Below are 115,343 nucleotides of genomic sequence, written 5' to 3' on the forward strand. Positions count from 1 at the left end.
TTTGTCGTTTATCAGGGGAAAACAATTTCTAAACGTCCAATCCCAGCAGATGTACTTGAACGACTTGCAATAGAAGCAGAAAAAGATGGTTATCCTGTTGTTTATTTAGACGAGCAACGTATGACATCGACAACAGAATATGATGACCACGTAAAAGCAAGTATGGATTCATTATTCTACCCAATGCCTGAGTACGATTTGAATCACTGGAAAGAAGCGGATATTTATCAAGCGCTTTTGTATGTTCCAGAAGAAGAAAAACCGCGTTATTTAAAGGCTTTTCCAGAGTTAGCATTTATTCGTTGGCATAAGTATTCAGATGATGTGATCAATCATGATGTGTCTAAAGCATATGGCATTGAACAATTTATTCAACATACTGATTTTACGTTAGCAGATACAATGGTCTTTGGCGATGGGTTAAATGATATTGAAATGCTTGAACTTGTTGCAAAAAATGGTACGAGTGTTGCAATGGGGAATAGCCCTGAGCGTGTAAAAGAAGCAGCGAGCATTGTAACAGAACATGTAGATGAAGATGGCTTATCAAAGGCTATGCGCCGTTTAGGTCTTTGCGAATAATGAAGAAAAGAGGAATCGCACGATTGAAACGAGCGATTCCTCTTCTTTGTAATTATGCTTCCTCTAAAGGATGTGAGTTAGGTGCCTCGTAAAAAGGATTTTCCTTATTGATTCGATCATAGAACATAACACCATTTAAGTGGTCTAGCTCATGTTGGAAAGCAATTGCAGGAAGATTTTTCAAACGTACTTTTTTCTCTACGCCATCTAAGTCTTTATATTTTACGGTAATGCGTTGTGGGCGTGGAACGTATCCAGGTACATCACGATCAACTGATAGACAACCTTCGCCGCCTGGAAGATATGTTTCTTCTACAGAATGACTGACAATTTTCGGGTTGACAATGATTTCACTTAACATCTCACCGTTGTCTTTTGGTACATGTAGGGCAAACATGCGAATTGAACGATTTACTTGTGGCGCTGCAATGCCGATTCCTGAACGCAGCTCATACTTTTCAGCTATTTCAGGGTCTTGGCTATTGATTAAGAATTCAAGTAATTCTTCACCGAATTTGCGTAATTCGTCTGTTAGAGGAAATGGTACTTCCTCTGCTTTCATGCGAAGTGTTTCATGCCCTTCGCGAATAATATCTTTCATTAAAATCATGGTAATCTCCCTTTCCAAACAATATCTATTCATAAGTATATAACAATAAGTCAATTCAGCAATAAAAAAAGACCGACAATCCAATATTCTCCATTGTTTCACTCGTATGTGGGGTGGGAATAATCAAACGTATAGGCTTGTGTCTGTGCTACATTAAAACAAGAAAAAACCATCTGTATTATAATACAGGTATATTAAAATATATAATACAGCACCTAAAAGAAAATAATATGACAAAACAGTGAATTAAGTGATTGACGTATGAAAACGAATTCAGTATACTGAAGATAGATATAGTTGTACTAATGATTTTGGAATTTTAAATAATACAGTTACAAAGGAGATGTAAGAGGATGACTTCAAACAATAACCTTTTTGATCCAGTAAAAAACTTACAAGAAATTGAAGAGAAGTTTGAAATGGTTCAAATTTTAAATGAAAACGGCGAAATCGTAAATGACGCTTTAGATCCTAAATTATCAGATGAAGAGTTAGTTGAATTAATGTCACGTATGGTATTTACACGTATTTTAGATCAACGTTCAATCTCTTTAAATAGACAAGGACGCTTAGGTTTCTATGCACCTACAGCTGGACAAGAGGCATCACAAATTGCATCACACTTTGCACTTGAAAAAGAAGATTATATTCTCCCAGGTTACCGTGATGTACCACAAATCATATTACATGGTTTACCTTTATGGAAAGCGTTCCTATGGTCACGTGGTCATTTCGTAGGTGGTCAAATTCCTGAGGACGTAAACGTATTACCACCACAAATTATTATCGGTGCACAATACATTCAAACTGCTGGTGTAGCACTTGGTATGCAAAAACGCGGTAAAAAATCAGTTGCTGTCACATACACTGGTGATGGTGGTTCATCACAAGGTGATTTCTACGAAGGTATTAACTTTGCTGGTGCATTCAAATCACCTGCAATTTTCATCGTACAAAATAACCAATTCGCGATTTCAACACCACGTGCTTTACAAACATCTGCAACAACAATTGCACAAAAAGGTGTAGCAGCTGGTATTCCAAGTATTCAAGTAGATGGTATGGACCCATTAGCAGTATATGTAGCAACACGTGATGCGCGTGAACGTGCAGTAGCTGGAGAAGGCCCATCATTCATCGAAACTGTATGTTACCGTTACGGCCCACATACAATGGCTGGTGATGATCCAACACGTTACCGTTCATCAGAAACAGATAGCGAGTGGGAGAAAAAAGATCCTGTTGTTCGTTTCCGTAAATACCTTGAAGCAAAAGGCATTTGGAGCGAAGAAAAAGAAACTGAAGTAATCGAAAAAGCAAAAGAAGAAATCAAAGCAGCGATTAAACAAGCAGATGGCGTACAAAAACAAAAAGTAACAGATTTAATTTCAATCATGCATAAAGATGAACTTCCATATAACTTAAAAGAGCAATATGAAATCTACAAAGAGAAGGAGTCGAAATAACCGATGGCACAAATGACAATGGTTCAAGCAATTACAGACGCTTTAAGATGTGAGTTAAAAGACAATGAAAACGTGCTCGTTTTTGGTGAGGACGTTGGTGTAAACGGTGGGGTATTCCGTGCCACTGAAGGTCTTCAAAAAGAATTCGGTGTCGATCGCGTATTCGATACACCACTTGCAGAATCAGGAATCGGTGGTTTAGCAATCGGTTTAGCACTTCAAGGTTTCCGACCAGTGCCAGAGATTCAATTCTTCGGCTTTGTATATGAAGTAATGGATTCAATTTCAGGTCAATTAGCACGTATGAGCTACCGTTCAGGCGGCGCATTAAATGCACCTGTAACAATTCGTTCACCATTCGGCGGTGGTGTACACACACCTGAAATGCACTCAGATAGTTTAGAAGGTTTAATGGCTTCACAACCAGGTTTAAAAGTAGTTATTCCTTCAACACCATACGATGCAAAAGGATTATTAATCTCATCTATTCGTGATAATGACCCTGTTATTTTCTTAGAGCATTTAAAATTATACCGCTCATTCCGTGAAGAAGTTCCAGAAGAGTCATACACAATTCCACTTGGAAAAGCGGATGTAAAACGTGAAGGTACAGATTTATCAATCTTTGCATATGGTGCAATGGTTCAAGAATCATTAAAAGCAGCTGAAGCATTAGAAAAAGATGGTTACTCAGTAGAAGTAGTAGACTTACGTACAGTTCAACCACTTGATATTGAAACAATTATTGCATCTGTTGAGAAAACAAATCGTGCAATCGTTGTACAAGAAGCACAAAAACAAGCAGGTATTGCAGCAAACGTTGTAACTGAAATTACAGAACGTGCAATTCTAAGTTTAGAAGCACCTGTATTACGTGTAACAGCACCAGATACAATTTATTCTTATCCGCAAGCAGAAGCAGCTTGGTTACCAAATTATAAAGATGTTATGGCAACAGCGAAAAAAGTTTTAACATTCTAATCATAAAAAAGGAAGGGTGAAGCAACATGGCATTTGAATTCCGATTACCAGATATTGGAGAGGGAATCCACGAAGGTGAAATCGTTCAGTGGTTTGTCAAACCAGGTCAAGAAGTAAAAGAAGACGATATTTTAGCAGAGGTTCAAAACGATAAAGCGGTTGTTGAAATTCCATCTCCTGTGGACGGTACGATTTTAGAAGTTTTAGTAGAAGAAGGTACATTAACAACTGTAGGTACAGTTCTACTGAAAATTGATGCACCTGGATATGAAGATCTTCAATTAAAAGGTCATCATGATGAAGAAGAGGAAGAAGAAGAAACACCAGCAAAAGAAGAGGCTCCAGTAAAAGAAGAAACTGTAGAAACTTCAAAAGCACCAGAGATTGTTGAACCTTCAAATACTTCAAAACGTGTCATTGCTTTACCATCTGTTCGTAAGTTTGCACGTGAACAAGGTGTAGATATCTCTGTAGTAGAGGGAACAGGTAAGAACGGACGCGTAACAAAAGAAGATATTCTAAATCATGGTAAACAACCAGCAGAAACAACTGTCGCTTCTGAAAATACAGAAGAAACTACTCAAGCACCTGAAGTAGCTTCAACTCCTGTAAACTTAGAAGGTGAATTCCCAGAAACACGTGAAAAAATGTCTGGAATTCGTCGTGCGATTGCAAAAGCAATGGTAAATTCAAAACATACTGCACCACATGTAACATTGATGGATGAAGTAGATGTTACGAATCTTGTTGCACATCGTAAAAAGTTCAAAAATATTGCAGCTGAAGAGGGTATTAAGCTAACATATTTACCATACGTGGTAAAAGCTCTAGTAAGTACCCTACGCAAATTCAAAGAATTCAATCGTTCGTTGGATGACGCAACAAACGAAATCATTCAAAAACATTATTACAACATTGGAATTGCAGCAGATACAGAACGCGGATTGCTAGTTCCTGTAATTAAACATGCTGATCGTAAATCAGTGTTTGCGATTTCGGATGAAATAAATACACTTGCAGAAAAAGCAAGAGATGGTAAACTAGCACCTAATGAGATGCAAGGTGCTTCATGTTCAATCTCAAATATTGGTTCAGCTGGTGGTCAATGGTTTACACCTGTTATCAATCATCCAGAGGTTGCAATTTTAGGTATTGGACGTATTGCAGAAAAACCTGTAATAAAAAATGGTGAAATTGTAGCCGCACCTGTGTTAGCATTATCATTGAGCTTTGATCATCGTATGATCGATGGTGCCACTGCGCAAAACGCTATGAATCATTTAAAACGTTTGTTAAGTGAGCCAGAATTATTATTAATGGAGGCGTAATATCATGGTAGTAGGAGATTTCCCAATCGAGACAGATACAATAGTAATTGGAGCAGGCCCTGGTGGATACGTTGCAGCAATTCGTGCAGCACAATTAGGACAAAAAGTAACAGTAATCGAAAAAGAATACGTAGGTGGCGTTTGTCTAAACGTTGGTTGTATTCCATCAAAAGCTATGATCTCTGTAGGTCATCGTTTTGTTCAAGCAAAAGAATCTGATGACATGGGTGTAATCGCTTCAGAAGTTAAATTAGACTTCGCTAAAGCGCAAGCATTCAAAGAAAGCGTTGTTAAAAAATTAACTGGCGGTGTTTCTGGTTTATTAAAAGGTAACGGCATTGAAGTGGTTATGGGTGAAGCATACCTAAACGACACAAATTCTTTAACTGTTGCAACTGAATCAGGTTCTCAACACTACAACTTCAAAAACTTAATTATCGCTACTGGTTCACGTCCAGTTGAAATTCCAAGCTTCAAATTTACAAAGCGTGTAATCAACTCAACAGGTGCTCTAAACCTAACTGAATTACCTAAGAAATTAGTTGTAATCGGCGGTGGATACATCGGTACTGAATTAGGTTCTGCTTACGCAAATTTAGGTTCTGAAGTAACAATTCTTGAAGGCGGTAAAGATATTCTTGCTGGTTTCGAAAAACAAATGACACAAATTGTTAAAAAAGGTCTTAAGAAAAAAGGCGTTACTGTAGAAGTTGAAGCTTTAGCACAAGGTGTTGAAGAATCAGAAGAGGGCGTTAAAGTTACTTATGAAGTAAAAGGCGAAACAAAAACAGTTGAAGCTGATTACGTATTAGTAACAGTAGGCCGTCGTCCAAATACAGACGAATTGGGTCTTGAATCTGTAGGTATCGAATTTGCAGAACGTGGTCTAATCAAAGTTGATAAACAATGCCGTACAAGCGTATCGAACATCTATGCAATTGGTGACGTTGTACCAGGTTTACAATTAGCACACAAAGCTTCTTACGAAGGTAAAGTAGCGGCTGAAGCAATCGCAGGTGAAGCGTCAATCGTTGATTACCTTGCAATTCCAGCAGTATGCTTCACAGATCCAGAAATGGCTTCTGTAGGTCTTAACGAAGAACAAGCAAAAGCTGAAGGTTATGAAGTATCAGTAGGTAAATTTGCATTTGGTGCAAATGGTCGTGCATTAGCTCTTAACGAAACAGACGGTTTTGTTAAAATTGTTGCTCGTAAAGAAGACGGTTTAATCCTTGGGGGTCAAATCGTAGGTGTTGGTGCTTCTGATACAATCGCTGAACTTGCATTAGCAATCGAAGGCGGTATGACATTAGAAGACGTAGCAATGACAATTCATGCTCACCCAACATTAGGCGAAATTATCATGGAAGCTGCAGAAGTTGCTTTAGGAACTCCTATTCACATGGTAGCTAAAAAATAAATAGAACATCTTATTTCTAAAAAAATATGTATGTTAAAACACTCACTTTTATTTAGGTAAAGGTGAGTGTTTTTTTCGTTATTTTAATAAACTGTTGTCTATTTAAAGTAATTATGTAAAATAATGAGTAAAGAGTTTGTTGCGTTTTAGAATTGGGAGGTTCATACATATGAATTTAGGATTACTTGGAAAGACCGCAATTGTAACTGGAGGGTCGAGAGGAATCGGTTTTGCAACAGCTAAGCAACTTGTAATCGAAGGTGCAAATGTTGTCATTTGTGGTCGTCAAGAAGATACATTAATGGAAGCTGCAAATAAGATTGAAAAAGAAACGGGTCAGCGAGTCCTCGCGATTGTGGCTGATGTTACAAGAAAGTCTGACTGTGAAAAATTAATAATGAGTGCTGTAACTAAATTTAAGCGCATTGATTTATTAGTAAATAACGCAGGCATTTCATCTACGAATGCCTTTATGGATATTTCTGCAGAACAGTGGGAGCAAGACTTAAATTTAAAACTATTTGGTGCCATCAATTGTTCTCAAGCAGCAGTTCCACATATGAAAGAAAGAGGTGTAGGAGCAATTGTCAATGTGACAGCGATTTCTGGAAAAGCAGGTTGGAAACATTCGATGCCTACATCTGTTAGTCGAGCTGCAGGACTGGCTTTAACAAATACAATGAGTAAAGATTTAGGTGAATATGGTATTCGTGTAAATACGGTATGCATTGGATTAATACGTAGTGCGCAAGTAGAAAGAAAATGGAAGAAAGAAGCACCGAATTTAACGTGGGAAGAATATAGTAATGAGATAGGGCGTGACATTCCTCTTGGTCGAATTGGAGAAGCAGAAGAAGCTGCAAAAGCGATTCTATTTTTATTATCTGATGCGGCATCGTATATAACGGGAACATCTTTGAATATTGATGGAGGTAGCTCACCCGTTTTATAACATTACGATTATATACCTGTTAAAATAATTCTTTTATAGTAATTATATCCATACAAATAAAACAAATTTCCTGTTTTTAGGTTATGATGTTTATTCTTATGTGAGTAGGATAAATATTGGGTACAGGGAGGAATTAATATGATGAAATTATTATGGATACCTATTGCTCTATATGTAATCGCAGTTGGGCTGTTTGCTATGGGACTGATTAACCGCCACTCGGATGAGGGTGTTATAGCAAGAGTCTTAGCAGGGCAAGGGGTAGCGATTCCAATCTTCTTCTTCGCTCTTCTATTTACTTGGTTCTTTAGTAAAAAAAAGAAGCGTAACGAAGATATGTAAATATATTTGAAATAGTTTAAATATCAAACGAGAAATCAAATGATTTCTCGTTTTTTGGTTCTATTTTTGAAAATCAAGTAGTGGGTTTTGGGTACAACCTTCTTACTAAAGTAGCTAGCCAACGCAACTCTTTTTCAGACATAAGATTTGTAGCAAGTGCATTTAAAATAACAAGCTGTGGATTATCTTTAATCATTTCTTTTTCGATTGCAAGAATAGTCTGTCCATAAAAATGATCCGCACTATATAATTTTTTACAACGCTTAATCTCATCTGAAATAATTTGTTGAACTGCTTGAGGTTCTGGTGCACATGAAAACTGTGAGGCGAAAACAGACGCGTCTAATGTTGGTTCGAACTGTTGTTCAACAAGTGCATCCATATACTGCATAATCATATGCGAAATTTTTTTGAATTCTAAGTCGTTTTTATGATGAATAATAAAGTCAATATAACTTTGCACAATGCCTTTAAAACACAATTGTAAGTCATATTTATTTTTTTCAATTTTTGCACCATACGTATTTTCGAGTAAGAAAAGGGTAATATCATTAAGACTACGATTAAAAATTTGAATACGTTCAAGCAATTCTGTTTTTAAGCTTTTACTACTCTCTGTGATAAGCATCTCAAGTAAAGGAAAACGTTCATTAAAAACGCGTAAAGTAGAATCACAAAACTTTTCTAATTTTTGTCTCGGTGGACGTGGGTCATTCATTAAGAGTTCAAAAGAAACTGTTAGTTCTTTAATAAATTGATCGATAATTTCAATCAACAAGTCATCTTTAGAACGAAAAGATAAATAAAACGCACCTTTTGAAATGCCACAAGCATCTGTAATGTCTTGAATGGAAGTATTGGCGATTGAATTTTTGGAGAAGAGTTCGATAGCTTTTTCAATAATTATTTCTTTTTTAGTCAATGTAAATCGCCTCCTTTTATTTGACATGTGACCAAATAGTCACTTAATATTAACATTAATGACTGTTTAGTCAAAACTTGCTAAAAGAATGTCCATCAGTCAGTATTATAAGTAAAGTTGAAAGAAAAAGTCAAAAGGCGGTGCAAGTGTGAAAAAGTTTATTCAATTTGTTCTGAAAAACAAATTAGCAGTTTGGCTCATGACCTTAATATTAGCTGCTGCTGGTGTATATTCAGGATTAAAAATGAAGATGGAGACAATCCCAGATATTTCTGTACCAATTATTACAATGAATACAGCATATCCAGGAGCGAGTCCACAACAAGTCGAAGAAAAAGTATCCACCCCGTTTGAAAAAGCAGTTCAAAATTTAAAAAATGTTGAAAATGTTTATTCAAATTCATATGAAAATGCCTCAAGTATTCAAATCGAGTTTAAATATGGCACAGATATGAAAGAAGCACGTGCAGATATCAAAGAAGCAATTGAAAAGGTAAAATTACCTGACGCTGCGACAACACCTGTTATCGATCGCGTAAGTATCAATACTTTCCCTGTTTTAGCACTTAGTGTAAGTGACAAAGACCAAACAATTGATCAATTAACAAAAACAGTCGAAGATTACTTTGTTCCAAAGGTTGAAGGTGTAGATGGTGTTTCTTCTGTATCTGTATCAGGTCAACAAGTTAAGAAAGTACTCGTTACATACAACAACGATAAGCTAAAAGAATATGGCTTAACAGAAGATTCTATTAAACAATTCGTTCAAGATATGGATGTCGAATCGCCACTAGGTATTTTCCAATTTAAAAATTCAGAACAAGTTGTATTAGTAGATGGTAAATTAACATCATTAAAACAATTAGAAAATTTAGAGATTCCTGTTCAAAATCAGGCATCAGCACAGCAACAAGCTGCATTAGCAGCAAATCCAGCTGCAGCAGCAGCGGCACAACAGCAACAAACAAAGTCAGTTGTTAAATTGAAAGAGTTAGCAAAAATTCAATTAAAAGGTGAAGTGGAATCCATTTCACGTACAAATGGTAAAGATGCAATCGCTGTTCAAGTTGTGAAATCACAAGAAGCAAATACAGTGGATGTGGTTAATGACGTAAAGAAAACAGCAGATCAGTTTGAAAAAGATAATAAAGGTATGGCAATTGATGTCACACTTGATCAAGGAAAACCGATTGAAGATTCAGTAAGCACGATGTTAGATAAAGCATTATTCGGTGCTATTTTTGCTGTTATTATCATCATGTTATTCTTACGTGATATTCGTTCTACAATCATTTCAATCATTTCGATTCCAATGTCATTATTAATTGCAGTCATTGTCTTACGATACTTAGATATCTCACTGAATGTTATGACACTTGGTGCGATGACAGTTGCGATTGGACGTGTAATTGATGACTCCATTGTCGTCGTCGAAAATATTTATCGCCGAATTCATTTAGAAAATGAAAAGTTACGCGGACGTGCTTTAATTAGTTCAGCAACACTTGAAATGTTCCGACCAATTCTATCTTCTACAGTCGTAACAATTGCCGTATTCTTACCTGTAGGATTAGTTGGAGGACTTGTAGGTGAGCTATTCTTACCATTTGGTATTACAATGGCTGTCGCATTAATTGCGTCACTTGTCATTGCGATTACAATTGTTCCAGCACTTGCCCATACACTCTTTAAAAAGAAGATTTATGGAGATAAGATTGTTAAAAAAGAACATCATGGTAAAGTAGCAACAGGCTATAAAAAGCTATTAAATTGGGTGTTAAACCATAAGCTTGTAACATTTGGTGGCTCAATTGTTGTGCTTGTAGCTAGTCTATTCTTAGCACCGGTCGTAGGGTTCAGTTTCTTGCCAGATGACGAACAAAAACTAGTGTATTTAACGTACACACCAAAAGCTGGTCAAACACGTGATCAAGTAGTTAAAAACGTAGATGAAATCGAGCAAATCGTTTCAAAAAATAAAGAAGTTGAAACCATCCAGACATCAATTGGTGGGCAAAATCCTTTAAACCCTGGTTCATCAAATAGTGCTTTAATGTTTATTATTTATGACCCAGATACAAAAGACTTCGCAACGAAGAGCGAAAAGCTTGTAAAAGACGTGCGCGCAATTAAACAACCAGGTGAATGGAAACAACAAAACTTCGCTGGTGGTGCTTCAAATAATGAATTATCATATTCAGTCTATGGTAATACAATCGAAGATATCCGCCCTGTTGTAGCAAAAGTCGAAAAAATCTTACAAGATAACAAAAATGTAAAAGATGCAAAATCTTCATTACAAGAAGCATTCGATGAGAAAAACTTAGTTGTAAAAGAAGATGAGTTGAATAAATATGGTTTAACAACGAACCAAGTAGCTTTAATGATTAATCCAAACATCCCAGCAACAGTTTTAACAACGGTTATGGATGAAGGAAAAGAAATCAACGTAGAAGTGTATTCTTCTGTAAAAGAACCAGATACATTTGATCGTGTATTAGAGCAAAAAATTAAAACACCTACAGGACAAGAAGTGAAACTGAAAAATCTTGTTACTGTAAAAGAAGATCGTGCACAGACACAAATTAGCCGTAGTGAAGGTAAGTACTATGCAACAGTTACAGCAACTGTAACAAGTAAAGACGTCACAAAAGCTTCATCTGTAGCACAAGAAAAAATTGATAAATTAGATCTTCCAAATAACGTAGAAATTAAAACAGGCGGTGTAACAGAAGATATTCGTGATTCATTCACGAAATTAGCGCTTGCTATTGTAGCAGCAATTGCGATTGTATACTTCACACTTGTTGTTACATTTGGAGAAGGTCTTGCACCATTCTCAATTTTATTCTCACTACCATTCACAGTTATTGGTGCACTTGTTGCACTATGGATTGGTGGCGAAACAATTTCTGTATCTTCTCTCATTGGGGTACTGATGCTCGTCGGTATTGTTGTCACGAATGCGATTGTATTGGTTGACCGAATCATTCATATGGAACATGATGGGTTACCAATGCGTGAAGCAATTTTAGAAGCAGGTGCAACACGTTTACGCCCAATTCTAATGACAGCTATCGCAACAATTGGTGCACTAATTCCACTTGCCATTGGCGCTGAAGGTGGCGGTCTAATTTCGAAAGGTTTAGGAATTACCGTAATTGGTGGTTTAATTAGTTCAACTGCTTTAACGCTCGTTGTCGTACCACTTGTTTATGAATTCTTATCAAAAGTATTGAAAAAAGATCGTGCACATGAAGATCGCGAATCTTAATTAATAGGAAGGACATGCTCGTACTATATGAGTATGTCCTTTTCATATGGAAAAAATTGTTTTCTTTAAATAGACAGAATTATCTAAAAAGCGTTACAATGTAAAAAACAACAAGGGGGAAACGGGGATGCGAAAACTAGTGAAGCTATTAAACATAACACTTCAAATTGCTTTTCTTTATGTATTGTCCTTACTTGGTGGCATCATTGTCGAATTTTTACATGTACCACTTCCGGGCAGTATCATAGGTTTAATTATTTTATTACTATTACTTCATATGAAGATTGTAAAGAAAGAATATGTAGCAGACGGAACTGGCTTTTTACTGCCGATTTTAACGCTACTCTTTATTCCAGCTACTGTAGGTGTCGTGAATTATCCGGAATTATTATCATGGTTAGGCGTCTCACTTTTAATTATTACAATCATTAGTACAATTTTTTCTTTAGGGGTGACTGCAAAATTCGCACAAAAGCTAGAGCAAACAGAACGACAGAAAGAGGAGGTAGAAGTCTATGCTCCAAACGATTAGTTATATGCTTTTAACAATTGTCATTTTCTTCTTTATGACGTGGCTATACAAGAGAACAGGAATCTCTTTTTTATTTCCAATCCTAACATCAACAATCGTTCTCTTACTTATTTTAATCTTTGCTAAAATTCCATATGATACATATATGCAAGGTGGACGTGTGATTAATTTCTTCTTAGGACCAGCTGTTGTAGGTATGGCTTATCCTTTATATATGCAGTGGGATGTCATTATGCGTTTTAAAAAGACCATTCTATCCAGTGTCGTCGTCGCGATGTTTGCGGGTATGGTTAGTGTCGTCGTTTTAGGGTTACTCTTTCAGTTAGATGAGCAAATGTTACGTTCATTTTTACCAAAGTCGATTACATCACCGGTTGCCATCCAAATTAGTGACGCGATTGGCGGAATTCCTCAGATGACCGTACTATTCGTTATTATCGCAGGTATTACAGGTGCAATTGGAGGGCCAGGAATTTATCGATTATTAAAAATTGATACACCTGTTAGCAAGGGTGTAGCGATGGGAAGTGCCGCACATGGTATTGGTGTGAGTAAGTTAACTGAATACGGTGAGCTAACTCTGTCTATCGGTTCAGTAGCGATGACATTGAGTGCGATTTTAGGGTCATTCCTTTGCCCAGTTGTCATTTATTTATTTTTCTAGAATGTTTGCAACGATATCAATCATTCATTAGAATAAGAGCAGCAACTAATAAAGGCAGGTTATAAAAATGGATTATTCATACCCGTTCTCACCCGATTGGTCAACAACTGAAATTGTCGATGTCATTGCATTTTTTCAAATGATTGAAAAAGCTTATGAAACAGGCGTGAAGCGAGAAGATGTACTGACAACGTATCGTCGCTTTAATGAGATTGTTCCAGCGAAATCAGAAGAAAAGACATACTTTAAAGAGTTTGAAGAAGTAAGTGGTTATGCAAGCTTCCCTGTTATTCGTGGTGCGAAGAAAGCAGCGAATGGTGAGGTCATTAAAGCAAGTAAAAATGAACGAAGAAAAAAATAAACAGAAGCTGGGACATAAGTGCAAAAAACACATCCCACATGAGCATAAGAAAAACTGGAATCGCGCTGTGGCACGGTTCCAGTTTTTCGTTTAGAGCCCTAAAAAAGGGAGATAATATGTTTTATTCCAGTCTTGTTTATTTTGGTACACTAACCATTGCACGATAAATAGGAAGTAATGTTTCAAATGTTTGTTCAATTAATGCTAACAATTCTTTTTCAGACAATTGAATCGCATCATCACGCAATACTTTGACGCCGATTAATACTTCACCTTTTTTCACATCACGAAAGCGCGTTAAAATTTTTTCAGCTGATTCAACTGAAATTTCATCTGTTTTCGGTGACATATGATCACCAGAAATATAGAAAGAAGAAGGTAATGCAGTAATTAAATCTTCATGCTTTAACAAATGATTAGCAATCGCAATCTTATTCGGTGCTTCATAAATAACTGCTAAGTTAATAAATAAATGTGATTCGAATAAGCCAATTTGAAAATGTGGCATCGCTTTATAGCCGCGTTTATAAGGAGCAAAAGCAACCCAACTATCATTTGGCGGGTTTGTTTTTCGACGTGCATGTTTAGCAACATGTGGGAAAAATTCTTCACCTAATTGTGTTGTGAAATAATTCGAGAAAATCGCACCAAGTTCTTCAAATTTAGGACGGATTCGCTCTTTTAAAGCATCCATACGTGGTTCTAATCCATCAATTGTAAAAACATCAAAATCTTGATTGGCCCATGTTAAGTTAGTCATAATTTACATCCTCCAAATAATGATTATTAGGTTTATTCATTTCGATATAAGGGAAAAAATCTTTTAACATAGATGAAATGATAAGCTAATCATAACATAGCAAAGTTCATTCATCTAAATACCTTTTAGAGGAGTTGATTGGAATGAAACAGGTTGTCCATATCCTTCAAAAAGTTGAATTTGAGAAGCAATACATTAAAGGATTGCAGCTAGAATTAGACTACGAATTAGCGACATTATATGATGCTTTAAATACAAATGACGAGCAACAAATTGAAGCTAGTAAACGCAGACTAAAAGAAATCCATATGGAACTGGAGGCATTCCATGTATTCTCATAAGGATTTAAAAAAACTTTGAAGAAACACTTGCTAATCCATACGAGTAGCAAGTGTTTTTTTGTGATATTTGTTATACTAGTACAAATAAGTAGATAATGGGGAATGGGGGAATAAAATGTGGATGTAATTTCAATACATGAATACACGATGGAGATGATACAAGAAGCAGCTACGCGTATTCGTCAATCTTTTACAGAGAAAATGGAAATTGAAACGAAAGCGAACGCTAATGATCTTGTAACGAATATAGATAAAGAAACAGAACAATTTATTGTAGAAAAAATCCAAGCATACGACGCGTCACATCGAATTTTTGGTGAAGAAGGTATGAGTGAAGAACAGTTTGCTGATTTAAAAGGTGTCGTATGGATTGTAGATCCAATAGATGGGACGATGAATTTTATTCGCCAACAACGCAACTTTACAATTTCAATTGCGATTTATGAAGATGGTATAGGGAAGTTAGGCTACATTTATGATGTAGTGCGTGATGAACTATATTATGCAATTGCGGGACAAGGTGCTTATGTAAATGAAAAACGTATTCAGCCACTTGAACCAATTGAATTAAATAAAGCAATTATCGGTATTAATGCTTCTTGGGTAGCGAAAAATAATCGTTTAAATACCGAGAAAATCGCAAAATTAATTCATACTGTTCGTGGTACACGCTCATATGGTTCTGCGACGATTGAAATGATGTATGTTGCAACAGGTCGCTTGGAGTCGTATATGTCGATGCGCCTATCTCCATGGGACATTGCAGCTGGAGCTGTTATTGCACACGAGGTTGGAGCGAAATGTACAACGCTAAAAGGAGAACCGATGAATTTATTAGCACAAGATACATTTATTATTGCCAATCCTTCGATTCATGAACAATTAATTAGCGAATATATTGAATTAATCTAAGATTAGGAGAGGAATTTACACAATTGTGAATTCTTCTTTTTTCTTTTTGAGACAAATTCTTCGATTATTTGCAAATAAAAATATTGTGTTTCAAAGACAATCAGTGATACTATGAATTTTGTGCAAGAGATGATGAATAAAGTGAAAAAAGTGTTTTTAGTGGATTTTACGATAAAAAAATTACCCATTCCGAAGAATGAGCAATCTTTTTATCGAAGGATTAGAGAAGTCCTCGCTCGCGGAATTTACGCTTCATTGTGAACGCGTATCCAAAAACGGCGATGACTAATACAATTCCACCTAAAATCCCTAAAACATTACCAACTGCAATTGCATAGCCAATTGAGCACATTGCTAAAATGCCAGCTAAAGCCATGATTGCCATAACAACTTTTGCTATATTCATAATCAATCGAAACCTCCATTAGTGGTTTTACATCCTCTATTGTCATGCGAAACGCATTTTTTCGCAAGGGTTTTTACTTGCCAATTTTTGAAAAAGAACATCGAGTACGAAAAAAATATCTTTTTGAAGAAAATTGTGCTATAATAACACAGTTATGGACTCGAAATAAGAAAAGTGGAGTGGAACAATGACGAACTTACGTGAAGATTTAAGAAACATTGCAATTATTGCCCACGTTGACCATGGTAAAACAACATTGGTTGACCAATTATTAAAACAATCAGGTACATTCCGTTCAAACGAACAAGTTGAAGAACGCGCAATGGACTCTAACGATATTGAACGCGAACGTGGTATCACGATTTTAGCGAAAAATACAGCAGTAAATTACGAAGGTACACGCATCAACATTTTAGATACACCTGGACACGCCGATTTTGGTGGAGAAGTAGAACGTATTTTAAAAATGGTCGACGGTGTATTATTAGTTGTCGATGCATACGAAGGTTGTATGCCACAAACTCGTTTCGTACTGAAAAAAGCTTTAGAACAAGGTTTAACACCAATCGTAGTCGTGAACAAAGTCGACAAAGATTCAGCACGTCCTGAAGAAGTTGTAGATGAAGTATTAGACTTATTAATCGAACTTGGTGCAGATGAAGAACAACTTGATTTCCCTGTTGTATATGCTTCAGGTGTAAACGGTACAGCTTCATTAGACCCAGACCCATCAAAACAAGAAGAAAACATGAAATGTTTATTCGAAAAAATTATCGAACATATTCCAGCACCAGCAGATACACGCGATGAGCCATTACAATTCCAAGTAGCATTACTTGACTATAATGACTTCTTAGGTCGTATCGGTATTGGACGTGTATTCCGCGGTAAAATCCACGTAGGCCAATCAGTAGCACTTTCTAAATTAGATGGTACTGTGAAAAACTTCCGTGTAACAAAAATCTTCGGTTTCTTCGGTTTAAAACGTGAAGAAATTCAAGAAGCATACTCAGGCGACTTAATCGCTGTTTCTGGTATGGAAGAAATCAATGTTGGTGAGACAGTTTGTCCACAAGATAACATCGATCCACTACCACCAATGCGTATCGATGAACCAACATTACAAATGACATTCTTAGTAAACAACTCACCTTTCGCAGGTCGCGAAGGTAAATGGGTAACTTCTCGTAAAATTGAAGAACGCTTACTTGCACAATTACAAACTGACGTATCATTACGTGTAGATCCAACAGATTCTCCAGATGCATGGACTGTATCTGGTCGTGGTGAGCTGCACTTATCAATCTTAGTTGAAAACATGCGTCGTGAAGGCTATGAGTTACAAGTATCAAAACCAAAAGTAATCATCCGCGAAATCGATGGTGTTAAATGTGAGCCAGTAGAACGTGTTCAAATCGACGTTCCTGAAGAATCTTTAGGTTCAATCATCGAATCATTAAATGAACGTAAAGGTGAAATGGTTGATATGATCAATGATGGTACTGGTCAAATCCGTTTAATTTTCATGGTTCCAGCACGTGGCTTAATCGGTTACACTACTGAATTCATGTCATTAACAAAAGGTTTCGGTATTATTAACCACACATTCGATTCTTACAAACCAGCAGTATCAGGTCGTGTAGGTGGTCGTCGTAACGGTGCTTTAGTTTCTATGGAAACAGGTAAAGCAACTACTTACGGTATGATGCAAATTGAAGACCGTGGTGTTCTATTCTTAGAACCAGGTGTTGAAATTTACGAAGGTATGGTTGTTGGTCAAAACAACCGTGATGCAGACATTACTGTAAACATCACAAAAATGAAAGCTAAAACAAACGTACGTTCAGCAAACAAAGACCAAACAAACGTAATCAAAGCACCTAAAATTTTAACGCTTGAAGAAGCATTAGAATTCTTAGATGAAGATGAGTACTTAGAAGTAACACCTGAGTCAATTCGTTTACGTAAACAAATCTTAAACAAAAACGAACGTGAAAAAGCAGCAAAAAAATCACGTAGTGCTGAACAATAATAGATAATGTAAAAAAAGAAGTCACATGTAAATGTGGCCTCTTTTTGTATACAAAAAGGAGAATGGAAAAACCCATTCTCCTTTTACAATAAATAAAAGCGTCGTATTAAAATTCTTCATCTTCTGTTGTATGACCTTTGAAAAAACGAAACTCACCTGTTGCTAAGCGCGCATATGTTTTCGTTGCGATTCGCTCATCACATGAATCACACATATATGTATGAATCGGACGGTTTCGAAGACGTTTAGCTAATGGTGAAAAGTCTGGAATATCATTGACTGTTTCACAAATTACGCATTTTACTTTCATGAGGAGGTCCTCCTAGCTAATTTTAATACCTACAATATTTTTAATTGGATTTTTGTAATTTGAACCATCTGCATGTAATAAATACACAGGACCACCATCAGTTAACATTTTACCTTCAACACTGAATTGGAATAAAAGTGTTTTTGCTTCTTCCATTGAGTACGTATATTCGTTATTCTCACGATCGATAAATGTTACTTGTGTTGCTTCTGGTGCTGGAGATGCGTTGTTGATGAAAGGTTCTAAAACCATACCAAATGTACCAGTCTGCATCTTTTGGCGATCAAATTTCTTTTCTGTTTCTAAAGTTGGTGGGTAAGCAGCACCTTCCATGATTTCACGAGACCAGAATTTTCCTGCATCTTCTAGATACACTTCATCTTGATCGACTGCCACTTTGTCTGACGTAAAGTATGTATCTAAGTCTACTTTACGGTCATCAAAGATCCAGATTGTTGGATCGAGTGTGATGTTAAAGTTAACAGCACCTTTAATTTGAATAATAGAATCCATCATTCATTCCTCCTAGATATAGATGTTTCACTCCTATAGTATAACGTCTTTTAAGACATTTGAGAAAACAAAATGACTTAAGTTAGAAGAATGACGTATAGATACTTGCATTTTTCTATATGAAAAGCTAAAATTTAGAATGATAGAACTCAAGAAATATCAGGTAATGGGGGCGTCCTCATGGATACTACATCTCAAAATTCGTATCAGGAAAAGGCATTGGAACTCCTATTTGCTGATGCTGACAAAATTGCTCAATTAATTAGAGTGCAAATGGAAAACTTAACAATGCCACAATGTCCATTGTATGAAGAAGTTTTAGATACACAAATGTTTGGTCTTTCACGTGAAATCGATTTTGCTGTTAAGCTAGGCCTATTAAATCGCGATAAAGGTCGTGAAATTTTAGATTCCCTTGAGAAAGAATTATCAGCATTGCACGATGCATTCACGAAAAAATGATAAAAAAACTCAAACACCTACCGATGTTTGAGTTTTTTTGTAGTTAGGAGTAATAAATTGAAGAAATTTTTAAAAGAGTTCGACTACTTGCTATTTGTTACATATTTTTTACTCTGCGTATTCGGGGTTGTGATGGTATATAGCGCAAGTGCTATGGTATCAGTTAATCGTTATAACGCACCAGCAGACAATTTTTATAAGAAACAACTACTTGCTGTTATCGTTGGTTTTGGCGCTTTCGTTCTTGGAATGTTGATTCCATACAAACGTTATCGTGAAAAGTGGATGTTGAAATTAATAGCAGTTGTAAATATCGCTTTATTAACATTGGTGTTAGTAGCAGGTTATAGCCCACCAGGGTCAGGTGCACAGTCTTGGTTACGTATTGGAGGATTTAATTTTCAACCGTCTGAATTGTTGAAAATTTCATTGATAATTTATGTCTCAGCGGTACTTGCCAAGAAGTATTCTAATGGTACAATAGATTCGATAAAGGAATCTTTAATACCTATAAGTATAATTATAATTATACCCTTAATCTTTTTGTATAAAGAACCAGATAATGGCGCAATTGCTTTAATTACAGCGATTATGTCAACAATTATCTTAGCTAGTGGCATGTCTTTTAAACGTATATTCAAAAAAACAAATAAGGTATTCTGGATTGGAATTGTACTTTTATTATCAATTGTGTATATATATAGAGATAAGCTACTTAGTAAAATATTAACTGAAAAGATGGCGAATCGTATTCAAGCGACATGGGATCCTTATGCTTTTGTGAAAGAAGAAGGACTGCAAATAATCAATGGTTATTATGCGATTGCGCTTGGAGGAGTTTCAGGTTCAGGGTTGGGTGAGTCTGTTCAAAAATTAGGGTATATACCCGAACCACACACAGATTTCATTCTAGCAATTATTATTGAAGAGTTGGGGACTCTTGGTTTACTTATAGTAGTTGGGGGATTGGGCTTTATCGTTATGCGAGCTTTTGTCACAGCTTTAAGAGCGAAAGATCCAATGATCCGTATGATGGCGGTAGGGATTGGTTCTTGGATTGGCTTCCAAACATTTTTGAATATAGGTGGTTTATCGGGCATTATCCCGTTAACAGGTGTCACACTTCCATTCATTAGTTATGGAGGTACCTCTCTCGTGATCCTTTCTTTCGCACTCGGTATTTTAATGAACATTACGATGTACGTTAAAAGAGACCAAAACAAAAGATAGAAGACTTTATAGGGGGTAGTGTTTTAATGGCAATTCAAAAAATTCTTGTAGCGAATCGTGGCGAAATCGCGATTCGTGTGTTCCGCGCATGTACAGAAATGAAAATTCGTACAGTCGCAATTTATTCTCGAGAGGATAGCGGTTCATATCATCGTTATAAAGCAGATGAAGCTTATCTTGTTGGGGACGGCAAAAAGCCAATTGATGCTTATTTAGATATCGAAGGAATTTTAGACATTGCAAAAGAGTCTGGTGTAGATGCGATTCACCCAGGCTACGGTTTTTTATCTGAAAACTTAGAATTTGCAAAACGTTGTGAAGAAGAAGGTATCATTTTCATTGGCCCAACTTCAAAACATCTTGATATGTTTGGGGACAAAGTAAAAGCACGTGAACAAGCTGTTTTAGCTGATATTCCAGTTATTCCAGGTTCAGGTGGTCCTGTGGATTCAATTAATGATGTTCTTGCTTTTGGTGAAAAGCATGAATATCCGATTATGATTAAAGCGGCACTTGGTGGTGGCGGTCGTGGTATGCGTGTTGTACATAGTGCAGATGAAGCGCAAGAAGCCTATGACCGTGCTAAGTCAGAAGCAAAAGCAGCATTCGGTTCTGATGAAGTATATGTTGAGAAGTACGTTGACCGTCCAAAACACATTGAAGTTCAAATTCTAGGTGATAAAAACGGAAATATCGTACATTTATATGAGCGTGATTGTTCAATTCAACGTCGTCATCAAAAAGTAGTTGAAATTGCGCCTTCAAACTCATTATCAGATGAATTACGTCAGGATATTTGTAACGCAGCTGTGAAGTTAATGAAAAATGTCGATTACTTAAATGCAGGAACAGTAGAATTTTTAGTATCGGGCGACAAGTTTTACTTCATCGAAGTAAATCCACGTGTGCAAGTAGAGCATACGATTACGGAGATGGTAACAGGAATTGATATTGTACATGCGCAAATTTTAATTGCAGATGGTCATGATTTACATGACGATGTATTACAAATTCCAGCGCAAAAAGATATTCCTTTATTTGGTTATGCAATTCAATCACGTATTACAACGGAAGATCCACAAAATAACTTTATGCCAGATACAGGAAAATTAACTGTATATCGTTCAAGTGGCGGTTTTGGTGTTCGTTTAGATGCAGGTAATGGTTTCCAAGGTGCAGTCATCTCACCACATTATGATTCATTACTTGTAAAATTATCAACGTGGGGTAACACATTTAAAGAAGCAGCAGAGAAAATGGATCGTAACTTACAAGAGTTCCGTATTCGTGGTGTAAAAACGAATATTCCATTCCTTGAAAATGTAGTACGTCATGAAAACTTTATCAATGGAGATTTCAATACGAGCTTTATTGATACAACACCAGAATTATTAAACTATAAGTCAGCGCGTGACCGTGGTAATAAGTTATTGAGTTACATTGGCAATGTTACAGTAAACGGTTTCCCGGGGATTGCAGATAGTCAAAAACCAATCCTACCACAACCGCATAAGCCAAAAATTCAACTATTAAATGAGATTCCAACAGGTACAAAACAAATTCTAGACGAAAAAGGTCCAGAAGGCTTAGTTCAGTGGATTAAAGAACAAAATGATGTGTTATTAACAGATACGACGATGCGTGATGCACACCAATCATTACTTGCAACACGTGTACGTTCAAAAGACTTATACGAAATTGCAGATTACACTGCACAAATTATGCATAACTTCTTCTCATTAGAAATGTGGGGCGGCGCGACATTTGATGTAGCTTATCGTTTCCTAAAAGAAAATCCATGGGAAAGATTACGTGTATTAAGAGAAAAAATGCCAAACGTATTATTCCAAATGTTACTTCGTGGTGCGAATGCAGTTGGATATAAAAACTATCCAGACAACGTCATTCGTGAATTCATTAAAGAATCAGCTAAAGAAGGAATCGATGTATTCCGCGTATTCGATAGCTTAAACTGGTTACCAGGTATGCAAACAGCAATTGATGCGGTACGTGATAGCGGTAAAGTAGCAGAAGCAACAATGTGTTATACAGGTGATATCTTAGATGATACACGTACAAAATACACAGTAAATTACTACAAACAATTAGCAAAAGATTTAGAATCAGCAGGTGCACATATCATCGCAATTAAAGATATGGCAGGTTTATTAAAACCAGAAGCAGCATACCAATTGATTACAGAGCTAAAAGAATCAACAGATTTACCAATTCACTTACACACGCATGATACAAGTGGTAACGGTATTTACTTATATGCGAAAGCGATTGAAGCAGGTGTAGATATTATCGATACAGCAATCGGTTCGATGGCAGGCTTAACATCTCAACCAAGTGCGAACTCGTTATACTATGCAATGAAGGGTAGCAAACGTCAAGTACGTGCTGATATTGAAGGAATCGAAAAATTATCGTACTACTGGGAAGATATCCGTAAATACTACAAGGATTTCGAAAGTGGCATGAACAGCCCGCATTCAGAAGTTTATGTGCACGAAATGCCAGGTGGACAATATTCAAACTTACAACAACAAGCAAAAGGTGTAGGCCTTGGTGATCGTTGGGATGAAGTGAAGAAGATGTACTCAGATGTGAACTTACTATTCGGTGATGTTGTAAAAGTAACACCGTCTTCAAAAGTAGTAGGCGACATGGCATTATTCATGGTACAAAATGATTTAACAGATGAAAATGTAATTGAAAAAGGACAAACAATTGACTTCCCAGATTCAGTTATTGAATTCTTCCAAGGATACTTAGGTCAACCAGTAGGTGGATTCCCTGAAGAATTACAAAAGGTGATTTTAAAAGAGCGTGAAGCAATTACAGTACGTCCAGGCGAATTATTAGAAGCAGTCGATTTTGATGCAATTAAAAAAGAATTAGATGAAAAATATAATCGTGATATGACACATCAAGATGTACTTGCATATGTGCTATATCCAAAAGTATTTGAACAATATATGACAACATATGATCAATTTGGCAATGTGTCTGTATTAGATACACCTACATTCTTACATGGTTTACGTCTAGGCGAAGAAATTGAAGTAACAATCGAAAAAGGTAAAACACTAATTATTAAATTAGTATCGATTGGTGAACCACAACATGATGGAACACGCGTTATTTACTTCGAATTAAACGGACAACCACGTGAAATCGTTGTTCAAGATTTAAATGTTGAAGTTTCTGGTGAGAAAAAACCAAAAGCAAATCCATCAAATCCAAATCAAATTGGTGCAACAATGCCAGGTACAACATTAAAAGTAGTTGTATCACCAGGTAGTCGCGTACGTCGTGGTGAGCATTTATTAATCACAGAAGCGATGAAGATGGAAACAACTGTACAAGCACCGCGTGACGGTATTGTAAAAGAAATCTTCGTTAAAGAAGGCGAAGCAATTTCGACAGGTGACTTATTAATCGAATTGGAAGACTAATTGCACCTTAAAACGCTGTTATTGAACAGTAATTTATGTTAAATTACAGTTCACACTTTAGACACAAAATAAAAAGGCGCTTATGACATAAGATGTTATAAGTGCCTTTTTGTGTATAATAACATGTAGAAAGAATAGGAGGTGTAAGATGTTTTTATCGCTATTTGGTTTTCGCGAATTATGGAGTCCAGGAATGATGATTGTTTGTCTTTTTATCCTCAGTATTTATCTACTGATGACAATTAAGTGGCGAAAAGATTTTAAAAACAGTACGCCTTTAAGTATTTCAGAAGCTTTCTCTTTCATTCTGGCACTACTATTTTTATATGCTGTAAAAGGTGCGCCTATTCAAATAATGACCTATCTTATTTATACAGCCTATACTATTCAGACAGTGATTTTATTTGTTCTCGTTCCTTTTTTAGTGGTGAGAGGAATACCGAACTATTTACTCGCCTATATTCGTTCTACACCCTTTGTATCAACTTTATTATGTTCGCCCATTTATTTGAGTGTGGTGTGGAGTATTCTATTTGTGTGTAGACAAATTCCGATTGTGTTTGATTACTTACGTCTACATGAAACAGCAGAGAGCATCTATACGATTTTATTGTTTATGTGTTCTTTTATTTTCATGTGGTCAATGAAAGGAAAACGATTCAACTTGGTTTGGAAGCCGCTCCTACTCATGTATATTATGATGACATTAGTTGCGTCCATCGTCTTTTTTAGTCCGGTAGATTTGTATAAGACATATACAGATGGTGCAATGTGGATGCAAGCAATGGCCTTATGCGTTCCAGCTGATACGCTGAATCAATTAAGCGCTTTTTCAGGACCATCATTGTTCACAAATATGACACCAAAACAAGATCAACAATTAGGCAGTAAGCTAATCCAAGTTATACAAACCATTATTTTTGGTATAATACTAATTGCAATGCGATGGAATCAAAAAAGTCGCACATTCAGCACATCACAACATTGTGATGATTAAAATTTGATATAAGGAGCAAAAACGTATGTTACCTATTTTACCAACGATTAGTACATTTTTTATTGTATTAAGTGCAGTGCTTATCGCAATCGGCTGGATTCAAGTAAAGAATAGAAAAATTGAAGCGCATAAAAAGACAATGACAGCAGCAGCAATTTCTGCATTAACATTCTTTATCATTTATGCTTCTCGTACGATATTTATTGGAAACACAGCATTTGGCGGACCTGAAGATTTAAAAGTATATTACACAACATTCCTTGTATTCCATATTATTTTAGCAACAACAGGAGCGGTATTTGGAATCGTGACATTAATTGCAGGTTACACGAACAATCTTGTACGTCACCGTAAAATTGCACCAATCACATCCGTTATATGGTTTTTTGTAGCAATTACAGGTGTAGCAGTATACTTATTACTTTATGTATTTTATAAAGGTGGAGAAACAACGTCTGTAATCAAAGCGATTATTAATCCTTAAGTATGTTGGTTTACATATTGAAATAATTGAACAACATATAAAATGAATGTAAGTGAGAAAAAATCGTGCGGTAGCGCGGTTTTTTCTTTGTGTTTTAAAATAAGAGGTTAAACCGTATTCGAGTAGATGGATTATAAAAGATCTTTTACTATTTTATAAGATGTATGAAAGAGTGTTATAATAATAAATAAGAATTTTAAAAAGAAGGAGACAGAATGTTGAAGGCACTATTACGATTTTTAGTACTATTTGTCATTTTATTAATCGGATTTTTCTACTTCGATCAACCTGTAAAAGAAAACGAGCCTCTTAAAGGTCCCACAAAAACAGTGCCGAATACAACTGCGCCTCAGCTATCAGGAGATGTACAGCAACGCCCTAAAACAGGCTGGTCTACATATGTTGGAAAAGATATTTCTACATTTGAAAAGAAAATGGGGCAACCAATTCGCAAAGGCCCTTCAGCTTATGGGTTTACATGGTGGGTATATGGCGACGAAAATCAATATATGCTTGTAGGGGTAGAAAAGGATAAAATTAACCAGGTCTATGTTACAGGTACGAGAGTCGACTTTGCGCCATTTAAAATGGGACAAACACTCGATGAATTATATCGTACAACGATTACAGATATGGAAGTTAATATTAAAATTCAGCAAAATATCTATACGATGGTATTGAGCGAAGAAGATTTACAATCACGTTTATTGATTATGTATAATGGTGTTTTAGCTCAATTGTATTTTGATTCTGCAACGAAAAAACTAATGGCAGTTCGATATATTGATGGCGAGACGCTTGTTAAACAGAAGCCATATGACATGACCTATGTGGGCGAAGTCATCGAAACGAAAAAGCCTTCTTCTTTTGAACAAGAAAAAATCAATCAAGAAAATGCGCAACAGTTATTTGAATTATCTAATGTATATCGTGAAATAAATGATTTACCTGCTCTTGAAAAAGATGGGAAATTAAGTGAAGTGACAAGTACACAACTAAAAGGACTTGTAATGGAACGATTAGCGAAATCAGACGCACCTGATACGGATTTGCAATCTTTATTAAAAGAAAATGATGTAGACTTTGAAGAAACTGCTGAAAATATTGCGGAAGATTATGCTGATGCAGCAGATGCAATTAGTGGTATTTTAAATTCTGAAAAACATCGCCAAGATTTACTCAATGCAACATATAACCATTTGGGAACGGCTTCTTTTGAAAATAATTTTGCGCAAATTTTTATTGAACAAAAACCAGAAAGTGACTCAAAATAACATACAACTGGCCCTGTTTTTGATATGATAGTAAAGAAACGGGGGCTTTTTATGAAAATGACATCAGAATGGGTCATGATTTTGGATGAAGTCGATCAATTAAATGATTTAATCCTTAATTCAGACGTACATCGTCAACTAGTTGACGCGACAGAAGCTGTGTACTCAAACCCGTCACTAGTTCAAAAAATTACGGAATTTAACAAAACAAAAGATTTATATGAAGATGTACAGCGTTTTGGTAAATATCATCCAGATTATACACAAATTATGAAATTAATTCGTACACAAAAGCGCGAATTAGATATGGACGAAACAATTTCAGCTTTAAAGGTTGCCGAAAATGAGTTTCAAGATTTACTTGATGAAATAGGTATCATTATAGGAAAGACCATTTCAGAAGCTGTAAAAGTGCCAGTAAGCAATCCATTTTTCCAAACGGATACGGGATGCGGTGGAAGTTGTGGAACAGGTGGCGGCTGTTCATGCTCAGCATAAAATAAACATGTTGTACGTGTAAAAGCGTACAGCATTTTTTTATAGAAGGAGAAGGGGATTAATGGAATCAATTATAGCATTGCATGGTTTGGGCGGAACAAAAGAAGTGTATTTAGAAGTGCAAAATGAGTTAGCGTCTTTTAACATAACAGCCATTGACTTACCTGGTCATGGAAAACAGCCAACTCTAGAATATTTTACAAAGGAAAGCTTAATTGAATGGCTTACGAAATATGTGAAAGAGCCGACTAGTTTTATTGGCTATTCTATTAGTTGTCACATTCTAATTGATTTTGCCTATACATATCCACATCTTGTTGAAAAATTAATATTCATTGATGGTGGTTATTTTTCACCAAAGGATTTTGGACAATCTATTGAAGAAGTCATTGAACAAACAAAAATGTTCGTCGACCAATCTCGAGTAAGTTCTGTTGAACAAGTTGTTTTAGATGAACAAAAAGAACTCGGACGCTTTACTGAGGAAATTGCTGAATCGATTCGCGCGCGGTATAAAATCGAGAAAGATGGGAGCGGGTCATTACGAATCCAGCCAGAAGTAGCAGCTGCTTATAGTGAAATTTTTTATGAGGATGATGAAAAAATCCTCTGTGTGCCTATTTTTTTAATCACTGTAACGCAACCAAAAGAATTAACAAATATTCGAATTGCAGCAATCGAAAAGTTAAAACAAAAAACCCCTCAACTGCAACAGATTGAAGTCGAGGGATCCCATGAAATAATTGCTGAAAAACCAAAAGAAATTGCGCGAATCATTCAAACTATCTTGTGTTCATAATAATTATTGGTAAGACACCGATTAATAATAAAACAAGTAAATTACCGATAATACTAATTGTTTTTAATCGACCTTTTGATAATAAGGCAAGAATTAATCCGATAATTGATACGATAATCATCGTATTAATCATTAACGTGCTAGGTATCATTTCTTTAGTAATGAATGTAAAAACAAAATAAAAAATAGCGGCTGCGAAGAAGATGACTGCGGAAACAATATCGAGTTTTTTCATCTATTTCAACTCCTTTAGGTGAAAAATTTGTATAAAAACTCTATACTTCTTTACCTTATTTGATAAAAAAAGAAACAAAGCCATAAAAATACAAAAAGAGCTTTAGCATTTTGAAAATGCCAAAGCTCTTTTTTATTTTTACTCTACAATATCAAGTAAAGCTTGCATAGCAAGGTCTGGACGGTCTGTCACAATACCTTTTGCGCCACTTTCAATTAGACGTTTCATCTCATTTACATCGTTAATTGTCCAATAATGAACAGGTACATTCAAGTTATTTAAAAATTGAATGAATCCAGGTGTATCTAATGGTAATACGCCATATTTTGTAGGGATTTGGAATACATCTACTTTTGGACTATAAAGATGACCGAATTGACTTGTAAATGCAGTATAAGCTTTACGAACTTCACCAACACCAGCACCTAAAGCTACTCGGTTTTGAGCGTATAAATTAAAGCGATCAATTTGTTCGTCATGGAAACTTGTAATGACAACTTGATCTTCAGCACCTAATTCTTCGATTAAACGCCATAGTTTAGAAGGCATTAAGCCTCCCTCGTATGTGTTTGGTGCATCCTTCATATCAATATTAATTAACTTATTTGGATAGCGTTCTAATAGTTCACGTAATGTAATAATACGTGCAGGGTCTTCGCGGTATTTTAAATAACCGTCTAAATCTGCAAAATGATAACCAAAATTTAATTCTTTTAATTCTGCTAATGTCATATCTGCAATACGTCCGCTACCTTCACTCACACGATCGACGTATTCATCATGGAATACGACAATTTCTTCATCTTTTGTTAGTCGGATATCAATTTCAAAGCCATGTACACCTAGGCCCGAAGCTATTCCGAATGCTTCCATTGTACATTCTGGAGCTAGCAACGAACCACCACGGTGAGCAAGTATAATTGGATGCTCATATGTGAGTGCTGTTTTGTTTTCACGTTTTTGTGGATTAGAAAGTGCTTTTGAACCAGCCCATGCTGCTGCACTAGCCGCAGCGATTACAATGGCTACTTTTGTTTTCTTTCCCATATTCGTCCTCCTCTAATTGCAGACTTCTCTTTCACATTATAACGGAAAGGATACTCATCTGTCATTTAAACGCTGGTTGATTCTAAATTCTTCGCTATGGTATTCTTGAAACATAGAAATGGGGGTAGCCTACTAATGAAAGAGCGCCAAGGATTAATTGTCTATGTACACCACTTGAAGCAAGCGAAATCTTTACGTCGTTATGGTCATGTACACTATATATCACGCAAGATGAAGTATGTTGTCATCTACTGTGACTATGATGAGATGGAGGTCACAATGAATAAGGTATCTCGTTTACCCTATGTCAAATCAGTTGTGCCATCCTATCGTCGATTTGTAAATACAGAATTTGAAAATGCAAAACCAGATAAAGCAAAAGAGTATGATTATAAAACTGGACTCTAAAACTTTTACTTCTACGGACGATACAAATAGAAAATAGTCATATTTGGCTATGTTTACGTAAGGTCGTGTAGCCTAATGAAGATAAGGAATATAGTGATAAAGTCGAAGAACACCAATTAGGTATTGATAATAAAGCGTTGGATCTACATAAATAGATGAATGCTTTACTTCTAACGTAATCAGTAATTGATCGCGCTCTTTTACAGCGTTTTCGAAAATCTCAAAACGTTTAGATTGTTTTTCAGGATTATATGGAATCCCTTCGCGACAAATATAAATTGGCATGAATTTGCTTTCGCCGACAGGCTTTAGTGCAACTGCAACTGAAGCAACTTTATTACCGTCTTTTTCTGAGACGAAGACGAAGGTATGATGAATGCGATTGTGATTTGTTTTCATTAGCTCACAAAGCTCGAATAAATCACCATAGCCTTGTCCTAGCTCGATAAATCTTTGAATCATTTTTATAACACTTCCTTTCCTAAAACATAGTATCATGATGCAGGAGGATTCGCACATGAAATTTGCAGCCATCTTATTTTCAATCTTGTTATTTATCAATGGTATTCTTCTATCATTTCAGTACCATGTCTTTTCGACAAATCCAGCTGATACAGAAAAAGCCTTTTCTTATACACAAGATATTGAAATCAAGCATAAAGGAAATGCTTTTTACGTAAAGCATACATTTAAAAATTTACCTGAACAAGAAATGACAATTCTATGGCCGGAAGCTGCAAAGCAAAAGGTTTGTCCAAAAGATGCAGAAGGTAAAGAAGATAAAAAGAACTGTTCACGTTTTAAAAGTAATGTGAATGGTTTTAAAGAAGGAACCGAGACCATACAGTCTATCTCATATCGTATACCACTCCCTAACGGTGGTCTTGAATCAGGGAAGTTATATGACGAGATGTTCCTTACGTTGAAACAGGGTATTGTTTTGAACACGAAATTGCAAATTATTGATGAAAACCGTAAAGGTGGTCAATGGTTTACGGGACTTCCGAAAATCGGAGAACAATCACTTAATTTAGTAGACTATGCTTACTTCACAGGTAACGGCGGGGTGTATGAGCTTTATTGGTCGAAAAATAAAGTGAAGAAAGCGTTCGAGAGTGACGAATTAAGCGTTTATTCAACGCGAACCCAGCCTGCTAACTTAACAAAAGCTTTATCAAAATTAGAGTTATTGAATAGTAACCATATGGATATTATTGAAACACCTTCTAATCAAAAAAGCGGTAGCCGTATTTTATTTACGAATACGCTTGAAAAATCAGCACTGCAAGAACGTGTAGCAGTAACGCAAGTAAAGAGGAAATACCAAATTAATCAACAAAATCAAGTGTTATCGAGTGTATTAGCATCATTTGAAACGAATACACTGATTGGGAATTCAAAAGCCCAAACAATGGTTAAAACCTTAAATGATTATTTTAGTTCGAATCAACGAACACAATGGAAAGATGGTTTACAAGAATTAGAAGGTAAGAAAGTGACATCTTCTGTATTAGACAACCTACTGAGCAATATTTTACAGTTAAAAACGTCTTATTTCCAAATGAATGAAGCGAATGCGAAAGCAGTTGTGCCACTAATGTTTGAAGAAAAACGTCCGATTTATGTGAATGGACAAAAAGTGGATAATGTCAAAATTATATTAAAAGATGATATGATACTCTATACAGCAAACCCATTATTAAAACAATTAGGATATGATGCACGAATTGGAGAGAATGGATATTATGTGAAGAATGCTTCACGTTCGTTCCGATTCCCAGGAGAGCCGTATGATTTTTATGTTTATAATAATTTGCGACAGGACGTTCCAGGTGTTCAGCCGCTTATTAAAATAGCAGGAACCTATTATGTGGAAGAAGGTTGGTTAATCAAGCTATTCCGTACAATACCTGAGAAAAAAGAAGATCGTATTGAACTAAACGAACAAAAATAATGTACAATAATAGTCAGTGGGGCCGTCCTCACTGATTATTATTTTATAAAGGCTTGGTGACAAAATGAGAGTAATTTCTGGCGAACGAAAAGGAATGCCACTGAAAGCAGTAAATGGTGTAACGACAAGACCTACGACAGATAAAGTGAAAGAATCACTATTTAATATATTAGGTCCTTTTTTTCATGGAGGAACTGTGTTAGATTTATTTGCAGGTAGTGGAGGACTTGGTATTGAAGCGCTAAGTAGAGGGATGGAAAAAGGCGTATTCATTGAAAAAGATAGTCGTGCATTTCAAAATTTAAAAGAAAATATCCAGAAATGTCGCTATGAAGATCGTGCAGAAATTTATCGTAATGATGCAACAAGAGCGTTGAAGCACCTCATTAAAAGAGAATTTCAAGCGGATTTAATCTTTTTAGATCCACCATATAAAAAGCATGTTTATTATGATTTAGTAAAAGAATTAATTACACATAATATCATTCATCCAGATGGCGTGATTGTTTGTGAACATGATTTTGAATTACAGCTACCTGAGCAAGTCGAAAACTTTACAAAATATCGTGAAGAAAAGTATGGTAGTACGATTATATCGTTCTATCGACTGATGGAGGAAGAGGGGGATGAACATGGATAAGATTGCAGTCGTTCCAGGTAGCTTTGACCCGATTACAAATGGTCATTTAGACATCATTCAACGTGCAGCAGACATTTTTGATGTGGTCTATGTAGCCGTTATGAACAATTCAGCAAAAAAACCATTGTTTAATGTAGAAGAAAGAATCGATTTAATCCAACAAGTAACAAAAGATATGCCGAACGTAAAAGTAGAGTCGTCTTCAGGTTTATTAATTCATTATGTGAAAGAAAAAAATGCGCATGTCATTGTTCGTGGATTACGTGCTGTTTCGGATTTTGAATACGAAATGCAAATTACATCAATGAACCGTTATTTAGATCATCATATTGAGACGTTTTTCATTATGACGAAGAATCAACATTCATTTTTAAGCTCAAGTATTGTAAAAGAAGTATCACAGTACGGAGGCGATATCGAGAGCCTTGTGCCTGCGATTGTGAATAAAGCTTTAAAAGAGAAGTTTAAAGCGTAAGATAAGGGTAAAAGAACAGTCATAACAACTTACCTAAGTTGGTGGCTGTTTTTTTTTTTTTTTGAAAAAGAATGAGAACAAACGTTTCTTTTTTTGGTAGAAAACTATCTACAAGACAGAAAAAAATGATAGAATAAAAAAGAAGTGGAATCAAAATATTCATCAAAACGTCCATTTATATCGAAAGAGGAGGTGCATGAGGGTGTCGAAAAAGAAGTTTGCCTTATTTTTAGTCATTTTAGCTATGGTTGTGACGTTTTTTGTCTATCCTTTAAACTATTATATTATGTCTCCAGGAGCGGCATATGATTTAACGAAGTATGTGAAGGTAGAGGATGCGAAAACGCCGACAGATGGATCGCTCAGTATGATGACTGTAGCTGTAAGTGGGGCAACGCCTTTTACATATGTATTGGCGAAGTTCTCAGATGAAAAAGATATTTTAAAAGAAGAAGAAGTACGTGCACCAGAAGAGTCCGATACAGAGTATAATTTACGACAATTGAAGCTCATGACCGACTCGCAGTTTAATGCAAAATATATGGCCTTTAAAACGCTAGGAAGACCATATAAAGTAGACTACAAAGGTGTTTATGTGATTTATGTGTTAGAAAATGCGGCTGCCTCAAATGTTTTAAAAGCAGGAGATGAAGTAACAGCAATTGATGGTGAGAAAATTAAAACACATCAACAATTAGTTGATTACTTAGCAGACAAAAAAGATGGCGAGCGTGTAAGCTTAACATTTAAACGTGATGACAAAGTTTATACAAAAGATGTCACGTTAAAACCAATACCAGGTGCAAAAGGTAAGATTGGTCTAGGTATTACATTCTCAGATAGTAAATCGATTTCAACAACACCAGAAGTGAAGATTGATTCAGATGAAATTGGTGGACCTTCGGCTGGTTTGATGTTCACGCTTGAAATTATCGATCAATTAACAACAGGCAATTTAGCAAAAGGTTATAAAATTGCTGGAACAGGTGAGATGTTGGAGAATGGTAAAGTCGGAAGAATTGGTGGTATTGATAAAAAAGTCATTGCCGCAAACAACCAAGGCATCGAAATTTTCTTTGCGCCAGATGATGAAATTACACCTGAAATGAAAAAAGCAGTTCCAGATATTCAATCAAACTATGAACTTGCAAAAGAAACAGCAAAAAAAATTGATAGTAAAATGGAAATCGTTCCTGTGAAAACATTAGATGATGCGATGACTTATTTAAATGAATTAAAACAAAAATAAAAAATAACCTCCAATGCTACACTTCAGCGTTGGAGGTTATTTTTATAAGCGAATTGGTGGTGTTTGGAAGTCGAGGCGTGTGGTATTGGCACCTGTTCCAATCATGTATAAGTCAGTTGCACGCAAATCTAGCGCCAACATGTCATCATGTTTTTTAGGAATGCGACTGATTAAAGGTAATGTTAGTCTTTTCTTTTCTTGTGATAAATATTGTTGGCCTTTTTCTGTCATGCCGAGTACACGAATATACGACGGTGTTTGAAATATTGCTCGATGTTCTTTTGTATAGCCGACAAGTATATGCGTCATCATACGTTGCAGACGCGTCCATGTATATCGTTTTGATTTTACATGTTTCATAAAGCCTTCAAATGTTGCATGCTCTTTTGCAGCTTCTAAAAATAAGAATTCAATTCCTTCTGACACATCGACATACTGACGCAAAGTCTCAGGCTTCATGCGTAATACTGTGAAACGAAAGAATGGATAAAAATGTGCCCAACTTGTGTAGTTTTGCGCTCCTTTTAATATGTCATATGCTGTAGACGGCATAAATTTTTCGAGTGTCTCTAATTGCTTGGTTTCAAAAAGAGCCTTTCGAATTCCTGTGGCACTTGCAATCGTTTTACGGTCATCTACATCGTCATGATAGCCTGCACCTTTTCTCTTTACAGTGGTTGATTGTAGCCGATATTGATGTTTTTGTATTTGTTCATAATAATGATATCCGAGTATATTATTAGGCTGTGCTAAATCAAGTAATTTATGTTCAGTTTGTGACTGAATCTGTTTATGTGCAGTTTGAAGCGCTTGAGGATAGCTTAAACCTTTTTTAACTGCTTCTTGAATGATTTGTTGAGTTTGCTCGTGATGTTGCTCAAAAGCGTCATATGTGCTTTTAAATAGCTCAATTTGCCCACTCTCGCTACCAAAAGAGATTGACTGACAATTTAATGCTTCTAATAACGTAACACCACCATATGCAAAGTCCGTTGCATGACCAGTTGCAAAAGCATAGGGAAGCTCAATGACGAGGTCTACACCATTTTGAAGCCCCATTTTCGCTCGTTGCCATTTGTTTAATAAAGCAGGTTCACCGCGCTGTAAAAAATGCCCACTCATCACAGCAACTAAGACATCAGCTTGCGTCTCTTTTCGTGCTGTTTTCACTTGATAATGATGCCCGTTGTGAAAGGGATTATATTCCACAATAACTCCTGTTGCAATCATTGGCGTTCCTCCTTTATAATAGTAATTATGATTATAAACAGAGTTATATAGTAGTGACAAGAAAATATCTTGACATCTATTATTTCACATTATATAATCAATTCTGTTGTCTTGAGGTGATAAAATATGAAATGGGCAATCCCACAATTATCTAAATATCGCCAAAACGGGATGCCGGTTGATCAAATTGTTCAACTGGATGGTGTAATGTCTCGTAATAAAGATATTCGCCATATTACACCTGTTCATGTAAAAGGCTTTTGTACCTTTGGTGCAGAGCAAATGAACTGTCATTTTCATGTAACTGGTGAATTAACGCTTCCTTGTTCTCGTACATGGGAAGATGTCGTGTTCCCGCTTGATTTCGAATCAGATGAAATTTTCAGATGGGGCGAAATTGCTGGTGAAGACGAACAAGATAATGTTCATCCTGTAGAGGGAGATGTTATCGATGTCACACCTGTATTAGAAGAACTAATTCTATTAGAGATTCCAATGCAAGTGTACAAGGAAGACGCGCAAATCATTCAACCGAAAAATGACGCTTGGTCATATACTACGGACGAAGAACTTGCTCAACAGTCTGAAAAAGACGAAAAAAAAGTGGATCCAAGACTGGCTGATTTAGCTAAGTATTTTGATCAAACAGATGAATAAATATCTGTAAGGAGGTGCCATCATCAATGGCTGTACCATTTAGAAGAACTTCTAAAACTGCGAAACGTCAACGTCGTACGCATTTCAAACTTGCTGTACCAGGTATGGTAGCTTGCTCTAACTGTGGCGAACTAAAACTAGCTCACCACGTATGTAAAGCATGTGGACAATACAAAGGTAAAGAAGTAGTAAGCAAATAATTACAGTATTTGCACTTACAAAGACCGTTAAAGAGACCATGGCTCTTTAACGGTCTTTTTCTATACTTTATGTGATAATATGTTTATTTATGGTAAAATATACTTATTAAATATGAGTAGGTGAAGAAGATGGCTAAAATTATAAAAGTAGATGCAGGAGAAGTAACGATTGTTCAAAATGATGGATCAATCATTTCAGTGATGGATTACACACTTGATTTTACACCGCATGCAAATGAAGAAGTAGAAGTGTATCAAAAAGATGATGAATGGATTATTGTAAAAGCTTCTCCAAAAGTCGTACATTCAGGGAAAAAACCAGTAAATAAAATTGCTTATGGTTTATTAGGTATTTTATTAGGTGGATTAGGTGTTCATAAATTTTATGCTGGTAAAATTGGTTTAGGCATTGTTTATATTTTATTTAGTTGGACAGGTATTCCGTCAATCATTGGTTTGATTGAAGGGATTATTGGTTTAACGAAAGAAGAAGTAGAACCAGGTATGATTTTAGTTTAAATAGAGGCATATAAGGTGAATGATCACTTTATATGTTTTTTTTATGTAAAAATTAAAAATATTGCGCTCATTTCAAAAAAACGCTACGCTATTACTAGGTAATAATGAACCATTATTCATAAAAAAGGGGTGTTTGTATGAGTTATACAATCGAAGAAAAAGAAGGCGTACTATTATTTACATTAAATCGACCAAAACGCCGCAATGCGATTAATGATGAGTTGATGGAAGGATTTAAAGAAGTGATTCATTACGTACATACACATGATACGGTGCGTTTTTTAGTGATTACAGGGAGTGGTGAAAAAGCTTTTTGTTCAGGGGGAGATTTAGCAGAGTTCCATTCGCTTGTGACAGAAGAACAGGCTTTTTCAATGCTCAGTAAGATGGCAGAAATCTTATATGAATGGGCAACGCTACCTATTCCGACAATTGCCTTAATTAATGGTGCAGCAGTTGGTGGTGGTTGTGAAATTGCCACTGCTTGCGACTTCCGTATCATTGCACGTGAAGCGAAGTGTGGTTTTATCCAAGGTACATTAGCAATCACTTCTGGTTGGGGCGGTGCAACATATTTATTTGAACGTGGACTCCGTCATGACCGCGCATTAAAAATGTTAGTCGATGCACAAGTTTATGATAGTGCACAATTAGAAGAAGTGGGCTTTGCGACAAAGATTTATGATGGGGATAAATTTGTAGCATTAGATCAATTTATTGAGTATATGCGTAAAATTAATCCTGGCGTACATCGTGCTTATAAAGAGATTGAAATACGTAAGTGGATGGAGAAAAATTTAAAACAACGTGTAATGGAAGAAGTGGCGCAATGTGCGAAATTATGGGAAGCAGATGCGCATTTAGAAGCAGTAGAACGATTTTTAGCAAAATCGAAATAAGGATAACATTGAAATCTAGAAATGCACTTATTATACTGATGTAAGAATAAACAGAACGGATGTGTAATCAAGTGAGTGTATTATTTAGCGTCCTTCATCTCATCGTACTCTATCCTTTTTTAGTGTTCTTTTTTCTTTTTTTCTTATTGAAAAGATTCAAACGTACAAAAGGAAATGCGATGCATCGAGCGATGGATGTCACAACATGTATATTACTATTTTCAATTCAAGCGCTTTGTCAAACAGTATATGGCTATGATTTAGGTGTTCTCATTCAGATTCTTGTTACGCTTACTTTTATGGCGATTGTACTTCGCAAATGGTACAAGAATCCAGAAGTACAAGTAGCGAAAATCTTTAAAAAATTTTGGCGGATTCTTTTTTTAGTATTATCAAGTATCTATTTAACTATGTTACTCGTCTATGCTATTTTAAAATCTATTGAATTATTTTAAAGACAGTGAGCAGTTTTTTTCTACAACGACCTAGATAGTGCTATACTTTTCATATTCACTGTTTGAAGAGGAGAACGTAATAATGAAATTGGAACAAGTACAAGTGGAAAATACAAACCAATTACTTCAAGATTATCAAAATCAGCAAGAAGCAATTTGTCGTTTTTTTCATTTCAAAAATGAACAATCCGCTTTTGAAGCGCGTTTACAAGAATTAAAGCAACACCCGATTCGTCGAAAAGAATTAGTCAGTGTGATGCGTCAATATATGCAAAAATTTGCAACATCTGAAAAAATCGAGCAACATTTAAAAGAATTAGAACAAGATGCAGTAGCAGTTGTTGGTGGCCAACAAGCAGGTCTTTTAACAGGGCCACTTTATTCGGTTAATAAAGCAATCTCTGTATTGTTGTTAGCGAAAGAACAACGCGAACAATTGGGTGTACCTGTTGTGCCGATTTTTTGGGTGGCAGGAGAAGATCATGATTTAGATGAGATTAACCATACATTCTATGCAGCAGGTAATCGTTTATTAAAACACACATATGTAGAAGAAGGTCGTGTTAAAACGATGGCTTCTGCAACGAAGCTTCGTTTAGATGAGGTAGAGAAATGGATTAAGCAACTATTTAAGCAATTCGGTGAAACAGCCTATACAAAAGAATTATTAGCATATGTTTTAGAAGTTGCTCAAACAAGTCATACATATACTGATTTCTTTGTGAAATTAATGAATGACTTATTTAAAGAGCAAGGGTTACTATATTTAGATGCTGCAGATCCAGCACTGCGTCAATACGAAGCGCCTTATTTTAAACGTTTAATTGAGCATGCGGCAGAGATTGCTACAGTTGTGACGAAGCGTGAGAGAGATTTAGAAGAAGCAGGATACGGTTCGCCGATTGGTGCGACAGAAAATGCAGCGAATCTATTCTATGTACGTGATGGAGAGCGTTATTTATTAACACGACATGATGGGTATTTTATGAATCAATCTGCTAATGTTCGCTTTACGAAAGAACAATTAATGCAGTTAGTAGATGAAGAAGTCTGTTTAAGTAATAATGTTGTGACGCGTCCAATGATGCAAGAAATGGTATTACCTGTTTTATCATTCGTAGGCGGCGCAGGTGAGCTTGCATACTGGGCTACTTTGAAAGATGGTTTTGAAGTACTAGGCTTACGTGTGCCAATCTTCACACCACGTATGAACTTTACTTATGTAACGAGAGAGACAGCTTCTAATTTAGAATTAATCGGTCTCACTGCGAAAGAAGCAATTGAAGGTGGTATTTCTTCGAAAAAAGAAGCATTTGATGCTAAAGTGTATGATCGTGAAGCGAAAGAAGCGATTGAACATGCGAAGCAATTGCTAGCTGAACAATACGAAGTAATTCAACGTCATATTGAAGAACATGATTTACATGTAGAGCGTGTTGTGAAAAAGAATCTTGCTTTTCATAAAGAACAGTTTGACTTCTTAATGAAACAAATTGAAAAAGATGTCCGTTTAAAACATGATGTTGCTTATCGTCGTTTTGAACAAGTGGAACAGGAATTACTTCCGATGGGTGGATTCCAAGAACGTGTTTACACGCCGTTCCCTTACTTAAATCAATATGGAAAACTATTTATTCGTGATTTATTCACATTATCTCTAAAAACATCTAAGTTGCATCAAATTATTTATTTATAAGCGTAAAGTAGGTTTTGGCACAAAAAATGCTAAAACCTATTTTTTATGTTTTTTATGTAAAAAAATGGGTAAATAATAAGTGTGCAATTTTCAGATGGAATAATGTTGAGTCTAAAGAACTGAAAAACTTTTAAGCATATAGTTGTACTTTCAGGTAAAAGAGTATAGTATATTACTGGAAAATAATAGAAAAATATAAAAACAACTGAATAACACTGAATTTACCCATGCTAAATTTATATGTTGATGTGAAATTTAGTTAAACTACCGTATATGGTGGTGGAAAAGCAAGGAATGTGGTACATTAATTTCATACATAGGACTTTATTTACTTGTGTATGATAAAATTATTTGAATAAAAACCGATATAGTTGAAGGGTTTTACGAATAAATAAAAGATTTAAGAAATATGGAGGATTTGAACATGTTCAATCACACAACAGTATTATTAAAGGAAACAGTCGATGAATTGAACGTTCGTCCGGATGGGATTTATGTAGATTGTACACTTGGTGGAGCAGGTCATAGTGAATACCTTGTACAACAACTTTCTGAACAAGGACGCTTGATTTGTTTTGATCAAGATACAACAGCAATTGAAAATGCAAAAATAAAATTAGCGCCATACATAGACCGTGTAACATTTGTTCATTCTAATTTTCGTTATTTACAACAAGAGCTTGCGAATTTAGGGATTTCAAAAGTAGATGGTGTTTTGTATGATTTGGGTGTATCTTCCCCGCAATTAGATAATGCAGAGCGTGGATTTAGTTATCATCAAGATGCAGCACTTGATATGCGGATGGATCAAACAGCTCCGCTAACAGCTTTTGAAGTAGTGAACGAATGGTCATATGCGGAACTTGTTCGTATCTTTTATCGTTATGGAGAAGAGAAGTTCTCAAAACAAGTAGCACGTAAAATCGAAGAAGCACGTGAAAAATCACCGATTGAAACAACAGGACAACTTGTTGAATTAATTAAAGCAGGTATTCCAGCAGCAGCACGACGTAAAGGTGGGCACCCTGCGAAACGAATTTTCCAAGCAATTCGAATTGCTGTAAATGATGAATTAGGTGCAGCGGAAGAATCCCTTCAACAAGCACTGGATGTCATTGATGTAGGTGGACGTGTAAGTGTTATCACATTCCATTCTTTAGAAGATCGTTTAACAAAAACAATTTTTAAAGAAGTATCATCTGTTCCAGAATTACCACCAGGTCTGCCGATTATTCCAGACCACTTGCAACCTAAATATAAGCTAGTAAACCGTAAACCAATTCTTCCAACTGAAGAAGAACTTGCTGTAAATAATCGTTCGAGATCAGCAAAATTACGTGTAATTGAAAAAATCAAATCATAAAAGATGAGGAGTGAGACGATGGCAGCACCACAGTTTAGACCACAAAGAGATTATACACAGACAGCACCTGTTCAACCGAGAGTTCAACCACAACAACCGCAAAAACAGATACCGAAGCCGAGCCATCGACCACGACGACGAAAATGGACGAAGGGTGAAAAAATATTAACAGTGATGATGATTATCGTTGTTGTTGCGACATCATTAGTTAGTTTGAATTTGCAATCTTCAATTAGCCAAACAACGATTAAAAATGTTGAAGTTGACCGAGAAATTAAAACATTGCAAAAAGAAAATGAAGTACTTGAAAATAAAATCGCTAAAAAGTCTACATATGAACATTTCTTACAAAAAGCGAAGGAATTAGGTTTAACACCAAACTCTGACAATGTTAAGGCAGTGACAAAAGAATGAATAATAATAGACGATTTGGACGAAAAGGAGCCTTTTTAATGCTAGTCATTTTTGGCTTCTTATTTTTGCTTATGTTTTTGAGAGTATTTTATATTCAGGTGGTTGGAAAAGTTGATGGACATGATTTAGTTTCAGAAGCTAAAAATCGTCATGATATTGAAACGGTACAAAAAGCAAAACGAGGCGAGATTTTAGACCGTAATGGTTCGGTAATTGCGACGAATGTAGTAAGTTATAATGTTACGGCTGTACTTACTCCTAAAGCATCTAAAGGTATGCCGGAAGGACAATATCGTCATGTACATGATAAAGAAAAAACAGCAAAAGTTTTAGCGCGTTATTTAGACTTGAAAGAAACTGAAATATTGAATATTTTAATGCGTAAAACAGCAAAAGGCGAAACACCTTACCAAGTTGAATTTAAATCTGCAGGACGTGACTTACCTTACGATATTAAACAGCAGATTGAAAAAGAAAAATTACCTGGCATTGAGTTTGAAGAAACAATGAAACGCTATTATCCAAAAGGAGTTTTCGCATCTAATATTATTGGCTTTACACAAAAAGTATGGGATGAGAGAAAACTTAAGTACATAGAAGTGGGACAAGCAGGTCTTGAAAAAACGTACAATCAGGAGTTAGCCGGAAAAGATGGTACTGCTAACTTTGAAATTGATCGATGGGGGTATTTACTTCCTGGAACTGATAAATTAGTGACACCAGCAAAAGATGGGGATGAAATTTATTTAACGATTGATCAAACGATTCAAAGTATTTTAGACAATGAAGTATCACGTGTAGATGCAGAGTACAAACCTGAATCAATTGTAGCAGTGGTTGCAAACCCTAAAACAGGTGAGGTTTTAGCGTCTACTCAACGTCCAACATATAATCCGCAAACAGGTGAAGGAATTAACTCAAGTTGGTTAAATCAATTAACGCAAATTACAATTGAACCTGGTTCTACAATGAAAATATTTACGTTAGCAACTGCAATTGAAAAGGGCGTATGGAACGAGAATGCAACTTTCATGTCAGGACAGTATCGTGTAGGAGATCGCGTTATTCGTGATGCAAATCAAGTTGGTTGGGGGCGTATTAGTTATCTAGAGGGGATTCAACGATCTTCGAATGTAGGGATGGCTAATTTATTGAATTTAATTGGTGAAGACTATTTCCTTAAATCAATTCATAAATTTGGTTTTGGCGAAAAAACAGGAATTGATTTACCGAAAGAGGCAACTGGTCAAATTTTAGATCAATATAAAATTAATAAAGTAACGACCACGTATGGTCAAGGCTCGACTGTTACACCAATTCAACTAATCCAAGCAGTATCTGCGATTGCAAATGACGGTAAAATGATGCAACCATATGTTATTCAAAAAATTGTAGATCCAACCACAAAAAAAGTTGTGAAAGAAAACAAGCCTAAAGTAAAAAGCTCACCTGTATCAGCAGATACAGCGAGAGAAGTGAGACGTATCTTAGCGACGACTATAACTTCAGAAAAAGGAACAGCGCAGAAGTTTGCAAGTACTGATTATGAAGTTTCAGGGAAGACAGGGACAGCACAAGTAGCTAACTCCTCTGGAGGCTATTCATGGGGGAAAAATCAATTTTTATATTCTTTCTTAGGTATGGCACCTACGAAAGACCCGAAATTGGTCATGTATGTAGCAGTGAAGAAGCCAAAATTGAAGGTAACAGAAGTGGGATCAGAACCAACTTCTAAAATTTTCAATGCAGTTATGGAAAGTAGCTTAAAATATTTAAATGTAGGTACAACGAAACAGAAAAAAAATGATTCTATAAAAATAGCAGATTATGCACAACAAGAAACAAATGTAGCAACATCAGCTATTACAAAAGAAGGGTTTGTCCCGGTTGTTATTGGAGATGGTTTAGCTGTAGCAGAACAATATCCACAAAAAAACACGACACTTTTAAAAGGTAACAAAATATTCTTGAAAACATATGGAGATATAACGCTACCAGACTTTAAAGGATGGTCACTTCGAGATCTCCTTACTTTCAAAGAACTAAGTGGTCTTAACATCGAAATTAGTGGAAGTGGTTATGTACAGAAACAAAGCGTGCCCGCAGGAACGGTAGTAAAACCAAAACAAAAAATTAAAGTTCAGTTAAAGACCCCTCAAGAGCAATATAAGAAAACAAAATAATGTAGAAGCTAAAAGGAATCACTTTTTGTCAAATGAATTCTGCAAAACACATGAAAAAAACAAGGTTTTAAGCCATTTGACCTTTAAATTTCAATGTGAAACTACTATGATAGAACATGTACTTAAACGTAATTAAAGGAGAATTAGAATGACAATTTCAATCATGCTAATTACTTTATTTGCAGGTTTTTTATTCTCTGCAATTATTGGACCATTAGCAATCCCGTTTTTAAGACGTATGAAGTTCGGACAAAGTATTCGTGAAGAAGGTCCGCAATCTCATATGAAGAAGCAAGGAACACCAACTATGGGAGGCGTTATCTTCCTATTTTCAATTGTAATCTCAACATTTGGTGTAAGTATTTATTATGGCGAATTTACCGTACAATCTGTTGTACTACTAATCGTATTACTTGGTTTTGGTATTGTTGGATTTTTAGACGATGGATTGAAAATTATTTTTAAAAGAAATTTAGGTTTAACATCACTTCAAAAGTTAATTGCTCAAATCGTTATTTCAGTATTAGCCTATTTCTTATTAAAAGGAACTGGCTTTGCAAATGAATTATCAGTACCTTATACAGAAATCGTATTAAACTTTGGTACGTTTTATATTTTATTTATGGTATTTTGGTTAGTTGGATTCTCAAATGCTGTGAATTTAACAGACGGATTAGATGGTTTGGTAGCAGGTACAGGTGCAATAGCCTTTGCAGCTTTTGGTGTAATTGCTTATGTACAAGACCAAACAGACTTATCGATTTTCTCTTTTGCAGTGGCGGGAGCGTTGTTAGGATTTCTAATATTTAATAAAAACCCTGCCAAAGTATTTATGGGGGATACAGGTTCACTGGCACTTGGTGGTGCGCTTGGAATTGTATCGATTTTAACTCATCAAGAGTTATTACTTTTATTAATTGGTTTAGTGTTTGTAGTTGAAACAGCCTCTGTTATGTTACAAGTTGGAAGTTTTAAAATTCGTAAAAAACGTATTTTCAAAATGGCTCCAATTCATCATCACTTTGAATTATCAGGTTGGTCAGAACAGCGTGTTGTTGTGACATTCTGGGTTGTCGGAATCATTTGTGCGTTAATTGCAGTGCTACCGGAGGTTTTATAGCATGAAAATGGTTGAATCGATGAAAGATAAAAAAGTACTTGTACTTGGCCTTGCTAAAAGTGGGGTAGCCGCTGCGAAACTTCTTCACAAGTTAGGTGCTTTTGTAACAGTAAATGACGCAAAGCCTTTTGAAGAAAATCAAGATGCGCAATTATTATTGCAACATGGTATTACAGTTATTTGTGGACATCACCCAAAGGACATACTTGATGATGGTTTTGAATTAGTCGTTAAAAATCCAGGTATCCCATATACAAACCCAATCATAGAAGATGCATTAATGCGTAAATTACCTGTTTGGACAGAGGTTGAGCTCGCTTATCGTATAAGCGAGGCGCCTATGATTGGTATTACTGGCTCAAATGGCAAAACAACAACCACTTCTTTATTATTTGAAGTATTAAAAGAAGGGAATTTACATCCATTAATTGCTGGGAATATTGGTACAGTTGCTTGTGGTGTTACAGCAGAAGCGACAAAAGATGAAGTGGTTGTAACAGAATTATCTTCTTTTCAATTAATGGGTACAGAGCAATTCAAGCCGAAAATCGCTATTTGGACAAATTTATTTGAAGCACATATTGATTACCACGGTACGATGGAAGACTATGCAAAAGCAAAATTTAATGTAACGCGTAATCAAGACGAAAGTGACTACCTGATTTATAATGCGGATCAAGAGATTGTTGTAAATGAAGTAATGGCTTCTAAAGCTACAAAAATTCCATTTTCATCTACCCGTATTTTAAAAGATGGTATTAGTGCAGATGATGAAATGATTTATTGGATGGGTGAACCTTATTTAGAACGCTCTGTAATTGCATTACCAGGTAAACATAATTTAGAGAACGTACTTTGTGTAGTAGCAACAGCTATTTTAATGGCGTGTCCAAAAGAAGCATTAACACACGTGCTGCAAACTTTTGCAGGTGTAGAGCATCGCACACAATTTGTTGGTATGTATAATGGACGGAAATTTTATAATGATTCCAAAGCAACGAATACATTAGCAACAAAAAGTGCCCTTTCAGCTTTCCATACACCAATCATTCTTCTAGCAGGCGGACTAGATCGAGGACATTCATTCGAAGCCCTACGACCATATATGAATAATGTAAAGGCTGTAGTTGTATCTGGTGAAACAAAAGAGCGATTTGCTGAATTTGCAAACTCTTGTGGTGTATCGGTAATTGAAACAGCTGAAATTATGGAAGATGCTGTGCCAAAAGCATACGCGTTATCTGAAGAAGGAGATACCATTTTATTATCTCCCTCATGTGCGAGTTGGGATCAGTATCCAAGTTTTGAAAATCGCGGCGAACGTTTTGTTGAAGCGGTAAAAAAATTAAAAGTAAATTAAGGAAGTGAGACAATGCAAAAAATAATTGAATTAAAAGAGCATCAAAGTGCGATTATTGAGCGAAGAAAAAAACAGAAAAAACGTAATATAATCACACTATTCATTATTCTCGGCATTGTCTTACTTATTTTAGTGTATGTGCAATCACCATTAAGTCATATTTCAAAAGTAACTATAAAAGGGAATCATTTTGAAACAAATCAATATTACATAGAAAAAAGTGGATTAACTGTTGGAGATTCATTGTGGGGATTTAAAAAAGATCAAGTAGTACAAAATTTAGAAAAGCTAGATTTTGTAAAACAAGTAACAGTCGAAAGAAAATGGTTAAATAGCGTAGCGATTAAAATAAAAGAGAATCGACGAGTAGCTATTCTAAGAACGAGTAATGCACAATATTATGTACTTGAAAACGGTGAACTGTTACCTGGTAGAATTAAACCGAAAAGTTATGAGTTGCCTATTTTCTTAAATTTACATGACGAAAAGCAACGCAAAGAACTAGTGAAACAATTAATGCAATTGTCGCCAGATTTATTGCAAATGATTTCTCAAATCGAACCAGCACCTACAAAATCAAATCCAGAATTATTAAAGATGTATATGAATGATGGATTTGAAGTGCGAATTGATATTCCAAAGATTGCATCAAAAATGAAGTACTATCCTTCAATTATTGCGCAATTAAATCAAAATAAAAAAGGTGTTATTCATTTGGAGATTGGTGGCTATTATAATTCTTTTAAATTAGAATATAAATAGACTACCTATCCAGAATATCTTTTTTTAAAAATCTATGGAATAATATGAGTAACCTAAAAATTATTTTTCTATAAGTGTGTATAAAAGAGTTTTTTAGGGTATAGAGTAGTGGTGCTTTGTCTTAATGTATGTGTTAGATATAAAGTACAATCTTCAGCATAAGTTAGTGCTAGGGTTTAAGTCGTATTTGTTTTTATTTGTTTAATCGACAAAAACCCTAATAATGTGGTAAAAAATCCTAAAGTTACTTAGACAAATATAACAATATACAATAAAATATAAAATAAAGAGAAATAAGAGGAGGTGCTATTCATTGAGTCAGTCAGAATTGTTTGTTTCATTAGACATTGGTTCAAGTTCTGTAAAATGTATCATTGGTGAAGTTGTAGATCAAACAACCATCCATATGATTGGTGTAGGTAAAGAGAAATCTTCTGGAATTAAAAAAGGAAGTATCGTCGATATTGATGCAGCAGGTCAATCGATTCGAAAAGCCATTAACCAAGCCGAACGCATGCTAGGTATTAGCGTTAAAAAAGTTGTAGTAGGTATTCCAGCAAATCAAGTAGCACTCCAAAAAGTAAAAGGTGTCGTTGCAATTAGTAACGATAATCGTGAAATTACAGATGAAGATTTAGATCGTGTAATGGAATCTGCAGAGTCAATGGTAGGGGCACACGGTCATACAAGAGTGGAGCTTATTCCAGAGCAGTTTATTGTTGATAATTTGCCAGAGATTAGCGACCCACGTGGTATGTTAGGAATTCGTTTAGAGATGGATGCTACAGTTGCAACATCTCCAGATACGTATTTACATAATATAGTACGATGTGTAGAAAGAACTGGAGTTGAAATCCAACAAATTTATTTACAGCCACATGTATCAGGCTATTATGCATTGACAGAAGATGAAAAGTCACGTGGCACATTATTTATTGATATGGGTGCAGATACAACAACAATCGGTGTTTATAAAGACAGTCGCTTTACGAATGTTGCGATGATTCCAATTGGTGGCGAAAATATTACAAAAGATTTGTCAATTATTTTAAAAACATCAATGGAACAAGCAGAGAAAATTAAAAAAGATTATGGTCATGCGTTTTATGATACAGCTTCTGACCATGAAATGTTTACAGTGCCAATCATTGGAACAGATTCTAAAGAGCAGTATAGCCAACGATTTATTTCAGAGATTATTGGAGCTCGTGTAGAAGAAATTTTTGACTTAATTTTAGACGAACTATATGCACAGCAAGTAGAAGATTTACCAGGTGGTGTCGTTATTACTGGTGGTGTGGCAAAGCTAGAAGGCTTACAAGAGTTAGCAACAGAGAAATTACAATCAAGCGTTCGATTATATACACCAACTCAAATTGGTGCGCGCGATCCTGAGCTATCGGGAGCAGTTAGTTTGATTCGCTATGCTTATAAAGATAGTGAATTTTATAATGATTACTCTGGAGAAATGTCAATCGAGGTTCCAGAACCAGAAGAACCACGGAAAGAACGCAAAGCTAAAGAGTATGACGACGAAGAAGCACCACCTAAAGAAGGTATTGTTGGTAAATTGAAGCGACTTGTAAATAATCTAATCGAGTAAAGATAGAGAAACGAACTGAATATTTCTACAATGATAAGCAAAAGAGGAGGAAATGGCATGTTAGAATTTGATACAAATGATGATGCACTAGCCGTAATTAAAGTAATTGGTGTTGGCGGCGGTGGTAATAATGCTGTAAATCGTATGATTGAGCATGGTGTTCAAGGTGTAGAATTTATTGCTGTTAATACAGATGCACAAGCATTAAAGCTATCAAGTGCTGAAATAAAATTACAAATTGGTGCTAAATCAACACGTGGATTAGGTGCAGGTGCTAACCCAGAAGTTGGTAAAAAAGCAGCGGAAGAAAGTAAAGAACAATTAGAAGAAGCATTAGCTGGAGCAGATATGGTATTTGTTACTGCTGGAATGGGTGGTGGTACGGGTACTGGTGCGGCACCTGTTATTGCACAAATTGCTCGCGATTTAGGCGCTTTAACAGTAGGTGTTGTTACACGTCCATTTACATTCGAAGGTCGTAAACGCCAATCACAAGCATTAGCTGGTACACAAGCAATGAAAGAAGCGGTAGATACATTAATCGTTATTCCAAATGATCGCTTATTAGAAATTGTTGATAAGAGTACACCAATGCTTGAAGCATTCCGTGAAGCTGATAATGTACTTCGTCAAGGGGTTCAAGGTATTTCGGATTTAATCGCTGTACCAGGTTTAATTAACTTAGACTTTGCAGACGTAAAAACGATTATGTCTAATAAGGGCTCAGCATTAATGGGTATCGGTGTAGCCTCGGGTGAAACACGCGCTGTAGAAGCGGCGAAAAAAGCTATCTCAAGTCCATTACTTGAAACATCCATTACAGGTGCAAAAGGCGTTCTAATGAATATTACGGGTGGAGCAAGTTTAAGTTTGTTTGAAGTACAGGAAGCGGCAGCAATCGTTGCATCTGCATCAGACGAAGATGTTAATATTATCTTCGGTTCTGTTATTAATGATGACTTAAAAGATGAGATTGTTGTGACAGTTATTGCAACAGATTTTAATGAAGCAGCTGTTGTGCCAGATCCACGTCAAATGATGCGTCCGGGTCTGAATCAGACTGCGCGCCCACAACAAGTACAACAGTCACCTCAACCAGTACAACAACCGGTTCAAGAAGAGACAGCAACAACTTCAAATAATACGATGTCTGAAGATACGTATGAAATCCCAGCATTTTTAAGAAATCGTAAAAATCGCCGATAAAGTAATATAGGTGAGTATCATTTTGAGCCAACAAGTGTTGCACACTAACATTTGTTGGCTTTTATTACAAGCACATAACAGTGTAGACATATAGGGTGCTATTCATTGAAATCTCTTTATATGCTTGATACAATGAGACTATAAGTAACTTTGAAAAGTTGGGAAGAATATGAAAACAATTACAGAGAATCTAAAAAATATTCAACAACATATAATAGAGGCAGCTGAAAAGGCGCAGCGTAATACCGAGGATGTTCAAATTATTGCAGTTACAAAACAAGTATCAATTGAACGCGCGCAAGAAGCAATTAGCAATGGTTTGCGACATTTAGGTGAAAACCGCCCTGAAGGATTGATTGCTAAAGAAGAAGTAATTGGTAAACAAGCGATCTGGCATTATATTGGTTCTTTACAAACTAGAAAAGTGCGTAAAGTAATTAATCAAATTGATTATTTACATTCATTAGATCGTCTTAGCTTAGCAGAAGAAATTGAAAAAAGAGCAAATCAAGTAGTAAAGTGTTTCGTACAGGTCAATGTTTCAGAAGAAGAAGCTAAGCATGGTTTAAGTGTAGAAGAAACGATTCCATTTATTAAAGATTTAGCAGCATATTCTAAAATTCAAATTGTAGGCTTAATGACGATGGCACCAAATACAGAGGATGAAGAAATTATTCGCTACACATTTAAGGGTTTAAAAAAATTACAACAACAAGTCGTAGATTTACAAATCCCGTATGCGCCATGTTCAGAACTTTCGATGGGTATGTCGAATGATTATGCAATTGCAATTGAAGAAGGCGCAACCTTTGTGAGAATTGGTACGGCTTTAGTTGGAAGTGAAGGAAGTGTTTCGGAGTGAAAATGAAAAATGTCGTTAAAAACTTTTTTAGACTAGATGATGAAGAGTTCTATGAAGAAGAGGAAACAACATCGACACAAGTAAAATCAAAACAACAACCAGAAGCACAACCACCTGTTCAAGAAGTATCAAAGAATGCAATGGCGATTCCAAATCGACCACGTCCGAATAAGTCAAAAAAGCCGACAGCAGTACCAACTGTTATTGAAAATGAGCAGGTAGGCTCGATTCATAACGTGGTGAGTTTTACACAAAAAACATCAAAAGTGATTTTATTTGAACCATTTTCTTATACAGAAGTAGAAAATATCGGAGATTGTTTAAAAAATAAACGAGCAGCAGTTGTAAATTTACAGCGTATTGATAAAGTACAAGGAAGTCGTATGATTGATTTTCTAAGTGGTGTCATTTTCGCTTTAAATGGTGATATTAAACAAGTCGGTTCAAATATATTTTTATGCACACCTGATAATGTTGAAGTAGATGGGACTATTTCAAATTATCATTTTGATGATTAGAGGAGATATTACATGTTAATAAACGTAATTAATATCGCGTTTGAAATTTATTTTTATGTCATTATTGCTTATGTATTGATGTCATGGTTACCGGCATTACAAGAGTCTACTTTTGGTCAAGTGATTGGCAAGATTGTTGAACCTTATTTGGAAATTTTCAGAAAGATTATTCCACCGATTGGTATGATTGATATTTCACCAATTGTTGCAATCATCGCACTGAATTTTATTCAACTTGGTGTAATCAAAGTATTGTTTTATCTAATGTATTAAATAGAATGTTGAAGGGTGACCTTTTCACAGTATCGTTCGTAAGTCACTATACTGAGAGAAGGTCACTTTTTTGAGGTGAAAACATGGAAGAAATTTTACAACACTTTCGAGAAGATGAGCAGCCTTTTGTTATTCAAGCGAAAGAATGGATTGCAGATGTGGCATTAAGATATACACCAAAACTAACCGCTTTTTTAGATCCACGCCAAATTGCTATTATTACATCTTTAGTAGGTCAAAATGGTGATGTAAAGATTCAAACATCTGGTGGTTTTGTAGAAGCAGAAAGACAGCGTGTGCTGCTATACCCAGATTACTTTGAGCCAGAAAAGAATGATTTTGAGTTAGTGGTATATGAATTACGTTACCCCGCAAAATTCTTACAATTAAAACACGGTGATGTTTTAGGTGCGTTAATGGCATCAGGTTTAGATCGTGGTAAGTTTGGGGATATTAGAATAGATGGAGAAAAAATCCAATTTGTTATACAAAAAGCATTTGCATCCTTTATTATGGTTAATTTAGAGTCCATTCATAAAGCGAAGGTTCATTTAATGGAAGTGACAGAAGAAGCTCATTATCTTTTGCCACAAGATCAATGGACGGAACAATATGATACGGTATCTTCGTTACGTTTAGATACAGTAATTGCATCTGTTTATAAAATATCACGTCAAAAGGCATCCCAATTGATTCAAGCTGGAAAAGTAAAAGTGAATCATCAGCAACAAGAGCAAGGAACAATGGAGTTAGAAGAACAAGATTTAATCTCAATTCGGGGGTTTGGTCGCTCTATGATTCGTTCAATCGAAGGACGTACAAAAAAAGATAAAATTCGTATTGTATTTGGGAAATTAGAAAGAAAAAGATAAAAATTATAAAAAATAATAATAGTAGATGAAGTTATACCTAATGAGGGGTATAATAAACCTATCTATATTGACAGGAAAAAGGGGAGAAAAATATGCCAATATCACCAATCGATATACATAATAAGGAATTCAACCGCGCGTTTCGTGGATATAATGAAGATGAGGTTAATGAATTTTTAGAACAAGTCATGGAAGATTTGAAAGTCATTTTAGACGAAAAAAAGGAATTGGAAAACCGTCTGGTATCGATGAATGAGCAAATTGGTCATTATAACTCTTTAGAAGATACACTTCAAAAGTCGATTATTGTGGCACAAGAAGCGGCTGAAGAAGTGCGTCGTAATTCACAAAAAGAAGCGAAGTTAATTGTGAAAGAAGCAGAGAAAAATGCCGATCGCATTGTGAACGAAGCACTTTCAAAAGCGCGTCGCATTGCGATGGAAATTGAAGAACTGAAAAAACAATCAAAAGTATTCCGCAATCGCTTTAAAATGATTGTAGAAGCACAATTGGACTTAATCGAGAATGATGATTGGGATCATTTGATGGAATATGAAGCAGATACATCAGAGCTAGAACATTTAAATTTACCACAAGAATAGTTGAGTACTACTTGACGAATGCGAAACGTTTTTTTATAATCGCATTATATGTATAAAAGTATTGATAGAGACAGTATTTTATGAGAGCAGTAAAGCGATTCGAGGATAGTGTAAGCTCGGACAACGTAATCATAAGAGAAAATCACTCTTGAACTAGATTGCTGAACAGATTTAGTAAGCAATCTCGGGCGCACACCGTTACTGTGTTCTAAGAGGCAAATTAAGTAGAATTAGTTTGCAACTAGGGTGGTACCGCGAGAATACTCCTCCTCGTCCCTTTGGGATGGGGAGTTTTTTTATTTCCTGGGAAATTTCCTAGGGAAAATATGAGATGAATTAGAGGAGGAACTTCAATATGGATTATAAAAATACACTATTGATGCCAAAAACTGATTTCCCGATGCGTGGAAATTTACCAAACAACGAACCAAAAATCCAAGATAAATGGAACGAGATGGATATTAATAAACTTGTTCTTGAACGTACAAAAGATCGTACACCATTTATCTTACATGATGGACCTCCGTATGCGAACGGCGATTTACACATGGGTCATGCTTTAAACAAAGTATTAAAAGATATGATTAACCGTCACCGCTCAATGACAGGTTATTTTGTACCGTACGTTCCTGGTTGGGATACGCATGGTTTACCAATTGAACAAGCATTAACTAAAAAAGGACATGACCGCAAAAAAATGTCGGTAGCAGAATTCCGTGAGTTATGTATGCAATATGCATATGAACAAGTAAATAACCAACGTGAACAATTCCGTCGTATTGGTGTTCGTGGTGATTGGGAAAACCCATATATCACATTAAACCCTGAGTTTGAAGCTCGTCAAATTGGTGTATTTGGTCGTATGGCTGAAAAGGGTTATATCTATAAAGGTTTAAAACCTGTTTACTGGTCACCTTCAAGTGAGTCAGCATTAGCAGAAGCTGAAATCGAATATGCTAATGTAACATCACCATCAATTTATGTAGCATTCGCTGTAGAAGATGGAAAAGGCGTTGTGAACCAAGATGAAAAGTTCATCATCTGGACAACAACACCATGGACAATCCCAGCGAACTTAGGTATTTCAGTAAATCCTGAATTCACCTATATTGTAGTGAAAGCAAACGATCAAAAATATATCGTAGCAAAAGATTTATTAGAGGACGTTGCACAAAAACTAGGTTTTGAAAATGTGGAGATTGATCGTGAAATCTCAGGTGCAGATTTAGAAAACGTAACAGCGAAACATCCTTTATTTGACCGCACATCATTAGTGATGTTAGGTGACCACGTAACAGCAGAAGCTGGTACAGGGTGTGTTCATACAGCAACAGGCCATGGTGAAGATGACTATCAAGTTGGTAAACGTTATGGTCTTGAAACATTATCAATCGTTGATAACAAAGGTATGATGACAGAAGATGCAGGTGAATTTGCTGGTTTATTCTATGAAAAAGCAAATGGACCAATCTGTGATAAGTTAGAAGAAGTAGGTGCTTTATTAAGCAAAACATTCTTCGAGCACTCGTACCCACATGACTGGCGTACAAAAAAACCAGTTATTTTCCGTGCAACACCACAATGGTTTGCATCAATTGAAAGTTTCCGCGGCGAATTATTACAAGCGATTCGTGAGACAAACTTCACACCTGTATGGGGCGAAACACGTCTGTATAATATGATTCGTGATCGTGGTGACTGGTGTATTTCTCGTCAACGTACATGGGGTGTTCCAATTCCTGTATTCTATGCTGAGAACGGTGAAGAAATTATTACAAAAGAAACAATTGAACACGTACAAAACTTATTCCGTGAACACGGTTCAAATATTTGGTTCCAAAAAACAGCAAAAGAGTTATTACCAGAAGGCTTCACACATCCTGGTTCACCAAATGGTGAGTTTACAAAAGAAAATGACATCATGGATGTATGGTTTGATTCAGGTTCAACACATCAAGGTGTATTAGATGAGCGTCCAGAATTACGCTACCCAGCTGATTTATACTTAGAGGGTTCTGACCAATATCGTGGTTGGTTCAACTCGTCATTAATCACATCGGTTGCAATTAATGGTCACGCACCTTATAAAGGTTTACTATCACATGGTTTCGTACTAGATGGTGATGGTCGTAAGATGTCTAAATCACTTGGTAACATCATCGCGCCATCTAAAGTAATGAATCAATACGGTGCAGATATCCTACGTCTATGGGTTGCTTCTGTTGACTATACAGCAGACGTTCGTATCTCAATGGATATGTTAAAGCAAGTTTCGGAAGTATATCGTAAAGTACGTAATACGCTTAAATTCTTACATGGTAACTTACACGACTTCAATCGTGAAACAGACTATGTAGCATATGAAGATTTACGTGAAGTAGATCAATACATGTATATGAAGTTACAACAGTTCATCAAAACAGTTCGTGAAGCATATGATGCATATGAATTTGCAACAGTGTATAAAGCGATGAACAACTTCATCTCATCTGATTTAAGTTCATTCTACTTAGATCTTGCGAAAGATGTTGTCTATATTGAAGGTTATGATCAACCAGCTCGTCGTGCGATGCAATCTGTTATTGCGGATACATTAGATGCATTACTAAAACTATTATCACCAATCATTCCACATACAGCGGATGAAATGTGGTCGTATTTAGAAGAAACAGATGTACCTTCTGTTCAATTAACAGACATGCCAGATGCGGTTGAAAAAGCCAATTTCGAAGCATTAGATGAAAAATGGTCACGTATTATGGAAATTCGTAGTGTTGTGTTGAAAGCACTTGAACAAGCGCGTAACCATAAAGTTATCGGTAAATCACTTGAAGCGAAAGTAACAGTTTACTGTGATGAGCAAACAACAGCATTGCTACAAGACCCTACAGTTAACTATGCGCAATTAAGCATCGTTTCTCAATTTGTAGTAGGTGGCTTAACAAGCGAAGCACCTGATAGCGCTATAGAGCAAGATGGTATTGCGGTAACAGTAGAAAAAGCTGAAGGTGAAAAATGTGAGCGTTGCTGGACAATTTCAGAAACAGTTGGCTCTAATGAACAACACCCTACACTTTGCGCACATTGTGCAGAAGTAGTAGAAGCTTATTACGTAGAAGCTGAATAATAAGAATTTAAACATCTTCCTATAATCGTTCATTCGGTTTGGGAAGATGTTTTTCTTTGTGTGCAATTCGTGAAAGAAGTAGAACATGAATAAAAAAATCTTTCGGTTATTTCTCAAAAAGTGAATGGGTATGGTAAAATGAGTAACATATTGTATAGACGGAGGAAACAAGGTGTTTAAATATTATCTTATTGCATTATTTGTTATTGTGTTAGACCAAGTAACGAAGTGGTTTGTAGTAGACAATATGGAACTTGGACAAGAAGTGTCGGTATTTGACCCATATTTATCTATTTATTCGCATCGAAATCGCGGCGCTGCGTGGGGAATTCTACAAGATCAATTCTGGTTATTCGCCATCATTACAGTAGTCGTGGTCGTAGGGATTATCTATTTTTACCATAAAGAAGCAAAAAGAAAACCGTTATTACAGGCGAGTTTAATGATGCTTTTAGGTGGTGCAATTGGTAACTTTATCGACCGAGTATTTCGTGGAGAAGTTGTCGATTTTGTCAGTGTATTAATCCCAGGAATCAATTATCAATTCCCGATTTTTAATATTGCAGATGCAGCGTTAACGCTCGGCGTTATTATGTTAATTATATATATTCTTTTCGAAGATCGAAAAGTAAAGAAAAAGGTGAAGTAATGTCAGAAACATTTTTAATTACAGCAGAACAAAAAGGTCAACGTCTTGATAAAGTCTTAGGAGCTTTACAAGAAGAATGGTCGCGTGGTCAAATTCAAACATTTATTGATGAAGGTCATTTATTAGTAAATGGAGAAAAAGTAAAAAAAACATATAAACTAAAAGAGAACGATGAAATTGTCGTGAATCCACCAGAACCAGAGCCGCTTGAAATTTTAGCAGAAGATTTAAACTTAGAAATCGTTTATGAAGATGCAGATGTATTAGTTGTGAATAAGCCAAAAGGTATGGTTGTTCATCCAGCGCCTGGTCATACAACCGGTACATTAGTGAATGGTTTAATGCATCAAGTAACAGATTTATCAGGTATTAATGGTGTGATGCGTCCAGGAATTGTTCACCGTATTGATAAAGATACATCAGGTTTATTAATGGTTGCTAAAAATGATTTAGCACATGAGTCGCTTGTACAACAACTAGTCGATAAGTCTGTAACACGTCGTTATATTGCATTAGTTCATGGTCATATTCCACATGATAAAGGTACAATTGATGCACCAATCGGACGTGACAAAAAAGACCGTCAAAAAATGGGCGTTGTAGATGAAGGAAAGCACGCTGTAACACATTTCCAAGTGATTGGTCGCTTTGGTGTAGACTATACATTAGTACAATGCCGTCTTGAAACAGGTCGTACACACCAAATTCGTGTGCATATGAACTACATCGGCTATCCATTAGTAGGCGATCCGAAATATGGACCGAAAAAGACAATGGATATCGGTGGTCAGGCATTACACGCAGGTGTACTTGGTTTTGTTCATCCACGTACGAATGAATATTTAGAGTTTGAAGCGCCAATGCCACAAGAGTTTGACGCATTATTGAACGAACTAAAATCTTCATACGATAAAAAATAAAAAAGCAATTGACACTTTAAGTCATAGAGCATATACTGATAACAGTGAAAAACTAATATTCACCTTTAAAGACAGTCCAGAGAGGCTGAAAAGGATGCGAAGAATGTGGGATTACTGTATGCGTACAGTGTATTTGACATATCTATAAGTATACCTATAACCTCTCGGGCATAACGCTCGGGAGTTTTTTTTATGCCACGAAATAGGGAGGTAATAACCGTGACAAAAAAAGCAGAAATTCTTGATCAAGCAGGTATGAATCGTGCTTTAACACGAATTGCACACGAAATCATCGAACGCAATGAGGGTATTGATGAAGTGATTTTAGTTGGAATCAAAACACGCGGTGCATACTTAGCGAAACGTTTAGCACAAAAAATCAATACGATTGAGAAAAAAGAAATTCGTTCAGGAGAATTAGACATCTCACTTTATCGTGATGACTTATCGACAAAGACGAATAACGGAGAAGCACTCGTACAACAAGTAGATATTACAGATGATGTAACGAATCAAAAAGTTGTACTCGTAGATGATGTATTGTACACAGGACGTACGGTACGTGCAGCAATGGACGCTGTAATGGATGTCGGTAGACCTTCACAAATTCAACTAGCCGTTCTAGTTGACAGAGGACATCGTGAACTACCAATTCGTGCAGACTTCGTAGGGAAAAACATTCCAACAGCAAGTCATGAACGCATTGTTGTAAGCATGGTGGAAGTAGACGATACAGACCAAGTAGCCATTTACGAATAAGCAAGATAGAATGTGAGGACATTATAGATATGACAAATGCAGTATTAGATATTAACGACAAGCCGAAAACGAGCCAACTTTTAACACTTAGTTTACAACATATGTTTGCGATGTTTGGTTCGACAATCCTTGTTCCAACATTAACAGGTTTATCACCAGCAATTGCCCTTTTAACAAGTGGCGTTGCAACATTATTCTTCTTATTAATTACACGCTTTCAAGTTCCAGCGTACTTAGGATCATCATTTGCATTTATCGCACCAATGATGGTTGCAACACAGTCATTTGGCGGACCAGGTGGAGCCATGCTAGGCGCCATGCTAGTTGGTGTGACATACGGTATAGTCGCACTAGTGATTTGGAAAACAGGTTATAAATGGTTAATGCGTTTATTACCGCCAATCGTTGTAGCACCTGTTATTATGGTTATCGGTTTAGGTTTAGCAGCAACCGCTGTAGATATGTCAATGAATGAAACATTACAAAACGGTACAAAAGTGTATCATGCATCGTATTTCATCATTGCGCTGATTACATTAGCAGCAGCCATCTTAGTGAACAACTTCATTAAAGGTGTAGTAAGTACAATGCCAATCTTACTTGGCTTAATTGCAGGTTATGTAGCAGCATTAATTTCAGACAAAATTGCAGGTACAAACTTTATCGACTTTTCAAAAGTAGTTGATGCGGCATGGATTGAAGTACCAAATTTCTTAATACCAGGTGTCGATTACACAATTAACTTTACACCGGCGATTGCGCTTGCGATGGTACCGATTGTTATCGTAACGATTTCAGAACATATTGGTCACCAATTAGTATTAGGGAAAATTGTAAAACGTAACTATATTAAAAACCCTGGTCTAAATCGTTCATTACTAGGTGATGGGTTAGGTACATTCCTTTCAGCATTAGTAGGTGGACCACCTAAAACAACTTACGGTGAAAACATTGGTGTATTAGTGTTAACACGTGTATTCAGCGTATGGGTCATCGGCGGTGCGGCAGTATTCGCTATGCTACTTGCATTCTCAGGTAAGTTAATGGCACTTGTAAGCACAATCCCTGCACCAGTACTTGGTGGTGTATCGATTCTACTATTCGGTATTATCGCTTCATCTGGTCTACGTATGTTAGTTGAAAACAAAATCGACTTCGATCATAAACGTAACTTAGTTATCGCTTCGGTAATCTTAATCTTAGGAATCGGTGGCGGTAAGATTTTATGGCAAAATGCATTCGGTATTGAAGGCAATGATTTTGCAATCGAAGGTATGGCTTTAGCAGCAATCGTCGGTGTGATTTTAAATGTCATCTTACCAGGTAAAGCACAGCCGGATATTGAGTTACAAGCAGAAGAAGAACGTGAAAAACAACTTGAAAAATAAATAATAAATAACCTTTTAAAGATTGCCCAGAGAGGCAAAGAAGGGTGCTGTGATTTGTACGGAAGTAGTCTATACACTACCTCTCTACCTTGTCATACCCATCTTAAGCCTCCCTAACCAAATTTAGGGAGGCTTTTCTTATGAAAAATGAGGAGGATCTGCAGAAATGAAAAATTTACTGTCAATGGATGAAGTATCAACAGAAGAAATTATGACGATTTTAAACAGAGCGGCTGAATTCGAGGCGGGCGCACAACCACAACTAGAGAAAGAATACTTTGTTGCAAACCTCTTTTTTGAGCCAAGTACACGTACGAAAACATCATTTGAAGTGGCAGAGCGTCGTGTAGGAGCGACAGTCATTCCATTTGATACAGGCTTTTCAAGTGTATTAAAGGGAGAAACTTTATACGACACAGTAAAAACAATTCAGCAGAGCGGAATTGACGCAGTTGTTATTCGACATAAACAAGATGCGTATTATGAAGAGTTACTAGAAGGGGTAGACGTAGCGATTGTCAATGCAGGAGACGGAGCAGGACAACATCCATCACAATCACTACTTGATTTATATACGATTTATAAAGAGTTCGGACGATTTGAAGGCGTACAAGTAACGATTGCAGGTGATATTTCACATAGTCGTGTAGCGAAGTCAGATGCGATTGCACTTGAAAAGTTGGGCGCAGATGTTCACTTTGTATGTCCTCCAGAATGGCAAGGTGAGTTTGACGCACAACATGAGTGGGATCAACAAATCGAAACGAGCGACGTGATTATGTTACTGCGCGTACAACATGAACGTGATGCAGCATATGAAGGGTTCACAACAGAGAGTTATCATGCACAATACGGTTTAACGGTTGAGCGTGAAAAGCAAATGAAGGACGGTGCAATCATCATGCACCCTGCACCAATTAATCGCGGTGTAGAAATCGATTCATCATTAGTAGAGTGTGAGCGCTCAAGAATCTTCGCACAAATGAAAAATGGTTTATACATTCGTATGGCGATCATGGAGCAAATTTTAAAGGGGAGAGATTAACATGACAAAACTATTAAAAAATGTACAAATGTTAAACGAGCAAGGCGAATTACAGCAAGTGGATATCTTAATGGAAGATGGAAAAGTAGCAGACATCCAATCGACGATTACGGTAGAAGGTGCAGAAGTAATTGATGGTAAAGGGCTTGTCGTATCTCCAGGTTTTGTCGATGTACATACACATCTACGCGAACCAGGTTATGAGCATAAAGAAACAATCGCAACAGGTTCGGCATCGGCAGCAAAGGGTGGTTTCACAACAATTTGCGCGATGCCAAATACAAACCCAGTACCTGATTCAGTAGAGCATTTAGACATGATTAATCAATTAATCGAAGAACGCGCAGTGATTCGCGTGCTACCATATGGTTCATTAACAGTGGCACAGTCAGGTGATGAGCGTACCGATCTAGCAGCATTAAAAGCACATGGTGCAGTCGCATTTTCAGATGACGGCGTTGGTGTACAAGAAGCAGCAACAATGTATGAACAAATGAAAGACGCAGCTGCAATCGGTATGACAGTTGTCGCACATTGTGAAGATAACTCATTAATCTATGACGGTGTTATGCATGAAGGAACGCGTAATAAAGAATTAGGTTTACCAGGTATTCCTTCAATCTGTGAATCTGTACAAATTGCACGCGACGTACTTCTTGCGGAAGCAGCAGGCGCTCACTATCACGTATGTCACGTATCAACAAAAGAATCCGTACGTGCTGTACGCGATGCAAAAGCAGCAGGCATTCATGTAACAGCAGAAGTTTGTCCGCATCACTTACTATTAGAAGAGATGGATATTCCATCAGATGATGCAAACTGGAAGATGAACCCTCCTTTACGTGCAATTGAAGATAAGGATTCATTACATGCAGCATTACTTGACGGTACAATCGATTGTATCGCAACAGATCACGCGCCACATACAGTAGAAGAAAAATGCTGTGGTATGGTTGGTGCACCATTCGGTATCGTTGGTTTTGAAACAGCCTTCCCATTACTGTACACACACTTTGTAAAAACAGGTAAGTGGACACTACAACAATTAATTGAGTGGATGGCAACAAAACCAGCAGAAATCTTCAAATTGCCATACGGTAAAATTGAAGTTGGCGCTTCAGCAGATTTAGTCTTAATTGACTTAGAAAAAGAGCAACAAATTGATGCAGAAGGCTTTGTATCAATGGGTCGCAACACACCGTTCAATGGCTGGACAGCACAAGGTTGGCCAGTGATGACAATTTATAACGGACAAATCGTTTGGGAGGATGCACAATGAAAACGAGAAAATTAATTTTAGAAAATGGTGAAGTATTTGAAGGAACAGCATTTGGTAGCGAGAATGGATCAGATGGTGAAGTAGTATTCACAACAGGAATGACAGGTTACCAAGAAACAATGACAGACCCATCATTCTGCGGTCAAATTGTAACCATGACATACCCATTAATCGGGAACTACGGCATGAACCGTGATGACTTTGAAACAATTGCTCCAGCAATTAAAGGTTTCGTTGTACAAGAACTAGCAAAAACACCATCAAACTTCCGTTCAGAGCGTACAGTTGATGAATTTTGTAAACAAAAAAATATCCCTGGAATTGAAGGGATTGATACGCGTAAATTAACACGTATGATTCGTACAGAAGGTTCTGTAAAGGGCTATATTACAGCTGTTGGCGAAGAAGTAAATGTAGAAGAAGTAGTAACACGCCTACAAAATACAACATTCCCAACAAACCAAGTTGAGCAAGTATCGACAAAATCAGCTTATCCATCACCAGGTCGCGGTAAAAAAGTAGTCTTAATGGACTTCGGTATGAAACATGGTATCTTACGCGAATTAAATAAACGTGATTGTGACGTAGTCGTTGTACCTTACAATACAACAGCAGAAGAAATTCTATCATATAATCCAGACGGTATGATGTTATCGAATGGACCTGGGGATCCAAAAGATGTACCAGAAGCAGTAGAAACAATCAAAGCACTAATCGGACAATTGCCAATCTTCGGTATTTGCTTAGGTCACCAACTATTCGCTCTAGCAAGTGGCGCAGACTCATTCAAACTAAAATTCGGTCACCGCGGTGCAAACCATCCAGTTAAAGACTTAAAAACAGGTCGTACAGAATTAACGTCTCAAAACCATGGTTACGCAGTTGACCCAGATTCATTAGAAGGAACAGATTTAGAAATTACACATGTTGCACTAAATGACGGTACAGTTGAAGGAATACGCCATAAAGTACATCCTGTATTCACAGTGCAATATCACCCAGAAGCATCACCGGGACCAGAAGATTCAAATCACTTATTTGACGAATTTATCGAATTAATGAATACATACGCTGGGAAGGAGCAATCACAACATGCCTAAACGCCAAGACATTCAATCCATTTTAGTAATCGGTTCAGGTCCAATTGTTATTGGACAAGCCGCAGAATTTGACTACGCAGGTACACAAGCTTGTTTATCTCTTAAAGAAGAAGGTTACCGCGTTATTCTAATCAACTCAAATCCAGCAACAATTATGACAGATACAGAAATTGCTGATAAAGTTTACATCGAACCAATCAGTTTAGAGTTCGTATCACGTATTCTTCGTAAAGAACGTCCAGATGCAATCCTACCAACATTAGGTGGTCAAACAGGTCTGAATATGGCAATTGAGCTACATAATTCAGGAATTCTTGATGAACTGAACATTGAAATCTTAGGAACAAAATTAGATGCGATTCACCAAGCAGAAGACCGTGATTTATTCCGTAACTTAATGTATGAACTAGATGTACCAACACCAGAATCAGAAATCATTCACACAGTGGAAGAAGCACAAGCTTTCGTAGACCAAGTTGGTTACCCTGTAATCGTTCGTCCAGCATTTACACTTGGTGGAACAGGCGGCGGTATTTGTGAAAACGAACAAGAGCTTCACGAAATCGTTGCTTCTGGTTTAAAATACTCACCTGTAACACAATGTCTACTTGAAAAGTCAATTGCAGGTTATAAAGAGATTGAGTATGAAGTAATGCGTGATTCAAAAGATAATGCAATCGTTGTATGTAACATGGAGAACGTTGACCCTGTAGGGATTCACACTGGTGACTCAATCGTAGTAGCACCGTCACAAACATTATCAGACCGCGAATACCAAATGTTACGTAATGTATCATTAAAAATCATTCGTGCATTAGGTATTGAAGGTGGATGTAACGTACAGTTAGCACTTGATCCACATAGCTTCAACTACTACATTATCGAAGTAAACCCACGTGTATCACGTTCATCAGCACTTGCTTCAAAAGCAACGGGCTACCCAATTGCAAAATTAGCAGCGAAAATTGCGGTAGGTTTAACATTAGACGAGATGATTAACCCAGTAACAGGTAAAACATATGCTTGTTTCGAACCAGCACTTGACTACATCGTAGCGAAAATTCCACGCTGGCCATTCGATAAGTTCGAAGGTGCAAAACGTAACCTTGGAACACAGATGAAAGCAACAGGTGAGGTTATGGCGATTGGTCGTAACTTTGAAGAAGCGATGTTAAAAGCAGTTCGTTCACTTGAAACAGGACACAAGCATCTTGAAATGAAACATGCAGAAGAATTAACAGACGAGTGGATTCAAAAACGTATTACAAAAGCAGGCGATGAGCGCTTATTCTTCCTAGGAGAAGCATTACGCCGCGGTGTTACAATCGAGCAAATTCATGAATGGTCACAAATTGATTTATTCTTCTTAAATAAATTTAAAAACATTGTAGATTATGAAGAAGTACTTCGTAACAATGTAAAAGACGTCGAAACATTACGTCATGCGAAGAAAATTGGTTTTGCAGACGAAACAATCGCAAAATTATGGGGCATGAAAGAAGAAGAAGTATATGACTTCCGTAAAGAACATGGTATCATTCCAGTTTATAAAATGGTTGATACATGTGCAGCTGAATTCGAATCAGAAACACCATACTTCTACGGAACATATGGCGACGAAAACGAATCAATCAAAACAGATCGTGAATCTGTAATCGTACTTGGTTCAGGTCCAATTCGTATCGGACAAGGTGTAGAATTTGACTATGCGACAGTACACTCTGTATGGGCGATTCAAGAAGCAGGATATGAGGCAATCATCATCAACTCAAACCCTGAAACTGTATCTACAGACTTCTCAATCTCAGATAAACTATACTTTGAACCATTAACAATTGAAGATGTTATGCACATCGTTGATTTAGAACAACCAAAAGGCGTTGTTGTTCAATTCGGTGGTCAAACAGCAATCAACTTAGCAGATAAACTAGAAGCACGCGGCGTTAAAATCTTAGGTACATCATTAGATGATATCGACCGTGCAGAATCACGTGACCGTTTTGAAGCAGCATTACACGAAATCGGTATTCCACAACCACTTGGTAAAACAGCTACAAACACACTAGACGCTGTAGCAATTGCTGAGGAAATCGGTTATCCTGTACTTGTTCGTCCTTCATATGTACTGGGCGGACGTGCGATGGAGATTGTTTATAACACGCCAGAACTTGAGCACTACATGGCGACAGCAGTAGAAGCTTCACCAGAACACCCAGTATTAATCGACCGTTACTTAACAGGTAAAGAGATTGAAGTCGATGCAATCTGTGACGGCGAAAATGTATGTATTCCTGGCATCATGGAACATATTGAACGCGCAGGTGTTCACTCAGGTGACTCAATCGCTGTATATCCAACACAAGATTTATCACAAAAACATATCGACACATTAGTAGACTACACAACACGTTTAGCAAAAGGTTTAAACATTAAAGGATTAATGAACATCCAATATGTTATCTCAGATGACATTGTTTACGTAATCGAAGTCAACCCACGTGCTTCACGTACAGTGCCATTCTTAAGTAAGATCACAAACATTCCAATGGCAAATGTTGCGACAAAAGCAATCTTAGGTCAATCAATTGTAGAACAGGGATATCCAGTAGGTTTAGCGCCTATTAAAGACGGCGTATTTGTAAAAGTTCCAGTATTCAGCTTTGCAAAACTTCGTCGTGTTGATACAACATTAGGACCTGAAATGAAATCAACAGGTGAAGTTATGGGTAAAGACTCAACACTTGAAAAAGCATTATACAAAGGTTTCGTTGCAGCAGGTATGAAGATTGAAGATCATGGTTCAGTATTAATGACTGTATCAGATAAAGACAAAGAAGAAGCAACAGAACTAGCAAAACGTTTTGTTAATATCGGTTATAGCATTTTAGCAACACCAGGTACTGCGGCAGCACTTGAAGAAGCAGGTGTACAAGTACAAGTAGTTGATAAAATCGGCTCAAACGGCCCAACATTATTAGATGTGATTCAAAAAGGTAACGCACAGCTTGTTATCAACACATTAACAAAAGGGAAGCAACCAGCACGTGACGGATTCCGAATTCGTCGTGAATCAGTAGAAAACGGTGTAGCTTGCTTAACTTCACTTGATACAGCAGAAGCAATCTTACGAGTAATTGAATCAATGACATTCACAGCAGAACAAATGTAAAAAAAGCGGAGGTGCACGAAACCATGATCCAACAAGAACGTATGAAAGTAGTTCGTCAAAAGCAGATAGCAGATGATATTTTTGAGCTGACTTTAATTGGTCAACTCACACTTGAAATGAAAGAGCCTGGACAATTTGTTCATATCCGTGTAGAAGACCACTACGAGCCTTCTTTAAGAAGACCTATCAGTATCGCGGAAATTGATCACGATGCAATGCAATTTAAAATGATTTACCGTGCAGGCGGAAAAGGAACGAAAATATTGTCTACGAAAAAAGCCGGAGATGAAGTGGATGTTCTTGGACCGTTAGGAAATGGTTTTCCAATCGAAGAAGCTGCACCTGGTGAAACAGCTCTATTAGTAGGTGGGGGTATTGGTGTACCTCCTCTCTATGAGCTATCAAAGAGATTAAATGAACGTGGCGTTAAAACCATCCATGTACTTGGTTTCCAATCAGCAGCGAATGTATTCTATGAACAACAGTTCAAAGCGCTAGGCGATACATATATCGTGACAGCTGACGGTACACAAGGCACAAAAGGTTTTGTAACGGATTTATTAGCAGAGGTAAAACCAGAGTTCGATGTATTTTATAGCTGTGGACCATTACCAATGTTAAGTGCTTTAGAAACATTCTATCCAGAGAAAAAAGGTTTCCTATCATTTGAAGAACGTATGGGCTGCGGTATCGGTGCTTGCTACGCTTGTATTTGCGACACAACAGACGGTGATTACAAAAAAGTATGTTCAGATGGACCTGTATTCCCGAAAGGAGTTGTCGCACTGTGAGCAATCGTTTAAATATCGAATTACCAGGGTTGTCGCTTAAAAACCCAATTATGCCAGCTTCAGGTTGCTTCGGCTTCGGTCAAGAGTATGCGCAGTTATACGATCTATCAAAGCTAGGTGCCATTATGATTAAGGCAACAACACTTGAAACACGTCGTGGTAATCCAACACCACGTGTAGCCGAAACTTCAGCAGGTATGTTGAATGCCATCGGTCTACAAAACCCAGGTTTAGAACATGTGTTAGAACATGAGTTACCATGGTTAGAAAAATATGATGTGCCAATTATTGCAAATGTAGCTGGTACAGAAACAGAAGATTATGTAGAAGTAGCAAAACGTATCTCACAAGCGCCAAACGTACATGCACTTGAATTGAACATCTCTTGTCCAAACGTTAAATGTGGCGGGATTCAATTCGGTACAGATCCTCAAACAGCAAAAGAATTAACAGCGGCAGTCAAAGCAGTGTCAAGTGTACCTGTCTATGTGAAATTATCACCAAATGTAACGAGTGTTGTAGATATTGCGAAAGCAGTAGAAGCAGGCGGTGCAGATGGTATTACGATGATTAATACATTAGTAGGTATGCGTCTACACGAAAAAACAGGAAAACCTGTTATTGCAAATGGTACAGGTGGTTTATCAGGACCAGCAGTCAAACCAGTAGCGATTCGTATGGTATATGAAGTAAGCCAAGCAGTAAATATTCCGATTATCGGTATGGGCGGCGTTGCCGATGCACAAGATGTCATTGACTTCTTATCAGCAGGTGCAAGCGCAGTCGCAGTAGGGACAGCAAACTTTGTTGATCATTTTGTTTGTCCAAACATCATTGAGCAATTACCAGCTAAGCTAGACGAGCTAGGTTATGCACACATTTCAGAAGTAATCGGAAGGAGTCACCGTTAATGAATACAAATCCAATTATCGCACTTGATTTATCAAGTAAAGTGGAAGTAATCGAATTTCTAGAACAATTTAATGAAAAACTTTTTGTCAAAGTAGGCATGGAGTTATATTATCAAGAAGGTCCAGCTATCATCGAAACAATTAAAGAGATGGGTCATGATATCTTCCTTGATTTAAAACTACATGATATTCCAAACACAGTGAAGTCCGCAATGAAAGGTTTAGCAAAGCTAGGTGTAGATCTTGTAAACGTTCATGCAGCAGGTGGTTCACACATGATGCAAGCAGCAATGGAAGGTCTGATTGAAGGCACGCCAGCTGGTCAAGAACGTCCAGCACTTATTGCGGTAACACAGTTAACTTCTACAACAGAAGAACAAATGCAAAAAGAACAAAATATTTTAACAAGCTTAGATGCGTCGGTGATTAACTATGCCGTATTAGCAAAAGAAGCAGGGTTAGATGGCGTTGTATGTTCTGTATTAGAAGCAAAAGGAATCGAAGAAGCTTGTGGCAAAACATTCTTTAAAGTAACGCCAGGAATTCGTTTAGCGGGCGGCGAATCACACGATCAAAAACGTGTAGCAACACCAGATTTCGCAAAATCAGAAGGTTCTACACAAATCGTTGTAGGTCGTGCAATTACAAAGGCTGAAAATCCAGTCGAAGCATATCATACAGTACAGCAACTATGGGGAGGCAACGCATAATGGCAATTCAACACGAAGTAGCAAAAGGCATGTTAGAGGCAGGAGCAGTAGAATTACGTCCACATGATTTATTCACATGGGCATCAGGTATTAAATCACCAATCTACTGTGATACACGTCTAACAATTTCATATCCAACAGTGCGTAAAACAATCGCGCAAGGATTAGCAGCATTAATTCAAGAAAAATTCCCAACATGTGAAGTAGTGGCAGGTACAGCAACAGCAGGTATTCCACACGCTGCATGGGTGGCGGATATTTTGGAACAACCAATGGTATATGTTCGTTCAAAACCAAAAGGTCATGGTCGCGGAAAGCAAACAGAAGGTAAGTTCCAAGAAGGTGCAAAAGTTGTTGTAATCGAAGACATCGTATCAACAGGCGGTTCTTCAATTAATGCAGTTGAAGCATTAAATCGTGAAGGTGCAGAAGTACTAGGTGTTGTATCAGTGTACTCTTATTTATTACCAGCAGCGATTGAGAACTTCGAAAAAGCAGGCGTACCATACTATAGCTTATCTGATTTTGAAGCACTTGTAGAAGCAGCAGAAGAAACAGGTGCAATTCAAAAAGAAGATATCCCGGGCTTACTTACTTGGTATAAAGATTTAAAAGCAGGTAACTTAAAATAATCGAATAGTAGAGGGGGAGTGCTTATAAAGTACTTCACCCTTTTTTCGTAAAAGAACGTGACAAAATTCGTAATTCTTGTGAACGACGAGGAGAATCCATATCTTTTTTTATAAAAAAGGATTAAGATGAAAGGGACTATGTATGTTCAAGGGAGGTTACATAATGACAGATACAGCTCCAGCTTTAAAAAGTAAAAAAGTTGCTTGGGTTTTATGGTTATTTTTAGGTTTATTTTTCGGTGCACATCGCATTTATTTAAATCGTATGGGTAGTGGTTTAGCAATTATGTCACTTGGCTTCTTTACATTTATTTTGTCATTCTTAGCAGTTGGTTTATACGTATTCATAATTCTAGGAATTGTTTGGATTATCGAAGGTATTCGTTTAAATAAATTAGTTGATCTTGAGAATGCATTTATTTTAAATGGTGGCTATGATCAAGAGGATTAGTCAAAAATCATTTTTCTTTTGCGTATAAGACGTAATGGAAAAATGATTTTTTATTTGACAAAAGAAAGAGATTCGATAGAAGATAAAGTCAACGAATAAAGTCGGCTTAAAGGGTGAGGTAGTATGGAAACATTCAAACTAGATGAACAGACAATCATTGAACGTGTTGTATTAAAAGTAAAAGACTTAACGCGTCAAATTGCATTTTATGAACGAGTAGTAGGATTAAAATGTATTAAGCGCACACAAGAAGAAGCGTTTTTAGGAATTGACAATCATATTTTAATCGAGATGCGAAAAGTAGCTGAAAAAGAACAACCATCAAAAGGAACAGGGCTCTTTCACTTTGCTTTACTCTTACCAAGTAGAGAAGCTTTCGCCACTAAATTGTTTCATATACTACAAAATAAAGAAGCGATTGATAGTCCCGAGGAACAAGTGAAATTTTTGCCGTATTTTGACAAAATAATACCAATCTCACGTTTAGATAGTGCCAGTGATCATGGTTATAATGAATCTTTTTATATCCATGATTTAGAAGGGAATGGAATTGAAATTTATGCAGATCGTCCGCAAATACAGTGGGGCAATCATGAAAGAGGCGTGAATCACCCTTTAAATTTTAAAGAGCTTGCACCATTAGCAGATTTTACAACAGATGGTGAATTACCTTTAGGCACAGTAATTGGGCATGTCCACTTGCGATTAGATCGTATGGAAGAATGTGTTGATTTTTACACAGATATTTTAGGTTTTGAGTTGAAGGAATTAGAGGAACATGTCTTTTTCGTATCATCAAGTGATTACCATCATCAATTAGCAGGGAATATTTGGTCGGGTTCAGATATTACACACCCAGTAGCTATGCATACAGGACTTCATCATATTGTGTTGGCATTACCAACAGAAGAGGCACTTCAAAAGGCAAAAGACCATATAAAACAATTTATTTTAATGCAAGAAGCAACAAATGGATTTTTTGTAAAAGATCCAAGTGGGAACGTTATTTTGTTAAAAGTGAAAGAAATTATGTAGTAGATTTACTTTTTATATTCATAACTAAAGGACTAGAATTTCCATAATCATAGAATAAAGGTGATTTCAATACTTTTTATGAGATGAAAGGATAAAAAGTTATTAATTAGGATTTATGGGGTAACGTATGTAGGAAGGTAAAATGAGAGGGAGGTGAAATAGCCACTAGGCGAGAAAAATAATCGCTTGTACCGTTTAAATTTTTTACAGTGATAAATCATTTGAAAATGGCAGTGCATATTTTTCATAGTTGATCTATTTAGGTTGATAGATCGCCATCGCTATAAAGTGGAATAGGTTAATAATGGTTTAATGATGTGACCATATTTATAAAATGATTTTTTGTATTGGATACATGAATTTCTTTCCATTATAGATAGTCGAAAAAGAAATGTATGTAAACAATCGACATGTAATTCTACATCTAATTATACTCATTCATGGGCGAACATGAATGAGTATTTTTTTAAGGGGCGTGAAGGATTCGTCGCAACAGGTCGACAGAATCTCTATTCAGATTTAGATGTTAAGCTGTTTACACCACATCTACCTAACTATCTGGAACAATTCTCGTGGTTCGATTTTTTGGATCACGTATTATTATGCAAATGCCTGAACCAATTCAGTTAGAAAATGATTTTGTATTATATCCTTTTTTAGTGTTATTTGAAGATGGCATCCGTATATGCGTTTGAAGCGTACTTGAATTGGGAGTCTACTGTTCAAATTGTCATGGACTTAGATCATTTAGAGCGTGTCAATTTAGGCAATGCTTATAAATATTTACATGAATATATGGATGAACAGGATTTTGAAGAATTACGAACGACGTATGCAATAGGCAGTAGTACAGCACAAAAAGATGCTCTCCAAACGATGATTACCTTATTTGAACGCTATGCAAAACCATTAGCAGAATCTTATAATTATAACTACTCAGAAGAATGTGAAGCCACGAAGCAATACATCTTAAATATTCTTGAACAAAGAGGTATTGGTATGAAATCAAAATAATGAAGCAAAAAGCCTGAGACGATTTTGTCTCATGCTTTTTTCAGATTTAAGTATTTGCTTGTAATTGCATCACAAGTGCTTCGTCAGGTGTGACAAATACTGTTTTTTGTTCAAAGTAAATAACAAAACCAGGTTTTGCACCACTTGGCTTTTTCACTTGTTTTACCTCTGTATAGTCAACGGGTACAGACGAAGATTCACGCGCCTTACTGAAATATGCAGCGAGTGTTGCTGCTTCTAAAATCGTTTGTTCATCCGGATCATCTGAGTGAATGACTACATGTGAACCAGGAATATCTTTCGTATGTAACCATGTTTCCCATTTACGTGCAATTTTAAAGGTTAAATAATCATTTTGTTTATTATTTTTCCCAACCGAAATCGGCACACCTGTAGAAGATACATATTTTTCTGGTGTTGGTTTCACTGGTTTTTTACGACGTTTCGATTTTTTTAAGCGCATATATCCTTGTTCTGCTAATTCCTCGCGAATTTCTTCAATATCAGCAGGAGACGCTTGTTGAACTTGTTGTGCAAGCAATTCGAAGTATTCAATATCTGCTGTCGCAATTTGAATTTGTTCTTCCACTTTGACAAGTGCATGCTTAAACTTATTGTATTTTGCATAATAGCTCTGTGCATTTTCAATCGGTGTTTTGCGTTCACTCAGTGGAATCGTAATCTTATCACCTGTTTCGCTATAGTAATTTTCAACCGTAACAGACTTCGCACCTTTTTCGAATTGATAAAGGTTTGCCATTAATAATTCACCAAATAATTGATACTGATCTAAGTTTTGAGCGCGTTTTAAATCTTGATCTAATTTTTTTAGTTTCAGTTTCAATTTATTAATCTCAGCTTGCAACCAGTTTTCTAAATCGCCTGCTTGTTGTTTTACACGATCACGTTCTGCACGTGCAAAGAATACACGATCGAGTAATTCACTCAATGTATTGTAATAGGTTTTTGGTTCTTCAAAGCTATGCAAATCAATTGGTGAGAAAATCACTTTTCTTCCTTGTTCTAAATACGTTGGTTTTGTTCCACCTATTACAAATTCATTCACGAAATCGCGGAAGATGGAAACCGTTGGAACTTGTTGTTCTTGTGCGCGGAATAATAATTCATTCGCATGTAAGGGAGAAAATCCGACGAATTGTTGCATAATTTCCTTTGCGTCACGAATCTCAGTGAAGAATTCTGCTAGTTGTTCATCTGTTACCGTAATAGGATTCCACTTATCTTGTTTTGGCGGTGCAATATAGATGGAACCTGGGAGAACCGTACGATAACTATTCATAGCAGGTGGTAAGTGTTTTAAACTATCCACAATTTTTTCAGACGTTGCATCGACCATAATTAAGTTACTATGACGTCCCATAATCTCTGCATAAATATAACGTGTAATCGGATCACCAATCTCATTCTTACTCGAAATCGTCAACTTTAAAATACGGTCTGCATCGAGTTGTTCGATTGTCTCGATGAAACCACCTTCCACATGTTTACGCAATAAAGAGCAAAACATCGGTGGTTCAGGCGGATTTTCAATTGTTTGTTCCGTCATGTGTACACGTGCATATGTTGGATGAATTGAGAATAATAACTTTTTATTTGCTCCATTTGCACGAATCGTAAAGATGACTTCTTGTGCATTTGGTTGATGCACTTTAGCAATTCTACCTGTAACGAGTTGTTGTAATTCTTTTGTCATTGCGATTGTAAATAAACCATCATAAGCCATAGTCAAATCCTCTTTCGTTCTAGAGTTTGTCAACACTCCATATAGTTAAATCTAGTGTACCACGTATTGCAAACAAATGTTTTTTTAAAGGATTTTAAAAATTAATTTTCAAAAAAGATTGACGATTACTGACATATATTGTTTAATTATCTTGTTTTGAAAATTTTGAATAGAAAAGGAATGTGATTGATGAAAAGGTTTTTTGGAGTTTTAGCGCTGGGAATGCTTGTTACGTCGTCGTTGGTAGCATGTACAGCAGCCGATAAAAAAGACGAGACTGAACACGACAAGAAAAAAAGTGTAGAGGTTGTAACAGAACAACAATTCATGAGTAAAGTGGATGAAAATTACGCCTATGACTTTGCGAAAGGTCTCGAACAATTTAAAACGAATGAAAAGTTAGGTTACAGAACTGCAGGTTCAGAAGCAGAGTTACAAACAGGTGAGCATATTGAGAAAGAGATGAAATCACTTGGTTTACAAGAAGTAACAAAAGACGAGATTACTGTAGATTCTTGGACATTTGAAAAAGCAGATTTATCTTTTAAAACAACATCTGGAAAAGAACAGTTAGCTGTTTTAGGTGGCTATCAAACGAACTTTAATACAAATGGTAAAAAGTCGTATGAAGTCGTGTATGCAAATCGCGGAACAGCAGATGATTTAGAGAAGTTGGATGTAAAAGGTAAACTGGTGTTAATAGATATTAATCAACGTGAAGAATGGTGGATTAACTACCCAACATATCAAGCGCATTTAAAAGGTGCAGCAGCGGTTATTGCTGTACAAAATGGTGGGTATGGTGAAGTAGATGAATCAGCACTGAACGCACAAGATATTTGTGGTCCAGAAGATGCACCAGCATTTTCAATGTCACAAAAAGATGCAAAAGAATTAAAGAAAGCGTTGAAAAAGAATAACAATAAAATGACGGTTGATTTTGATGCGAAGTCAACGGTGAAAATGAATCAAAAAACATATAACTACTACGGGAAAATCGAAGGAAAGCATAAAGATGAATACATTTTATTATCAGGACATTATGATTCATACTTTGACGGTTTCCAAGATGATAACTCGGCAATTGGTTTAATGTTAGGAATTGCAAAAGCGATGAAAGACAGTGGATATCAACCAGATAAGACGATCATCTTCAATGCATTAGCAGCAGAAGAATGGGGCGTATCGAACTCACGTTATGACTGGTCTACAGGTGCATACAATCAAATTTTCAAAGTGCATCCAGAATGGGCAAAACAAACATTTGCAAACATTAACTTTGAATTACCTGCATTTGAACATATGGATACGAATGAAATTCGTTCAGTATATGAATTTAAAGATTTCTTAACAGATTTCATTCCAACAGTTCCAGCAATTGATGGAATTTATAAAGATGGTATTCGCATCGTAACACCATTACAAACTTGGTCAGATGACTTCTCATTCTCGATTGCCGGTATTCCAGCAATCCGAAATGACTTCCAAGATAGTCAGTTCATGCATACGCATTATCATTCACAATATGATAATAATGACACGTACAATAAAAAGGTAATGAAATATCATATGAATATGTACGGTACGTTAGCGATGGCGTATGATAAACAAGCTGTGACACCACTTCACTTTACAACACGTCTAGATGAGATGGAAAAAAGCGTGAAAGAAAAAATTTATACGATGAGCGATGTCGACGCTAAAACATTATTGAATGAATTAGCAGAAACGAAAAAAGTGGCGAAAGAACTGAATGCTAAAGTAGATGAAGTGAATGCTTCATATGAAAAAGCTCATGCAGCAGGTGATACGAAAGAAGCCAATCGCATTTATAAAGAGAATGAACAATTAAATGACGCATTACTTGCAGCATTTAAATCAGCACAAGATGATTTTGTACGTCTTACTTGGGAAGACGAAGTAATTTTTCCACATGAACATGCACAAAATAATATCGAAGCACTTCAACAAGCTAAACAAGCATTAGAAAAAGGGAAGGCTTCAAAAGCATTAGATGAATCATTGTATAAAGTAGATAATAACTGGTATGCATATGATTATGACCGTGAAGTATATGACTACTTTACAAACTATGTAACAGACCAACCAGCAGACCGTTTAAAATGGGGTGCAGGACGCGTGATGGGACATGAAGATTTATATGATGTCATTGCATCATTACAAGCTAAAAAAGATGGTGCCAACTTCACAAAAGAAATCCAAGCAATTGATGCTGCAATTCAAACGCAACAACAATTGTTAAAGAAAACAAATGAACAAGAAGTAAAAGCAGTACAAGCACTGCGTAAACAATTAGAAGCGATGTAGTATCCACTCTGAATTTCTGTCATGATAAATAACGGAAATTCAGGGTTTCTTTTTTTAGATGCTTCGTTGTTTAAGAATTTTACGTTCCTTCATAAAACTACAAGCAAAATAAAACAGACCTATGCTATAATTAATCTATTATGCAAAGAAGGGTGTGACTGACCTTGGTGCGAAGTATGACTGGATTTGGCAGGGGTGTCACAACGACGGAACATTTTAGATTAACCGTCGAAATTCGCTCGGTGAATCATCGTTTTTTAGAAGTATCGACGAAGTTCCCGAAAGAATGGATGGAAGCAGAAATTCATACAAAAAAGCTCCTATCAACTTTACTATCACGAGGTAAGCTAGATGTTTTAGTGAATTTGAAAAAAGAAGAGCAGCAAGCACCGAAAATTAATGTCAACATTCCCGTTCTTCTAGCTTATAAAGAAGCGAGAGAACAGGTAAGTCAAGTATTGCCTGTGGAAGCGGAATGGTCGATGCAAGAAATTTTAGGGTTGCAAGATGCTTTTTTAGTAGAATCAGACGAAATACCCCATGAAACACTTTTACAAGCAGTAAGTGAAGCGGTAACTGAAGCTGCAACAGCGCTTATTCAAATGAGAGAGCGAGAGGGTCAGGAATTATATGAAGTATTACAAGGCTTCAAACAAGAACTGATGCAAGAGATTGAACAGATTCGCAGCGTATCTTCTCAAGCAGTTGAAAAATATCGCGAAAAACTCCTGCAAAGACTACAAGATATCACTTCTGCCGAAGAAGTGGAGAACCGTATTTTAACGGAAGTTGCAGTGTTTGCAGAAAGAGTCGATATTGCGGAAGAACTTGATCGATTGTCGAGTCATTTTGAGCAACTCGATGAAACATTACGAGACAATCAACCAATTGGGCGTAAATTAGAGTTTCTCTTACAAGAAATACATCGTGAAATTAATACGATTGGTTCTAAAAATCAATCGTCTGTCGCATCAATTGCAGTAGTTCAAGCAAAATCGGTACTTGAAAAAATGAGAGAACAGGTTCAAAATATTGAATAATTGTTTTTTTAGTAGTATCATTAATTATTTGTAACGATGAAGGAGACAAAATGAGAAAAGAACGTGGATTATTGATTGTTTTATCAGGTCCTTCGGGTGTCGGAAAAGGCACTGTTCGAAAGGAACTATTTTCGCAGCCAGATACGAATTATGAGTATTCAATTTCGATGACAACACGCAAACCGCGCGAAGGCGAAGTGGACGGTGTTGATTACTTCTTTAAAGAAAAAGAAGATTTCGAAGCATTAATTGAGCAAGGTAAGTTACTTGAGTATGCTCAATATGTAGGGAATTATTATGGAACACCGATTGACTATGTCAACCAAACACTTGATGCAGGACGCGACGTATTTTTAGAAATTGAAGTACAGGGTGCTACACAAATTCGTGAAAAAGTTCCAGATGGTCTATTTATTTTCTTAGCGCCTCCAAGTTTATCTGAACTGCAAAACCGTTTAGTCGGTCGTGGAACGGAGACGGAGGAAGTTATTGCAAACCGTATTGAAGCGGCAAATAAAGAGCTTGAAATGATGAACTTATATGATTATGTCGTTGAAAACGATGAAGTTACATTAGCTTGTGACCGTATTAATTCAATTGTCGTTGCGGAGCATTGTCGCCGCGAACGCGTAGAAAAACAATATTTAGCAATGTTGAAGGGAGAATAATCTACATGTTATATCCATCAGTAGATGTATTAAAAACAAAAATTGATTCAAAATATTCTTTAGTAAGTTTAGCTGCAAAGCGTGCACGCGCAATGCAAGAAGGTAAAGAAGAGCGTCTATCTTCTTATAAATCAGTGAAAAACGTAGGGAAAGCTCTTGAAGAAGTAGCTGCTGGCGTTTTAACGAAAGAAAAACAAGACGAGTCAGCTATTTACGAAGACGAAGTATAATTTTCTTCCCAAAGCTTCCAGAGAGATTTATTCTTTGGGAGCTTCTTTTTTAGGATAGATTGTGCATAGAGGAGAGATAAGCATATGTTAACGAATAAAAAGATTTTGCTCTGTGTAACAGGTGGTATTGCTGTTTATAAAGCAGTCGCACTTGTTAGTAAACTGACGCAAGCTGGAGCAGAAGTGAAAGTCATCATGTCAGAATCCGCAATGGAATTTGTACAACCACTTAGTTTTCAAGTCATGAGTAAAAATGATGTTTTTTATGATACATTTGACGAAAAAGACTCATCTGTCATTGCACATATTGATTTAGCAGATTGGCCTGATTTAGTGTTGGTTGCACCAGCAACGGCGAACATGATTGGGAAGTTAGCAAATGGTATTGCGGACCAAATGATTACGACGACATTACTAGCAACAACTGCACCTGTATGGATTGCACCAGCGATGAATGTTCACATGTATGATCATCCAGCTGTACTACGTAATATCGACCGTTTAGCACAAGATGGCTATTCATTTATTGAACCATCTGAAGGATATCTTGCATGTGGTTATATTGGAAAAGGACGCTTAGAAGAGCCTGAAAAAATTACAGCACTTGTGTCAAAATTTTTCGAACCAAAAGAACAGCCACTAAAAGGTAAAAAAGTTGTCGTAACAGCAGGGCCAACACGTGAACGAATTGACCCTGTGCGCTACTTAACGAATTTTTCATCAGGTAAGATGGGCTATGCAATGGCGACAGCAGCGCGTGATTTAGGAGCAGAAGTAACGCTTGTTTCAGGGCCTGTAGATTTATCTGAACCAACAGGTATGACCGTTGTTCAAGTGGAGAGTGCAGAAGATATGTTACAAGCGGTATTATCTGTCTATGAACAAAGTGATTTAGCGATTAAAACAGCTGCAGTGGCAGACTATCGTCCGAAAAATGCGATGAATCAAAAGATGAAGAAGCAAGAAGGCGACTCGGTCATTGAGCTTGAGCGAACAACCGATATTTTAAAAACATTAGGCGAGAAAAAGACGCATCAATTATTGATTGGTTTTGCGGCTGAAACGAATGATGTCCTTCACTATGCACAAGGTAAACTACAAAAGAAAAATGCAGACTATATCGTAGCGAATGATGTATCACAAACTGACCGCGGTTTTGGAACAGATGAAAATACGGTGACACTTGTTGGACATGGTGGTTATGTAAAAAGCTTCCCGTCTCTTCAAAAAGAAGCATTAGCAAAACAACTCCTCTTGCATATTTTAGAACGAGAAGGTCAGATGAAATGATTGCACAAGTCATTGTCGATGTTGCGGCGTATCCAGTCGACCGACCATTTGATTATGAAGTGCCAAAACAGATGGAATCATTAATTGAGCCAGGTAGTCGTGTGAAAGTACCTTTTGGGCATCGCGATGTACTTGGCTTTGTCATTTCTGTAACAGAGGAGACAGAGATCGCATCGAATAAGGTGAAGTCGATTTCCACATTACTTGATTTAGAACCTGTTTTAACAGAGGAAATGTTAGAGATGGCGAAGTGGATGACAAAGCAGACACTTTGCTATGAAATTGACGCACTACAAGCGATGCTACCATCTGCACTGAGAGCGAAATATGAAAAACAAGTGGAATGTTTAGTAGAAGTATCCATGCTACCATCGTCTTTACAAGCTCATTTTGCGAAGAAGATGCGTGTTCCGTATAAGTTGTTTGAAACGGAAGCACTCTTACTTGAATTGAAAAAAGCAGTGAAGTCTAAACAAGTACAAATTGTGACAGTTGTGAAGCAACAAGGGCGTATTAAATCAATTCGCAAGTTTGAAGTACATGCAAATCTTACTTTTTTACAGCAAAAACATGAGGAACTTTCTAATCGCGCACGCAAGCAAAAGCAAGCCATTGAATGGTGTATGGAACATGTGGGTGAGCGTTTTTTACCACAATATCTAGCAGATGAAATTTTTATATCCGCTTCTGTTCAAAGAGCACTTGTGGAACTAGGGGTTGGAAAGTTTGTTGAAGAAGAGCTATACCGAGACCCTTTTACGCAGGAGATTACACCTTCTTATGCTTTGCAACTTACGGATGAGCAGCAAGTGGCGCTCGATGTAATTACAGAGAAAATGAATGAACAGCAACCAGAGACCTTCTTATTACATGGCATTACAGGTAGTGGGAAGACAGAAGTCTACTTGCGTGCGATTCAACATGCATTAGATCAAGGAAAAGAAGCGGTTGTGCTCGTACCTGAAATTTCACTTACACCGATGATGACAGAACGATTTCGCGCGCGTTTTGGTGAACTTGTGGCAGTCATGCACAGTGGTTTATCACAAGGCGAAAAATACGATGAATGGCGAAAAATGCAACGTGGTGAAGTGAAAGTAGTAGTAGGGGCTCGTTCTGCAATTTTTGCACCGTTTACGAATATCGGTTTACTTATACTCGATGAAGAACATGAAACAACATATAAACAAGAAGATACGCCGAGATATCATGCACGCGATGTAGCCATTTGGCGTGGTATGCATTATCAATGTCCTGTTATTTTAGGAAGTGCAACACCTGCATTAGAGAGCTTTGCACGCGCGCAAAAAGGTGTATATCATCTATTAACATTAAAACAACGTGCAAAAACACAAGCATTACCGACTGTACAGGTCATAGATATGCGTGAAGAATTGCATACAGGGAATCGCTCGATGTTCTCAAGAGCATTAGCAGATGCCATTCGAGAACGATTAGAGAAAAAGGAACAAATTGTTTTATTCTTAAATCGACGTGGATTTTCTTCATTCGTCTTATGTCGTGATTGTGGTACAGTTGTTCAATGTAACAATTGCGATATCTCCATGACATATCACCGCAGTAGTGAAAAGTTAAAATGTCATTATTGTGGAGATGAAAAGCCTGTTCCGACCGAATGTCCAGAATGTCAAAGTGAACATATTCGCTTCTTTGGAACGGGTACACAGAAGATTGAAAGTGAGATTTATAAAGTTTTTCCAGAGGCACGCGTTATTCGAATGGATGTGGATACGACACGTCAAAAAGGTGCGCATGAACGTTTGTTGAATGATTTTGGTGAAGGGAAGGCAGATATCTTACTTGGTACGCAGATGATTGCAAAAGGTTTGGATTTTCCGCGTATTACATTAGTCGGTGTTATGAGTGCAGATACATCACTTCGCTTACCAGATTTCAGAGCAGCAGAAAAAACGTATCAATTACTCACACAAGTAAGTGGACGAGCAGGTCGACATGAATTGCAAGGTGAGGTGATCATTCAATCGTATGAACCAGAACACTATGCGATTGAATTAGCAAAAGAGCAAATTTTTGAACCTTTTTACGAACAAGAGATGCGTATTCGACGTCGTTTTTCATATCCACCATATTATTATGTTGTCTTAATTCAGGTGAGCCATGAAGATGTTATGCTCGCAGCAGAATATGCTTCCTTAGTACATGAATATATTGGGCAGCATCTATCGAACCAAGTACAAATTATTGGACCAACCGCTGCTTCCATTAGCAGAATCCAAAATAGATATCGTTATCAATGTTTGATAAAATATAAAAGAGAACCACAATTACATGATGTATTAAAACAATTAATTAAGATATACCGTACAGATTGGATGAAAAAGGGTGTTCTAATGACCGTCGATTTAGACCCGACATCCATCTAGCAGTAGAAAAGAGGAAACAATGGCTATTTTACCGATTATTAAAAATCCAGCAGATGTTTTAACAACACCTGCAAAAGAAGTAACACAATTTGATGAAAAATTGGCGACGCTTTTAGATAATATGTATGAAACAATGGTTGATTCAGATGGCGTAGGAATTGCCGCACCACAAGTGAATGAAGGCATTAAAGCAGCTGTACTTGAGATTGGGGAAGAACGTGAGATTTTAGAAATCGTCAACCCTGAAATTATCGAATACTCAGTTGATACAAATGTTGATGTAGAAGGATGCCTAAGCTTCCCTGGATTATTTGGCGAAGTAGAACGTTCAAATGGTATTCGTGTAGAAGCGCAAGATCGTAATGGTAATCTATTTGAAATCGAAGCATATGACTATGACGCACGCGTTTTACAACATGAGATTGATCATTTAAACGGTGTACTATTCGACTCGAAAATTACACGTATTTTGACAAAAGAAGAACTAGAAGCACTTTATGAAGAGGAGGAAGAATAAATATGACATCGATTGTATTTATGGGAACACCTCAATTTTCTGTGCCGATTTTGCAGATGCTCCATGCAGAAGGTTATGACATTAAAGCAGTTGTGACACAACCAGATCGTCCTGTTGGTCGTAAACGTGTGTTAACACCACCACCTGTAAAAGCAGCAGCAATTGAGTTAGGTTTACCGGTTATTCAACCAGAAAAATTACGTGGTTCAGAAGAATTACAACAGATTATTGACTTAGGTGCAGACTTAGTTGTAACAGCTGCATTTGGCCAAATTTTACCGAAAGCATTGCTTGATGCACCGAAGCTTGGTTGTATTAATGTTCATGCCTCATTACTACCGAAATATCGTGGTGGCGCACCCATTCACCAAGCTGTATTAGATGGTGAACAAGAAACAGGCGTAACGATTATGTATATGGCTGAAAAGTTAGATGCAGGTGATATCATTTCACAAAAAGCAATTCCAATTCACGATACGCATACAACGGAGCAATTATTCGATAAATTAAGTATGGTTGGGCGCGACTTATTAAAAGAAACATTACCAGCGATTATTGCAGGTACGAATGAACGCATTGTGCAAGATGAATCACAAGTGACGTTTGCTTCAAATATTTCACGTGAACAAGAGCGCATCGATTGGACAAAATCAGCGCGTACGATTTTCAACCAAGTACGCGGATTAAACTCATGGCCGGTTGCTTATACAACATTAAATGGTGAGAATGTGAAAATTTGGGCAACAAAGCCTTCAGATCAAACAACAAATGAAAAACCAGGTACGGTTATTTCAAAATCGAAAAAATTCTTCACTGTGGCAACCGGTGAAGGACAAGCGATTGATATTTTAGAATTACAACCAGCAGGAAAAAAAGCGATGCCAGCAGTCAATTATTTAAATGGTGTAGGGTCGAAATTGGAGATTGGGGATCACTTTGAATGAGTAAAGCAAAAACAGAAAAAAAGCGTGCACGTCAAGCAGCCAACGGAAATAAAGGCGCACAAGCAAAAAAAGGTAAGTCAGCTATTTGGAATGGCAATGTACGTGATGCAGCGTTAACAATTTTACTCGCTGTTGATCAAAGTCAAGCCTATAGTAACCTTTTGTTACACCAAACAATTGAAAAATATAAAATTGATGCAAAAGATCGCGGTCTTTTAACCGAGCTAACTTACGGTACATTACAATATAAAATGACACTTGATTACTATCTTGAACCGTATGTTCGTGGTAAACTAGATGACTGGGTTCGTTGGTTATTACGTCTTTCTTTATACCAAATTGTGTATTTAGACAAAATTCCAGACCATGCGGCTGTAAATGAAGCGGTTGAGATTGCTAAACATCGTGCGAGACATCGCGGTGTCAGTGCAACAGTGAATGGTATTTTACGCTCTATTTTACGTGAAGGTGTACAAGATACGACAAAAATTGAAGATGTGACAACACGTATTTCAATCGAAACAAGCCACCCGGAATGGTTAGTTCGTCGTTATATCGATGCATTCGGTGTAGAAAAGACCGAAGACTTATTAATCGAAAACAACTTCCCACCATTACAAACTGTACGTGTCAATGCAACAAAAGCAGACACGACAAAAGGTCTTGAAACATTATGGGAAGAAAAATATGCCGTGCGCCGTAGTCAAACCATTCCAGAATGTTTACACATTGTAGAAGGACAACCGGCAAAATCACAAGCATTTAAAGATGGTGTCATTACAATCCAAGATGAGAGTTCGATGATTCCAGCATATGCACTAGATGTCGAACCCGGCATGCGTGTATATGATATGTGTTCAGCTCCTGGTGGGAAAACAACGCATATTGCAGAGAAGATGAATAACGAAGGTGAACTTATTGCGACGGATTTACATCAGCATAAGATGAAGTTAATTCAGCAAAATGCAAATCGTCTTGGTTTATCAATCATTCAAACACAAGTAATGGATGGACGAAAATCGACCGAAGCTTTTGAAAAAGAGTCGTTTGATCGTATTTTAGTCGATGCGCCATGTAGTGGTTTAGGCGTTATTCGTCGCAAACCAGATATTAAATATACAAAAAGTGAAGCGGATTTTGCTTCATTACATGCGATTCAACTTGATTTGTTAGAATCAGCATATGAACTATTAAAAGTGGGCGGTAAGATGGTCTATAGTACATGTACAATAGATAAACTAGAGAACAATGGAACGGTAGAAGCTTTCTTAGAGAAGCATCCAGATCTTGTACTTGCGCCGGTAGTAAATGCACCAGAAGCCTTAACGGAATTACGTGAAACAGGTATGATGCAAGTATTCCCACAAGATTTTAATAGCGATGGATTTTTTGTAGCAGCCTTTGAGAAAAAAGCATAAATGAAGTGCTGAACAGGTTATAATACCTCTAAGCCAAAACGTTAGGAGATTCCAACAGTGGAACAAGAAAATTTAAAACCAGTAACAGAAACAAAACGTGTAAAAAAAGAAAAACCAGTCTTACGTGAATCGATTTACTCTCTTTTACCAGAGCAATTAGAAGACTGGTTAAAAGCCAATGGTGAAAAAGCATTCCGTGCGAAACAAATCTATGATTGGTTGTATGTAAAGCGTGTCGGTACGTTTGAAGAGATGTCGAATTTATCAAAAGGTCTACGTGATAAATTAACTGCAAACTTTGAATTAAGTACGTTAACGACATTAGTTAAGCAAGAATCAACAGATGGTACGATTAAATTCCTATTCCAATTACAAGATGGTTATTCAATTGAGACGGTATTAATGCGCCATAATTACGGAAATTCAATTTGTGTAACAACACAAGTAGGTTGTCGTATTGGATGTACATTCTGTGCGTCAACATTAGGTGGACTAAAACGTCATCTATTAGCTGGTGAAATTATCGAACAAGTTGTTAAAGTACAACGTCAATTAGACGAAGTAGATGAACGCGTATCAAGTATCGTTATTATGGGTATTGGTGAACCGTTTGATAACTACGATAATATGATGCAGTTCCTACGTGTTATTAACCATAAGCAATCATTAAATATTGGTGCGCGTCACATCACTGTATCAACTTCAGGAATCGTACCAAAAATTTATGAATTTGCAGATGAAGAATTACAAATTAATTTTGCAGTTTCATTGCACGCACCAAACCAAGAAGCACGTCAAAAATTAATGCCAATCGCAAAAGCTTATAAATTAGATGAACTGATTAAAGCTGTCAAATATTACACGCAAAAAACAGGTCGTCGTGTAAGTTTTGAGTATGGTTTAATGTCCGAACAAAACGATTCAGTTGAAATCGCGAATGAATTAGCAGATTTAATCCAAGATGTAAAATGCCATGTGAACTTAATTCCAATTAACTACGTGCCAGAACGCGATTATATCCGTACATCGCGTAACCGCATCTTTGCTTTTGAAAAGGCATTAAAAGATCGTGGAATTAATGTAACAATTCGTCGTGAACAAGGTTCAGACATTGCCGCTGCTTGTGGTCAATTACGTGCACAAGAACGTACAGAAGAAACTGCACACTAAATGAGGTGAAAGTTGTGAGGTATACCGTTGAAAGTGATATCGGGCAAAGAAGGTCAGTCAATGAAGATCGCGCAACTGTCATTTCCCGCAGCAATAATCAAATCCACCTAGCCATCGTAGCAGATGGCATGGGTGGACATAATGCTGGGGATGTTGCCAGTACATTAACTGTAGAAGGTTTTAAAGAAAGATTTGAACAAGTCGATGACGAGGAATTTTCAACCGCAGCAAATCGTAAAGATTGGCTCTTTGAAACAGTTGTTGATTTGAACCGTCACGTATATCAATATGCGATGACACATGAAAATTGTACAGGTATGGGAACGACGCTAATTGCTGCTGTAATTGTAGGAAATGAAGCGTCTATTTGTCATGTTGGCGATAGTCGTGCCTATCATATTGATGACGAAACGATTGAAATGATTACGCGAGATCACTCGTATGTGAATATTTTAGTCGATAGTGGTGAAATTAGTGAAGAAGAAGCTGAAACGCATCCGAAAAAAAACTATATTATTAAATCATTAGGAACAGAAGATGTAATTGAACCTGATTTTTATGAATATACATTTAAGCCAAATGAATATTTACTCATTTGTTCAGATGGCTTAACGAATAAAGTAAATCAGCAAGCATTACATAAAGTCATTACCTCTTGGCAATCAATCGACGAAAAAGGAAAAGAATTAGTGCAGCTGGCAAACGATCATGGTGGTGAAGATAATATTACTGTTATCCTTGCACAGCCTCTAGGAGATGGAGGTGCCGAAGTTGCTGATAGGTAAGAGAATTAATGGTCGCTATAAACTTCTAGAAGTAATTGGTGGCGGCGGTATGTCGAATGTGTATTTAGCACACGATATGATTTTAAATCGAGATGTAGCAATTAAGATTCTACATAATAACTTTAGTAATGAAGAAGAAGCACATCGACGTTTTCAACGTGAAGCATTATCTGCTACAAGCTTAAATCATCCAAATATTGTTAGTATTTATGATGTGGGTGAAGAAGAAGGTCTTCAATATATTGTGATGGAGTATGTTAAAGGAATGACATTGAAGCAATACATTACACAATATGCACCGTTAGAGCCAGCACGCAGCGTTGAAATTATGAAGCAATTGACGTCAGCAATTGCGATGGCACATCAAAATCAAATTATTCATCGTGATATTAAACCGCAAAATATTTTGATGGATGAAGAAGGTAATGTGAAAATTACTGACTTTGGTATTGCGATGGCATTAACTGCTACATCCTTTACAAAGACAAATTCAGTTTTAGGAACTGTACATTACTTATCACCTGAACAAGCACGTGGTGGTATTGCAACAAAGAAATCGGATATTTATTCACTTGGTATTGTATTGTATGAATTATTAACAGGTGAATTACCGTTCTCTGGTGAGTCAGCAGTATCAATTGCACTCAAACATCTACAGTCTGAAACACCGTCTGTACGAGCGATTGTACCGACGATTCCACAAAGTTTAGAGAATGTTGTTTTAAAAGCAACAGCTAAAGATGCACAACATCGCTATTTTACAGTGGAAAAGATGCACGAAGATTTAGAAACAGTTTTATCACCTGAGCGTATACACGAACCAAAATTCATGATTCCAGAAGATCATGATGCAACACGAGCGATGCCTGCGATTAAAGAACGTCCTATTCCACAAGAAGAAGATTTAGAAAAAACAATCGCTGTATCACCTGAACCAACACAAGAAGTGCCTCTGAAAAAGAAGAAAAAGAAAAAAGGTTTGTATGTTACATTAACTATTTTGGCTCTTATTGTTGCAATTGGACTCGTTTTATTCATGAATCCGAGTATTATAACAGGTAAAAATGTTGAAGTACCTGATGTTCAAAATGCAACATTAGACGAAGCGATTGATTCACTACAAACTGCTGGTTTTACAATTGGCACACAAACAGCGCAAACCTCTGATACTGTCAAAGAGGGTGACATTGTCGGAACAGATCCAGAAGCAGGTTCAAAGCTTAAAAAGGGCACAGAGGTTAATTTAATCGTAAGTTCGGGCAAAGAAAAAGTAGCGATGCAAGATTATACAGGTAAAAATGTAGATCAAGTGAAAACATTACTAGAGAAAAAAGGCTTTAAACAAGTAACGATTAAAAAAGCATATTCAACAGAGGAATATGATGACGTTATTAAACATACACCTGCAGCAGGTAAAAAAATTGTACCAAGTGCAACAAATGTTGTTTTAACAATTAGTCAAGGTGAAAAACAAAATGTCGTATCGAATCTCATTGGATTTGATGAAGCGGCACTTAAAACCTATGCAAATTCATCAGGCTTTAATATTAAAATCACTGGTGAAGATTATTCAGAAAATCTAGAAGCTGGAAAAGTGATGTCGCAAAATATTGAAGCGGGTACGACGTTAAAAGTAGGTTCAACAATCAATGTAGTACTTTCGAAAGGTCAAAAAGAAAAACCAGTAAAACTTTACATGAAGAAACTCGATCTTGATTTTGACCCTGAAGAAGATGAGAACGGACAGGAAGCGAGTTATCAAGTCGTTCAAATCTATTTACAAGATCGTACACATAACGGAGATAAGGTAGCGCAAGAATTCCGTATTAAAGATGATATGGAAAAACGCATTACACTTGAAATTGAAGAAGGTAAAAATGCATCGTATAAAGTATTAATTGACGGTGAAGTTGAATATGAAGAAACGATTGAATATGATGATGTATAACAAATAGGGAGGTGCTGTATGGCAACAGGACAAATTCGAAAAGCACTTAGTGGTTTTTATTATGTGTACGATGATGGACAAGTCATTCAAACAAGAGGACGCGGTGTATTTCGTAAGCGTGGAATTACTCCTCTTGTTGGAGACTTCGTCACATACGAAGTAGAAGGTAACAATGACGGGGTAATTATGGAAATTGAAGAACGAAAAAATGAACTTGTACGACCGCCCATTTCGAATGTCGACCAAGCAATCCTTGTTTTTTCGGTTAAAGAACCTAATTTCAATACGATTTTATTAGATCGCTTTTTAGTTGTACTTGAGTCTTTCCACGTGCAACCCGTTATTCTTTTAACAAAGATGGATTTATTAGAAGAAGATGAAATAGCTGCAATTCAAAGTTATCAAAAACAATATGAGGCTATTGGTTATGATGTGATGACGACATTTAAAGATGATTCTTCATTATTGGATAAGATTACGCCTTTACTAGCAAATCGTACAACGGTTTTAGCAGGTCAGTCGGGGGTAGGAAAATCTACGTTATTAAATACACTTATGCCAGAGTTGGATTTAAAGACAGGGATTATCTCAGAACATCTAGGACGTGGTAAGCATACAACGCGTCATGTTGAGTTAATTGAAGTAGCTGGTGGGTTAGTAGCAGATACACCTGGATTTAGTTCATTCGATTTTGATACAATTGAGAAGGAAGAATTAACAGGATGCTTCCCAGAGATTCAACGTACATCAGAAGCATGTAAATTTAGAGGTTGTTTACACGTAAAAGAACCAAAATGTGCTGTAAAAGCCGCAGTAGAATCTGGAGAGATTGAAGCAAGCCGTTATGAGCATTATCTTCAATTTTTACAAGAAATTATTGATAGAAAGCCGAGGTATTAAGGATGATTAAAATCGCCCCATCACTTTTAGCAGCAGACTTTGCGAAGTTAGGTGAAGAAGTAAGGGAAGTAGAAGCAGCAGGAGCAACATTATTACACATTGATGTAATGGACGGACATTTCGTACCGAATATTTCATTTGGTTCGCTTGTTATGGATGCAATCAAACCTTATACAAACTTACCATTAGATGTACATTTAATGATTGAGAACCCAGATCAATATATTGAGCAGTTCGCAAAAGCAGGAGCAGAATATATTACAGTACACGTAGAAGCTTGTCGTCACTTACACCGTACGATTCAATTAATTCGTTCATACGGCGTAAAACCAGGCGTTGTTTTAAACCCACATACACCAATTGAGACAATTAAACATGTATTAGAAGATATTGACCTTGTTTTATTGATGACTGTAAACCCAGGTTTTGGTGGTCAAAAGTTCATCGATTCAGTTGTTCCAAAAATTGCTGAATTATCATATATGATTAAACAACGTAATCTAGATGTAGAAATTGAAATTGATGGTGGAATCACTGCGGAAACAATTGTACCATGTGCAGAAGCGGGAGCAACAATCTTTGTAGCAGGTTCGGCTATTTTCGGTAAAGAAGACCGTCAAACAGCGCTACAATCAATTTTAAAAGCAGGAGAAGACGCAATCAAATGACCATTGTCTATGTTGTAGCGGGTGGTCCAACAGAGGAAATCGTTTTAGACGGTTTCCTTTTTACGCATGAAGATATATTATACATTGGTGCAGACCATGGGGCCATCACTTTATTAGAAGCAGGAATTACGCCATACGCAGCAGTAGGGGATTTTGATTCGATGACGAAAGAAGAGTGGCTTACTGTAAAAGAGAGTGTTCAGGAGATAGAGGGTTTTCAAGCTGAGAAGAATGAAACAGATACTGAACTAGCCATCTTAAAAGCGTTAGAATTTTCACCAACATGTATTTACGTAACAGGTGTGACAGGTGGACGTTTAGATCATTATGAATCGAATCTACACACAGTATATCGTATGCAAAAACAATTTCCACAAACGCCGATTTATATTATGAATAAAACGAATCGTTTACAGTTTTTATTTGCAGGTACACATCAAATTACAAAAGATGCATCATATGATTATTTATCTTTCTATCCATTTGGAGAAGCAGTTGAAAAAATGACTTTACGTGGTGTAAAGTATGAAACGACAGATTTAGATATCCCGATTGGTTCAAGTCGTTTTACAAGTAACGAAATTTTAGCAGACTTTGCGACAGCAACGTTCACAAAAGGGACTTGTTTGATGATTCAAAGTAAAGATGCTTAAAAAGACCACAAAAAAGGAAGTCGCTCAGCAGAGTGACTTCCTTTTTTAAATAGAATTAAACGCGTTCTACTTTACCAGATTTTAAAGCACGAGCAGAAACCCATACTTTTTTCGGTTTACCATCAACTAAGATACGAACTTTTTGTAGGTTAGCACCCCAAGTACGTTTGCTAGAGTTCATAGCGTGAGAACGGTTGTTACCAGTACGCGCTTTACGTCCAGTAATTACACATTGTTTTGGCATATTATTTCCCTCCTATTATAAGAAGTTGAAAGTTCATGTTTCACTTCGATATTTCACATACTTTAATAATTTAACATACACGATATTACATTGCAACTGATTTTCGCAGCCTTTCAAGAAAAAAACCTTTACACCTAAAAAAAATTCAAAACTTCTTCCCTTTTCCAAGCAATATCCATTTTCTGTAGCATAAATTGTGACGAACGTCTTGTTTTTTTAGAAATTACTTTACGTTCTGTATGAATAAGCTTAATATATAGTATTTAGTGATGTATAATAGTCACTGTATGTCTAGAAGTTGTTGAATGATTGAAAAAAAGGGTACAATAACATTAATTAATTTTTAATTCAGGGGGCAAAATCATGTCAGTAGAATTACAAAATGAATTCGGTAACATCGAGATCTCAAATGACGTTGTGGCACAAATTGCAGGCGGCGCAGCAATCGAGTGTTATGGAATTGTAGGAATGGCTAGTAAACATCAAATACGTGATGGCTTAACAGATATCTTGCGTAAAGAGAATTTTGCTAGAGGTGTAGTTGTGCGTCAATCAGGAGAAGAACTACACGTAGATATGTATGTCATTGTTAGTTATGGAACAAAAATCTCTGAGGTCGCATATCAAGTGCAATCAAAAGTAAAATATACGCTCGATCAAACAATTGGTATGTCAGTAAGCTCAGTTAATATTTATGTGCAAGGTGTTCGTGTAGCGAACGTGTAAGAGGAGGAACTTATTCAAATGAAGTCATTAGACGGAATAAAATTTGCGGAAATGGTACAAATGGGCGCGCATCACTTATCTCAAAATGCAGACTATGTAGATGCACTAAACGTATTCCCAGTACCAGATGGTGATACAGGTACAAATATGAACCTATCGATGACATCTGGTGCAAAAGAAACAGCCGCAAAAGTAAATGCAAGTATTGGAAAAACTGCACAAGCATTATCAAAAGGCTTATTAATGGGCGCTCGTGGTAACTCTGGTGTGATTTTATCACAGCTTTTCCGTGGATTCGGTAAAGCAGTAGAACAAGAGGATGTGCTAGATGCAAAACAATTTGCACAGGCATTCCAACAGGGTGTAGATACGGCATATAAAGCTGTTATGAAGCCTGTAGAAGGTACAATTTTAACGGTAGCACGCTTAGCAGCCGAACAAGCAGTCAAATCTGCTGAACAAACAGATGATTTAATTCAGTTAATGGAAGAAATCGTTGTAGCTGCACAGGATGCTTTAAACCAAACACCAGAATTACTACCTGTTTTAAAAGAAGTAGGCGTAGTTGATAGTGGGGGTCAAGGTCTTCTATTCGTTTATGAAGGTTTTTTGGCAAGCTTAAAAGGTGAAGCGCTACCAGCTAAAACAGAAATGAAGTCAATGGACGACCTAATTAATGCAGAACATCATACAGTACAAGATTTCATGGATACATCTGAAATCGTTTATGGCTATTGCACTGAATTCATGGTTCGTTTTGAAGATGATAAAAAACCATTTGATGAAGCAAAATTCCGAGAAGATATGAGTCACTTCGGAGACTCTTTACTTGTGATTGCAGATGATGAAGTTGTGAAAATTCACATTCATTCTGAAACACCTGGTGAAGTCATTTCATATGGTCACCAATACGGTAGCCTTGTAAAAATTAAAGTAGATAACATGCGTTTACAACATACAGCGATTGTAGGCGAAGAACATAAAGCCGTTAAAAAAGTGCCTTATGCTGTTGTAACAGTAGCGATGGGTAAGGGAATTAAAGCTTTATTCGAAAGTATGGGTGCTTCTTATGTAATTGAAGGCGGACAAACGATGAACCCTTCAACGGAAGATATTGTAAAAGCAGTTCAAGAGATTGGTGCTGAAAAAGTATTAATCTTACCGAACAATAAAAATATTGTCATGGCAGCAGAACAAGCGGCGGAGCTATTAGAGATTGAAGCTGCTGTTGTGCCAACAAAAACAATTCCACAAGGATTAACAGCGTTACTATCATTTAATCCAGAAGCTTCTGTGGCAGATAACCAACAAACAATGTCTCAAGCAATGAAAGAAGTAAAAACAGGTCAAATCACATTTGCTGTACGTGATACATCAATTGACGGTGTGGAAATCCATAAAGATGACTTTATGGCTATGGAAGAAGGTAAGATTGTCAAAGCAACACCTTCTTTACAAGAGGCAGCACAACATATCATTGATACAATGGTAGATGAAGATGCTGAAATCGTTACAGTTATTCATGGTGAAGATGTAGATGAAGAACAACTAGAAGCAGTTGTTTCATACATTGAAGAAAATTATGGAGATGTTGAAGTGGAAGTACATGATGGAAAACAACCACTTTATCCATTTATTTTCTCAGTAGAATAAAATGAACGAAATCAGAGGGGGAATCGTGCAATTGTGCGATTCCTCCTTTGAATTCTTTATTCGGCGCAAAAATAAGTTATATTTAAAAATTGTGACTGAATAATCTGAAAAAGTAAAAAAACTGCACATAATAGCGAAAACTATAGAAAAAAACGGATTTTTAATATCGGGTTTGTCTAAATTGTTTGGGTTTTAAGTGCATATGTTGTAATATGAGTAAGAGAATAGACATGTAAGGAGGAAAAATTATGAAGTTCACATCGGTTTTTGACGTAATCGGACCCGTTATGATTGGACCGTCCTCATCACACACAGCAGGAGCAGCTCGCATAGGACGTGTAGCAAGAGATTTATTTGGCAAACAGCCAACATGGGCAAAAATCCATCTTTATGGATCATTTGCTGAAACATACAAAGGACATGGAACAGATGTTGCGATTATTGGTGGTTTGCTTGACTATGATACATATGATGAGCGCATTAAAACATCATTTGAAGAAGCTGAGCGCTTAGGTTTAACGTTTGAGTTTATTCCTGAAACAGGCAGTGTGGAACATCCCAATACAGCACGCATCGAAATTGGTGATGGTGAAAAAGAAATGAGTATGGTCGGTGTATCTATTGGTGGCGGTTCGATTGAGATTGCTGAACTGAATGGTTTCCCATTACGCATGTCAGGCGGGATGGCTGCAATTTTAGTTGTACATGAAGACCGAGCAGGTACAGTAGCAAATGTTGCAGTATGTTTAGCAAAATATGCGATTAATATTGGACATATGGAAGTATCTCGTAAAGAGCGTGGCAATATGGCTTTAATGGTCATTGAAGTAGACCAAAATGTATCACCAGAAATATTAGCTGAAATTGAACTATTACCAAACATCACAAAAGTGACGAGAATTAAAAATTAGGAGGCGTTCATAATGGAAGTACTATTTCGTAATGTGCGTGATTTAGTTGAGCGCGCAGAAAAAGAAAATAAATTGATTTCTGAAATTATGATCGAGCAAGAAATAATTGTCTCAGAACGTACACGTGAAGAAATCATGGAACAAATGAGCCGTAATTTAGAAGTTATGGAAGCTGCAGTTGAACGGGGACTAAAAGGTGTTCAATCTGTAACAGGCTTAACAGGAAATGATGCAGTCTTAATTCAAAATTACATGAAGACAGGTAAAGCACTTTCAGGTGATTTTTTATTAGATGCAGTGAGTAAAGCGGTTGCAACAAATGAAGTAAATGCAGCAATGGGAACAATTTGTGCAACACCAACAGCAGGATCAGCTGGTGTTGTACCAGGTACACTTTTTGCGGTAAAAAATAAATTAAACCCAACACGTGAAGAAATGATTCGCTTCTTATTTACTGCAGGAGCATTCGGTCAAGTGGTTGCCAATAACGCGATGATTTCAGGTGCAGCAGGTGGTTGTCAGGCTGAAGTAGGTTCAGCGGCAGCGATGGCAGCAGCAGCAATTACGGAAATGGCTGGCGGTACACCACAACAAAGTGCACACGCATTTTCAATTTCTTTAAAAAATATGCTTGGTCTTGTTTGCGACCCAGTAGCAGGTTTAGTTGAAGTACCATGTGTTAAACGTAATGCGATGGGGGCAGCGAATGCGATGGTCGCAGCCGATATGGCTTTAGCAGGTGTTGAAAGTCGAATTCCAACAGATGAAGTCATTGATGCGATGTATAAAATCGGTCAAACGATGCCTGTCGCTTTACGTGAAACAGCACAGGGCGGATTAGCAGCGACACCAACAGGTAAATGGTTAGAAAAACGTATTTTTGGAACAGCAACAGCGAGTCGTGGCTAACGAATTAACACAACCAGTTACTGAATTGAATGGTGTCGGAAAGGCAGTAGCTGAACAACTAGAACAAATGAATGTTCATACGATTGAAGATTTGATTTGGACATTCCCTTATCGTCATGAAGATTTTCGATTAAAAGACCTAGCAGAAACACCGCATAATGAACGTGTGACAGTAGAGGGGCGTATTGAAAGCGTCCCAACTGTCTTATTTTTAGGTCATAAAAAATCGCGGCTACAAGTACAAATGTTAGCAGGTCGACATTTAATTAAGGTCGTATTTTTTAATCAAGGTTATTTGAAAAACAAATTAGAGCCAGGTATGATGGTCACTGTAACGGGAAAATGGGACCGAGGTCGCCAAGTGATTAATGGTACAAAGATTACATTCGGTACAAAAGATGAACAAGCTGATTTTGAACCCGTTTATAGCGTAAAGGGCAAATTATCGCAAACGAAATTTAGACATTTCATGCGACAGGCACTCGACCAATATGGCTGTTATATAGAAGAAACACTACCTATTGAATTATTAGAACAGTATCGTTTACAAACAATTCAACAAGCACTCGAAGGTATTCACTTTCCAAAACAACTCCAAGATACAAAACAAGCGAGACGACGTTTTGTTTACGAGGAATTACTTCATTTTCAATTGAAAATCCAAGCACTTCGTAAAACGCGTAAAGAAGACGAAAAAGGTATTGCTATTGCGTATGATGTAGAAAAATTACGTGATTTTTTTGATGCACTACCATATGAATTAACAGGCGCACAAAAACGCGTTGTTAATGAGATTTGTACCGACTTACGTGCACCTCATCGAATGAATCGTTTACTTCAAGGTGATGTTGGTTCGGGTAAAACAGTCGTAGCAGCAGCCATGCTCTATGCCGCTGTTACAGCAGGTTTCCAGGGTGCATTAATGGCTCCAACTGAAATTTTGGCAGAACAGCATGCAGAGAATTTAGCGGTGTGGCTGGAACCTTTCGGTGTAAGACTGGCATTATTGACAGGCTCTACTAAGGCGAAAGCGCGTCGTGAGATTTTAAGTCGTTTAGAAAATGGAGAAATTGACATTCTTATGGGAACGCATGCGTTAATTCAACCAACTGTTATTTTTAATCGTCTCGGCTTAGTCATTACAGATGAGCAACATCGTTTTGGTGTGGAACAGCGTCGCATTTTAAAAGAGAAGGGTGACAATCCCGATGTTCTCTTTATGACAGCAACACCAATTCCACGTACATTATCGATTACTGCTTTTGGCGAGATGGATGTATCGATTATTGATGAATTGCCAGCAGGTCGAAAACAAATTGAGACCAATTGGGTGAAGCATGAACAATTTAATCAAGTCCTACAAAAGATGGCACATGAATTACGAGCGGGAAGACAAGCATATGTCATCTGTCCCTTAATCGAAGAATCAGATAAGCTTGATGTGCAAAATGCGATGGATGTCTATCAACAACTTGCAACGGTATTCCATGGACAATACAAAGTAGGGCTCATGCATGGGCGTTTGAAATCAGAAGAAAAAGATGCTGTTATGCGTGAGTTTAGTGAAGGAAAACTTAATGTATTAGTTTCTACAACCGTTGTCGAAGTTGGTGTGAATGTTCCAAACGCAACATTTATGGTCATTTACGATGCTGAACGGTTTGGTTTAGCACAACTCCATCAGTTGCGAGGACGTGTAGGGCGTGGAGAACATCAATCCTATTGTATTTTACTTGCTGATCCAAAAAGCGAAGAGGGTAAAGAACGTATGATTTCCATGGTTGAAGTGACAGATGGTTTTAGATTAGCTGAGAAAGATTTAGAGTTACGTGGACCAGGGGATTTCTTCGGACGTAAACAAAGTGGTTTACCAGAATTCAAAGTAGCAGACTTAGTACATGACTATCGTGCGCTTGAAACGGCAAGACAAGATGCAACAAACTTTGTAGCTTCTGAAGCTTTTTGGCAAGAAGAAGCTTATGCACCATTACGTCGTGTGATTGAATCATCTGGTATTTTAGAAGGCGAACGAATTGATTAAGCGAGAGAATGTTAGGTGTTTAAGAAAACAACACTTGCATTCTCTTTTTTATATTTATATACTGATATTAGTACCAAGTGCTAAAATAAGGGGCGGAAAAAACAATGAAGTATTCAAAAAAAGAGCGACAAAAATTGTTGAAGCAAACCATTGAAGATAATCCATTCGTTACGGATGATCAATTGGCGAGTAAATTTAACGTCAGTGTCCAGACAATTCGTTTGGACCGTATGGAATTATCCATCCCAGAGCTACGCGAACGGATTAAAGATGTAGCAGCACATAATTTTGAAAATGAAGTCAAGACACTGCCGATTGATGAAGTCATTGGTGAGATTATTGATATTGATTTAGATGACCGAGCGATTTCGATTTTTGATGTAAAGGAAGAACATGTTTTTCAACGAAATGGTATTGCGAGGGGACACCATCTTTTTGCGCAAGCCAACTCACTAGCAGTTGCTGTCATTGACGATGATTTAGCCTTAACGGTAAAATCAGACTTAACGTACACAAAACCTGTACACGCTGGAAATCGTGTTGTAGCAAAAGCAGTTGTTACGAAGCAGGATGCAGATACGAACCGTACGTATGTAACTGTGACATCAACAGTTGAAGGAAAAACGGTATTTATCGGGAATTTTGAAATGTTCCGTACGAAAGGTAAGGGTGGAAACGAATGAAAATAGCAGTTGATGCAATGGGTGGCGACCATGCACCAAAGGAAATCGTTGAAGGTGTGTTTCAGGCAGTAGAAGATTTTAAAGATGTAGAGTTCTTACTATATGGTGACGAAGTGAAAATGGCACCTTATTTAAAACAACATGAACGCGTAAAAGTCATCCATTGTTCAGAAGTAATTGAAGGAACAGATGAACCAGTACGTGCAGTTCGTCGTAAAAAAGATGCATCGATGGTGCGTATGGCACAAGCTGTAGCAGATGGCGAAGCAGATGCGTGTGTATCAGCAGGTAATACAGGTGCATTAATGGCAGCAGGATTATTCATTATCCACCGTATTGATGGCATTGACCGTCCGGCACTAGCAACGACACTACCAACTTTAGATGGTGCAGGTTTTGATATGCTCGACTTAGGTGCAAATGCCGATGCTAAACCAGAAAACATTTTACAATATGCCATTATGGGGAGTATTTATGCAAAACAAGTACGCGGTATTGAAAAACCAACAGTTGGTCTATTAAATATCGGTACAGAAGATAAAAAAGGGAACGACTTAACAAAACAAGCGTTCAAATTGTTGAAAGAACAAAATGACATCAACTTTATAGGCAATGTAGAAGCACGTGAATTATTAAACCACGCAGCAGATGTCGTTGTAACAGATGGCTTCACGGGCAACATGGTATTAAAAACAATCGAAGGTGTTGCAGGAAATATTTTTGCGATGTTAAAAGAAGAGTTTTTATCATCGACAAAAACAAAAGTAGCAGCTATGATGATGAAAAATAATTTAAAGAATTTAAAAACAAAGATGGACTACTCGGAATATGGTGGCGCACCATTATTCGGTTTAAAAGCACCTGTTATTAAAGCGCACGGTTCATCGAAAGCACAGGCCATCTACAGTGCGATTCGTCAAACGCATATTATGGTCGAACACCGCGTATGCCAAACAATTGACCAAACGATTTCAAAGGAGAATGCATAATGACAAAAGTAGCGTTTATTTTCCCAGGACAAGGTTCACAAACAGTTGGAATGGGTGCAGAATTAATCGAAGCGAATGCATCAAGTAAAGCGTTTTACACAGAAGCAGATCAATTATTAGGTTTTGACTTATCAAAATTAATGTTAGAAGGACCGCAAGAAGAATTAACATTAACATATCATGCGCAACCAGCCTTATTAACAACAGGTGTAATGGTTGCACAGCAATTAATGGATCATGGTGTCCATCCAGACTTCACAGCGGGACACAGTTTAGGTGAATACGCTGCACTTGTTGCTTCAGGCGTTATGCGTTTTGAAGATGCGGTTGTAGCCGTACATAAACGTGGTCTTTTTATGAATGATGCAGTTCCAGCAGGACAAGGTTCAATGGCAGCTGTACTTGGTTTAGATGCAGAAGCATTACAAACTGTAACAGATGCTGCTTCAGAAGAAGTGGGAGAAGTTGTACAATTAGCAAACTTGAACTGCCCAGGACAAATTGTTATCTCGGGTACAGCGAAAGCAGTAGAAGTAGCAAGTGAAAAAGCAAAAGAAGCAGGCGCGCGTCGCGTATTACCATTGGTTGTGAGTGGACCGTTCCATTCAGAATTAATGCGTCCAGCTGCTTCGAAATTACAAGAGATGTTAGCAGACATTCAGATGAATGATGCGAAAGCACCTGTAATTGCAAATGTCACAGCAAAAGCAGTAACGGATGCTACAGAAATTCGTTCACTATTAGTCGAACAACTATACTCACCTGTTCGTTGGGAAGAAACAGTACGTCAACTAGTAGCAGAAGGCGTAGATACATTCATTGAATGTGGTCCAGGTAAAGTATTAAGTGGATTAGTGAAAAAAGTAGATCGTAAATTAACAACATACTGTGTATTTGATGAAGCATCATTACAACAAGTTGTAGAAGCAGCGAAGGAGTGGAATACAAGTGAAGTTTAATGGACAAGCAGCAATCGTAACAGGGGCATCGCGTGGAATCGGACGCGAGATCGCACTTAAATTAGCAGAAGAAGGCGCTAAAGTAGTTGTAAACTATAGCGGTTCAAAAGAAAAAGCAGAAGCAGTAGCAGCAGAAATTATTGCAAAAGGTGGCGAAGCAATCGTACACCAAGCAAATGTTGCCAATGCGGATGAAGTAAAAGGTTTAGTTGATGCGACAATGGCTGCTTTTGGCTCTGTAGATATTTTAGTGAATAATGCGGGTATTACACGCGATAACCTGATTATGCGTATGAAAGAAGAAGATTGGGATGCAGTAATTGATACGAACTTAAAATCAGTATTCTTATGTACAAAAGCAGTAAGTCGTCAAATGATGAAACAACGCTCAGGTAGTATTGTAAACGTTGCATCTATCGTAGGTGTGGCTGGTAATGCAGGTCAAGCAAACTATGTAGCATCTAAAGCAGGCGTGATTGGTTTAACTAAAACGACTGCAAAAGAATTTGCAGCACGTCATATTCGTGTAAATGCAGTAGCACCAGGATTCATCGAGACAGAAATGACAGATGTACTACCAGAAGATGTAAAAGAAACAATGTTAACACAAATTCCACTTGCAAAATTAGGGCAAGCAAAAGAAATTGCAAATGTTGTTGCCTTCCTTGCATCAGATGAAGCAAGCTATATGACAGGTCAAACTTTACATGTCGATGGCGGTATGGTAATGTAACTTTTGCATTAAATGCACGAAAAAATATATTCAAAATCAAGAGAGTAAGGTATACTACAAAAAGTGGTCATACCAGTTGTGATGAATATGCAAATTTATTGAGGGGAGGTGAGTATTTTGGCTACAGTACTTGAACGCGTAACAAAAGTTGTCGTTGACCGTCTTGGTGTTGACGAAAGCGAAGTAACATTAGAAGCTTCTTTCAAAGAGGACCTAGGTGCAGACTCACTAGATGTTGTTGAACTAGTAATGGAACTTGAAGAAGAATTCGATATGCAAATCGACGATGAGGATGCTGAAAAAATTTCTACAGTTGGATCAGCAGTAAGCTTCATCGAAAGCAAAATTGGCTAATTCGATTTTACATACTTTAGAAGTATGTATACTTATCATAAAGTCCCCGTTTCTGAACGGGGGCTTTTTTTATGCAGATTGCTAAATAATTTTGCACTATTGAGCATAAACGAGTAAAATTGACTATGTACGTAAAGCTAAAAAATAAGAGGTTGATAAAATGAGAATAGAAGAATTATCTCAGAAAAACAGTGCGATTTCTGAGCATGCGAAAAAGAAGTTTGAAGAATTACAAAAGAATTTAAAAATCAGCTTTCACAATAAAAACCTACTATATAATGCTTTCACACATTCATCTTACGTAAACGAACATCGACGTAAAGGATTTGAAGATAATGAAAGATTAGAGTTTTTAGGAGATGCTGTATTAGAGCTAACTGTTTCTAAGTTTTTATTCCTAATGTTTCCTAAGATGACAGAGGGTGAACTAACGAAATTGCGTGCTGCGATTGTCTGTGAGCCATCATTAGTAACTTTTGCAAATGAGTTATCCTTTGGTCATTATGTCCTTTTAGGAAAAGGTGAGGAACTGACAGGTGGTCGTGAACGTCCGGCATTATTAGCCGATTGTTTTGAGGCATTCATTGGTGCACTTTATTTAGACCAAGGTTTAGAAACAGTTGTTGCATTTTTGGAAAAAGTTGTTTTCCCAAAAGTTGAGCTCGGCACATTTTCTCATGTTGTAGATTTTAAAAGTCAGCTACAAGAAATGATTCAACAAGCGAATTCGGGTGTGTTGACTTATGAGATTATTAAAGAGCAAGGACCAGCCCATAATCGTACATTCATTTCACGTGTTACATTAAACGGTGAGACGCTTGGAGAGGGTAATGGTAAATCGAAGAAGGAAGCTGAACAAAAAGCCGCACAAACAGCGATGCGCGCGCTAAAAGAGCAGTTCCCAAAAGGGTAGGTGAATTACGGTGTATCTTAAACGATTAGAAGTGATTGGATTTAAGTCATTTGCTGAACGAATTGGGATTGATTTTGTACCAGGTGTGACGGCGGTAGTTGGTCCGAATGGTAGTGGGAAAAGTAATGTAACTGATGCAATTCGTTGGGTATTAGGTGAACAATCAGCTAAATCACTTCGTGGTGCCAAGATGGAAGACATCATCTTCGCAGGAAGTGAATCGCGAAAAGCACTGAATTTTGCAGAAGTTACATTAATCCTTGATAACGAAGACGAGCGTTTACCAATTTCGTATAACGAAGTTAGTGTAACGCGTCGTGTTTATCGTTCAGGCGAAAGTGAATATTTATTAAATAAACAAACTTGCCGTCTAAAAGATATTACGGATTTATTTTTAGATTCTGGTTTAGGTAAAGAAGCGTTCTCGATTATTTCACAAGGTCGCGTCGATGAAATTTTAAATAGTAAGCCTGATGATCGTCGCGCTATTTTTGAAGAGGCTGCAGGTGTTTTAAAGTATAAAAAACGCCGCAAAAAAGCAGAGCATAAATTGTTTGAAACAGATGATAACTTGAATCGCGTACTTGATATTCTACATGAATTAGATGAGCGAATTGAACCACTTCAATTACAAGCTTCAACTGCTAAAGACTACTTAGAGATGAAGGACACACTCCGCCAATTTGATATTGGTGTATTAATTCATGATATTGAACAAATCGATCACACCGTTGCGAAGTTATTACAAGACCAACATCAGTGGAATACGTCGCAACAAGAAAAACTTGTCGAAATTCAAAAGTTGGAGCAGCATATTGCGTCAATGAAAGACGAGTTACTTCAAGTTGGTCAAAAACTAGATGCAGATCAAAAAACAGTTGTAGAAGTAAGTGAAAACTACGCACGACTACAGGGCGAACAAAATCTATTTGCAGAAAAGCAAAAAAATGCTTCTGCACAATTAAGTAAGCTAAAAGAATCTTTAAAACAAGCACAGTCTAAAAGAGATCAGTGGCAGAAGTCGCTTATTGAAAAAGAGCATGCTTTAAAAGAGGCGCAAAATCATGTACACAAGTTACGAAAACATGTGAAACAATTAGAAACGGATTTAAACCGCTCAACAGATGAATTAGATGCAGAAATTGAAGATCAAAAAAGTACATATATCGAACGTTTAAATGAACAAGCGGCAACGAAAAATGAACTGAAAAGTATCGAGCAACAAATTCAACAGCAGCGTCAGTCCGATGAAAAAATCACATCAAAATCAAGTGAATTAACCGCTGAGTTGCAACAAGCACAAGCAACGTTAGCAGAAGTAGAGCCGAAGTTAGATGCAATTCGATTAGAAATTGCAGAGCATTTAAAAGACTATGAAGCGACACAAGCCGAATTACAAAAAGCGAATACCCAATTAGCTGAAAAGCAAAAAATGCTTTATGAAGGTTATAATCACGTACAACAATTGCGTTCAAGACGCGATACATTAGCTGAACTAGAGGCTGATTTTGCAGGGTTTTATCAAGGCGTTAAAGCGGTATTAAAGGCGCGTGAACAAAACCAATTACAAGGTGTACAAGGTGCAGTTGCTGAATTGATTCACGCAAAAGGAGCTTATACACAAGCGATTGAAACAGCGCTTGGGGCAGCGATGCAGCATATTGTAACGGCAACCGATGAAGATGCAAAAAGAGCCATTCGTTATTTAAAACAAGTGCGTGCAGGACGTGCGACATTCTTACCGATGAATATTATGAAATCGCGTAAGCTATCAAAAGCAGCGCTACAACCAATCCTTGATCACCCTTCATTTATTCAAACTGCTGATGAACTTGTTCAAGTTGATGAACGTTATCGTAGTATTGCAGAAAACTTATTAGGGCATATTCTAGTTGTAAAAGACTTAGATGGTGCAACGCAAATTGCGAAGTTTTTACAATATCGCTATCGTGTTGTGACATTAGATGGTGATGTTGTGAACGCGGGTGGTTCGATGTCTGGTGGCGGTGCGAATAAGCAACAAAATACCGTATTCAGTCGTAAAGCAGAACTGGAAACATTACAAGCTAATTTAGTTGAGATGGAAGCAACCATTCAGCAAGCTGAAAAGGTTGTGGCTGAATGGCAACAAAAAGCACAATCTGCTGCAACACTACTTGACGTACAACGTGATCATGGTGAGCAATTACGTGTTCAAGAGAATGAATTAGAAGCTACGTATCAGGCGACTGTGACGCAAGAGAAGATGTTACAACAAAGCCTATCGATTTATGGTTCTGAACAACAAGATACAACGTCACGCCATGCGATGCTTGTAACAAAGCAAGAAGCTTTAGTACAACAACTTGATCAAACAGCGAAAGAAATTCAGCACTTAGAACAAGAAATTGAGCGTTTGAACGAATTGAAAGTTCAAATGAAAACAGCGCGTGATACATTATTAAATGAATTAGCGAATCAGCGTGAAGACCATGCACAAGCAATGGGTAAATTCGAAAGTATTCAAACTTCTACAGAAGAAACAAGAAGTTACTTTAATGAAGCAGCCGAAGAAGTATCTAAAATTCGACGTGAAATCGAATTTGTTACAAAAGGTGATGCAACTACGGGGCTTTCTGAAGAACAGTTCGAACAAGAGATTGCAAAACAATTAAAACGTAAGCAACAACTCGAAACAGCGATTGAACAATCCGTTGAAAAACGTGCTAACTTACAGCAACGCGTTGATGAAGAAACGACTACATTAAAAGAGATGCAGCGAATTCACCAACAATTTGTCAATGAACAAAACCAAGTGAAAATTCAACTTGGAAAACTAGAAGTAAAGCGCGCAAACGCTGTTGAACAATTACAGCAAAACTATGATTTAACGTTTGAAGAAGCGCAACTAGAACCTGCATTAGAAGTGGATTTAGAAGTAGCGAAACGTAAAGTAAATATGCTATCTCAATCTATTAAGGAGCTAGGAGATGTCAATATTTCTGCGATTGAAGAATACGAGGCTGTTGCAGAGCGTTATGAATTTTTAACATCACAGCGTAATGATTTACTCGAAGCGAAAGACACATTGTATGAAGCAATTCGTGAGATGGATGAAGAGATGACGACACGCTTTGGAACAACATTTAAACAAATTCGCATGCACTTCCAGGAAGTGTTCAAAGAATTATTTGGCGGGGGAAAAGCAGATTTAATTTTGCTAGAACCAGATCAATTATTAACATCAGGTATTGAGATTGTTGCACAACCACCAGGGAAAAAACTGCAAAATCTAGGTTTACTTTCAGGTGGCGAACGTGCATTAACAGCTATCGCTTTATTATTTGCCATCTTGCGCACACGCCCAGTTCCATTCTGTATTTTAGATGAAGTAGAGGCAGCGTTAGATGAAGCGAATGTATCGCGCTACAGTCAATATTTGAAAAAATTCAGTGAAGATACACAATTCATTGTGATTACACATAAAAAGGTAACAATGGAAGGCGCGGATGTCTTATATGGTATTACGATGCAAGAACAAGGTGTATCTAAGTTAGTATCCGTTAAGTTAGAACAAGAAACAGTGTCCTAAAGGAGCGAATAAAACATGAGCTTTTTAAAGCGTATGAAAGAAAAATTGATGGGTGGACCATCAAAAGAAGAAGTGAAAGAACCAGAACAACAGGTAGAAGAAGTTGTTGAAACAGAAGAACCAGTTCAAGCGGAATTACCTGCTGTAGAAGAAGTAAAAGAGCAGGAAGTCGTTGAAGAAACAACAAAACCTGTTGAAGAAACAACAAAACCTGTTGAAGAAGAAACGGTTGAAACTGTACAAGAAGAAAAACAAGAAGTTGCCATTGTTGAAGAAGTAAAAGACGAACCAGAGGCAGAAAAAGAATCAAAAGGTTGGTTCCGTTCAGCTTTCTCAATTACTGAAAAGTTCAAATCAGGATTAACGAAAACACGCGACTCATTTACATCAAAAGTAAATGACTTAGTTGCACGTTACCGTACAGTAGACGAAGATTTCTTTGAAGAATTAGAAGAAGTACTTTTACAAGCCGACGTTGGTTTTGAAACGGTTATGGAATTAACAGAAATTCTACGCTATGAAGTACAGAAGAAAAATATCAAATCAACAGATGGAATCCAAGCATTAATCTCTGAAAAATTAGTAGAGATTTATGAAAAAGCTGGAGACGACCATATTGAATTGAATTTACAACCAAAAGGCGAATTAACGGTGATTCTATTCGTAGGTGTAAATGGTGTTGGTAAAACAACGACAATCGGTAAATTAGCACACCGTTTAAAATCAGAAGGACGTTCAGTTATGTTAGCTGCTGGTGATACATTCCGTGCAGGTGCAATCGACCAATTACAAGTATGGGGCGATCGTGTCGGTGTTGAAGTGATTAAGCAATCGGAAGGTTCAGACCCAGCGGCTGTTATGTACGATGCTGTACATGCAGCGAAGAACCGCGGTGTGGACGTATTAATTTGCGATACAGCAGGTCGTCTACAAAATAAAGTAAACTTAATGAAGGAGCTTGAAAAAGTACATCGCGTCATCTCACGTGAAGTGCCAAATGCACCGCATGAAGTGTTATTAGCACTTGATGCAACAACAGGACAAAATGCATTAATTCAAGCGCAAACTTTTAAAGAAGCAACGAATGTTACAGGAATTGTCTTAACAAAATTAGATGGTACAGCTAAAGGTGGTATCGTAATTGCTATTCGTAATAAACTGCATATTCCAGTAAAATTCGTAGGACTTGGTGAGAAGATGGACGATTTACAACCATTTGACCCAGAGCGCTATGTGTATGGCTTATTTGCAGATGCATTAGATGAGCAATTAAAAGAAGAAGAATAGGCTTCTCTTTGAATCCTAAGGTCTTGAGAATCTACGGATTTTCAAGACCTCTTTTTATGTCTTTTGCATGTGAACGAGCCGATTTTACATGCTGATAGTCCAGTAAAATACGGCTACATGCCGACATCTCTTCGGTCATTCACTCAAAGTCAAAAAGCGACTTTGATTCATGCCCTGCAGAGCTGGTAGCATGTGAACGAGCCGATTTTACATGCTGATAGTCCAGTAAAATACGGCTACATGCCGACATCTCTTCGGTCATTCACTCAAAGTCAAAAAGCGACTTTGATTCATGCCCTGCAGAGCTGGTAGCATGTGAACGAGCCGATTTTACATGCTGATAAGACAAGTAGTTTTACTTGACAGAAATAGGGTTTTTCATTAATATACAAAGGAATATGTCTACGAATGTATAAAAAATACTACACATGATAGAATAGATGTGTTAAGGAGAAGTTAACGATGCTTTTAGATAAAACAACACGTATGAATTTCCTTTTTGATTTTTACCAAGCATTATTAACGGATAAACAGAGAAGTTATATGCAACTTTACTATTTAGATGATCTTTCTTTAGGCGAAATTGCTGAATCGTATGAGGTGTCACGTCAAGCGGTTTATGATAATATTCGTCGAACAGAAGCGATGCTGGAGGAATATGAAGAGAAATTACAGCTTTTCCATAAATTCAAAAAAAGACAAAAAATTACAGACAAATTATCAGCTTGCTTACAAGATGACACAACAGAAAAGGCAGATTTATTGCCGCTTGTTGAGCAATTGAAGCAGGACTAGGGGGCGACAATTATGGCTTTTGAGGGTTTAGCAGAGCGACTCCAAAGTACGATTCAAAAGATTAAAGGGAAGGGTAAAATTAACGAACAAGACGTTAAAGAAATGATGCGCGAAGTTCGTTTCGCTTTAATCGAAGCCGATGTTAACTTAAAAGTAGTAAAACAATTTGTTAAAACTGTAAGTGAACGTGCAATTGGTCAAGACGTCATGAAAAGTTTAACACCAGGTCAACAAGTTATTAAAATTGTACAAGATGAATTGACGAATTTAATGGGTGGCGAACAAAGCCTTGTTAAATTTGCGACGAAACCACCCACTGTTATTATGATGGTCGGTTTACAAGGTGCTGGTAAAACAACAACTACAGGTAAATTAGCAAATCTATTACGCAAAAAATACAATAAAAAACCGTTGCTTGTAGCAGCCGATATTTATCGTCCAGCAGCTGTAAAGCAATTAGAGACACTAGGTAAGCAATTAGGTATTCCTGTATTCCAAAAAGGTACAGAAGTATCACCAGTTGATATTGCCAAAGAAGCATTAGAACACGCTAAAGAAGAACATCTCGATGTTGTGATTATTGATACAGCTGGTCGCTTACACATTGATGAAAATCTCATGCAAGAACTAAAAGATATCCGCGCTTTAAAAGAGCCAGACGAAATCTTCTTAGTTGTGGATGCAATGACAGGTCAAGATGCTGTCAACGTTGCGAATAGCTTTAATGAAGCAGTTGGCATCACAGGTGTTGTTTTAACAAAATTAGACGGTGATACACGTGGTGGTGCGGCGTTATCTATTCGTACAGTAACTGAAAAACCGATTAAATTTGTTGGTATGGGCGAAAAAATGGATGCGCTTGAAACATTCCACCCAGAGCGTATGGCATCACGTATTTTAGGTATGGGTGATGTTTTATCATTAATCGAAAAAGCGCAGGCACAAGTAGATGAAGATAAAGCAAAAGAATTAGAAGAAAAGTTTAAAACACAAACTTTTACATTCGATGATTTCCTAGAGCAAATGGCGCAAGTGAAAAAAATGGGACCATTGGAAGATATCTTAAAAATGATTCCAGGTGTGAATAAAATGAAGGGCTTAGATAATATTAATTTTGATGATAAACAAATTGATCATATCGAAGCCATCATTCAATCGATGACGATTGCAGAAAAAACAAACCCTGAAATTATTAACGCAAGTCGCAAAAAGCGTATTGCAAAAGGTTCAGGTTGTACGGTTCAAGAAGTAAATCGTCTTATTAAGCAATTTGATGAAATGAAAAAAATGATGAAGCAAATGACAGGTATGTCGACTAAGAATAAGAAAAAGTTCAAATTGCCAGGAATGGATTCATTATTTAAATAAAATAAAGTGTGTTAAGAAAAAATACTTTACAAGCTATTGTAATTTCATTTGATTTAAGGTAAAATAATGTGTGTTAAGAATAAACACTTTACAAACAATCGAAAGCTTGATATTATACTATCTTGTGTGAAACTTATTCGGAGGTGCAAAATAAACATGGCAGTTAAAATTCGTTTAAAACGTATGGGTGCTAACAAAGCTCCTTTCTACCGTATCGTAGTTGCTGATTCACGTTCACCACGTGACGGTCGTTCGATCGAAACAATCGGTACTTTCAATCCATTAACTTCTCCTGAGGAAGTTAAAATCGACGAAGCTAAAGCTTTAGCTTGGTTAGGTAACGGTGCGAAACCATCAGATACAGTACGTAACTTGTTCTCAAAACAAGGAATCATGGAAAAATTCCATAACTCAAAAAAAGGTAACTAATATTACTTTTTAAATAATCGGGGGTGACATTTGTGGAACAACTGATCGAAACAATCGTAAAACCTTTAGTCGATTTTCCGGATGATGTGAACATTACTGTTCAAGAGAGTTCGAATCGAATTGTTTATAAGCTTTCTGTAAATCCTCGTGATGTCGGAAAGGTCATTGGCAAACAAGGTAGCGTTGCAAAAGCAATTCGTGCAATTGTTTACTCAGCCGCAAGCAGTCACCGCATGAAGAAGACATACGTCGATATTCAAGATTAGCAGAAAAGGAGGGAGCTTATGTTCCTTCCTTTTTTGTTTAAAAAATTAAAAGAGGTGTATCCAATGGAATGGTTTAACGTAGGAAAAATCGTCAATACACATGGTATTCGTGGTGAGGTACGTGTCATTTCGCAAACAGACTTCCCAGAAGAACGTTACGAAGTAGGCGCAGAATTAGGTATTTTTATTCCAGGTGAAAAAAAACCAACAATCGTAAAAGTTGCTTCTGCACGTGCGCATAAAAACTTTATCTTACTGACATTTGAAGGATATCCATTCATCCAAGATGTAGAAAAATTCAAAGGTTCGGAATTAAAAATTCACGAAAAATATTTAGATGATCTTGGTGATGATGAGTTTTACTATCACGAAATCGTAGGTTGTACGGTATTCGATGAAGAAGATAATGAGATTGGTGAGATTACAGAGATTCTTCAAACAGGTGCAAACGATGTTTGGACAGTTAAAGGTGTAAATGGAAAAATGCATTATATCCCTGTCATTTTAGATGTTGTGAAAGAAGTCGATGTCGATGAAAAACGTATTACAATTGAACTGATGGATGGCTTATTATCATGATGAATATCCATGTATTATCATTATTCCCTGATATGTTTGAGGGTGTTTTCGGTTCGTCTATTCTAAAGAAAGCACAAGAAAAAGGCGCTGTACAAATGAATGTGACAGATTTTCGTTCTTTCTCACAAAATAAGCATAATCAAGTAGATGATTATCCTTATGGCGGTGGTGCGGGAATGGTGCTGAAGCCAGAACCTCTTTTCCATGCAGTAGAAGATTTAGTCGCACAAGGGAAAAAGCCACGCATTATTTTAATGTGTCCGCAAGGTGAGCGTTACGATCAAAAGAAAGCAGAAGAATTGGCTAAGGAAGAAGATTTGATCTTTTTATGTGGTCACTATGAAGGCTATGATGAGCGCATTCGAGAGTACCTTGTAACCGATGAAATCTCGATTGGTGATTTTGTCTTAACAGGTGGCGAATTAGCCGCTATGACGGTTATTGATAGCGTCGTACGCCTCCTTCCAGGGGTTTTAGGACAAGAAGCTTCTCACGTAAATGATTCGTTCTCAACAGGATTACTTGAGCATCCGCACTATACGCGTCCTGCAGATTTTCGCGGCATGAAAGTCCCAGATGTATTAATGTCAGGGAATCATGCGAAAATTGAACAATGGCGTATGGAGCAATCATTGAAAAGAACGTTTGAACGTCGCCCAGATTTGCTTGAACACGTTGAATTAACAAAAGAGCAGCAAACTTATTTAAAACAATTAAAAAATAATTCAAAGCTGTAAAGTATATTAGCTTGCAAGCGACATTGAAGTATGATAGTATTTAAAATGCATTTCCTATGAGGAATGCCGTATTACGATGTTCCGCTGTAGCAACCAAGAGCGATCTATAAGAGCATCTGTCTAAGGAGAGAATAAAATGTCAAACATTATTACAGAAATTACTAAAGATCAATTACGTACAGACATCCCTGCATTCCGTGCTGGTGATACTGTAAGCATCGACGTTAAAATCGTTGAGGGTACTCGCGAACGTATCCAAAAATACGAAGGTGTTGTAATCAAACGTCGTGGTGGCGGTATTAGCGAAACTTTCACAGTACGTAAAATTTCTTACGGTGTTGGTGTAGAACGTACATTCCCTGTACATACACCAAAAATCGCTAGCTTAACAGTTACTCGTCGCGGTAAAGTACGTCGTGCGAAACTATACTACCTACGTAACCTACGTGGTAAAGCAGCTCGTATCAAAGAAATTCGCTAATTTCTTAGCTGTTAAAGAGAGTACTATCCAATTGATTTCTTTTGGGTAGTGCTTTTCTTTTTGCCTGTAAAAAGAAATCCTTGTACAATGAGTATAGAATGTAGAGGGAGGCGCGCTATGGAAACGAAACAAAAGAAAGAAAAGAATGAACTATGGGAATGGACGAAAGCTTTAATTATCGCTTTTGCATTAGCAGCCTTCATTCGTTATGTGCTATTTACACCGATTGTCGTAGATGGGGAGTCGATGATGCCTACTTTACACAGTGGTGATCGAATGGTTGTGAATAAAGTTTCTTACAAGATTTCCGATATTCATCATAGTGATATTGTCGTTTTCCACGCTCCGGAGAAAAGAGATTATATTAAGCGTGTAATTGGTTTGCCGGGTGATACGATTGAATACAAAAATGATGTATTATATCGGAATGGTAAGGCGATCGATGAACCTTATTTACAACAATTTAAAAAAGCCATTCAAGATGGTGGCACATTAACAGAAGATTTTCAATTACAAGACTATGTACAAAAAGACAGAGTACCAGAAGGATATGTATTTGTAATGGGTGATAATCGACGTAATAGTAAAGATAGTCGACATATCGGACTCATTCCAGAGAACAAAATTATTGGTAAGGCGAGTATCGTTTTCTGGCCACTCGATCAATTTGGCTTAGTGAAATAGATGTAGGAGTGAGAGAATGACCATTCAATGGTTCCCAGGGCATATGGCGAAAGCTCGCCGTCAAGTAACAGAAAATTTAAAGCTAGTCGATATCGTATTTGAACTAATCGATGCGCGTTTACCGATGTCATCACGTAATCCAATGCTAGATGATATTATTCACCAAAAAAATCGTTTACTTATTTTGAATAAAGCAGATATGGCTGATGAAGTACAAACAAAGCGTTGGGTCCAATATTTCACAGATAAAGGACATCATGTTGTTGCGGTCAATTCGCTTGATTCAAAAGGTTTAAAGCGTGTTGTAAAGGCAGCAGAAGCAGTATTGAAGCCGAAATGGGATCGTATGCGTGCAAAAGGTTTAAAAACACGTGCTATTCGTGCGATGATTGTTGGGATTCCGAACGTTGGTAAATCTACAATGATTAACCGTTTAGCGAAGAAAAATATCGCAAGAACAGGTAATACACCAGGTGTGACGCGTTCACAACAATGGATTAAAGTTGAAAAAGAACTTGAATTACTTGATACACCAGGGATTTTATGGCCGAAGTTTGAAGACCAAGAAGTAGGTTATAAGCTAGCTTTGACAGGCGCGATTAAAGATACGATTACGAACATGGATGATTTAGCGATTTATGGATTACGTTTCTTAGAAAAATACTATCCAACTCGTTTAGAAGAACGCTATAAAATTACAACTGTTGCAGAAGAAGTGGTGGAGACATTCGATCATATCGGACGTTTACGTAATGTAAAAGCAGCAGGTGGAGAAATCGACTATGATCAAGTATCAGAATTAATTGTACGCGATATTCGTAATGAGCATTTAGGAAAGTTAACATTCGATTTCGTCGAAGATTATGAATAATGCAATCTAAGGCTGTTCTTTCGCTATAATAAAGCGAGAGGGCAGTTTTTTTATATAAAAATAAGAAAAAGAACCGATAGAAAAGTTAGATGAGAGGGAATTAGATGAAGACAATTAAAGCGATTAAAGAAGCGTTAGCACAAGAACATACATGGCAAGAATGGATGACGGAACTTGAACAAGATGAACGAGAAGGTGTAAAGAAAGCACTGCAATCTTGGAAACGTCAGCAAGAAAAAAGAGAGAAGCTACAACAAGAGCATGAAGCGAAAATTCAATTTGATGATGCCTATCGTACACATGAAGGATCATACATTGCAGGAACGGATGAAGCAGGTCGTGGGCCACTAGCAGGACCTGTTGTGACTGCGGCTGTTATTTTACCAGCAAAATGTGATGCATTACTGGGTTTAAACGATTCGAAACAATTGTCACTTGAAAAAAGGGAACAATTTATGCGACTTATTGAAGAACATGCTCTTGCAAGTTATATTCACTTTCAATCAGAAAAAGCAATTGATACACTGAACATTTACGAAGCGACAAGACAATCAATGAAGGCATCGATTGAAGGTTTATCGATTCAACCCGATTTTGTATTAGCCGATGCGATGACATTGGATATTGCAATTCCACAAGAATCGGTTATTAAAGGAGACGCGAAAAGTTTATCGATTGCTGCAGCTTCTATTTTAGCGAAAACCGCGCGGGATCATTATATGGAACAAATGGATGAAAAGTATCCAGGCTATGGATTTGCGAAACATGCGGGTTATGGCACAAAACAACATCTAGAAGCCATTCAACAATTAGGTGTGACACCGATTCATCGTAAAACATTTGAACCGATTAAATCGATGTTGCAAAAGGAGTGAGGGAACTATGAATCTATCCGGTGTGAATGTAGGGCAAATTCAAGGAACTGCGACTGCTGCACAACCTGTTTCGATGCAAGAAGGACAAGTCTTACATGGAACTATTAAAAAATTGTATCCAAATCAACAAGCTGAAATTAATATTGGCGGTCAGAAGATGGTGGCGAAACTTGAAACACCAATGCAAGCAGGGAACACACATTTCTTTCAAGTAACCGCAACAACGCCCGATTTAACGTTAAAAATGGTTAGTGGTCCAGTTGATGCAAAAGCATCCTTAATGGATCAAACTAAACAAATGATTGATACGATGAAATTGCCACAAACAAAAGAGATGCAACAAATTGTGTCACAATTAGTTAAAAATAATATTCCATTTAATAAAGAGCAGTTAATAGCAGCGGAACAATTATTAAAAGGTGCAAATGGTGCTGAAAGATCTCAAGCATTGGATGCTTTACAAAAGATGATTGAATTGAAACTACCCATGACATCAACAAGTTTACAAGCAGTTATGGAAGGTAGTTTAAAAGGTGGTTTTACAAATTTACTGGGAAATTTAGAGCAATCAATTCGACTAGATGCACAATTAGCACCTCAATTAAAAGAAGCAATCTTACAACAGTTGGCACGGTTGAAGTCACCTTTAAGTGAACAAACTGGAAATATTGTACTTGGAAAATTACTTGGCAGTAACACACCAGAAGCAGGGCAAATTTTACAACAAGCGGGTGTTGGAGTAAAAGCGGAGACGACTGACATTGTAAAACAGTTATTTCAGCAATTTAAGATGGAATCGAATGAAGCCATTCGTCAATTATTACAAAAATCAATGACGAAAGAGAATTTGCAAAACTTGTCACAAGCGATTCAACAGCATCCAATGCTAACAAAAGATCAACAACAAGCGATTCAGCAGGCAATTACGCGTATGCAATTAGCGCCAAATGCATCGAATCAAGCACAAGTTATTCAAGAAGTTACAACACAATTAGCAAGCGTGAAGGAGAGTATTCCTCAGTTGATGAGCCAACTGAAAAACGTAACAGCTGAAACGCAACCAGCGATTATTCAAAAATTAGCCACTGCTGTTGCAGAGAATCCAACTTTAACAATGCAACAAAAACAAGAAGTGATTGCACAATTAGGACAAGTGCAGAAGAATGGGGCTGAAAACGTCTTTAAAGCGCTTGTAACTGCTTTTTCAACACAAGTTGGTTTACAACCTACAGAAGAAGCAACGAACCAATTAAGCCAATTATTAGGCGTTTCAAAAGACCAGTTAAGTTCACTTATGCAAAACCTAACACGTACATTGCAGCAACAATCGACACCTTTTGCACAGCAAATGTTACAGGATGTTGAAAATCTGCAAATGACTCAATTATCTGGACATGCTGTACAAGCTTCCATGAAAAAGACATTAAGTGAGCTTGGATTGAGTCTTGAAGCGAACATTTTACAATCGAACCCAGAGCAGGCGCAGCTCTCATCGACATTGAAATCACTCATGCATGCCCTTGTCCATGAAAATGTCACAAATTCGACAAGAAATTTAGCAGAGCAAGTAATTGGACGTATGAATGGACAACAATTACTGTCAATGGATCAAGGACAACAGCAACAAATCGTTATGCAAATCCCATTACAATTCTTCGGAAAACGAATTGATGCGACATTACAGTGGTCAGGAAGCAAGAATAAGGATGGGAAAATAGACTCAAATTTTGCACGAATTATGTTCTATTTACATCTTGAAAATCTGCATGAAACGGTTATAGATATGCAAGTGCAAAGTCGCGTTGTGACGCTAAATATTTATACTGAAAATCAGCAAAGTCAAGGGATAATTGACCCTTTAAAAGAGGTGTTAAAGGCTCGA

The 115,343-nt window shown here is 37.0% G+C and carries 114 protein-coding genes and 1 other annotated feature (2 of these 115 running past the window's edge); of the genes, 102 read left to right on the top strand and 12 right to left on the bottom strand.

What is annotated here, in order from left to right; all coding sequences use genetic code 11:
- Positions 1 to 582: the 3' portion of a Cof-type HAD-IIB family hydrolase gene (locus tag MHB75_RS01325; protein ID WP_340995414.1), read on the top strand. It extends 204 nt beyond the left edge of the window; 582 of the gene's 786 nt are visible here — the last part of the coding sequence; its start codon lies off the left edge, out of view; it ends in the stop codon at positions 580 to 582.
- A gap of 52 nt (positions 583 to 634) precedes the next feature.
- Here MHB75_RS01325 and def (MHB75_RS01330) read toward each other — a convergent pair whose 3' ends face one another.
- Positions 635 to 1,192, bottom strand: a complete 558-nt coding sequence (gene def, locus MHB75_RS01330) for a peptide deformylase (RefSeq protein WP_340995416.1) — start codon at positions 1,190 to 1,192, stop codon at positions 635 to 637.
- 353 nt (positions 1,193 to 1,545) lie between these two features.
- Between def (MHB75_RS01330) and pdhA the strand changes: the two genes are divergently transcribed.
- The 6 genes from pdhA (at position 1,546) to MHB75_RS01360 (ending at position 7,681) form a co-directional block, all read left to right on the top strand.
- On the top strand, positions 1,546 to 2,658 hold the full coding sequence (gene pdhA / locus MHB75_RS01335; protein WP_141272657.1) for a pyruvate dehydrogenase (acetyl-transferring) E1 component subunit alpha: 1,113 nt from the start codon (positions 1,546 to 1,548) through the stop codon (positions 2,656 to 2,658).
- Positions 2,659 to 2,661: 3 nt separating this feature from the next.
- Entirely contained in the window at positions 2,662 to 3,639 is a 978-nt protein-coding gene (locus MHB75_RS01340) for an alpha-ketoacid dehydrogenase subunit beta (protein WP_068455206.1), read from the top strand.
- A gap of 26 nt (positions 3,640 to 3,665) precedes the next feature.
- Entirely contained in the window at positions 3,666 to 4,967 is a 1,302-nt protein-coding gene (locus MHB75_RS01345) for a dihydrolipoamide acetyltransferase family protein (protein WP_325942948.1), read from the top strand.
- A 4-nt stretch (positions 4,968 to 4,971) separates the two neighbouring features.
- A complete protein-coding gene (gene lpdA, locus MHB75_RS01350; protein ID WP_340995424.1) occupies positions 4,972 to 6,387 on the top strand; it encodes a dihydrolipoyl dehydrogenase in 1,416 nt (471 codons plus the stop codon).
- A 169-nt stretch (positions 6,388 to 6,556) separates the two neighbouring features.
- Positions 6,557 to 7,339 (top strand): SDR family NAD(P)-dependent oxidoreductase, encoded by a 783-nt coding sequence (locus MHB75_RS01355; protein ID WP_141272665.1) that lies wholly within the window; start codon positions 6,557 to 6,559, stop codon positions 7,337 to 7,339.
- 138 nt (positions 7,340 to 7,477) lie between these two features.
- Complete coding sequence (locus MHB75_RS01360; RefSeq protein ID WP_068455190.1) at positions 7,478 to 7,681, top strand: hypothetical protein; 204 nt, start codon at positions 7,478 to 7,480, stop codon at positions 7,679 to 7,681.
- Between the two features lie 73 nt (positions 7,682 to 7,754).
- Here the strand turns inward: MHB75_RS01360 and MHB75_RS01365 are convergent, their stop codons facing one another.
- Entirely contained in the window at positions 7,755 to 8,603 is an 849-nt protein-coding gene (locus tag MHB75_RS01365; RefSeq protein ID WP_340995430.1) for a TetR/AcrR family transcriptional regulator, read from the bottom strand.
- A 148-nt stretch (positions 8,604 to 8,751) separates the two neighbouring features.
- On the opposite strand from MHB75_RS01365, the gene MHB75_RS01370 reads away from it, so the two are divergent.
- The 4 genes from MHB75_RS01370 to MHB75_RS01385 all read left to right on the top strand — a co-directional run bounded on the left by MHB75_RS01370 (position 8,752) and on the right by MHB75_RS01385 (position 13,434).
- The gene (locus MHB75_RS01370) at positions 8,752 to 11,877 is read left to right on the top strand and encodes an efflux RND transporter permease subunit (protein WP_340995432.1); all 3,126 of its coding nucleotides are present in this window, start codon (positions 8,752 to 8,754) and stop codon (positions 11,875 to 11,877) included.
- A 127-nt stretch (positions 11,878 to 12,004) separates the two neighbouring features.
- Positions 12,005 to 12,409 (top strand): CidA/LrgA family protein, encoded by a 405-nt coding sequence (locus MHB75_RS01375; RefSeq protein WP_340995434.1) that lies wholly within the window; start codon positions 12,005 to 12,007, stop codon positions 12,407 to 12,409.
- Positions 12,393 to 13,073, top strand: a complete 681-nt coding sequence (locus MHB75_RS01380; protein ID WP_340995436.1) for an LrgB family protein — start codon at positions 12,393 to 12,395, stop codon at positions 13,071 to 13,073. Before MHB75_RS01375 ends, MHB75_RS01380 begins: the two co-directional genes overlap by 17 nt.
- 67 nt (positions 13,074 to 13,140) lie before the next feature.
- Positions 13,141 to 13,434, top strand: coding sequence for a UPF0223 family protein (locus tag MHB75_RS01385; protein ID WP_340995438.1), 294 nt, complete (start codon positions 13,141 to 13,143; stop codon positions 13,432 to 13,434).
- A 136-nt stretch (positions 13,435 to 13,570) separates the two neighbouring features.
- On the opposite strand, the gene MHB75_RS01390 is transcribed toward MHB75_RS01385, so the two are convergent.
- On the bottom strand, positions 13,571 to 14,194 hold the full coding sequence (locus MHB75_RS01390) for a YktB family protein (RefSeq protein ID WP_141272673.1): 624 nt from the start codon (positions 14,192 to 14,194) through the stop codon (positions 13,571 to 13,573).
- 143 nt (positions 14,195 to 14,337) lie between these two features.
- Here MHB75_RS01390 and MHB75_RS01395 point away from each other — a divergent pair, with 143 nt between their 5' ends.
- Entirely contained in the window at positions 14,338 to 14,535 is a 198-nt protein-coding gene (locus MHB75_RS01395) for a hypothetical protein (protein WP_068455177.1), read from the top strand.
- A gap of 117 nt (positions 14,536 to 14,652) precedes the next feature.
- Positions 14,653 to 15,447: an inositol monophosphatase family protein gene (locus MHB75_RS01400; protein ID WP_340995442.1), complete on the top strand. Its 795-nt coding sequence runs from the start codon at positions 14,653 to 14,655 to the stop codon at positions 15,445 to 15,447.
- A gap of 220 nt (positions 15,448 to 15,667) precedes the next feature.
- Here the strand turns inward: MHB75_RS01400 and MHB75_RS01405 are convergent, their stop codons facing one another.
- The gene (locus MHB75_RS01405) at positions 15,668 to 15,853 is read right to left on the bottom strand and encodes a DUF5325 family protein (RefSeq protein WP_068457524.1); all 186 of its coding nucleotides are present in this window, start codon (positions 15,851 to 15,853) and stop codon (positions 15,668 to 15,670) included.
- Between the two features lie 187 nt (positions 15,854 to 16,040).
- On the opposite strand from MHB75_RS01405, the gene typA reads away from it, so the two are divergent.
- Complete coding sequence (gene typA, locus MHB75_RS01410) at positions 16,041 to 17,885, top strand: translational GTPase TypA (protein ID WP_068455171.1); 1,845 nt, start codon at positions 16,041 to 16,043, stop codon at positions 17,883 to 17,885.
- A 106-nt stretch (positions 17,886 to 17,991) separates the two neighbouring features.
- Here typA and MHB75_RS01415 read toward each other — a convergent pair whose 3' ends face one another.
- A complete protein-coding gene (locus MHB75_RS01415) occupies positions 17,992 to 18,195 on the bottom strand; it encodes a YlaI family protein (RefSeq protein ID WP_141272678.1) in 204 nt (67 codons plus the stop codon).
- Positions 18,196 to 18,207: 12 nt separating this feature from the next.
- Entirely contained in the window at positions 18,208 to 18,708 is a 501-nt protein-coding gene (locus tag MHB75_RS01420; RefSeq protein ID WP_174795783.1) for a peptidyl-prolyl cis-trans isomerase, read from the bottom strand.
- A gap of 180 nt (positions 18,709 to 18,888) precedes the next feature.
- On the opposite strand from MHB75_RS01420, the gene MHB75_RS01425 reads away from it, so the two are divergent.
- From MHB75_RS01425 to MHB75_RS01460, 8 genes are all read left to right on the top strand, one after another.
- The gene (locus MHB75_RS01425) at positions 18,889 to 19,170 is read left to right on the top strand and encodes a YlaN family protein (protein ID WP_068455160.1); all 282 of its coding nucleotides are present in this window, start codon (positions 18,889 to 18,891) and stop codon (positions 19,168 to 19,170) included.
- 87 nt (positions 19,171 to 19,257) lie between these two features.
- Positions 19,258 to 20,400, top strand: a complete 1,143-nt coding sequence (locus tag MHB75_RS01430) for an FtsW/RodA/SpoVE family cell cycle protein (protein ID WP_231726953.1) — start codon at positions 19,258 to 19,260, stop codon at positions 20,398 to 20,400.
- A 26-nt stretch (positions 20,401 to 20,426) separates the two neighbouring features.
- Positions 20,427 to 23,861, top strand: a complete 3,435-nt coding sequence (gene pyc / locus MHB75_RS01435; RefSeq protein ID WP_141272680.1) for a pyruvate carboxylase — start codon at positions 20,427 to 20,429, stop codon at positions 23,859 to 23,861.
- Between the two features lie 148 nt (positions 23,862 to 24,009).
- On the top strand, positions 24,010 to 24,858 hold the full coding sequence (locus MHB75_RS01440) for a cytochrome c oxidase assembly protein (RefSeq protein WP_340995452.1): 849 nt from the start codon (positions 24,010 to 24,012) through the stop codon (positions 24,856 to 24,858).
- A 25-nt stretch (positions 24,859 to 24,883) separates the two neighbouring features.
- The gene (locus MHB75_RS01445; protein ID WP_141272684.1) at positions 24,884 to 25,342 is read left to right on the top strand and encodes a DUF420 domain-containing protein; all 459 of its coding nucleotides are present in this window, start codon (positions 24,884 to 24,886) and stop codon (positions 25,340 to 25,342) included.
- 215 nt (positions 25,343 to 25,557) lie between these two features.
- On the top strand, positions 25,558 to 26,616 hold the full coding sequence (locus MHB75_RS01450; RefSeq protein WP_255314700.1) for a CAP domain-containing protein: 1,059 nt from the start codon (positions 25,558 to 25,560) through the stop codon (positions 26,614 to 26,616).
- 51 nt (positions 26,617 to 26,667) lie between these two features.
- Positions 26,668 to 27,114 carry a YlbF family regulator gene (locus MHB75_RS01455; protein WP_068455141.1) on the top strand — a complete coding sequence of 149 codons (447 nt, stop codon included), beginning with the start codon at positions 26,668 to 26,670 and terminating at the stop codon, positions 27,112 to 27,114.
- A gap of 61 nt (positions 27,115 to 27,175) precedes the next feature.
- Entirely contained in the window at positions 27,176 to 27,913 is a 738-nt protein-coding gene (locus MHB75_RS01460; RefSeq protein ID WP_340995458.1) for an alpha/beta hydrolase, read from the top strand.
- Here the strand turns inward: MHB75_RS01460 and MHB75_RS01465 are convergent.
- Both MHB75_RS01465 and MHB75_RS01470 read right to left on the bottom strand, forming a co-directional pair.
- Positions 27,897 to 28,148, bottom strand: a complete 252-nt coding sequence (locus MHB75_RS01465) for a hypothetical protein (RefSeq protein ID WP_141272688.1) — start codon at positions 28,146 to 28,148, stop codon at positions 27,897 to 27,899. The genes MHB75_RS01460 and MHB75_RS01465 overlap by 17 nt on opposite strands.
- Before the next feature lie 138 nt (positions 28,149 to 28,286).
- Positions 28,287 to 29,195 (bottom strand): glycerophosphodiester phosphodiesterase, encoded by a 909-nt coding sequence (locus tag MHB75_RS01470; RefSeq protein WP_340995461.1) that lies wholly within the window; start codon positions 29,193 to 29,195, stop codon positions 28,287 to 28,289.
- Positions 29,196 to 29,330: 135 nt separating this feature from the next.
- Here MHB75_RS01470 and MHB75_RS01475 point away from each other — a divergent pair, with 135 nt between their 5' ends.
- Positions 29,331 to 29,603, top strand: a complete 273-nt coding sequence (locus MHB75_RS01475; protein WP_340995463.1) for a YlbG family protein — start codon at positions 29,331 to 29,333, stop codon at positions 29,601 to 29,603.
- A gap of 72 nt (positions 29,604 to 29,675) precedes the next feature.
- On the opposite strand, the gene MHB75_RS01480 is transcribed toward MHB75_RS01475, so the two are convergent.
- Entirely contained in the window at positions 29,676 to 30,065 is a 390-nt protein-coding gene (locus tag MHB75_RS01480; RefSeq protein ID WP_068455126.1) for a DUF7147 family protein, read from the bottom strand.
- Positions 30,066 to 30,120: 55 nt separating this feature from the next.
- Here MHB75_RS01480 and MHB75_RS01485 point away from each other — a divergent pair, with 55 nt between their 5' ends.
- From MHB75_RS01485 to MHB75_RS01500, 4 genes are all read left to right on the top strand, one after another.
- Positions 30,121 to 31,557, top strand: a complete 1,437-nt coding sequence (locus tag MHB75_RS01485) for a hypothetical protein (protein WP_340995466.1) — start codon at positions 30,121 to 30,123, stop codon at positions 31,555 to 31,557.
- A 64-nt stretch (positions 31,558 to 31,621) separates the two neighbouring features.
- Positions 31,622 to 32,197, top strand: a complete 576-nt coding sequence (gene rsmD, locus MHB75_RS01490; RefSeq protein WP_068455120.1) for a 16S rRNA (guanine(966)-N(2))-methyltransferase RsmD — start codon at positions 31,622 to 31,624, stop codon at positions 32,195 to 32,197.
- Positions 32,190 to 32,672, top strand: coding sequence for a pantetheine-phosphate adenylyltransferase (gene coaD / locus MHB75_RS01495; RefSeq protein WP_340995469.1), 483 nt, complete (start codon positions 32,190 to 32,192; stop codon positions 32,670 to 32,672). The genes rsmD and coaD overlap by 8 nt, the downstream gene beginning before the upstream one ends.
- 202 nt (positions 32,673 to 32,874) lie before the next feature.
- Positions 32,875 to 33,921 carry a SepM family pheromone-processing serine protease gene (locus MHB75_RS01500; protein WP_340995471.1) on the top strand — a complete coding sequence of 349 codons (1,047 nt, stop codon included), beginning with the start codon at positions 32,875 to 32,877 and terminating at the stop codon, positions 33,919 to 33,921.
- 42 nt (positions 33,922 to 33,963) lie between these two features.
- Here MHB75_RS01500 and MHB75_RS01505 read toward each other — a convergent pair whose 3' ends face one another.
- Positions 33,964 to 35,151: a nucleotidyltransferase gene (locus MHB75_RS01505; RefSeq protein WP_340995473.1), complete on the bottom strand. Its 1,188-nt coding sequence runs from the start codon at positions 35,149 to 35,151 to the stop codon at positions 33,964 to 33,966.
- A gap of 126 nt (positions 35,152 to 35,277) precedes the next feature.
- On the opposite strand from MHB75_RS01505, the gene MHB75_RS01510 reads away from it, so the two are divergent.
- The 36 genes from MHB75_RS01510 to MHB75_RS01680 all read left to right on the top strand — a co-directional run bounded on the left by MHB75_RS01510 (position 35,278) and on the right by MHB75_RS01680 (position 71,695).
- Entirely contained in the window at positions 35,278 to 35,808 is a 531-nt protein-coding gene (locus MHB75_RS01510) for a YceD family protein (protein ID WP_068455110.1), read from the top strand.
- A 26-nt stretch (positions 35,809 to 35,834) separates the two neighbouring features.
- Positions 35,835 to 36,008 carry a 50S ribosomal protein L32 gene (gene rpmF / locus MHB75_RS01515; RefSeq protein WP_068455109.1) on the top strand — a complete coding sequence of 58 codons (174 nt, stop codon included), beginning with the start codon at positions 35,835 to 35,837 and terminating at the stop codon, positions 36,006 to 36,008.
- 276 nt (positions 36,009 to 36,284) lie between these two features.
- On the top strand, positions 36,285 to 36,527 hold the full coding sequence (locus MHB75_RS01520) for an NINE protein (RefSeq protein ID WP_409136027.1): 243 nt from the start codon (positions 36,285 to 36,287) through the stop codon (positions 36,525 to 36,527).
- 137 nt (positions 36,528 to 36,664) lie between these two features.
- Entirely contained in the window at positions 36,665 to 37,426 is a 762-nt protein-coding gene (locus MHB75_RS01525) for an enoyl-CoA hydratase/isomerase family protein (RefSeq protein ID WP_340995477.1), read from the top strand.
- A 59-nt stretch (positions 37,427 to 37,485) separates the two neighbouring features.
- Positions 37,486 to 37,881 carry a DUF3397 domain-containing protein gene (locus tag MHB75_RS01530; protein ID WP_141272700.1) on the top strand — a complete coding sequence of 132 codons (396 nt, stop codon included), beginning with the start codon at positions 37,486 to 37,488 and terminating at the stop codon, positions 37,879 to 37,881.
- Between the two features lie 82 nt (positions 37,882 to 37,963).
- The gene (gene bshC, locus MHB75_RS01535; RefSeq protein WP_340995481.1) at positions 37,964 to 39,577 is read left to right on the top strand and encodes a bacillithiol biosynthesis cysteine-adding enzyme BshC; all 1,614 of its coding nucleotides are present in this window, start codon (positions 37,964 to 37,966) and stop codon (positions 39,575 to 39,577) included.
- Positions 39,578 to 40,001: 424 nt separating this feature from the next.
- Positions 40,002 to 40,940, top strand: a complete 939-nt coding sequence (rsmH, locus tag MHB75_RS01540) for a 16S rRNA (cytosine(1402)-N(4))-methyltransferase RsmH (RefSeq protein WP_068455098.1) — start codon at positions 40,002 to 40,004, stop codon at positions 40,938 to 40,940.
- 18 nt (positions 40,941 to 40,958) lie between these two features.
- Complete coding sequence (ftsL2, locus tag MHB75_RS01545; RefSeq protein ID WP_141272704.1) at positions 40,959 to 41,354, top strand: cell division protein FtsL; 396 nt, start codon at positions 40,959 to 40,961, stop codon at positions 41,352 to 41,354.
- Between the two features lie 38 nt (positions 41,355 to 41,392).
- Positions 41,393 to 43,537 (top strand): penicillin-binding transpeptidase domain-containing protein, encoded by a 2,145-nt coding sequence (locus MHB75_RS01550; RefSeq protein WP_340995486.1) that lies wholly within the window; start codon positions 41,393 to 41,395, stop codon positions 43,535 to 43,537.
- 148 nt (positions 43,538 to 43,685) lie between these two features.
- A complete protein-coding gene (gene mraY, locus MHB75_RS01555; protein ID WP_141272708.1) occupies positions 43,686 to 44,657 on the top strand; it encodes a phospho-N-acetylmuramoyl-pentapeptide-transferase in 972 nt (323 codons plus the stop codon).
- A gap of 1 nt (position 44,658) precedes the next feature.
- Positions 44,659 to 46,017: a UDP-N-acetylmuramoyl-L-alanine--D-glutamate ligase gene (gene murD, locus MHB75_RS01560; protein ID WP_141272710.1), complete on the top strand. Its 1,359-nt coding sequence runs from the start codon at positions 44,659 to 44,661 to the stop codon at positions 46,015 to 46,017.
- 12 nt (positions 46,018 to 46,029) lie between these two features.
- Positions 46,030 to 46,779 (top strand): cell division protein FtsQ/DivIB, encoded by a 750-nt coding sequence (locus tag MHB75_RS01565; RefSeq protein WP_340995492.1) that lies wholly within the window; start codon positions 46,030 to 46,032, stop codon positions 46,777 to 46,779.
- Between the two features lie 313 nt (positions 46,780 to 47,092).
- Positions 47,093 to 48,382 carry a cell division protein FtsA gene (gene ftsA / locus MHB75_RS01570; RefSeq protein WP_340995494.1) on the top strand — a complete coding sequence of 430 codons (1,290 nt, stop codon included), beginning with the start codon at positions 47,093 to 47,095 and terminating at the stop codon, positions 48,380 to 48,382.
- A gap of 57 nt (positions 48,383 to 48,439) precedes the next feature.
- Positions 48,440 to 49,588, top strand: a complete 1,149-nt coding sequence (gene ftsZ / locus MHB75_RS01575; RefSeq protein WP_068455074.1) for a cell division protein FtsZ — start codon at positions 48,440 to 48,442, stop codon at positions 49,586 to 49,588.
- Positions 49,589 to 49,757: 169 nt separating this feature from the next.
- Complete coding sequence (locus tag MHB75_RS01580; RefSeq protein WP_340995497.1) at positions 49,758 to 50,450, top strand: YggS family pyridoxal phosphate-dependent enzyme; 693 nt, start codon at positions 49,758 to 49,760, stop codon at positions 50,448 to 50,450.
- A 2-nt stretch (positions 50,451 to 50,452) separates the two neighbouring features.
- Entirely contained in the window at positions 50,453 to 50,968 is a 516-nt protein-coding gene (locus MHB75_RS01585; protein WP_141272789.1) for a cell division protein SepF, read from the top strand.
- Between the two features lie 12 nt (positions 50,969 to 50,980).
- Positions 50,981 to 51,241, top strand: coding sequence for a YggT family protein (locus MHB75_RS01590; protein WP_141272716.1), 261 nt, complete (start codon positions 50,981 to 50,983; stop codon positions 51,239 to 51,241).
- An 83-nt stretch (positions 51,242 to 51,324) separates the two neighbouring features.
- Complete coding sequence (locus tag MHB75_RS01595) at positions 51,325 to 52,113, top strand: YlmH family RNA-binding protein (protein WP_340995499.1); 789 nt, start codon at positions 51,325 to 51,327, stop codon at positions 52,111 to 52,113.
- 92 nt (positions 52,114 to 52,205) lie between these two features.
- On the top strand, positions 52,206 to 52,715 hold the full coding sequence (locus MHB75_RS01600) for a DivIVA domain-containing protein (RefSeq protein WP_068455061.1): 510 nt from the start codon (positions 52,206 to 52,208) through the stop codon (positions 52,713 to 52,715).
- A 52-nt stretch (positions 52,716 to 52,767) separates the two neighbouring features.
- Positions 52,768 to 52,996 (top strand) — a binding site (T-box leader).
- A gap of 74 nt (positions 52,997 to 53,070) precedes the next feature.
- Entirely contained in the window at positions 53,071 to 55,842 is a 2,772-nt protein-coding gene (gene ileS, locus MHB75_RS01605; RefSeq protein WP_340995501.1) for an isoleucine--tRNA ligase, read from the top strand.
- Positions 55,843 to 56,014: 172 nt separating this feature from the next.
- Complete coding sequence (gene lspA, locus MHB75_RS01610; protein ID WP_068455058.1) at positions 56,015 to 56,491, top strand: signal peptidase II; 477 nt, start codon at positions 56,015 to 56,017, stop codon at positions 56,489 to 56,491.
- Positions 56,491 to 57,411 (top strand): RluA family pseudouridine synthase, encoded by a 921-nt coding sequence (locus MHB75_RS01615; RefSeq protein ID WP_068455057.1) that lies wholly within the window; start codon positions 56,491 to 56,493, stop codon positions 57,409 to 57,411. Before lspA ends, MHB75_RS01615 begins: the two co-directional genes overlap by 1 nt.
- Positions 57,412 to 57,630: 219 nt before the next feature.
- Positions 57,631 to 58,170 (top strand): bifunctional pyr operon transcriptional regulator/uracil phosphoribosyltransferase PyrR, encoded by a 540-nt coding sequence (gene pyrR, locus MHB75_RS01620; RefSeq protein WP_068455056.1) that lies wholly within the window; start codon positions 57,631 to 57,633, stop codon positions 58,168 to 58,170.
- A 29-nt stretch (positions 58,171 to 58,199) separates the two neighbouring features.
- Positions 58,200 to 59,558: a uracil-xanthine permease family protein gene (locus MHB75_RS01625; RefSeq protein ID WP_340995505.1), complete on the top strand. Its 1,359-nt coding sequence runs from the start codon at positions 58,200 to 58,202 to the stop codon at positions 59,556 to 59,558.
- Between the two features lie 166 nt (positions 59,559 to 59,724).
- Positions 59,725 to 60,603, top strand: coding sequence for an aspartate carbamoyltransferase catalytic subunit (locus MHB75_RS01630; protein WP_340995507.1), 879 nt, complete (start codon positions 59,725 to 59,727; stop codon positions 60,601 to 60,603).
- A 1-nt stretch (position 60,604) separates the two neighbouring features.
- The gene (locus tag MHB75_RS01635; RefSeq protein WP_087682418.1) at positions 60,605 to 61,882 is read left to right on the top strand and encodes a dihydroorotase; all 1,278 of its coding nucleotides are present in this window, start codon (positions 60,605 to 60,607) and stop codon (positions 61,880 to 61,882) included.
- Positions 61,879 to 62,982: a carbamoyl phosphate synthase small subunit gene (locus MHB75_RS01640; protein WP_340995510.1), complete on the top strand. Its 1,104-nt coding sequence runs from the start codon at positions 61,879 to 61,881 to the stop codon at positions 62,980 to 62,982. The genes MHB75_RS01635 and MHB75_RS01640 overlap by 4 nt, the downstream gene beginning before the upstream one ends.
- Positions 62,975 to 66,151: a carbamoyl-phosphate synthase large subunit gene (gene carB / locus MHB75_RS01645; RefSeq protein WP_340995513.1), complete on the top strand. Its 3,177-nt coding sequence runs from the start codon at positions 62,975 to 62,977 to the stop codon at positions 66,149 to 66,151. The genes MHB75_RS01640 and carB overlap by 8 nt, the downstream gene beginning before the upstream one ends.
- A gap of 23 nt (positions 66,152 to 66,174) precedes the next feature.
- Positions 66,175 to 66,942, top strand: a complete 768-nt coding sequence (locus MHB75_RS01650; protein ID WP_340995515.1) for a dihydroorotate dehydrogenase electron transfer subunit — start codon at positions 66,175 to 66,177, stop codon at positions 66,940 to 66,942.
- On the top strand, positions 66,939 to 67,853 hold the full coding sequence (locus tag MHB75_RS01655; RefSeq protein WP_255314704.1) for a dihydroorotate dehydrogenase: 915 nt from the start codon (positions 66,939 to 66,941) through the stop codon (positions 67,851 to 67,853). The genes MHB75_RS01650 and MHB75_RS01655 overlap by 4 nt, the downstream gene beginning before the upstream one ends.
- Positions 67,853 to 68,563, top strand: a complete 711-nt coding sequence (gene pyrF / locus MHB75_RS01660) for an orotidine-5'-phosphate decarboxylase (protein ID WP_340995520.1) — start codon at positions 67,853 to 67,855, stop codon at positions 68,561 to 68,563. The genes MHB75_RS01655 and pyrF overlap by 1 nt, the downstream gene beginning before the upstream one ends.
- Positions 68,563 to 69,195 carry an orotate phosphoribosyltransferase gene (pyrE, locus tag MHB75_RS01665; RefSeq protein ID WP_087682424.1) on the top strand — a complete coding sequence of 211 codons (633 nt, stop codon included), beginning with the start codon at positions 68,563 to 68,565 and terminating at the stop codon, positions 69,193 to 69,195. Before pyrF ends, pyrE begins: the two co-directional genes overlap by 1 nt.
- A gap of 163 nt (positions 69,196 to 69,358) precedes the next feature.
- Complete coding sequence (locus MHB75_RS01670) at positions 69,359 to 69,646, top strand: NINE protein (RefSeq protein WP_068455031.1); 288 nt, start codon at positions 69,359 to 69,361, stop codon at positions 69,644 to 69,646.
- A 123-nt stretch (positions 69,647 to 69,769) separates the two neighbouring features.
- The gene (locus MHB75_RS01675; protein ID WP_141272738.1) at positions 69,770 to 70,681 is read left to right on the top strand and encodes a VOC family protein; all 912 of its coding nucleotides are present in this window, start codon (positions 69,770 to 69,772) and stop codon (positions 70,679 to 70,681) included.
- 608 nt (positions 70,682 to 71,289) lie between these two features.
- Positions 71,290 to 71,376, top strand: a complete 87-nt coding sequence (locus MHB75_RS15060) for a hypothetical protein (protein WP_445667015.1) — start codon at positions 71,290 to 71,292, stop codon at positions 71,374 to 71,376.
- On the top strand, positions 71,354 to 71,695 hold the full coding sequence (locus MHB75_RS01680) for an aminoglycoside 6-adenylyltransferase (protein ID WP_340995530.1): 342 nt from the start codon (positions 71,354 to 71,356) through the stop codon (positions 71,693 to 71,695). Before MHB75_RS15060 ends, MHB75_RS01680 begins: the two co-directional genes overlap by 23 nt.
- 46 nt (positions 71,696 to 71,741) lie before the next feature.
- Here the strand turns inward: MHB75_RS01680 and MHB75_RS01685 are convergent, their stop codons facing one another.
- Positions 71,742 to 73,439: an Rqc2 family fibronectin-binding protein gene (locus MHB75_RS01685; protein WP_340995533.1), complete on the bottom strand. Its 1,698-nt coding sequence runs from the start codon at positions 73,437 to 73,439 to the stop codon at positions 71,742 to 71,744.
- A 240-nt stretch (positions 73,440 to 73,679) separates the two neighbouring features.
- On the opposite strand from MHB75_RS01685, the gene MHB75_RS01690 reads away from it, so the two are divergent.
- The 15 genes from MHB75_RS01690 to MHB75_RS01760 all read left to right on the top strand — a co-directional run bounded on the left by MHB75_RS01690 (position 73,680) and on the right by MHB75_RS01760 (position 90,403).
- Entirely contained in the window at positions 73,680 to 75,767 is a 2,088-nt protein-coding gene (locus tag MHB75_RS01690) for a M28 family peptidase (protein ID WP_340995534.1), read from the top strand.
- Positions 75,768 to 75,943: 176 nt separating this feature from the next.
- Positions 75,944 to 76,807: a YicC/YloC family endoribonuclease gene (locus MHB75_RS01695; protein WP_340995536.1), complete on the top strand. Its 864-nt coding sequence runs from the start codon at positions 75,944 to 75,946 to the stop codon at positions 76,805 to 76,807.
- Between the two features lie 50 nt (positions 76,808 to 76,857).
- Positions 76,858 to 77,475, top strand: coding sequence for a guanylate kinase (gmk, locus tag MHB75_RS01700; protein ID WP_068455018.1), 618 nt, complete (start codon positions 76,858 to 76,860; stop codon positions 77,473 to 77,475).
- 5 nt (positions 77,476 to 77,480) lie between these two features.
- Entirely contained in the window at positions 77,481 to 77,705 is a 225-nt protein-coding gene (gene rpoZ / locus MHB75_RS01705; RefSeq protein ID WP_068455013.1) for a DNA-directed RNA polymerase subunit omega, read from the top strand.
- An 84-nt stretch (positions 77,706 to 77,789) separates the two neighbouring features.
- Positions 77,790 to 78,995: a bifunctional phosphopantothenoylcysteine decarboxylase/phosphopantothenate--cysteine ligase CoaBC gene (gene coaBC, locus MHB75_RS01710; protein ID WP_141272746.1), complete on the top strand. Its 1,206-nt coding sequence runs from the start codon at positions 77,790 to 77,792 to the stop codon at positions 78,993 to 78,995.
- On the top strand, positions 78,992 to 81,400 hold the full coding sequence (priA, locus tag MHB75_RS01715) for a primosomal protein N' (RefSeq protein ID WP_141272748.1): 2,409 nt from the start codon (positions 78,992 to 78,994) through the stop codon (positions 81,398 to 81,400). The genes coaBC and priA overlap by 4 nt, the downstream gene beginning before the upstream one ends.
- Positions 81,401 to 81,419: 19 nt before the next feature.
- Complete coding sequence (def, locus tag MHB75_RS01720) at positions 81,420 to 81,917, top strand: peptide deformylase (protein WP_141272750.1); 498 nt, start codon at positions 81,420 to 81,422, stop codon at positions 81,915 to 81,917.
- Positions 81,918 to 81,919: 2 nt separating this feature from the next.
- Positions 81,920 to 82,861, top strand: coding sequence for a methionyl-tRNA formyltransferase (gene fmt, locus MHB75_RS01725; RefSeq protein ID WP_141272752.1), 942 nt, complete (start codon positions 81,920 to 81,922; stop codon positions 82,859 to 82,861).
- Complete coding sequence (gene rsmB, locus MHB75_RS01730) at positions 82,858 to 84,279, top strand: 16S rRNA (cytosine(967)-C(5))-methyltransferase RsmB (RefSeq protein ID WP_340995543.1); 1,422 nt, start codon at positions 82,858 to 82,860, stop codon at positions 84,277 to 84,279. Before fmt ends, rsmB begins: the two co-directional genes overlap by 4 nt.
- A 57-nt stretch (positions 84,280 to 84,336) precedes the next feature.
- A complete protein-coding gene (rlmN, locus tag MHB75_RS01735) occupies positions 84,337 to 85,449 on the top strand; it encodes a 23S rRNA (adenine(2503)-C(2))-methyltransferase RlmN (RefSeq protein WP_141272756.1) in 1,113 nt (370 codons plus the stop codon).
- Positions 85,450 to 85,463: 14 nt separating this feature from the next.
- Positions 85,464 to 86,234 (top strand): Stp1/IreP family PP2C-type Ser/Thr phosphatase, encoded by a 771-nt coding sequence (locus tag MHB75_RS01740; RefSeq protein WP_141272759.1) that lies wholly within the window; start codon positions 85,464 to 85,466, stop codon positions 86,232 to 86,234.
- Positions 86,212 to 88,182, top strand: coding sequence for a Stk1 family PASTA domain-containing Ser/Thr kinase (gene pknB / locus MHB75_RS01745; protein ID WP_340995547.1), 1,971 nt, complete (start codon positions 86,212 to 86,214; stop codon positions 88,180 to 88,182). Before MHB75_RS01740 ends, pknB begins: the two co-directional genes overlap by 23 nt.
- Before the next feature lie 18 nt (positions 88,183 to 88,200).
- Positions 88,201 to 89,082, top strand: a complete 882-nt coding sequence (gene rsgA, locus MHB75_RS01750) for a ribosome small subunit-dependent GTPase A (RefSeq protein ID WP_340995549.1) — start codon at positions 88,201 to 88,203, stop codon at positions 89,080 to 89,082.
- Between the two features lie 2 nt (positions 89,083 to 89,084).
- Entirely contained in the window at positions 89,085 to 89,750 is a 666-nt protein-coding gene (rpe, locus tag MHB75_RS01755) for a ribulose-phosphate 3-epimerase (protein ID WP_068454988.1), read from the top strand.
- Complete coding sequence (locus MHB75_RS01760) at positions 89,747 to 90,403, top strand: thiamine diphosphokinase (protein ID WP_340995553.1); 657 nt, start codon at positions 89,747 to 89,749, stop codon at positions 90,401 to 90,403. The genes rpe and MHB75_RS01760 overlap by 4 nt, the downstream gene beginning before the upstream one ends.
- A 55-nt stretch (positions 90,404 to 90,458) precedes the next feature.
- On the opposite strand, the gene rpmB is transcribed toward MHB75_RS01760, so the two are convergent.
- Positions 90,459 to 90,647, bottom strand: coding sequence for a 50S ribosomal protein L28 (rpmB, locus tag MHB75_RS01765; protein WP_068454984.1), 189 nt, complete (start codon positions 90,645 to 90,647; stop codon positions 90,459 to 90,461).
- 363 nt (positions 90,648 to 91,010) lie between these two features.
- On the opposite strand from rpmB, the gene MHB75_RS01770 reads away from it, so the two are divergent.
- From MHB75_RS01770 to MHB75_RS01885, 24 genes are all read left to right on the top strand, one after another.
- Complete coding sequence (locus MHB75_RS01770; RefSeq protein ID WP_068454983.1) at positions 91,011 to 91,373, top strand: Asp23/Gls24 family envelope stress response protein; 363 nt, start codon at positions 91,011 to 91,013, stop codon at positions 91,371 to 91,373.
- Positions 91,374 to 91,391: 18 nt separating this feature from the next.
- Positions 91,392 to 93,026: a DAK2 domain-containing protein gene (locus tag MHB75_RS01775; RefSeq protein WP_141272767.1), complete on the top strand. Its 1,635-nt coding sequence runs from the start codon at positions 91,392 to 91,394 to the stop codon at positions 93,024 to 93,026.
- A gap of 248 nt (positions 93,027 to 93,274) precedes the next feature.
- The gene (gene sdaAB, locus MHB75_RS01780) at positions 93,275 to 93,937 is read left to right on the top strand and encodes an L-serine ammonia-lyase, iron-sulfur-dependent subunit beta (protein WP_068454981.1); all 663 of its coding nucleotides are present in this window, start codon (positions 93,275 to 93,277) and stop codon (positions 93,935 to 93,937) included.
- Positions 93,938 to 93,949: 12 nt separating this feature from the next.
- Positions 93,950 to 94,846, top strand: a complete 897-nt coding sequence (sdaAA, locus tag MHB75_RS01785) for an L-serine ammonia-lyase, iron-sulfur-dependent, subunit alpha (RefSeq protein WP_141272769.1) — start codon at positions 93,950 to 93,952, stop codon at positions 94,844 to 94,846.
- Entirely contained in the window at positions 94,839 to 96,887 is a 2,049-nt protein-coding gene (recG, locus tag MHB75_RS01790; protein ID WP_340995559.1) for an ATP-dependent DNA helicase RecG, read from the top strand. Before sdaAA ends, recG begins: the two co-directional genes overlap by 8 nt.
- A gap of 104 nt (positions 96,888 to 96,991) precedes the next feature.
- Positions 96,992 to 97,570: a transcription factor FapR gene (fapR, locus tag MHB75_RS01795; RefSeq protein ID WP_068454973.1), complete on the top strand. Its 579-nt coding sequence runs from the start codon at positions 96,992 to 96,994 to the stop codon at positions 97,568 to 97,570.
- Complete coding sequence (plsX, locus tag MHB75_RS01800; RefSeq protein WP_340995561.1) at positions 97,567 to 98,559, top strand: phosphate acyltransferase PlsX; 993 nt, start codon at positions 97,567 to 97,569, stop codon at positions 98,557 to 98,559. The genes fapR and plsX overlap by 4 nt, the downstream gene beginning before the upstream one ends.
- Positions 98,559 to 99,518, top strand: coding sequence for an ACP S-malonyltransferase (fabD, locus tag MHB75_RS01805; protein ID WP_340995563.1), 960 nt, complete (start codon positions 98,559 to 98,561; stop codon positions 99,516 to 99,518). Before plsX ends, fabD begins: the two co-directional genes overlap by 1 nt.
- Positions 99,508 to 100,251: a 3-oxoacyl-[acyl-carrier-protein] reductase gene (gene fabG / locus MHB75_RS01810; RefSeq protein WP_121178146.1), complete on the top strand. Its 744-nt coding sequence runs from the start codon at positions 99,508 to 99,510 to the stop codon at positions 100,249 to 100,251. Before fabD ends, fabG begins: the two co-directional genes overlap by 11 nt.
- Before the next feature lie 117 nt (positions 100,252 to 100,368).
- A complete protein-coding gene (acpP, locus tag MHB75_RS01815) occupies positions 100,369 to 100,605 on the top strand; it encodes an acyl carrier protein (RefSeq protein WP_068454961.1) in 237 nt (78 codons plus the stop codon).
- 160 nt (positions 100,606 to 100,765) lie between these two features.
- Positions 100,766 to 101,518 carry a ribonuclease III gene (gene rnc / locus MHB75_RS01820; RefSeq protein WP_068454959.1) on the top strand — a complete coding sequence of 251 codons (753 nt, stop codon included), beginning with the start codon at positions 100,766 to 100,768 and terminating at the stop codon, positions 101,516 to 101,518.
- A gap of 10 nt (positions 101,519 to 101,528) precedes the next feature.
- Positions 101,529 to 105,089, top strand: a complete 3,561-nt coding sequence (gene smc, locus MHB75_RS01825) for a chromosome segregation protein SMC (RefSeq protein ID WP_340995570.1) — start codon at positions 101,529 to 101,531, stop codon at positions 105,087 to 105,089.
- 15 nt (positions 105,090 to 105,104) lie between these two features.
- Entirely contained in the window at positions 105,105 to 106,376 is a 1,272-nt protein-coding gene (gene ftsY, locus MHB75_RS01830) for a signal recognition particle-docking protein FtsY (protein WP_340995573.1), read from the top strand.
- A gap of 462 nt (positions 106,377 to 106,838) precedes the next feature.
- Positions 106,839 to 107,171, top strand: a complete 333-nt coding sequence (locus tag MHB75_RS01835) for a putative DNA-binding protein (RefSeq protein ID WP_068454951.1) — start codon at positions 106,839 to 106,841, stop codon at positions 107,169 to 107,171.
- 12 nt (positions 107,172 to 107,183) lie between these two features.
- On the top strand, positions 107,184 to 108,539 hold the full coding sequence (gene ffh / locus MHB75_RS01840) for a signal recognition particle protein (protein ID WP_141272967.1): 1,356 nt from the start codon (positions 107,184 to 107,186) through the stop codon (positions 108,537 to 108,539).
- A 156-nt stretch (positions 108,540 to 108,695) separates the two neighbouring features.
- Entirely contained in the window at positions 108,696 to 108,968 is a 273-nt protein-coding gene (gene rpsP, locus MHB75_RS01845; RefSeq protein ID WP_068454945.1) for a 30S ribosomal protein S16, read from the top strand.
- Between the two features lie 32 nt (positions 108,969 to 109,000).
- Positions 109,001 to 109,234 (top strand): KH domain-containing protein, encoded by a 234-nt coding sequence (locus MHB75_RS01850; protein ID WP_068454942.1) that lies wholly within the window; start codon positions 109,001 to 109,003, stop codon positions 109,232 to 109,234.
- A gap of 63 nt (positions 109,235 to 109,297) precedes the next feature.
- On the top strand, positions 109,298 to 109,813 hold the full coding sequence (rimM, locus tag MHB75_RS01855) for a ribosome maturation factor RimM (protein ID WP_068454939.1): 516 nt from the start codon (positions 109,298 to 109,300) through the stop codon (positions 109,811 to 109,813).
- On the top strand, positions 109,813 to 110,550 hold the full coding sequence (trmD, locus tag MHB75_RS01860) for a tRNA (guanosine(37)-N1)-methyltransferase TrmD (RefSeq protein WP_141273110.1): 738 nt from the start codon (positions 109,813 to 109,815) through the stop codon (positions 110,548 to 110,550). The genes rimM and trmD overlap by 1 nt, the downstream gene beginning before the upstream one ends.
- A gap of 136 nt (positions 110,551 to 110,686) precedes the next feature.
- Positions 110,687 to 111,031, top strand: a complete 345-nt coding sequence (rplS, locus tag MHB75_RS01865; protein WP_068454936.1) for a 50S ribosomal protein L19 — start codon at positions 110,687 to 110,689, stop codon at positions 111,029 to 111,031.
- A 117-nt stretch (positions 111,032 to 111,148) separates the two neighbouring features.
- Positions 111,149 to 111,715: a signal peptidase I gene (lepB, locus tag MHB75_RS01870; RefSeq protein ID WP_068454933.1), complete on the top strand. Its 567-nt coding sequence runs from the start codon at positions 111,149 to 111,151 to the stop codon at positions 111,713 to 111,715.
- A gap of 16 nt (positions 111,716 to 111,731) precedes the next feature.
- Positions 111,732 to 112,586, top strand: coding sequence for a ribosome biogenesis GTPase YlqF (ylqF, locus tag MHB75_RS01875; protein ID WP_068454930.1), 855 nt, complete (start codon positions 111,732 to 111,734; stop codon positions 112,584 to 112,586).
- A gap of 104 nt (positions 112,587 to 112,690) precedes the next feature.
- A complete protein-coding gene (locus tag MHB75_RS01880; RefSeq protein ID WP_141272972.1) occupies positions 112,691 to 113,461 on the top strand; it encodes a ribonuclease HII in 771 nt (256 codons plus the stop codon).
- A gap of 7 nt (positions 113,462 to 113,468) precedes the next feature.
- Positions 113,469 to 115,343, top strand: partial view of a hypothetical protein gene (locus MHB75_RS01885; protein ID WP_340995585.1) — the 5' portion only. Its footprint extends 129 nt past the window's final position; the window shows 1,875 of its 2,004 coding nt (coding positions 1-1,875); the start codon lies at positions 113,469 to 113,471; its stop codon lies off the right edge, out of view.

The sequence above is a fragment of the Kurthia sp. FSL E2-0154 genome, assembly GCF_038003625.1.
Lineage (GTDB): Bacteria > Bacillota > Bacilli > Bacillales_A > Planococcaceae > Kurthia > Kurthia gibsonii.

Bases quoted from the DNA above. Each gene is read 5' to 3' on its own strand.
- MHB75_RS01585 (WP_141272789.1), top strand. From the start codon at position 50,453: ATGAAAAATGTCGTTAAAAACTTTTTTAGACTAGATGATGAAGAGTTC.
- MHB75_RS01595 (WP_340995499.1), top strand. From the start codon at position 51,325: ATGGAAGAAATTTTACAACACTTTCGAGAAGATGAGCAGCCTTTTGTT.
- rpe (WP_068454988.1), top strand. From the start codon at position 89,085: ATGATTAAAATCGCCCCATCACTTTTAGCAGCAGACTTTGCGAAGTTA.
- MHB75_RS01635 (WP_087682418.1), top strand. From the start codon at position 60,605: ATGACAAAACTATTAAAAAATGTACAAATGTTAAACGAGCAAGGCGAA.
- MHB75_RS01880 (WP_141272972.1), top strand. From the start codon at position 112,691: ATGAAGACAATTAAAGCGATTAAAGAAGCGTTAGCACAAGAACATACA.
- MHB75_RS01615 (WP_068455057.1), top strand. From the start codon at position 56,491: ATGTCAGAAACATTTTTAATTACAGCAGAACAAAAAGGTCAACGTCTT.
- MHB75_RS01775 (WP_141272767.1), top strand. From the start codon at position 91,392: ATGAAGTCATTAGACGGAATAAAATTTGCGGAAATGGTACAAATGGGC.
- lepB (WP_068454933.1), top strand. From the start codon at position 111,149: ATGGAAACGAAACAAAAGAAAGAAAAGAATGAACTATGGGAATGGACG.
- MHB75_RS01550 (WP_340995486.1), top strand. From the start codon at position 41,393: ATGCTAGTCATTTTTGGCTTCTTATTTTTGCTTATGTTTTTGAGAGTA.
- MHB75_RS01345 (WP_325942948.1), top strand. From the start codon at position 3,666: ATGGCATTTGAATTCCGATTACCAGATATTGGAGAGGGAATCCACGAA.
- MHB75_RS01835 (WP_068454951.1), top strand. From the start codon at position 106,839: ATGCTTTTAGATAAAACAACACGTATGAATTTCCTTTTTGATTTTTAC.
- coaD (WP_340995469.1), top strand. From the start codon at position 32,190: ATGGATAAGATTGCAGTCGTTCCAGGTAGCTTTGACCCGATTACAAAT.
- rsmH (WP_068455098.1), top strand. From the start codon at position 40,002: ATGTTCAATCACACAACAGTATTATTAAAGGAAACAGTCGATGAATTG.
- MHB75_RS01355 (WP_141272665.1), top strand. From the start codon at position 6,557: ATGAATTTAGGATTACTTGGAAAGACCGCAATTGTAACTGGAGGGTCG.
- rpmB (WP_068454984.1), bottom strand. From the start codon at position 90,647: ATGCCAAAACAATGTGTAATTACTGGACGTAAAGCGCGTACTGGTAAC.
- plsX (WP_340995561.1), top strand. From the start codon at position 97,567: ATGAAAATAGCAGTTGATGCAATGGGTGGCGACCATGCACCAAAGGAA.
- MHB75_RS01380 (WP_340995436.1), top strand. From the start codon at position 12,393: ATGCTCCAAACGATTAGTTATATGCTTTTAACAATTGTCATTTTCTTC.
- MHB75_RS01675 (WP_141272738.1), top strand. From the start codon at position 69,770: ATGGAAACATTCAAACTAGATGAACAGACAATCATTGAACGTGTTGTA.
- MHB75_RS01650 (WP_340995515.1), top strand. From the start codon at position 66,175: ATGATCCAACAAGAACGTATGAAAGTAGTTCGTCAAAAGCAGATAGCA.
- bshC (WP_340995481.1), top strand. From the start codon at position 37,964: ATGAAATTGGAACAAGTACAAGTGGAAAATACAAACCAATTACTTCAA.
- MHB75_RS01760 (WP_340995553.1), top strand. From the start codon at position 89,747: ATGACCATTGTCTATGTTGTAGCGGGTGGTCCAACAGAGGAAATCGTT.
- MHB75_RS01405 (WP_068457524.1), bottom strand. From the start codon at position 15,853: ATGAATATAGCAAAAGTTGTTATGGCAATCATGGCTTTAGCTGGCATT.
- MHB75_RS01485 (WP_340995466.1), top strand. From the start codon at position 30,121: ATGAAATTTGCAGCCATCTTATTTTCAATCTTGTTATTTATCAATGGT.
- rimM (WP_068454939.1), top strand. From the start codon at position 109,298: ATGGAATGGTTTAACGTAGGAAAAATCGTCAATACACATGGTATTCGT.
- pyc (WP_141272680.1), top strand. From the start codon at position 20,427: ATGGCAATTCAAAAAATTCTTGTAGCGAATCGTGGCGAAATCGCGATT.
- fabD (WP_340995563.1), top strand. From the start codon at position 98,559: ATGACAAAAGTAGCGTTTATTTTCCCAGGACAAGGTTCACAAACAGTT.
- lpdA (WP_340995424.1), top strand. From the start codon at position 4,972: ATGGTAGTAGGAGATTTCCCAATCGAGACAGATACAATAGTAATTGGA.
- fmt (WP_141272752.1), top strand. From the start codon at position 81,920: ATGACATCGATTGTATTTATGGGAACACCTCAATTTTCTGTGCCGATT.
- MHB75_RS01770 (WP_068454983.1), top strand. From the start codon at position 91,011: ATGTCAGTAGAATTACAAAATGAATTCGGTAACATCGAGATCTCAAAT.
- ftsY (WP_340995573.1), top strand. From the start codon at position 105,105: ATGAGCTTTTTAAAGCGTATGAAAGAAAAATTGATGGGTGGACCATCA.
- MHB75_RS01640 (WP_340995510.1), top strand. From the start codon at position 61,879: ATGAAAACGAGAAAATTAATTTTAGAAAATGGTGAAGTATTTGAAGGA.
- rsmB (WP_340995543.1), top strand. From the start codon at position 82,858: ATGAGTAAAGCAAAAACAGAAAAAAAGCGTGCACGTCAAGCAGCCAAC.
- ffh (WP_141272967.1), top strand. From the start codon at position 107,184: ATGGCTTTTGAGGGTTTAGCAGAGCGACTCCAAAGTACGATTCAAAAG.
- MHB75_RS01455 (WP_068455141.1), top strand. From the start codon at position 26,668: ATGAAAATGACATCAGAATGGGTCATGATTTTGGATGAAGTCGATCAA.
- priA (WP_141272748.1), top strand. From the start codon at position 78,992: ATGATTGCACAAGTCATTGTCGATGTTGCGGCGTATCCAGTCGACCGA.
- rsmD (WP_068455120.1), top strand. From the start codon at position 31,622: ATGAGAGTAATTTCTGGCGAACGAAAAGGAATGCCACTGAAAGCAGTA.
- MHB75_RS01390 (WP_141272673.1), bottom strand. From the start codon at position 14,194: ATGACTAACTTAACATGGGCCAATCAAGATTTTGATGTTTTTACAATT.
- rpmF (WP_068455109.1), top strand. From the start codon at position 35,835: ATGGCTGTACCATTTAGAAGAACTTCTAAAACTGCGAAACGTCAACGT.
- MHB75_RS01360 (WP_068455190.1), top strand. From the start codon at position 7,478: ATGATGAAATTATTATGGATACCTATTGCTCTATATGTAATCGCAGTT.
- trmD (WP_141273110.1), top strand. From the start codon at position 109,813: ATGAATATCCATGTATTATCATTATTCCCTGATATGTTTGAGGGTGTT.
- MHB75_RS01440 (WP_340995452.1), top strand. From the start codon at position 24,010: ATGTTTTTATCGCTATTTGGTTTTCGCGAATTATGGAGTCCAGGAATG.
- mraY (WP_141272708.1), top strand. From the start codon at position 43,686: ATGACAATTTCAATCATGCTAATTACTTTATTTGCAGGTTTTTTATTC.
- MHB75_RS01465 (WP_141272688.1), bottom strand. From the start codon at position 28,148: ATGAAAAAACTCGATATTGTTTCCGCAGTCATCTTCTTCGCAGCCGCT.
- MHB75_RS01525 (WP_340995477.1), top strand. From the start codon at position 36,665: ATGAGTTATACAATCGAAGAAAAAGAAGGCGTACTATTATTTACATTA.
- MHB75_RS01590 (WP_141272716.1), top strand. From the start codon at position 50,981: ATGTTAATAAACGTAATTAATATCGCGTTTGAAATTTATTTTTATGTC.
- ileS (WP_340995501.1), top strand. From the start codon at position 53,071: ATGGATTATAAAAATACACTATTGATGCCAAAAACTGATTTCCCGATG.
- MHB75_RS01565 (WP_340995492.1), top strand. From the start codon at position 46,030: ATGCAAAAAATAATTGAATTAAAAGAGCATCAAAGTGCGATTATTGAG.
- rnc (WP_068454959.1), top strand. From the start codon at position 100,766: ATGAGAATAGAAGAATTATCTCAGAAAAACAGTGCGATTTCTGAGCAT.
- MHB75_RS01670 (WP_068455031.1), top strand. From the start codon at position 69,359: ATGACAGATACAGCTCCAGCTTTAAAAAGTAAAAAAGTTGCTTGGGTT.
- MHB75_RS01480 (WP_068455126.1), bottom strand. From the start codon at position 30,065: ATGATTCAAAGATTTATCGAGCTAGGACAAGGCTATGGTGATTTATTC.
- MHB75_RS01450 (WP_255314700.1), top strand. From the start codon at position 25,558: ATGTTGAAGGCACTATTACGATTTTTAGTACTATTTGTCATTTTATTA.
- MHB75_RS01680 (WP_340995530.1), top strand. From the start codon at position 71,354: ATGGCATCCGTATATGCGTTTGAAGCGTACTTGAATTGGGAGTCTACT.
- coaBC (WP_141272746.1), top strand. From the start codon at position 77,790: ATGTTAACGAATAAAAAGATTTTGCTCTGTGTAACAGGTGGTATTGCT.
- pyrE (WP_087682424.1), top strand. From the start codon at position 68,563: ATGGCAATTCAACACGAAGTAGCAAAAGGCATGTTAGAGGCAGGAGCA.
- pyrF (WP_340995520.1), top strand. From the start codon at position 67,853: ATGAATACAAATCCAATTATCGCACTTGATTTATCAAGTAAAGTGGAA.
- ftsL2 (WP_141272704.1), top strand. From the start codon at position 40,959: ATGGCAGCACCACAGTTTAGACCACAAAGAGATTATACACAGACAGCA.
- rpoZ (WP_068455013.1), top strand. From the start codon at position 77,481: ATGTTATATCCATCAGTAGATGTATTAAAAACAAAAATTGATTCAAAA.
- MHB75_RS01685 (WP_340995533.1), bottom strand. From the start codon at position 73,439: ATGGCTTATGATGGTTTATTTACAATCGCAATGACAAAAGAATTACAA.
- MHB75_RS01425 (WP_068455160.1), top strand. From the start codon at position 18,889: ATGGATACTACATCTCAAAATTCGTATCAGGAAAAGGCATTGGAACTC.
- MHB75_RS01460 (WP_340995458.1), top strand. From the start codon at position 27,176: ATGGAATCAATTATAGCATTGCATGGTTTGGGCGGAACAAAAGAAGTG.
- ylqF (WP_068454930.1), top strand. From the start codon at position 111,732: ATGACCATTCAATGGTTCCCAGGGCATATGGCGAAAGCTCGCCGTCAA.
- MHB75_RS01445 (WP_141272684.1), top strand. From the start codon at position 24,884: ATGTTACCTATTTTACCAACGATTAGTACATTTTTTATTGTATTAAGT.
- rsgA (WP_340995549.1), top strand. From the start codon at position 88,201: ATGGCAACAGGACAAATTCGAAAAGCACTTAGTGGTTTTTATTATGTG.
- MHB75_RS01415 (WP_141272678.1), bottom strand. From the start codon at position 18,195: ATGAAAGTAAAATGCGTAATTTGTGAAACAGTCAATGATATTCCAGAC.
- MHB75_RS01530 (WP_141272700.1), top strand. From the start codon at position 37,486: ATGTGTAATCAAGTGAGTGTATTATTTAGCGTCCTTCATCTCATCGTA.
- MHB75_RS01510 (WP_068455110.1), top strand. From the start codon at position 35,278: ATGAAATGGGCAATCCCACAATTATCTAAATATCGCCAAAACGGGATG.
- pdhA (WP_141272657.1), top strand. From the start codon at position 1,546: ATGACTTCAAACAATAACCTTTTTGATCCAGTAAAAAACTTACAAGAA.
- gmk (WP_068455018.1), top strand. From the start codon at position 76,858: ATGAGAAAAGAACGTGGATTATTGATTGTTTTATCAGGTCCTTCGGGT.
- MHB75_RS01395 (WP_068455177.1), top strand. From the start codon at position 14,338: ATGAAACAGGTTGTCCATATCCTTCAAAAAGTTGAATTTGAGAAGCAA.
- MHB75_RS01340 (WP_068455206.1), top strand. From the start codon at position 2,662: ATGGCACAAATGACAATGGTTCAAGCAATTACAGACGCTTTAAGATGT.
- MHB75_RS01475 (WP_340995463.1), top strand. From the start codon at position 29,331: ATGAAAGAGCGCCAAGGATTAATTGTCTATGTACACCACTTGAAGCAA.
- MHB75_RS01630 (WP_340995507.1), top strand. From the start codon at position 59,725: ATGAAAAATTTACTGTCAATGGATGAAGTATCAACAGAAGAAATTATG.
- carB (WP_340995513.1), top strand. From the start codon at position 62,975: ATGCCTAAACGCCAAGACATTCAATCCATTTTAGTAATCGGTTCAGGT.
- ftsZ (WP_068455074.1), top strand. From the start codon at position 48,440: ATGTTAGAATTTGATACAAATGATGATGCACTAGCCGTAATTAAAGTA.
- murD (WP_141272710.1), top strand. From the start codon at position 44,659: ATGAAAATGGTTGAATCGATGAAAGATAAAAAAGTACTTGTACTTGGC.
- MHB75_RS01505 (WP_340995473.1), bottom strand. From the start codon at position 35,151: ATGATTGCAACAGGAGTTATTGTGGAATATAATCCCTTTCACAACGGG.
- MHB75_RS01385 (WP_340995438.1), top strand. From the start codon at position 13,141: ATGGATTATTCATACCCGTTCTCACCCGATTGGTCAACAACTGAAATT.
- MHB75_RS01470 (WP_340995461.1), bottom strand. From the start codon at position 29,195: ATGGGAAAGAAAACAAAAGTAGCCATTGTAATCGCTGCGGCTAGTGCA.
- fapR (WP_068454973.1), top strand. From the start codon at position 96,992: ATGAAGTATTCAAAAAAAGAGCGACAAAAATTGTTGAAGCAAACCATT.
- rpsP (WP_068454945.1), top strand. From the start codon at position 108,696: ATGGCAGTTAAAATTCGTTTAAAACGTATGGGTGCTAACAAAGCTCCT.
- MHB75_RS01695 (WP_340995536.1), top strand. From the start codon at position 75,944: ATGACTGGATTTGGCAGGGGTGTCACAACGACGGAACATTTTAGATTA.
- def (WP_340995416.1), bottom strand. From the start codon at position 1,192: ATGATTTTAATGAAAGATATTATTCGCGAAGGGCATGAAACACTTCGC.
- rplS (WP_068454936.1), top strand. From the start codon at position 110,687: ATGTCAAACATTATTACAGAAATTACTAAAGATCAATTACGTACAGAC.
- MHB75_RS15060 (WP_445667015.1), top strand. From the start codon at position 71,290: ATGCCTGAACCAATTCAGTTAGAAAATGATTTTGTATTATATCCTTTT.
- MHB75_RS01580 (WP_340995497.1), top strand. From the start codon at position 49,758: ATGAAAACAATTACAGAGAATCTAAAAAATATTCAACAACATATAATA.
- typA (WP_068455171.1), top strand. From the start codon at position 16,041: ATGACGAACTTACGTGAAGATTTAAGAAACATTGCAATTATTGCCCAC.
- MHB75_RS01625 (WP_340995505.1), top strand. From the start codon at position 58,200: ATGACAAATGCAGTATTAGATATTAACGACAAGCCGAAAACGAGCCAA.
- MHB75_RS01600 (WP_068455061.1), top strand. From the start codon at position 52,206: ATGCCAATATCACCAATCGATATACATAATAAGGAATTCAACCGCGCG.
- def (WP_141272750.1), top strand. From the start codon at position 81,420: ATGGCTATTTTACCGATTATTAAAAATCCAGCAGATGTTTTAACAACA.
- MHB75_RS01375 (WP_340995434.1), top strand. From the start codon at position 12,005: ATGCGAAAACTAGTGAAGCTATTAAACATAACACTTCAAATTGCTTTT.
- sdaAA (WP_141272769.1), top strand. From the start codon at position 93,950: ATGGAAGTACTATTTCGTAATGTGCGTGATTTAGTTGAGCGCGCAGAA.
- MHB75_RS01420 (WP_174795783.1), bottom strand. From the start codon at position 18,708: ATGGATTCTATTATTCAAATTAAAGGTGCTGTTAACTTTAACATCACA.
- sdaAB (WP_068454981.1), top strand. From the start codon at position 93,275: ATGAAGTTCACATCGGTTTTTGACGTAATCGGACCCGTTATGATTGGA.